We start from the raw sequence: 115343 nt of genomic DNA on the forward strand, positions 1-115343 counted from the left end.
AAAAAGAATTCGTTGAGGACCTACATAATTTTGTTCCTTTAAAAGATTGTGATAATTTAGATAATTATCTTTTAGCAAAATATCCAAAAAAGAATCCAGTCCTAAAACAAGCTATTAAATTTACGTATCCACTATGGTGGGGCGAAAGCTTTTGGATAATGGTGGATAATGGAATTTTAATGGATAATCAAAAAAAGCCCAGCTAAAAAGCTAGGCGGTCGTCAAAGTCGCTAAACCATGCTATAATATAACCGTAAAAGAGAATATATCATATTCAACAATTAGGCTGATAGCTTAACGGTAGCACTCTTATCCTGGTGTACGGCAATACACCACCAGCCAAGTGCAACAGAGTAACCAGCTCCTAAGTTGACATCTTGTGCATTGGTGGTAGCCAGTGCACTTTTTTATTATAACAAATTAGAATGTGACTTTCTTTTCCTTATTAGCAGTTTTGTATTCGCTTATTAGTCCCTTTCTAGTTAGTTGCAAACATAATTTAAGCTTTTTTTTATAGCTTAACTCATCCTCTTTGGACAAATCACAAATAAAACTTAGCGAATTATTGTCGGAACTGTTATCGTCTTTCCAATATAAAACATCTTTTTTAAATTTTTTATCTTTAAATAATTTTTGATCGCCTTCTAGAGTTTCTTCTAATATGATATAGCGATAAAAACTAAGTTCTTTTTTAGTATCATGACATTTTAGGCCATAAATACTGTATTTTTTATGAGCAAAAACAATTTTATGATCTATATTTGGGTACTTTATATAAAAAGAAACTACCGTTTTAAATTCAAATTTAGCATCATCTAATTTTTCTTCTACTTTGTCTATTTTTAAATGATCTACATTAAGGACAAAATCATCAAGTGGTAAAAGCTGAGTTACATTAGAGCCTTTATCTCCAGAAAATCTTAAAATAAGACCAGCATCTTTTAAAGCTTTATTCCAATTATTAATTGTCCTTGGGTTAGTTTGCAATTTTTTTGATATAGTAGCAATGCTATGCCAAGAGTATCCACCATTGTTATTAGCAACTTCTGCATAATACAGATATAAATTCATTGCTGCTGAACTTTTTAATAAAGGCAGATATTGTAAAATGCCATTAGCAAGAAGGAAATATCCTCCTTGCTCTTTTTTTACTTTTAACCACTCTTTATATAAAAAACTCTTTTTCTTAACGACTTCGTCTGGTTCGTCTTTTAAATGGAGATCTGCATCAAGTGTCATTTTGTCCTCCTAAAATAAATTTTATATGTGAAAAGATATGAGAGAAATCTCAACCTCTATTTTACGATAAATTCGTTTTATGTTTAGTAATAGTTGGTAGTTTTAGTTTTTGCTATATTTATTATATAGTTAGTTGGAAATATGTATCGTAAAACTGCGCATTAAAACCTTGCACTTTGCGTTTTTCATTTTGAAAAATAAAGTATATACTACGCCATAGAAATACGAAAAGTATTGCAATAGATGATTTATGTGAAATTAAATAGCTTAAAAATCATCTATGATATGTATGGAAGGAATGAAGAACATGATTAATAATTCGAATTTTGAATGGGAACAAACAGTTTGTATAAAGAAAGATACATTTTTGGAATGCTTTGAAAAAGCACGAAAATTGAGTGAAGCAAAGCGATTATCAATAAGTGTTATGAGAGGCAATGAGCGGGATGGAGTATTTTATTCAGCTAAAGCCTATGATGAATTATTAAAGCAAATTAATGGGTTAAAACGTGAAATTTTAATCCTGAAAAATAGGTAGGATTAAATGTATAGGTAAGCAAAGAAATCAATTAGCAATATATTAAATATAGTGAGCATCTAATTTATTTTAATAGTTTAGAAAGGAACAGTAATAAATGAATAAGTTACAAGTATTATTTACACCAGAACAATTAAAAAATATTAGTGATCAAATTATCATGATGATTCATAAAGAGAAAGAGTTAAATGAAAGTATTGCGAATAAACCCTATCTAAAGCTAAATGAATTTGCAGAATGGACAGGATTCACAAAGCCGACAATTCGGAAATTTGTTAAAGCAGGCTTACCTGTTGCGTACGTTGGTAATCAAAAGGTATATGGAAAACAAACATATATCAATTGGCTTAAAGCTAAAGAAAAATAAATAAAAGCCCATAGAAGGGCCCTTTTGTTAAGAAATGATATATCATGGTAATGAACCATTTATTACTGTGATACTTGAGGATAGAAGTGATAGAGGGTTAGATATTATGAAATATAAGAAAACCAATAAAATAAAATATACGCCTGGCAAATTAAAACCATACTCTTTTAGATTATATGTAGGCGTAAATGAACTTAATGGAGCTGTTATTCATAGGCAAAGATCTTTTAAGACTTATGAAGAAGCCTTGGAAGCATTGGCAACTATGAAAAAAGCGGTGAAACGAGGAGAGTTTATTTCAAGTAAAAAAAGATATAAATTTCATGATTTGGTAGATTTATGGCTTCCTCAATATAGAACAACGGTAAAACCTTCGACATATACTGTTGTTAATCAATTAGTTCATAAGCATATTCTAGGATCATTAGGCGGTTTTTATTTGGACAAATTAACTGTGATTAAGTGTCAATCTATCGTTAATGAATGGTTTAAGAAATATCCAAAAAGTTATAAAAGAATCTATACTTATGCTCGGAAAATATTAGATTATGGATGGCGAATGGAATTAATCACTTCAAATCCAATGGCAAAAGTCATAAAGCCAAGATTGAAAGAAGAACCTCAGCCATTTACTAATTATTATAGTAAGACAGAGCTGAACCTTTTTTTAAACGCTTGTAAAAAGTATGATAATCCTATTTATTACACGTATTTTCGCTTACTAGCCTATACAGGTCTAAGACCAAGTGAAGCACTTGCACTAAAATGGTCTGATATTAATATTTTTAATCAATCTATTAGTGTTTCGAGAAGTGTTGACACTAAAGAACACAATGAGATAGTCATTGATAAACCTAAAACGAAATTTAGTATAAGAACAATTGATATTGATGATGGTACTTTGAAAGTCTTAAAAGAATGGCATAAATATACTAATTCGAAGTTAGTTAAATTAAAAGATGGATATGTTTTTAATAATCCTAATCGTCCAGAAGGTGTTTTTGTACGTCAGGATGTGAGACGTTGGGATTATGATATTGCTAATGCCAATCAACTAAGATATATTAGTCCTCATGGTTTTAGGCATACTCATGCTAGTATGTTATTTTCTGCTGGTGTACAAGCAAAAGATGTACAAGAACGTTTAGGGCACTCAACTATTAAAACAACTCTTGACCTATACGTTCATCTCGGTAAGCAGCATAAAAAGAAAGCAGTATCAAAGTTTGCTACGTTCATGGAAGGATAAATTTGGTCGATATTTTTGGTCGTTGCAATTAGGACTTGCTATTTTTTCTATATATAATAGGAAAGATAGGGATACAAAATAATTCTTGTAATTCCGATAAGTTAAAAAGACTGTTATCACTTTCTTAGTAGAGAGATAGCAGTCTTTTATTATTAACCTTCGAAAACATTTAAAACTAAAATGCCAATCAGCACTCCATAATTGAGACGCTGATTGGCATTTCTATAGTTTGATTATGCATTGAAACTGTCTTTTATAAACTTTGCAATTTGATCTACTGGAATTTTTTCCATATTATCATAAAGGTCAATGTGCTCACAGTCTTCTACGATCAATCTTTGTTTTGGTTGGTTAGCAAGGTAATAAGCTCTCTCGGAATAAGAACGAGAATGAGCATTGTCTCCATAAATAAATAGGATTGGTCGTGGTGAAATTTCTTTGATATAGTCTAATGCGGAAAATTCAAGCATTGCTAAATTAGAAGTAGTTGTTGCAGTTCCGCGTGCGTTAGGATGGAATCCACGTTTAAGAGCATAAAAGCGAAGCCACTCATTTGTTAGTTCATCATGATTTGGCAAATCGTCAATACTATCATATGGTTCTTCTGGGAAGGATGGATGGTAGTCGGGTTGCCCATTTTCAAAATCATCCCACCGTTGCCTTGATAATTGATCTTTAAGTTGGAATAATTGTTCAGGAGCAAAATTAGCCATCTCACGAATATCTGTCATATCATACATTGAAATTGTTACAACAGATTTAATTCGCGTATCAACAGCCGCAGCACTAAGAGCAAACCCAGCGCCCCCGCTGATACCAATAACACTAATTTGTTCACGATTAACATGCTTTGCTTTTGTACCTAGATAATCAACTGCAGCACTAAAAGATTCCGCGTATAAGTCTGGAGAAGCAACATGGCGTGGTTCGCCAGCTGATTCCCCCATGTATACTTGATCAAATGCGAGAGTAACAAAACCTAATTGAGCAAATGTGTTTGCATAAATTGCAGCTGCCTGTTCTTTTGTACTTCCATAAGGTGCCCCGATTACGATGGCAGGTAGCAATTTGTCTTCTTCTAGATTCTTAGGGGTATAGATATCAGCAGCAATCGCCGTTCCATAACGGTTATTGTAACGAACATGTTGCCGATCTACATTTTCACTTAGCTTGGTGATATATCCATAAGACATTATTATACTCACTCCTTTATCTTATTGATTAAATTATAACATTCATTATTAATAGGGAGCGTCTAAAATTATAACAGTAAATTTTTAGTGATAATTAGTAAGTGATTTACTGTACAATGTTGCAGAAACTGATTTATTAGGTCATATCATTGTCATATCGGCTCTTTAATTAAAAAACAAAATTTTTTGTTTCATCAAATGTGCAAATTTTCACTTTAAATTTGTCTAAGAGTTGTGGTACTATAAGCATTGTAAAAAGTAATTTGTTTATTAATAAAGGAGATCTTACCTTATGAAAGCTGCTGTTATTAATGATCCAGTAGACGGTTTTGTTACTGTTAAAGATGTTCAACTTCGGGATTTGAAGCCCGGTGAAGCTTTAGTTGACATGGAATATTGTGGCCTTTGTCACACTGATTTACACGTTGCTGCTGGGGACTTTGGTAAGAAGCCAGGTCGTATTATCGGTCACGAAGGGGTTGGTCGTGTATCTAAAGTTGCCCCTGGAGTTACTTCATTAAAAGTTGGCGATCGTGTATCAATTGCATGGTTCTTCAAAGGATGTGGACACTGTGAATATTGTTTAACTGGTCGTGAAACCCTTTGTCGTAACGTTCTTAATGCGGGTTACACTGCTGATGGTGCAATGGCTGAACAATGTATTGTCCCAGCTGACTACGCTGTTAAGGTTCCAGAAGGTCTTGATCCTGTTGAAGCTACTTCATTAACTTGTGCTGGTGTTACAATGTACAAGGCATTAAAGGTTGCTGACATCAAACCAGGTCAATGGGTATCAATCGTTGGTGCTGGTGGTTTAGGTAACTTAGGTATTCAATTTGCTCACAACGTATTTGGTGCTCATGTTATTGCAGTTGATGGTAATCCTGATAAACTTGAAGCTGCTAAGAAGAATGGTGCTGAAATTTTAATTAACCGTCATGACGGTGATGTTGATAAGCAAATTCAAGAAAAAGTTGGCGGTGTTCACGCCGCTGTAGTAACAGCAGTTTCCGCATCTGCATTCGACCAAGCAGTTGATTCGCTTCGTCCAGATGGTAAGCTTGTTGCTGTTGCTCTTCCACAAGGTGACATGAAGCTTAACATTGCTAAGACTGTTCTTGATGGTATCATTGTTGCTGGTTCATTAGTTGGTACCCGTCAAGACTTAGCTGAATGTTTCCAATTTGGTGCAGAAGGTAAGGTTCACCCAATCGTTAAGACTCGTAAGTTAAGCGAAATTAATGATATGATCCAAGAACTTAAGGATAACAAGGTTGTTGGTCGGAATGTTGTTGATTTTGTTCACAACGATAACGACTAATTGAAAAAGTAGTTCATATTTAATTCTCTAAAAGACTAGTGTCGCACTTGAATGCTTCACTAGTCTTTATTCTTTTCTTAAATGTATGACTGAATAATCATAGAAGTAGGCGCCGACCCTAAAAGTGTGTTAAAATAATGGTCAAGATTAGTCAAAAGAGCCGAGGTGATATAATGGAGAATAAAAGTATTTCAGATATTATCGAAGCATATTTAAAAGAAATACTTGGTGACTCAGCTCAGGTTGAGATTCGTCGTTCTGAGATTGCTAACCAGTTTGATGTGGTACCGTCACAAATTAATTATGTTATTAAAACGAGGTTTACTATTCAAAATGGTTACTTAGTAAAAAGTAAGCGTGGAGGCGGTGGATATATTCGGATCGAGCGAGTTAATTTACTTGATGATGTAAATGTGCTAAACTCACTTATTCAAGCAATTGGCGACTCGGTTCGTGAACGTGATGCCTTTGATATTGTTCGAACGTTATATGAAGAAGACGTGATTACGAGACGTGAAGGAGATCTTATGCTTGTTGCATTATCTAAACAAGCATTAGCAGTTAACGACAGTAAGATTGAAGATCAACTTCGCGCTCGGATATTAGTATCATTCTTGAATCGACTTCGTTATGAAAGTTAAAAGGGGGATTGTACATGGATAATATGTTCACGCCAAGTGCAAAGCATGTTCTAGCAATTGCACAAGAACAAGCAAAATACTTTAAACACCAAGCAGTAGGGACTGAACACCTTTTGCTTGCCCTCTCAATGGATAAAGATGGGATTGCTAACAAGATATTTGAACAATTTTCTATTACGAGCGATGATATTCGTGAAGAAATTGAACGCTTAATTGGCTATGGAACAATGGAAAATCTGGGTGCTTCAGATTATCTTCCATATTCACCAAAAGCAAAGCAGGTATTATCATTAGCGGGTAAAGAAGCCCAACAAATGCATGCATTAAAAATTGGTACTGAGCACTTGCTATTAGCGTTAATTGCGGATGAAAGTGTTCTGTCTTCACGAATCTTGTATAGCCTAGATGTTGTGCCGCGACAGATGAGAAAAGTAATCTTACGTCGGTTAGGGATTGCTGATAGTCAACAGCGTAATCCTAATCGTCAACAAGCTCGTCGTCGAACCCAGCAAGCTGGGACACCAACATTAGATAAGTTGGCTCGTGATATGACAGAACTTGCTCGGAATGGTCAGCTTGATCCGGTGATTGGTCGAAATAAAGAAGTTAAACGTGTGGAACAAATCCTTAGTCGTCGTACCAAGAATAACCCTGTTTTGATCGGTGAACCCGGGGTAGGAAAGACGGCGATTGCTGAAGGACTTGCTCAGCGGATGGTTGAAGGTAAGGTTCCAGCTGAATTAGCAAATAAACGTTTAATGATGCTCGATATGGGATCATTAGTTGCAGGTACCAAGTATCGAGGAGAGTTTGAAGATCGCCTTAAGAAGGTTATTGATGAGATTCAGACAGATGGACATGTGATTCTTTTTATTGATGAACTGCATACCTTGATTGGTGCTGGTGGTGCTGAAGGTGCAATTGATGCATCTAATATTTTGAAACCGGCCCTAGCGCGGGGGGAGTTACAAACAATTGGTGCTACTACCCTTGATGAATATCAGAAATATATTGAATCTGATGCTGCACTAGAACGACGCTTTGCTACTGTTCAAGTTGATGAGCCAACTACTGATCAAACTCTGCAAATTTTACGGGGACTACGACCAAAGTATGAGGATCATCACCATGCTAAAATTACTGATGAGGCACTAGAAGAAGCGGTTAAATTGTCAGATCGTTACATTTCAGATCGCTTCTTACCGGATAAAGCAATTGATCTTATTGATGAATCAGCAGCTATGGTTCGAATTGATGCTGAAGATAAGAAAAATCATCAGCCTTCATTAGAAAGTCAATTAGAAGATCTACGCGCCCAAAAAGAAGAAGCAATTGATAATCAAGACTTTGATCGTGCAGCTGCTCTTCGCCAACAAGAATTAGCGCTTAAAGATAAAATTGATCGTAAAGAACAACGCGATCAACAAAGGGACTCTCATAACTATAAATTGAAAGTAACTGGTGAAAATATTGCACAAGTTGTTGCTGAATGGACAGGTGTTCCTTTAACGCAATTGAAGAAGAGTGAGAGTGAGCGATTAGTTAACTTAGAGAAAGTTCTTCACCAACGAGTAATCGGACAGGATGAAGCAGTTGCCGTAGTCGCTAAGGCAATTCGGCGCGCACGAAGCGGTCTTAAGGATCCTAGACGACCGATTGGTTCATTTATGTTCTTAGGACCAACTGGGGTAGGAAAAACAGAGCTTGCAAAGGCCTTAGCTGCTGCAATGTTTGGCTCAGAGGATAACATGATTCGCATTGATATGTCAGAATATATGGAAAAATATAGTACTAGTCGATTGATCGGTGCCGCTCCAGGATATGTCGGTTATGATGAGGGGGGCCAATTAACTGAAAAAGTACGGCAACATCCATATTCTGTTGTTTTATTAGATGAAGCTGAGAAGGCGCATCCTGATGTATTTAATTTATTACTCCAAGTTTTAGATGATGGCTACTTAACTGACGCAAAGGGTCGCCGAGTTGATTTTAGAAATACGATTATTATTATGACTTCTAACCTTGGCGCAACTCAACTTCAAGATGAAAAAGAAGTTGGCTTTGGTGCGAAAGATATGTCACAAGATTATAATGCGATGGCAACAGCGATTAAACAACAAATGAGACTATACTTCCGACCAGAATTTCTTAATCGGATTGATGAGACGATTATCTTCCATTCATTGCAAAAGAAGGAACTTCATCAAATTGTTAAGCTCATGGTTAATGACTTGAATAAGCGGGTAAGCGAGCAAGGAATCAACTTAAAAGTTACTCCTGCTGCAATTGATGTAATTGCAAAGCTTGGTTATAATCCTGCTTATGGGGCACGTCCTCTTCGGCGAGCTTTACAAGATCATGTTGAAGACGATTTGAGTACTGGGCTACTTAGCGGTGAGATTAGTGTGGGAGATGACGTGACAGTAGGTACTCATCAAGGCAAAATTACTTTTAAAGTAAAGAAGCCGGATGAAGATAAAGCTGTTGAATTAAAATTGAATAGGTAAAAGGAACGGTAAATTATTCTGAAAGCGCAGAGTAATTTACCGTTTTAAATTTTGCCTTTGTTAAATTTAAAATACACAAAATAGATATTTGTATTTTAAATATGCTAGAATTACAATATTCGTTCTCTAATGATAACAGAAGAGAAAACTACCGAATTACATTCATTTATCGCATTTGATGATTATTTTTCTGAAACGGTTGTCAAAAGATAAGTTATAGTCTTATAATGTGTTTATCAGATAATCAATGATTTTAATAGGGGATGTTATATTTGAAACGTGCAGAACAACTGGAAAAGACGAGACAAGCAATCTTGAAAACTGCTACAAAGCTATTTTTGCAAAAGGGATTTGGCGAAACTTCTACACGAGATATTGCTAAACAAATTGGAATTACACAACCAGCTTTATACCACCACTTCAGCGATAAAGAGGTTTTATACCTTGACGTAATGACAAATTTATGTGGAAAAGTTCGCCAAGATATTAATAAAGTAATGCGCAAACATGATTTGTCACCGAATGAACAATTATGGCAAATTACCAAGGCGTTAAAAAAACATCATCCATTGAGTATTTATGATCAATACAATCAAGCGATGCGCCTATTATCAAAAAGTGCCCAGCAAAAGCTTAATATGATTTTTACAATGGATTATTTAGAACCGATTGCAGCATTTTTCCGTCAACCAGATGTAGGATTACGTCCTGATATTCTGCCGAAAGAAGCTGCTGAATTATTTATTGCAGGTTTGACTCCGATTTTTGGTACTTCTCAATTAATTGGTGGTCATTCAATCACACCAGAACAACGTGACCAATTGATCTTAGACTGCATTATTAATGGTTTGTCAAATTGGGGCGGAAAAAATTAAAAAATATAAAAATAATTGTTGACAAAATTCAATAGAACTTGTATACTTTAATAGTATGTAATTGTGAGTTCATTTGAACCTGGTGATCTATTGTCCATCAGATTCTGCATAAAAGCCAAAGACAGTCGATGAACTGTTTTTGGATTTTTTTTGCCCAAAAGTCGAATTTTGGGCAAATTGTAATCAAAATGTAATATTAAATGAACTTACGGAATAAATTAGAGAGGTGAACAGTTTGGCTGGACATTTAGTTAAATACGGTAAACACCGTACCCGTCGTAGCTACTCGCGAATTAAAGAAGTTCTCGAATTGCCAAACCTTATTGAAATCCAAACCGATTCCTACAATTGGTTTATGGAAAAAGGTTTGCGGGAAATGTTTGATGATATTATGCCAATTGATGATTTTCAAGGAAAACTTTCTTTGGAATTCGTTGACTATCAACTTTTAGAACCTAAGTATACTGTTGACGAAGCTCGTGAACACGATGCTAATTACTCAGCACCACTTCATGTTACGTTACGGTTAACTAACCATGAAACTGGTGAAATTAAGTCTCAAGATGTATTCTTTGGTGACTTCCCACTAATGACTGACCAAGGTACATTCATTATTAATGGTGCCGAACGGGTTATTGTTTCACAATTAGTTCGTTCGCCAGGTGTCTACTATAGTGAAGAAAATGATAAGAATGGTCGGCCAAACTACGGTGCTACCTTTATTCCAAACCGTGGTGCATGGTTAGAATACGAAACTGATGCTAAGAATGTTTCATATGTTCGCATTGATCGGACTCGTAAGTTGCCAATGACCGAATTGATTCGGGCATTGGGCTTTGGTTCTGACGATGAAATTATCGACATGTTCGGTGGCGATAGTGAGACATTATCATTAACCTTGGATAAAGATGTTCATAAGAATGCTGAAGATTCTCGGGTTGAAGAAGCCTTAAAGGATATTTATGAACGGCTTCGTCCTGGTGAACCAAAGACTGCTGATTCAGCACGGAGCTTATTAACAGCTCGTTTCTTTGATCCAAAGCGTTATGATATGGCACCAGTTGGTCGTTACAAGACAAACAAGAAATTAATGCTTAAGTACCGTTTACTTGGACAAACTTTAGCAGAAACTTTAGCAGATCCTGATACTGGTGAAGTATTGGCACAAAAGGGTGATACGGTAACTAAGGAATTGCTAAATAAGCTTGAACCTTATTTAGACCGTGACGACTTTAAGACTATTACTTACACTCCATCAGATGAAGCAGTTGTAACTGAACCAGTTAAGTTACAAAAGATTTTAGTATATTCTAAGACTGATCCTGATCGAGTTGTACCTATTATTGGTAACGGTCATATTCCATTAGAATACAAGCACATTGAACCAGCTGATATTCTTGCTTCCTTAAACTACTTCTTTAACTTGCAAGAAGGCATTGGCAGCACAGATGATATCGACCACTTAGGCAACCGTCGTATTCGTTCAGTTGGTGAATTACTTCAAAACCAATTCCGGATTGGACTTGCACGGATGGAACGAGTTGTTCGTGAACGGATGTCAATTCAAGATCCTGACACTGTTACTCCACAGCAATTGATTAATATTCGTCCAGTAGTTGCTTCTATTAAAGAATTCTTTGGTTCATCCCAACTTTCCCAGTTCATGGACCAAACTAACCCATTAGGTGAATTAACTCATAAGCGTCGTCTTTCAGCGCTTGGTCCTGGTGGTTTAACTCGGGACCGGGCTGGATATGAAGTCCGGGACGTTCACTATACTCACTATGGCCGGATGTGCCCTATTGAAACGCCAGAAGGTCCCAACATTGGTCTTATTAACAGTCTTTCATCTTATGCACGGGTAAATAAATATGGATTTATCGAAACTCCATACCGTCGTGTTTCTTGGAAAGATCACAAGGTAACTGATAAGATTGATTACTTAACTGCGGACGAAGAAGATAACTTCATCATTGCTCAGGCTAACACGCCATTAAATGATGATGGTTCATTTGTTGACGATCAAGTAATGGCTCGTGATAAGGATGACTACATTGAAACCAGTGTTGAAAACATTGATTACATGGATGTTTCTCCTAAGCAAGTTGTTTCTGTTGCTTCTGCATGTATCCCATTCCTTGAAAACGATGACTCCAACCGCGCCTTGATGGGTGCTAACATGCAACGGCAAGCTGTTCCTTTGATCAATCCACATGCCCCATTAGTAAGTACTGGTATTGACTACAAGGCTGCCCATGACTCTGGGGTTGCAATGATTGCTAAGAAGCCAGGAACGGTTGAATATGTGGATGCTCGTGAAGTACGGGTTCGTGAAGAAGACGGAACACTTGATACTTACAAGTTAATGAAGTTCCGTCGTTCAAACGGTGGTAAGAACTATAACCAACGTCCAATTGTTAAAGTTGGTGAACATGTTGATGCTGATGACGTATTAGCTGATGGTCCATCAATGGAACAAGGTGAATTAGCTCTTGGTCAAAACCCATTAATCGCCTTTATGACTTGGCAAGGATACAACTTCGAAGATGCCATCGCCATTAATGAACGATTAGTTAAAGACGATGTTTATACTTCTATCCACATCGAATCATACGAATCTGAAGCACGTGAAACCAAGCTTGGACCTGAAGAAATGACGCGGGAAATTCCAAACGTTGGTGACGATGCTTTGAAGGATCTTGATGAAAACGGGATTGTTCGTGTTGGTGCTGAAGTTCATGATGGAGATATTTTAGTAGGTAAGGTTACTCCAAAGGGAATGACTGAATTATCTGCTGAAGAACGCCTTCTTCACGCTATCTTTGGTGAAAAGTCACGTGAAGTTCGTGATACTTCATTACGTGTTCCTCATGGTGGTGGCGGAATCATCCAAGACGTCAAAGTCTTCACTCGTGAAAATGGGGATGAATTATCACCAGGTGTAAATACAATGGTTCGTGTTTACATTGCACAAAAGCGGAAAATTCAAGTTGGGGATAAGATGTCTGGACGTCACGGTAACAAGGGTACTGTTTCTATCGTTGTGCCAGAAGAAGATATGCCATACATGCCAGATGGAACTCCTATTGATATTATGCTTAGTCCAATGGGTGTGCCAAGTCGTATGAACATTGGTCAGCTTCTTGAATTGCACTTAGGAATGGCTGCTCGTCGTCTTGGAATTCATATGGCTACTCCAGTATTCGACGGTGCATCTGATAAAGATGTTTGGGATGCTGTTCGTGAATCTGGATTCCCAGAAGATGGTAAGACAATTCTTTATGACGGTCGTACCGGTGAACCATTTGAAAATCGGATTGCTGTTGGTTCAATGCACTATCTTAAGTTAGCTCACATGGTTGATGATAAGATTCACGCTCGTTCAACTGGTCCTTACTCACTTGTTACTCAACAGCCATTAGGTGGTAAGGCTCAATTCGGTGGACAGCGTTTCGGTGAAATGGAAGTTTGGGCTCTCGAAGCTTATGGTGCTGCTTATACCCTTCAAGAAATCCTTACTTACAAGTCAGATGATACTGTTGGTCGTGTTCGGACTTACGATGCAATCATCAATGGTCAACCAATTCCTAAGCCAGGTGTTCCAGAATCATTCCGTGTTCTTGTTAAGGAATTACAAGCATTGGGTCTTGATATGAAGGTTCTTGATGGTAACAACAAGGAAATTCAGTTAAAGAACATGGACGAAGATGATGATGAAGTTGTAAATGTTGATGCATTAGCTAAATATGCAGAAGAACATAAAACAGACGATAAGAAGAACGAAGAAGAAAACAAGTCTGAAGCAACTTCAACAACTACCGATGACAAAACTAATCAAAATTAATATTTAGGTTGCTACGGTTTACTGAAAGAAGGAGGAACATCCTTTGATTGATGTCAATAAATTTGAAAGTATGCAGATCGGTCTGGCATCTCCAGATAAGATCCGTAGTTGGTCATATGGGGAAGTTAAAAAGCCCGAGACTATTAACTACCGGACATTAAAGCCAGAAAAGCAAGGTCTGTTTGACGAACGAATCTTTGGCCCAACCAAGGATTACGAATGTGCGTGTGGAAAGTACAAGCGTATCCGTTACAAGGGTCGTGTTTGTGACCGTTGTGGTGTTGAGGTTACTAGTGCAAAAGTTCGTCGTGAACGGATGGGGCACATTGAATTAGCTGCTCCTGTATCTCACATTTGGTACTTTAAAGGAATCCCAAGTCGAATGGGACTTGTATTAGACATGAGTCCGCGTTCACTTGAAGAAGTTATTTACTTTGCTTCATATGTTGTTCTTGATCCAGGTGATACTCCGCTTGAAAAGAAGCAACTTTTAACTGAAGCCGAATATCGTGATAAAAAAGCAGAATACGGTGACCGTTTCAAGGCTGAAATGGGAGCTGCTGCTATTCAAAAACTTTTAGCAGATGTTGATTTAGAAAAAGAAGCTGCTGAATTAAAAGAAGAATTGAAAGAAGCTACTGGTCAAAAACGGACTCGTGCTATTCGTCGTCTTGATATTCTTGAAGCTTTCATTAAGTCAGGAAACAAGCCTGAATGGATGGTTATGGATGTAATTCCAGTTATGCCACCTGACTTGCGGCCAATGGTTCAACTTGAAGGGGGCCGTTTTGCTACCTCTGATTTGAACGACTTATATCGACGGGTTATTAATCGTAATAACCGGTTAAAGCGACTTCTTAAATTACAAGCACCCGGAATTATTGTTCAAAACGAAAAACGGATGCTTCAAGAAGCTGTTGATGCATTAATCGATAATGGTCGTCGAGGACGTCCAGTAGCTGGACCTGGTAACCGTCCATTGAAGTCACTTTCTCACTTACTTAAGGGTAAGCAAGGGCGTTTCCGTCAAAACTTGCTTGGTAAGCGTGTTGACTACTCTGGTCGTTCCGTTATTGATGTTGGTCCATCATTGAAATTGAACCAAATGGGACTGCCAGTTCCAATGGCACTTGAATTATTCAAGCCATTTATTATGCATGAATTGGTAAAGCGTGGTCTTTCTGCTAACGTTAAAGCTGCTAAGCGTAAAATTGACCGCAGTGATGATGATGTTTTTGATGTATTGGAAGACGTTATTAAGGAACACCCAGTTCTATTGAACCGGGCACCTACTCTTCACCGGTTAGGTATCCAAGCGTTTGAACCAATCTTGGTTTCTGGTAAGTCAATGCGTCTTCACCCATTAGTATGTTCAGCATATAACGCTGACTTTGATGGGGACCAGATGGCTATTCACGTTCCGTTATCTGATGAAGCTCAAGCAGAAGCACGTTTGTTAATGCTTGCTGCTCACCATATTCTTAGTCCTCGTGACGGAGAACCTATTGTTTCACCTTCTCAGGATATGGTTATTGGTAACTACTACATGACTACTGAAGATAAGGGCCGTGAAGGTGAAGGAATGATCTTCAAGGATACTGATGAAGCTGAACTTGCTTACCGTAATGACTATGTTTCATTACAAACCCGTGTTGGAGTTCAAGTATCTGCATTCCCTGAAAAGCCATTTACTGATGAACAACGAGGCAAGATCATGATGACAACTGTTGGGAAGCTTCTTTTCAACCGAATTATGCCAAAAGATTTTGCTTACATTAACGAACCAACAGATGCAAATATTCAAAATGGTGTTGATGATCGTTTCTTCCTTGAACCTGGTCAAGATATCCATGAATACCTTGAAAATGCACCATTAGTTCCACCATTTAAGAAAGGCTTCTTATCTGACTTGATCGCTGAAGTATACAAGCGTTACAAAGTTACGAAGACTTCTCAATTCTTGGACCGTATTAAGGACTTAGGTTACTACGAATCAACTATTTCTGGTTTAACTACTGCCATGTCTGATATTCATGATTTACCAGAAAAACCAGAGATTCTTGATAAGGCTCAAAAACAAGTTGCTTTAATTACTAAGCAATTCCGCCGTGGTTTAATTACAGACGACGAACGTTATGAACGAGTAATCGGTGCATGGAACGATGCTAAGGATGAAGTTCAAAACAAGTTAATTGAACACATGGATATCCACAACCCAATTAACATGATGTCTGACTCTGGTGCGCGGGGTAACATTTCCAACTTTACTCAGTTAGCCGGAATGCGTGGATTGATGGCATCACCAAACGGTAAGATTATGGAATTACCTGTTAAGTCAAACTTCTATGAAGGGCTTTCAGTGTTGGAAATGTTTATTTCATCACACGGTGCTCGTAAAGGTATGACTGATACAGCCTTGAAGACTGCCAACTCAGGTTACTTAACTCGTCGTCTTGTCGATGTTGCTCAAGATGTAGTTGTTCGTGAAAAAGACTGTGGTACTGATCGTGGACTTGAAGTTACTGCTATTACGAACGGTAACGAAATGATTGAACCACTTTATGATCGGATCATGGGTCGTTACACGATGAAGTCTGTCTTTGATCCTAAGACTGGTGAAAAGATTGTTGGTAAAAATGTTCTTATCGACGAAGAAATGGCGCAAAAGATCGTTGATGCAGGAGTAAAGAAAGTAACTATTCGTTCAGCATTTACTTGTAACACTGAACACGGTGTATGTGAACGTTGTTACGGACGGAACGCAGCTACTGGTGACCGTGTAGAAGCTGGTGAAGCTGTCGGAACTGTTGCAGCTCAATCAATTGGTGAACCAGGTACTCAGTTAACACTTCGTAACTTCCACACTGGTGGGGTTGCTGGTAACGATGATATTACTCAAGGTCTTCCTCGTATTCAAGAAATTGTTGAAGCACGTAATCCTAAAGGTCGTGCAACAATTACAGAGGTTACTGGTGAAGTTGTATCTATTGAAGAAAATCCTGCTGAACGGACTAAAGATATTACTATTAAGGGTGAAACTGATACACGGACTTACACACTTCCAATTACGGCACGGATGAAAGTTGCTGAAGGTGACTTTATTCACCGTGGCGCACCGTTAAATGAAGGTTCGATTGATCCTAAGGAATTAATCCAGGTTCGTGATGTCCTTTCTACTGAAACTTACCTCTTATCACAAGTTCAAGGTGTTTACCGGATGCAGGGTATTGATTTGTTAGATAAGCACGTTGAAATTATGATTCGTCAGATGATGCGGAAAGTTCGTGTTATGGATCCAGGTGATACAGACCTTCTACCTGGTCAATTAATGGATATCAGTCAATTCCGTGATGCTAACAAGGATACATTAGTTGCCGGTAATATTCCTGCAACCGCTCGTCCAGTTATTCTTGGTATTACTAAGGCCGCCTTGGAGACAAATAGTTTCTTATCAGCTGCTTCATTCCAAGAAACTACACGTGTATTAACTGATGCTGCTATTCGTGGTAAGAATGATCCATTAGTTGGATTGAAAGAAAATGTTATTATTGGTAAGATTATTCCTGCAGGTACTGGTATGAGTGCTTACCGGAACATTAAGCCAAAAGAAGTTAGTGTAGCTGCTTACTCAATTAAAGATATTGAGGCTAAGTTAAAAGAAGAAGATAAGCAAAACTAATTTATAAAAAAAGGCAATGGTTAACCTGTGAAGGGGCCATTGCCTTTTTAGTTTAAAATGAGGTGATTACTTGGCAAAAAAATATCAGATAGAAATTCCTGACTCAGCATTTAAAAAGACAGATTTCTCTACGAATGAAGAACTTTCGCTTAGTGTTAATCATAAGCAAATTAACATCCGTCCAATAAATGTGAGTGATCAACTACCTAAAATTAATATTTTCTGGTATGTGATTCCTTCAATTATTTTAGCTGCAATATTTTTAATTTTTTTTAGCGCTAGAAACATTAACACAGTCCCGATAACAGGTGATGATTATTCCATTGCTAATGGTGCTTTAATCCTAGGGGTATGTAGTGGGCTTCTATCGTTTTTAATAACTTTTATTATTACTAAAATTCTCGGAAAAGGGCCTAGCAAAGATTTTCATTGGCGCAGTTTGCCAACAATTACGATTGCTTGTGGACTAATCATTGTATTTTCGCTATCCGCAATTTTTTGGCTGTTCGGTCAGATGTTTAAAGATGCGCGGTTTGATATTTATACGGCAACTGCTTTTATATTTGTAATTATTGCAGCAATAAACTATATTATGATTAATTTGGCGTTAACATTATCGTCTGGAGTTATCACTAATTTATTAACAATAATGATCATTGGTGGAATGCTTTTTTCCATGCTGACGAATTCTAAACGAGATTGGTGGCGTTATAATTTTAGTTTTTTAGGAACGGCAAAAAATTCCACCAGTTTGCAATTTAATATAACTTTGATTTTTACTGGATTACTAATGATTGCTTTAGTTGATTATTTGTTTGTAAATATTCAGCGTCGGTATCACGGCTATAAAATTCAAGTATTGCGGTGGCTGTTAATTATGTTAGCGATATGCATTGCTTCTATTGGTCTTTTTCCGAATAATCCAGAATTTCACGTTTTACATGATAGAATTTCAATGTGGCTTGTTTACATTATGTTAATTCTAATTGTAGTTATTAGGTGGGTTTTACCCGAAGTCACTAAACAATTTTTGGTAATTTCTTATACAATTGGGGCCGTAATGAGTATCGAATATATTGTTTTTAAGTTAACTGACTATCTTTCTTTAACAGCATTTGAGTTGTTTGAATTTGGCTTAGCTTTCTCTTGGTTACTTTTATTACTACAAAACATTGAAAATCTCGCTCAATTTGGGCAAAACCTATTTGTAGTAAAACTGAAGCCGGTAAAAGAGGATACTAATTAAATATTGCAAAAGACTGGAGCTTGCTCTGGTCTTTTATTTTTAACAACCTTGAATAAAAAGACACAGGATAGTAGTGAAGGCTAGGGCTGGGATGAATGGTAGTTTGTTTTTCCTTGTAAATAAAAAGAGAAATAGCATGATTAAAGAACTCCATTGGATAATTAAAAGAGTTTGATACCATCCCCATATCAGACAGATTACAAATAAAAATTCAATGTCACCAATCCCTAGCGTCTTAGTAAAAGTAGCGAACAATAGTAAACTGACTGCTAGAATACAGGCAAAAATCAAATTATAAAAATAATTTTGCGGAATAGACAGCAACGCAATAGGAACAATCCCAATAATGAATAAGAATAGATTACATGACTAAACAAATCAGTAGAAATCAAAAAAATTAAGTTAGTGAGAAATAGAATAATGATTAAGTCATGAATAGGTTCATAGATGATGAAAGTAGTGAAAGCAACTCCAGATAAAAATTCAATTACTGGCAGATATAAACTAATTTTTTGTTTACAATAAAAACATTGACCGCGAAGGATAATAAAACTAAAAATAGGGATAAGATGCCACCAGCGCAAAATAGAATGACAATTGTCACAATATGAACGTTGAGGAATGGTTAAAGAGTGACTATTGCCAAGACGATAGCTACAAGAAGTAATGAATGAAGCTGCAGAAGCACCAAATAAAAATGATAAAAATAACATGAAAAAACCTCCCAATAAATACGTAATTTTTAATGAAATTCACTTTTAAATTAACGATTTAAAAGAAATCGATGAGGATACATTGACATTCATTTGTAAGCATGATAGTCTATTTAAGGTGCTTTTTTAGCAACGGAGTGTCTGTCGTTGGGCAGATGCGTCAACGAAGGCACAACAATTGTATAGATACATTTAGGGCTTTTTTTATTCATAAAAAAGAACCGCCTGGATGTGTGGACTTAAATTAAGGAAGGGGAAAAAATAATGCCAACCATTAACCAATTGGTACGTAAAGGCCGTAAGAGCCACAAGGGCAAGTCAAAGTCACCAGCTCTTGGTTATGTTTACAACACTTTCAAGAAAGAAGAAATTAAGACTCCATCACCACAAAAGCGTGGAGTTGCTACTCGTGTGGGTACTATGACTCCTAAGAAGCCTAACTCAGCTTTACGGAAGTACGCCCGTGTACGTCTTTCAAACTTAATCGAAGTTACTGCTTACATTCCTGGTATTGGACACAACCTCCAAGAACACTCAGTTGTTTTAATTCGTGGTGGTCGTGTTAAGGATTTACCTGGGGTTCGTTACCACATCATCCGTGGTACTCTAGATACTGCTGGTGTTGAAGGCCGTATGCAATCACGTTCTAAGTACGGTGCTAAGAAGCCTAAGGATAAGAAGTAATTTAAGGAGGAGTTAAGTAATGCCACGTAAAGGACATGTACAAAAACGTGAAATTTTACCAGATCCAATGTACAACTCAAAGTTGGTTACTAGCTTAATTGATCACTTAATGATTGATGGTAAGCGCGGAACTGCTACTAAGATTTTATACGCTGCTTTTGATGAAATTAAGAACGAAACTGGTAATGATCCAGTTGAAGTATTCCAACAAGCAATGGAAAATGTTATGCCTGTCTTGGAAGTTAAGGCTCGTCGTGTTGGTGGTTCTAACTACCAAGTTCCGATTGAAGTTCGCCCAGACCGTCGTACTACATTAGGCCTTCGTTGGATTGTTCAATACGCACGTTTACGCGGTGAACACACAATGGTTGAACGTCTTGCACGTGAAATCATCGATGCTTCAAACAATACTGGAGCTTCAGTTAAAAAGCGTGAAGATACGCACCGTATGGCAGAAGCCAACCGTGCATTCGCACACTACCGCTGGTAATAATCACTGTCATTTGATTCTGGTTATTTAACTAGTTTCAGTGAAGGGGTGACGTTCAAACATCGATTACGTCACCCCTTTTTGAAAATAATGGTAAAATAAGTATAACCATATTTCGGAAGGAGATACTCTTTTAAGATGGCTAATAAACGTGAATACCCACTTGCTAAAACTCGTAACATCGGTATCATGGCACACATCGATGCTGGTAAGACGACTGCAACTGAGCGGATTCTTTACTATACTGGTAAGATCCACAAGATTGGTGAAACCCATGATGGTGCTTCACAAATGGACTGGATGGATGAAGAAAAGGAACGTGGTATCACTATTACTTCTGCAGCTACAACTGCTGTTTGGAATGACCACCGTATCAACATTATTGATACCCCAGGACACGTGGACTTCACTGTCGAAGTTGAACGTTCACTTCGGGTTCTTGATGGTGCCGTAACCGTTCTTGATGCGCAAGCTGGTGTTGAACCACAAACTGAAACCGTTTGGCGTCAAGCTGACGATTTTGATGTTCCTCGGATTGTTTTTGCTAACAAGATGGACAAGGTTGGGGCTAACTTTGATTATTCTGTTCAAACTATTAAAGACCGTTTGAATGTTACTCCTCTTCCTATTCAAATGCCAATTGGTGCTGAAGATGATTTTATCGGTTTAGTTGACCTAGTTAAGATGGTTGCCTATGTTTATGATGAAGATAAGCTTGGTACTAACTGGGATACTGTTGAAATTCCTGATGATATGAAGGAAGAAGCTCAAAAGCGTCATGATGAAATGGTTGAAACATTAGCTGATATTGACGATAACTTAATGGAAAAGTACCTTGAAGGTGAAGAAATTTCTGTTGACGAAATCAAAGCAGCTATTCGTAAGGGTACTTTGGAAGAAAAGATCTTCCCTGTATTAGCTGGTTCAGCTTACAAAGATAAGGGTATCCAAATGATGCTTGATGCTGTTATCGATTACTTACCATCACCACTTGATGTTAAGCCTTTCGTTGCACATGATGCTGAAGGAAATGAAGTCGAATTAACTGCTGGAGACAATAAGCCTTTTGCTGCTTTAGCATTTAAGATTGCTACTGACCCATTTGTTGGTCGTTTAACATTCTTACGTGTTTACACTGGTTCACTTCAATCAGGTTCATACGTACTTAATGCAACTAAGGATAAGCGTGAACGTGTTGGTCGTTTACTTCAAATGCACTCTAACCAACAACAAGAAATTCCAGAAGTGTTCTCTGGTGATATTGCTGCTGCTATCGGTTTGAAGAATACTACTACTGGTGATTCTTTAACTGATCCTGACAACCCACTTCAACTTGAATCAATGGACTTCCCAGAACCAGTTATTCAAGTTTCTGTTGAACCTAAGTCTAAGGCTGATCAAGACAAGATGGACAAGGGACTTCAAAAGCTTGCTGAAGAAGATCCAACTTTCAAAGCTGAAACAAACCCTGAAACTGGTGAAACATTAATCGCTGGTATGGGTGAATTGCACTTAGACATCATTGTTGAACGTCTTCGTCGGGAATTCCATGCTGAAGTTACTGTTGGTAAGCCACAAGTTTCCTACCGTGAAGCATTTACTAAGCAAGCAAGTGCTCAAGGTAAATTCGTTCGTCAATCTGGTGGTAAAGGTCAATACGGTGATGTATGGATCGAATTTACACCACTTAAAGAAGGGGAAGGATTCGAATTTGAAGACGCCATTGTTGGTGGTGTTGTTCCTCGTGAATTTATCCCTGCTGTTGAACAAGGATTAAAGGAAGCTATGCAAAATGGTGTTCTTGCAGGTTACCCACTTGTTGATATGCATGCTAAGCTTTATGATGGTAGTTACCACGAAGTTGACTCTAGTGAAGCTGCCTTTAAGGTTGCAGCATCATTAGCACTTAAGAATGCTGCTAAGAAAGCTGATCCTGTTATCCTTGAACCAATTATGAAGGTTGACATTGTTGTACCACAAGACAACATGGGAGATGTTATGGGTCAAGTAACAGCTCGTCGTGGTACTATTGATGGGATGGAAGAACGGGGTAATGCTCAATTAATCCACTCATTTGTTCCACTTTCTGAAATGTTTGGATATGCTACTGCATTACGTTCAGCAACTCAAGGTCGTGGTACCTTCACTATGACTTTTGATCACTACTCAGCTGTTCCTAAGTCTGTTCAAGAAGATATTATTAAGAAAAACGGTGGCAATAACTAATTATTGACATTGTGATCTCAAATCCATCGAAGAGCTACAGTTTGATTACTGTAGTTCTTTTTTTATTTAGTAATAAAAATTCAAAACACATTTTCCTAAGTTTCGTTAAAAGACGTGAATAACTTTTTTAGTGTGTCAGGAAAATTAATGATATTTTAGTATCGCCAATTTTTAAAATAATTTAGGAAGAAAATTTTACAAAAACATTTCAATTGAAAATATTCTAAAATTTCCCTTGATCTAATTACGTTTCTTTAGTATTATGGATAGGTGCTTGAGCTTTGGAGGTAGATTTGCCTTACCCCCTATTGAGTGAAAGCTGCGAAGCGTTGATGCGGAAGGTTGCGACACACCCGGCCGCTTTGCCACAGGATGTGGCGGTAATTTCCGCGGAGCTAGTCAAATTTCAAATCTGACGAAGGAGGGAACATAATGGCAAAACAAAAGATTCGTATTCGGTTAAAGGCTTATGAACACCGTATTTTAGATCAATCTGCTGATAAGATTGTTGAAACCGCTAAGCGGACAGGTGCTCAAATTTCAGGTCCTATTCCGTTGCCAACTGAACGGACTATCTACACTGTTATCCGTTCACCACACAAATTTAAGAAGTCACGGGAGCAATTCGAAATGCGCACACACAAGCGTTTAATCGATATTGTTGACCCAACACCTAAGACCGTTGATTCATTAATGAAGCTCGATCTTCCTAGTGGTGTTGACATTGAAATTAAGCTTTAATTGTTAGAATAATACATAAAACATAAAATTGGAGGTGTACTCATGACCAAAGGAATCTTAGGTAAAAAGGTTGGAATGACTCAAGTATTCACTGATAATGGTGAATTAGTTCCAGTTACTGTTATCGATGTTACACCAAACGTTGTAATGCAAATTAAGACCGTTGAAAATGATGGTTACAGTGCTGTACAACTTGGTTTTGATGACAAGCGGGAAGTTTTGAGCAACAAACCTGAACAAGGTCATGCAGCAAAAGCAAACACGACCCCTAAGCGCTTCATCGGTGAAATCCGCGACGCTGAATTAGGGGACATTAAAGTCGGAGACGAAGTTAAGGCTGACGTTTTCGCAGAAGGTGAAACTGTCGACGTTACGGGTACTACCAAGGGTCATGGTTACCAAGGTAACATCCATAAGGATAACCAATCTCGTGGACCTATGGCACACGGTTCTCGTTACCACCGTCGTCCTGGTTCATTGGGTGCTATTATCAACCGGGTTTTCAAGGGTATGAAACTTCCTGGCCGTATGGGTGGCAAGACTGTTACCATGCAACACTTACAAGTTGTTAAAGTTGATCTTGACAACAACGTATTACTCATTAAGGGTAATGTTCCTGGTGCAAACAAGTCTTACGTAACTATTAAGAACTCAGTTAAGGCTAACACTAAGAAGAGCCTTAGCAAACAACACAATAAATAAGAAGAAAGGAGGAAGTAAATAATGACTAGCGTTAATTTGTATAAACAAGATGGTAGCCAAAACGGTACTGTTGAATTAAACGATGCAGTATTTGGTGTTGAACCAAATGAAAATGTTGTATTTGATGCAATTTTGCGTCAACGTGCCTCATTACGTCAAGGTACACATGCTGTAAAGAATCGTTCTGCAGTTAGCGGTGGTGGTAAAAAGCCATGGCGTCAAAAGGGTACTGGTCGTGCTCGTCAAGGTTCTATCCGTTCTCCACAATTCCGTGGTGGTGGTATTGTTTTTGGACCTACTCCACGCTCATATAAGTACAGCCTTCCTCGTAAGGTTCGTCAACTTGCAATCAAGTCTGCTCTTTCTCAAAAGGTTCTTGATAACAGCTTTGTAGTAGTTGATGCATTAAACTTTGATGCACCAAAGACAAAAGAATTTGCTGATGTTATGGGTAACTTAAACGTTGCTGAAAAGACATTAGTTGTTGTTACTGACGATGACAAGAATGCTGCTTTATCAGCACGCAACTTAGCTAATGCGACAGTTGTTACCCCAGCAGGTGTTAACATCTTAAACGTTGTTGATAACCAAAAGATTGTTATCACTAAGTCAGCTCTTTCTCAAGTAGAGGAGGTGCTCGCATAATGGAAGCACGCGACATTATTTTACGTCCAGTAGTTACTGAAGCTTCAATGGCTGGTATGGACAACAAGCGTTACACTTTTGATGTTGATTTACGAGCAACTAAGACACAAGTTAAAAATGCTGTTGAAGAAATTTTTGACGTTAAAGTTGTAAAAGTCAACATTATGAATGTAAAGGGCAAGTTAAAGCGCCAAGGTCGTTACGAAGGATACACTAAGCGTCGTCGTAAGGCTATTGTTACTTTATCTGCCGACTCAAATGAAATTAAGTTGTTTAACGACAACAACGAAAACTAATCATTAAAAAAAGGAGGAAAAAACAGTGGGAATTCGTAAATATAAAGCAACCACTAACGGGCGCCGTAACATGAACGGTTACGACTTCGCTGAAATCACGAAGACAACACCTGAAAAGTCATTATTGGCTCCGTTAAAGCACACTGCTGGTCGTAACAGCTATGGTCACATTACTGTTCGTCACCGTGGTGGTGGTACAAAGCGTCAATACCGTATTATTGACTTTAAGCGAATTAAAGATGATGTTCCAGCAACTGTTAAGGCAATTGAATACGATCCAAATCGTACTGCAAATATTGCTTTACTTGTTTACGCTGATGGTACTAAATCATACATCATCGCACCTAAGGGCTTAAAGGTTGGCATGACCGTTCAATCTGGTCCTGATGCTGATATCAAAGTTGGTAATGCTCTTCCTTTAAAGAACATTCCAGTTGGTACTGTTATTCACAACATTGAATTAAAACCAGGTAAGGGTGGTCAACTTGCTCGTTCTGCTGGTGCCTCAGCTCAATTACTTGGTAAGGAAGAAAAATACGTATTAGTACGTCTTTCTTCTGGTGAAGTTCGTATGGTCCTTGCTACTTGCCGTGCTACTATCGGTACTGTTGGTAATGATGAACACGCCTTGATTATTAAAGGTAAGGCTGGCCGTACTCGTTATGCTGGTCAGCGTCCACACGTTCGTGGTTCTGTTATGAACCCTAACGATCACCCACATGGTGGTGGTGAAGGTAAGCAACCAGTTGGTTTACCATCTCCTCTTTCTCCATGGGGTAAGAAGACTGTTGGTAAGAAGACCCGTTCACACAAAGCTCGTTCAAACAAGTTCATTGTTCGTGGTCGGAAGCGCGGTCCACATACTCGTTAATATTTATATACGTTCTAATACCCGAGAGGAGGTACACTAAATGGGTCGTAGTTTGAAAAAAGGACCTTTCGCTGATGCTTCATTACTGAAGAAGGTTAAGGAGCAAGAAGGTTCTGAAAAGAAGACTGTCATCAAGACATGGTCACGTCGTTCTACCATTTTCCCAAGTTTTATTGGTTACACATTTGCAGTATATGATGGTCGGAAGCACGTGCCAGTTTACGTACAAGAAGATATGGTTGGTCATAAGTTAGGTGAATTTGTTCCTACTCGGACTTTCCATGGTCATGCTTCTGATGACAAGAAGACAGGTAAGTAAGGAGGGTGAAATAACATATGGCTGAAAACATTACGTCAGCTAAGGCTACTGCCAAGATGGTACGGGTTTCTGCTCGTAAGGTTCGTCTTGTATTAGATGCTATTCGTGGCAAGAGTGTTGCCGAAGCATTTGCTATTTTGAAGTTCACCCCTCGTGGTGCCGCTTCAGATGTTGAAAAAGTATTAAAATCTGCTGTTGCAAACGCTGAAAACAATTTCGACTTAGATCGTGCTTCATTGGTTGTAAGTGAAGCCTTTGCTAACGAAGGACCAACTCTTAAGCGGTTCCGTCCTCGTGCAAAGGGTTCTGCTTCTCCAATTAACAAGCGGACTAGTCATATTACAGTGGTTGTTACAGAACGATAGGAGGAATGAATAGTGGGTCAAAAGATCAATCCTAATGGTTTTCGTGTTGGGGTCATTCGTGATTGGACTGCAAAGTGGTACGCTGACAAGGACTTTGCTGATTACCTTAACGAAGACCTTCGAATCCGTAAGTATATTGAAAAGCGACTTGCTGATGCCTCTGTATCAACCGTTGAAATTGAACGTGCAGCTAACCGCGTAAACGTATCAATTCATACTGCCAAGCCAGGAATGGTTATTGGTAAAGGTGGTTCAGAAGTTGAAGCACTTCGTAAAGAACTTAACAAATTAACTGGTAAACGTGTTCACATTAACATTGTGGAAATTAAGAAGCCAGATTTAGATGCTCACCTTGTTGGTGAGAGTATTGCACGGCAATTAGAAGCTCGTATTGCCTTCCGTCGTGCTATGCGTGGAGCTATGCAACGTGCTATGCGTGCTGGTGCTAAGGGTATTAAGACTCAAGTTGCTGGTCGTTTGAACGGTGCAGATATGTCACGGATCGAATCATACTCTGATGGTACTGTTCCATTGCATACACTCCGTGCTGATATCGATTATTCTTGGGACGAAGCCAACACTACATACGGTGTTCTTGGTGTAAAGACTTGGATTTACCGTGGTGAAGTACTTCCTACTAAGAAGAACTCAAACAATGATGAACAAGGAGGGAAGTAACACATGTTAGTACCAAAACGTGTAAAGCACCGTAAGGTTCAACGTGGTCATATGCGCGGTGAAGCTAAGGGTGGAAAAACTGTTACTTTTGGTGAATTTGGTTTACAAGCTCTTGATTCACATTGGATTAGCAACCGTCAAATTGAAGCTGCTCGTATCGCTATGACGCGTTACATGAAGCGTGGTGGGAAAGTTTGGATTAAAATCTTCCCACAACTCTCATACACTAGTAAAGGTGTTGGGGTCCGGATGGGTAACGGTAAAGGTGCTCCTGAAGGATGGGTTGCTCCAGTAAAACGTGGCAAGGTAATGTTTGAAGTAGGGGGCGTTTCTGAAGAAGTCGCTCGTGAAGCTTTACGTCTTGCCGGTCACAAGTTGCCAGTTCGCACTAAGATCGTACAACGTGAGGAAGTAGGTGGACAATCTAATGAAAAGTAAAGATTATGTACAAGAACTGAATGGATTAACCACTGATAAGCTACTTGACCGTGAAAAGGAACTGAAGGAACAATTGTTTAACTTACGTTTCCAATTAGCAACCGGCCAGTTGGAAAATACTGCAAGTCTTAAGCAAGTACGCAAAGATATTGCACGGGTTAAGACAGTTCTTCGTCAACAAGAATTAAACAAATAAGAATACGAAAAGGAGGATTAGCGCATGAGTGAAGAACGTAATGCACGTAAGGTTTACCAAGGCCACGTTGTTTCTGATAAAATGGATAAGACTATCACTGTTGTAATTGATACTTACAAGAGTGCACCTATCTACGGTAAGCGTGTTAAGTACTCAAAGAAGTACTATGCTCACGATGAAAACAACGAAGCTAAGACCGGCGACACTGTACAAATTATGGAAACTCGGCCATTATCAGCTAAGAAGCGTTTCCGTCTTGTAAAGATTGTCGAAAAAGCTGCTACCCTTTAATTTAGCAGATAACTCTAAAAATTATTCGTATTCTAATTCTTATTTGTAAATGGAAGGAGGACATTAACCGTGATTCAACAAGAAAGTCGGTTGAAGGTCGCTGATAACTCCGGTGCTCGTGAAATCTTAGTTATTAAGATTTTAGGTGGTTCCCGAGTTAAAACAGGTAATATTGGTGACATCATTGTTGCTACTGTAAAGCAGGCAACACCAGGTGGCGTTGTCAAAAAGGGTGACGTTGTTAAGGCCGTTGTTGTACGGACTAAGCATGGTATTCACCGTAAGGATGGTTCATACATTAAGTTTGATGAAAATGCCGCTGTTTTAATTAACAACGACAAGAGCCCTAAGGGTACCCGTATTTTTGGCCCAATCGCTCGTGAGCTTCGTGGAGACGACTTCATGAAGATCGTTTCATTAGCTCCAGAAGTTCTCTAAAGATTTTACCGAAAATAAGGAGGTGCACAATCAACATGTTCATTAAAACAGGTGACAAGGTTCGCGTAATCGCTGGTAAGGATAAGGGCAAAGAAGGTACTATTAAAAAGGTACTTGCTTCTCAAAACCGCGTTATCGTTGAAGGTGTAAATATCGTTAAGAAACACCAAAAACCAAGCAACTCAAATCCTAATGGTGGCGTTATTGATACAGAAGCTGCAATTAATGCTTCAAACGTAATGCTGATTGATCCTTCAACAAATGAACCAACTCGTGTAGGTTACAAGTTCGTTGATGGTAAGAAGGTTCGTGTTGCGAAGAAGTCAGGTAAGACACTTGACTAATTTTTAAGGAAGGGAGGAATAACTTCTAATGGAAAACCGTTTGAAAGCTAAATACGAAAATGAAATTCGTCCAGCATTAATTGAAAAGTTTAACTACTCTTCAGTTATGCAAGCACCAAAGATTGACAAGATCGTTTTAAACATGGGTGTTGGTGATGCAACTACTAACTCTAAGAATCTTGACGAAGCTGTTGAAGAACTCGGTTTGATTTCTGGTCAAAAGCCTTTAATTACTAAGGCAAAGAAATCAATTGCTGGTTTCCGTCTTCGTGAAGGTATGTCAATTGGTGCAAAGGTAACCTTACGTGGTGAACGTATGTATGATTTCTTAGATAAATTAGTTAATGTGGCATTGCCACGGGTTCGTGATTTCCATGGTGTAAGTAACAAGGCATTTGATGGTCGTGGTAACTACACTCTTGGTATCCATGAACAATTAATTTTCCCAGAAATTGATTATGATAAAGTTAACCGAGTTCGTGGTTTAGATGTTGTTATTGTAACAACTGCACAAACTGATGAAGAATCCCGCGAATTACTTGCTCAACTCGGTATGCCGTTTGCTAAATAAAGGAGGTTCCACAAATTGGCTAAAAAATCAATGATTGCTAAGTGCAACCGTCCAGCTAAGTTCTCAAGTCGTGAATACACGCGTTGTGCACGTTGTGGACGTCCGCACTCTGTTTACCGTAAATTCCACCTATGCCGGATTTGCTTACGAGAACTTGCCCACAAAGGACAAATTCCTGGTTTGAAGAAGGCTAGCTGGTAAACAAAAAAACCGACAAAAGGAGGAAAACATCGATGTCTATGAGTGATCCAATTGCAGATTTCTTAACTCGTATTCGTAATGCTAACATGGCTCAACACGAATCAGTGGAAGCACCTGCATCAAAGATGAAGAAGGACATCGCTGAAATCTTAAAAAACGAAGGTTTCATTCGCGATGTTGAATACGTTGATGATAACAAGCAAGGCATCATCCGTGTGTTCTTAAAGTACGGTAATGACGGTCAACGTGTTATTTCTGGCTTAAAGCGTATTTCTAAGCCTGGTTTACGTACATACGTTAAGTCAGATGCTGTGCCTAAGGTTCTTAATGGATTAGGTATTGCTATCATTTCAACATCTGAAGGTGTTGTTACTGATAAAGTTGCTCGTGCCAAGAAAATTGGTGGCGAAGTTATCGCTTACGTTTGGTAAAAAACGAATATTAGATAGGAGGTGCGAAGATGAGTCGTATTGGTTACAAAGAAATTGATTTGCCAAGTGGTGTTGAAATTTCTCAAGATGGTAATGTAGTTACTGTTAAAGGTCCTAAGGGTACTTTATCTCGTGAAATTTCACCATTAATCAAAATGACTATTGATGGTAACGTTGTAAAGTTTGATCGTGATGCTGATACTAATAAGTTAAAGATGTTACACGGAACTACTCGTGCTAATGTTAACAACATGGTTGAAGGTGTTGTTAATGGTTACAAGAAGGTTCTAAAGCTTGTTGGTGTTGGTTACCGTGCTCAACTCAAAGGTAACAAGTTGATTTTAACTGTTGGTTACTCAAACCCAGTTGAAATGGATAAGCCAGAAGATGTTGAAATTAATGTACCTGACAATACTACTATCGAATTAAGCTCAATTAACAAGGAACACCTTGGGAATTTTGCTGCTGAAGTTCGTGCTGTACGTTCACCTGAACCATACAAAGGTAAGGGTATTCGTTACGAAAACGAACATATTATCCGTAAGGAAGGTAAGACTGGTAAGTAATCTAAAAAGATTATTTAACATTCTTTTATTTAATAGAATTAATATAATAAGAGGTGACTGTTGTGATTTCTAAACCAGACAAGAACAAGATCCGTCAACGTCGTCATTTACGCGTTCGCGGTAAGATTTCTGGTACTGCGGAGCGCCCACGCTTAAGTGTTTACCGTTCAAACAAAAACATTTACGCTCAATTAATTGATGACGTAAAGGGTGTGACGCTCGCAAGTGCCTCCACAAATGATAGTGAAGTAAGTGGAAAGACTAAGACTGAACAAGCTAGTGGTGTAGGAGCATTAATTGCTAAACGCGCTAACGAAAAGAACATTACTGAAGTTGTGTTTGATCGTGGTGGATACCTTTACCATGGACGTGTTCAAGCCTTGGCTGAAGCTGCTCGTGAAAACGGACTTAAATTCTAAAAAAAGGAGGAATAACCTGCAATGGCATCATCAGAATTCATTGATCCAGCAAAGTTGGATTTAGACGATCAAGTTGTAGCCATCAACCGGATTACTAAGGTTGTGAAGGGTGGACGCCGTATGCGTTTTGCTGCTTTAGTAATTGTTGGTGACCGTAAAGGTCATGTTGGTTTTGGTACTGGTAAGGCTCAAGAAGTTCCAGAAGCTATTCGTAAAGCTCAAGCTGCTGCTGAAAAGAACTTGATTACTGTTCCTATCGTTGGAACTACTATTCCACACGAAGTTATTGGTGTATACGGCGGTGGAAAGATCATGTTAAAGCCAGCTGTTGAAGGTTCTGGAGTTGCTGCCGGTGGTGCGGTTCGTAATGTTATGGACCTTGCCGGTGTTGCGGACGTTACTTCTAAACGTCTTGGCTCTAACACACCTGTTAATGTTGTTCGTGCAACGTTTGAAGGTTTGAAGCAATTAAAGAACGCTGAAGAAGTTGCAAAGTTACGTGGTGTTTCAGTAGACCACTTAGCAGAATAAGGAGGGCACTAAATTATGGCTCAAGTAAAAGTTACCTTAATTCACAGTGTTGCCCACCGACAACCTACTCAACGTCGTACTGTTAAGGCATTGGGATTAGGTAAGATCAATAGCTCAGTTATCTTACCAGATAATGCGGCAACACGCGGTCAAATTTTTAAGATCGCTCACTTGGTTTCTGTTGAAGAAGTTAAGTAATTAAAATTAAATAATAAGGAGGTGCCTACTAATGAAGTTAAACGAATTGAAGCCAGCTGCTGGTTCTCGTTCTAAGCGTCTTCGTAAGGGTCGTGGACTTTCATCAGGACACGGTTTTACATCTGGACGTGGTACTAAGGGGCAAAAGGCTCATGGAAAGACCCGTTTAGGATTTGAAGGGGGTCAAATGCCACTTTACCGGCAAATTCCAAAGCGTGGATTTACCAACATTAACCGGAAAGAATACGCAATTGTTAACTTGGCATCATTAAACAAGTTTGATGATGGTACAGAAGTTACTCCACAATTATTGATGGAAAGTGGCTTAGTTAAGAACTTGAAGAGCGGCATCAAGATTCTTGGTAGCGGTAAGCTTGAAAAGAAATTAACTGTTAAGGCTAATAAGTTTTCTGCTTCTGCAGTTTCTGCAATTGAAGCTGCCGGTGGTAAAACTGAGGTGATGTAGTTTGTTCACAGCCGTCAAAAATGCATTCAAGGTAAAAGATATCCGTAAAAAGATTTTCTTTACATTGTTTGTATTGATTGTCTATCGGATTGGGGCAGCGATTACCGTTCCTGGAGTTAACGCTGCTGCTTTGCAGGAAATCTCCTCAACCGGTTTAGCATCAATCCTCAATACCTTTAGTGGTGGTGGATTGGAGAATTACTCTTTATTTGCAATGGGAGTTTCTCCATATATTACTGCGCAAATTGTTGTTCAACTATTACAAATGGATATTGTTCCGCGTTTTGTTGAATGGAGTAAACAAGGAGAAGTAGGACGGCGAAAACTTAATCAAGCAACCCGATGGTTAACGATTGTACTTGGATTTATTCAATCAATCGGTATTACCGCCGGGTTTAATGCATTGAGTACTATTCGTTTGGTTAATCACCCTGGTGTTCAAACGTATTTAACAATCGGTTTAATTTTAACTGCAGGTACAATGTTTGCTACTTGGATGGGAGACATGATTACTGAACGTGGATTGGGTAATGGTGTTTCCATGTTAATTTTTGCTGGTATTGTTGCGCAAATGCCAGGTGGAATTCGTCAGTTATGGGATGACCAAATCGCTGGTGAATCTGGTTCTGCTTTGTGGATGGGAATTGGATTTGTTACTCTTGTTATCGTTGCAATTTTAATTATTGTAGCGTTTGTTACATGGGTACAACAGGCGGAAAGACGTCTACCAATTCAATACACAAGACGAACCACTACTTCACCATCCAGTAGTTATCTTCCTTTGAAGATTAACGTATCAGGTGTTATTCCTGTTATTTTTGCTGGTTCTTTTATCTCAACCCCGCAAACTATTCTTATGGCTTTCCAGCAAAACCATGGTGGGGATAGTTGGTATCAAATCATGACGACCATTTTTAACATGCAATCTGGTCCTGGGATCGCACTGTATGTATTTTTGATTGTTGTATTTACCTTTTTCTATGCCTTTGTTCAGGTTAACCCAGAAAAACTTGCTGAGAATTTGCAAAAGCAAGGAAGTTATATTTCTGGGGTACGTCCTGGAAAGGGTACACAAGACTATATTTCTTCATTGTTAATGCGATTGAGTACAGTAGGTTCATTATTCTTAGGATTGATCTCCTTAATTCCGTTAATTGCAAGTAACGTATGGAACCTAAGTCAGTCAATTGGTTTAGGTGGTACAAGCTTACTGATTATCGTACAAATTGCTTTAGATGTTGTTCGGCAGTTGAACGGACTAACAATGAAGCGCGAATATATTGGATTTATTCGAGAACCTAAAGGAGGAAATGACTAATGAGTATGAATCTTGTATTAATGGGTCTTCCAGGTGCCGGTAAAGGTACTCAAGCTCAAAAGATCGTTGAAGATTTTCCAATTCCTCATATCTCAACTGGGGATATTTTTCGGGCAGCCATGAAGAATGAGACTCCCATGGGAATTGAAGCTAAGAAATATATTGATAAAGGTGAACTTGTTCCGGACGAAGTTACTAATGGTATCGTTAAGGAACGGTTAGCTCAAGATGATACTAAAGATGGCTTTATGCTGGATGGATTTCCTCGTAATCTTAACCAAGCAGCAGCTTTGGATAAGATGTTAGCAGAGAGTAATCGGCATCTTGATGCTGTGATCAATATTCACGTTGAACCGGATGTATTGGTAGAACGTTTAAGTGGACGTTTTATTTGTCGTAACTGTGGAGCAACTTATCATAAGCTTTATAATGCTCCTAAAGTTGAAGGCACATGTGACGTTTGTGGTCATCATGAATTTTATCAGCGTGATGATGATAAGCCTGAAACGGTTAAGAATCGTCTAGATGTTAATATTAAGTTGAACACACCACTGGTAGACTATTACCAAAAGAAAGGTGTTTTGCACGAAATTAATGGTGAACAAGATATCGATAAAGTTTACGAAGATATCAAGAAAGTATTAACAAACCTAAACTAGATAATAGTTATCTCTTGCGAAGTTTGTAAACATATGCTAAACTATGCAAGGTTTATCTATCTGAGTAGTGGGAAGTTTTATACTTTCCACCATTTTTACGTAATATCTAGAATAGGTAAGGAGGTACTATTTCGTGGCAAAAGCCGATGTAATTGAAGTAGAAGGTAAAGTAACTGAAACTTTGCCTAATGCAATGTTTAAAGTTGAATTGGAAAACGGAGCAGAAATTTTAGCACATGTTTCTGGTAAAATTCGGATGCACTATATTAAAATTTTACCGGGAGATCGTGTTAAAGTAGAAATGTCTCCATATGACCTTACAAAGGGTCGGATTACTTTCCGGTTCAAGTAGTTATTGATCAATTACTCTCAATAGGAGGATTTTAGAATGAAAGTAAGACCATCTGTTAAAAAGATGTGTGAGCACTGCAAGATCGTTAAGCGTAATGGTCGTGTTATGGTTATTTGCTCTGCTAACCCAAAGCATAAGCAACGTCAAGGTAAGTAATTTATTTTATAGAGAAATGGAGGTGTAGCTCATGGCTCGTATTGCAGGTGTCGATTTACCTCGTGACAAGCGAATCGTAATCGGCTTAACATATATTTTTGGTATTGGTAATTCTACTGCTAAGAAGATTCTTGAAAATGCTGGTGTATCAGAAGATATCCGTGTTCGTGATTTGACTCCAGATCAAGAAGAAAAGATTCGTGCACAAGTAGATCAAATTCAAGTTGAAGGTGATTTACGGCGTGAAGTTTCAATGAATATCAAGCGTCTTCAAGAAATTGGATCATACCGTGGTATGCGTCACCGTCGTGGCCTACCTGTTCGTGGTCAACACACTAAGAACAATGCTCGTACTCGTAAGGGTAAGGCTGTAGCTATCGCTAATAAGAAGAAGTAGTTTAACTTTATAAAAAAGGAGGTTAGTACTAGATATGGCAACCAAAAAAGGTACGCGTAAGCGTCGTGCAAAAAAGAATGTTGAAACTGGTGTTGCGCACATTCACTCAACATTTAATAATACTTTGATCATGATTACTGACGTTCAAGGTAACGCTGTAGCATGGTCCTCAGCTGGTGTTTTAGGCTTTAAGGGAAGTCGGAAGTCCACTCCATTTGCTGCTCAAATGGCTTCAGAAGCTGCTGCTAAGCAAGCTATGGAACATGGTATGAAGACTGTTGAAGTTGAAGTTAAGGGTCCAGGTTCAGGCCGTGAAGCTGCTATCCGTGCACTTCAAGCAACTGGATTGGAAGTTACTGCTATTCGTGATGTAACACCTGTTCCTCACAATGGTTCTCGTCCTCCAAAGCGTCGTCGTGTTTAATTGACATTGCTGGAGACAATTATTTCCATCAATTGCCTTTTTGTCTCAAATACGAACCACGTTTTGAAAGGGGTACAAGGATAGAATGATCGAATTTGAAAAGCCAAATATTCACAAAGTTGAAGAAACAGATAACTACGGTAAGTTTGTCGTAGAACCACTTGAGCGCGGTTATGGAACCACTCTCGGTAACTCGTTAAGGCGTGTATTAATTGCATCTTTGCCAGGTGCAGCGATTACGAGTATGCAAATTGATGGTGTTTTACATGAATTTAGCACTGTTGAAGGTGTAACTGAGGATGTTACGCAGATTATCCTAAATCTTAAGAAAGTTTCTTTGAAACTTAATTCTGAGGATCAAAAGAATCTTGAATTAGATGTTAAAGGACCTGCTGAAGTAACTGCAAGTGATATCCAGGGTGATAATGAAGTTACAATCTTAAATCCTGATCTGCATATTGCAACTGTTGCTGATGGCGCAGAATTACACATCAAGTTAACTGCTGATAAGGGTCGCGGTTACCTTTCTGCTAACGATAATAAGGCCCGGATGGATGATTTAGCAATTGGTGTTTTACCGATTGATTCCATCTATACCCCAATTGAACGTGTAAATTACACTGTTGAAAATGCACGGGTTGGTCAGCGTAACGATTATGATAAGTTGACGCTGGATGTTTGGACTGATGGTTCATTAACACCAACTGAAGCAGTTAGTCTAGGTGCGAAGATTTTAACTGAACACTTAGCTATGTTTGTTGATTTAACAGAAACGGCTCAAAATGCTCAAGTGATGGTTGAAAAAGAAGAAACACACAAAGAGAAGATGCTTGAAATGACGATTGAAGAGCTTGATCTCTCTGTACGTTCTTATAATTGTTTGAAGCGAGCTGGTATCAATACTGTTAAGGAATTAACTGATAGAACAGTGTCTGACATGATGAAGGTTCGGAACTTAGGACAAAAGTCGTTAGAAGAAATTAAACTTAAATTAAATGATCTTGGTGTTTCATTTCGCCAAGACGACTAATTAGTATACCAATTGCAAAGGAGGGAACCACTTTATGAGTTACCGTAAATTAGGACGTACAAGTTCACAACGTAAGGCTTTATTACGTGATTTAACTACAGATTTAATCGTTAATGGTCGTATTACCACTACTGAAGCACGTGCTAAGGAAGTTCGTAAGACTGCTGATAAGATGATTACACTTGCTAAGCATGGTGATTTAGCTTCTCGTCGTAAGGCTGCCGCTTTTGTACGTAATGTTGTTGCTGATGTTAAGGAAGATGGCGATGATATTCGTGTACAATCTGCTCTTCAAAACCTTTTTGAAGAACTTGCTCCAAAGTATGCAGATCGTAACGGTGGTTACACACGCATCTTGAAGACTATGCCTCGTCGTGGTGACGGTGCACCAATGGTTATTCTTGAATTAGTGGACTAATTGATTTGTTCACATAAACTAAATACGTAATAAAGAATCACTATCATTGATAGTATAGAGCGTTACGATGGTGGGGAAACCCTAGTCTAGCTTGAATGCGGGAAACCCTCGCGCACTTCAATGGTAAGTGATTTTTTATTTTAAATTTAATTTTGATAGATAATTCTGTGGACTTTGCTAAAATATACTTATTAACTAATATTGAAAAGAGGAAATACTGTGACTGGAATAAAAATTCGAGATCTTGCATTTGCATATCCAGACAGTAAATACCCCGTTTTAAAAAATATCAATCTTGATTTTGAACCTTTTTCTTGGACAGCAATTATTGGTCATAATGGAAGTGGAAAGAGTACGTTAGCACGATTAATTGATGGATTACTTAGTCCTACTGCTGGATCTATTGAAGTTGACGGGATTCAAGTTAACGAAAATTCTTTAGGTAAGATTCACCAGCAAATAGGGTTCGTCTTTCAAAATCCTGAAAATCAATTTGTAGGTGCAACCGTTGCTGATGATGTTGCGTTTGGACTTGAAAATCGCCAAGTAGCCCAAAATAAAATGGAAAAAAAGATTGATAAAGCTTTAAAGATGGTGGGAATGACTGATTATAAGAATACTGCCCCTATTAATCTTTCGGGAGGACAAAAGCAACGGGTAGCACTTGCGGGAATCCTTGCATTAATGCCTAAGATAATAATCCTTGATGAGGCTACAAGTATGCTTGATCCTTTAGCACGACAAGAAATTTTATCTTTATTGCGAAGATTAAAAAACAAATATAATCTTTCAATTATTTCAATTACGCATGATCTTAAAGAAATCGAGTTAGCGGATAAAATAATTGTGTTAAATGATTCGCATGTTGTGAAACAGGGTATTCCATCCGAAATTCTTAAAGATAAAGAACTATTACTTGAAATTGGAGTAGGAGTTCCTGCAAGTCAGCAGTTGCAGAAATTATTGGTTGAACGAGGAATTGATATTCCAAATAGATATTTAAATTTAGAGGAGCTAAAAAATTGGCTAAAGCAGCAATTACAGTAAAAAAACTCCACTATACATATCCTAATTCTACTAATGAAGCCTTACATAATGTTTCATTAACAATTAAAGAGCAAGAATTTGTTGCTATTATTGGACAAACCGGAAGTGGAAAATCGACATTAGTTTCATTAATTGATGGATTAATAAAGCCTAGTAGTGGAGAACTTAATGTAGTAGGTTTAGAAATTAATGCAACGACAAAATCTGAATATTTAAGTAAAATCCACCATCAAGTCGGCTTTGTATTCCAATTTCCTGAACAGCAATTATTTGCAGAAACGGTTGCTGAGGATATCGCTTTCGGGCCTCATAATTTAGGATGGTCCACAAAAAGAATTGAAGAAGCAGTAGATGAAGCCTTAAAGATGGTTGATTTACCTTTAGAATTAAAGTCGCACTCACCTTTTGCGCTTTCGGGAGGACAAATGAGGCGAGTAGCGATTGCAGGTGTTTTAGCAATGGATCCTCAAATTTTAATTCTTGATGAACCAACAGCGGGCTTGGACACTCAAGCAACTAATGATCTACTTAAACTTATTAAAGATCTTAACGAGAAGGGAACAACGATTATAATGGTTACTCACCAAATGGAGCAGGTGGCCTATTATGCTAACCACGTAATCGCAATGAGTAATGGGCAGATTGTTGCTGATACGACTCCTCAACAATTGTTTAGTAATGTTCAACGATTAAATGAACTTTCTTTGACTCTTCCTGTTTCCGTCGAAGTTGCGCAATTCCTTAGTAAAAATGGAGTAACCTTAAAAAATACAGAACCGCTTACACTTGATGTGTTGGCAGACGAAATAGCAGAAGCGATGAGGAGAAAAGAAAATGAATAGTAAAATCGTATTTGGTAGTTATGTACCAGTAAAATCGCTCCTCCATCGTCTTGATCCACGAATAAAACTAATCATGTGTATTATTTATGTTATTTTGATTTTCTTCGTGAATAATTTTTTAGCCGCTATATGGCTTTTATTAGCGCTCTTTGCGGCAATTAAGTTGAGTAATGTTGGCTTAAGACAATATTGGCAAGGAATTAAGCCGTTATTTTTAATTATTTTGATAACAGTAACGTTTCAAATTTTATTTAGTAGTGGGGGGAAGATGTATTGGCATTGGGGGATTATGGCAATAACCCGTGACGGTCTCATTAATTCATTAATTATTTTTTATCGTTTTATTGTGATTATTATCGCCTCAACTGTCTTAACTGCCACTACCCAAACTTTTCAAATTGCGGACGCCTTAGCATGGTTAATGAAGCCATTACAAGTAATTAAGGTTCCAGTCAATCAGATTACGTTAATGCTTTCAATTGCATTGCGCTTTGTTCCAACTATTATGGATGAAACTAATAAAATTATAAAAGCTCAGCGGGCCCGCGGGATTAATTTTAACGCTGGCAATCTTTGGACACGGATTAAACATTTAGTTCCGATTCTTATCCCATTGTTTGTCAACTCGTTTAAGCGAGCAGAAGAATTAGCAACGGCGATGGAAGCACGAGGGTATGATCCTAATGCGCCACGGACTCATTATCGTCAATTAGTTTGGCATAAAAATGATGCCTGGGCTGGTTTGGGACTATTGATTGTAACAGTTGGTTTAGTTTGTATTCGAATAATTTTCTAAATTAATTAAGGAAGTAAACAATGTATCGTTATAAAATAACCTTTGCTTATGATGGAACTAATTTTTCAGGTTTCCAGATTCAACCAAATAAGCGAACTGTAGAACAAACATTAAAGAATGCAGTAAATAAAATTGCTAAGCATCCAACTCCAGCTATTCCCGTCATTGGCTCAGGAAGGACAGATGCTGGAGTTCACGCTCTTAATCAAGTTGCGCACTTTGATATTCCCTATCATTTAAGTAATGAATCGATGAGAAAGGCTCTCAACAGTATTTTGCCGCTGGATATTTTAATTAAGAAAGCTGAATTAGTTGATAATGGCTTTCATGCGCGTTATAGTGCTCATCGTAAAACTTATCGTTATCGGGTTGATCAGGGGGAATTTGTGAATCCTTTTAAACGTAACTATACTTCTCATTTTAAATATCCTCTTAACTTAGAAAAAATGAGAAAAGCAGCTGATGATTTGGTTGGAACTCATGATTTTACAAGTTTTGTTGCATCAGGAAGTCAAGCAAAAAGTAATGTTCGGACGATTGAGAATATTACAATTAAACGCGATGAGGTAAGAAATGAAGTCGTCTTTGACTTTACTGGTAATGGTTTCCTTTATAATCAAGTTCGAATAATGGTCGCTTTTCTTTTAGAAATCGGGAGCAATCAGCGACCAGTAGATGACGTGTCTCGAGTCCTTAAGGCGAAGGATCGGACATTGGCACGGATGACAGCGCCAGCGAGTGGTTTATATTTAGTTAATGTAGATTATGGAACAAATGATGAAAAGGATTGACGAAAGTGCTAGAAGAAGGTATACTAGCCATTGGTATTTCTTTTCCATCTAATAACTCGGTACACTATTATATGTAAAAGAAAAACAAAATTGGAGGACTTAATCGTGAGAACGACATACATCGCAAAACCTGGTGAAGTTGAACGCAAATGGTACGTTGTCGATGCTAAGGATGTCCCAATGGGTCGTTTAGCATCTGCAGTAGCATCAATTTTGCGCGGTAAGAACAAACCAACATTTACTCCACACGTTGATACTGGTGATTACGTTATCGTTATCAACGCTGCGCAAGTTAAGTTAACTGGTAAGAAAGCATCTCAAAAGATGTACTACCGTCACTCAAACTACCCTGGTGGTTTGAAGCAACGGACTGCTGGTGACTTCCTTGCAAAGGAACCAGAGAAGTTATTGGAAACTGCTATCAAGGGTATGCTTCCACACAACTCTCTTGGTCACAAGCAAGGTTTGAAGTTACATGTTTATGCTGGTGAAGACCACAAACATGCTGCACAAAACCCAGAAGTTTTAGACATTACTAACTTAATCTAAGGAGGGAATGGAATTGGCTCAACAAGTACAATACAGTGGTACTGGTCGGCGTAAGGATGCAACCGCACGTGTTCGCTTAGTACCAGGTTCAGGTAAGATTACGATGAACGGCAAGGCAATTGAAGACTACATTCCATTTGCCAACTTACGTGCTATCGTTAACCAACCATTTGCTGTTACTAAAACAGAAGGTCAATACGACGTTTTAGCTAACGTTAATGGTGGTGGATTCTCTGGTCAAGCAGGTGCAGTACGTCACGGTATTGCCCGTGCACTTCTCGCTGTTGATCCAGACTTCCGTGACGCTTTAAAGAAGGCTGGTCTCTTAACTCGTGACCCTCGTATGAAGGAACGTCGTAAGCCAGGTCTTAAGAAAGCTCGTAAGGCTGCTCAATTCAGTAAGCGTTAATATTTCGATTACCGCTTCCAGAGACATCAGTATTTGCTGGTGTCTTTTTTATATTTAAACGGAATTTAATATACGGTATAATAAGTGATAACTAGTATAAAGGAGGGATTACTAATGACTAAAAAGGTAGCATTAGTAACTGGAGCAAGCCAAGGAATTGGTAAAGCAATTGTAGAAAGATTGGTTAAGGATGGTTTTGCAGTTGCTCTTGTAGCATTAAACGAGGCAAAGCTCCAACAAGTTGCTGATGAACTTAATAATAATGGTGGCGAAGCATTACCACTTGTAGCCGATGTAGCAAATAGAGAAGAAGTATTTGCAGCTGTTAAGAAAACAGTCGAACATTTTGGAGATCTTAATGTAATTGTTAATAATGCTGGCTTAGGTCCTACTACTCCAATTGATTCAATTACACCTGAGCAATTTGAAAAAGTATATGGCGTAAACGTTGCTGGGGTTTTATGGGGGATTCAAGCTGCCCATAAGGCTTTTAAGGAGCTTGGTCATGGTGGTAAGATTATCAATGCAACATCTCAAGCTGGCGTTGTTGGTAATCCTAACCTTGCACTTTATTCTGGAACAAAATTTGCCATTCGAGGTATTACGCAAGTAGTAGCTCAAGATTTGGCAACTGAAGATATTACGGTAAATGCTTTTGCACCAGGAATTGTTAAGACGCCGATGATGTACGATATTGCACATCAAGTTGGGCAAAATGCTGGCAAGAGTGATGAATGGGGAATGAAAACCTTTGCCAAGAACATTGCAATGAAGCGTCTTTCTGAACCAGAAGATGTTGCTAATGTGGTAAGTTTCTTAGCTGGTCCTGATTCAAATTACGTTACTGGACAGACAATTATTGTTGATGGTGGAATGCAATTCCATTAATATTTAATGCTAGTAGTAGCAAGCGCAACTGGAAAATAATTTTTCAGCTGCGCTTTTTTAACTTCTTCTAAAAATATTACGATAAATTAACCCAAACGAGATGGATTTTGCTACAATTAATAACTAGTAGAAATGAGGAGGCTAGGCTTGTGGCAAAACGGAAGCGGAGAAGTAAAAACCGCCATACGGGTAGAAATTGGATTATTAGCATTCTTGCTGTTATTGTTATTTTTTTGGGTGTTTACGTTGGGCACCATTTTTACCGAATCTGGAATCAGCAACGAATTGAACAAGAGGCACGTGAAAAGGATCGCCGAGCAAAGCAATTATTTATTCAGCAAGTTGCTCCTGAAGCCCAGGCAATGCAAAATACTTATCATGTCTATGCATCAATTACGATTGCCCAAGCGATTCTTGAATCTCAATGGGGAACGAGTCAGTTAGCGTCGCAATACCATAATTTATTTGGAATTAAGGGAACAGGAACAAATTCACGAGTAATGACAACTAAAGAATACATTAATGGTAAGTGGATCGTTACTAAAGGGCGGTTCCGTGTTTATGATAGTTGGAGTGACTCTATTAAGGATCATACGCGATTGATGTTAAATGGGACAGACACTAATCAACAAAATTACGATCGAGTTGTTCATGCGACTAATTATCAAGAAGCGGCTCGTGGATTACAAGAAGCAGGTTATGCAACTGATCCTGATTATGCACAAAAATTAATTTCTGTGATTAAGGCGTATAAATTATATAATTATGATAAGTAATTAAGTAATATAGAGGGGGATTAAAATGAAAGAGCTAGAAGAAAAAATTAAGGAATATGGGACTGTTTTACCGGGTAATGTTTTAAAAGTAGATGCCTTCTTAAATCATCAAGTTGATCCTCAATTAATGTTGCATATCGGTCAAGAATTTGCCAAACTTTTTGCTAATGAAGGTATTACTAAAATTTGGACAGTCGAATCATCAGGAATTGCTCCAGCTGTAATGACAGGGTTGGAAATGAATCTTCCAGTTATTTTTGCTCGTAAGCATAAGAGTCTTACTCTTAATCAAAATATGTATACTGCTGATGTATATTCATATACTAAGAAAACAACCAATCGAATTTCAGTTTCTAAAAAGTATGTAGATGCTAATGATAAAATTTTAATGATTGATGATTTCTTGGCTAATGGTCAAGCAGTAGAGGGATTATTAGAAATTGCTGATCAAGCAGGGGTTCAAGTAGCCGGTGCAGGAATAGTTATTGAAAAGAGCTTTCAACCTGGAGCTGGCGAACTAAAAGAACGTGGAATTCGTGTCGAATCATTGGCACGAATTCAATCATTGAGTGATAATAAAGTTGAATTCGTAAAAGACTAATAAGGGAAGTGATAAAATGGGCAGAGATGCTATTTACCCAGGTAGTACTTTAGGAATTATTGGAATTAATCGCAATGGAGCTGCACTTATTGCGACAGCGAAGAAAGCTGGCTTTAATGTTGGTGTATATGTGGATCGTTCTCAGCCATCAGTAACTAAAATGGCTGACTTTACAATTGTAGGGGCAATGAACGATCGGGCAAAACTAACTCAGTTTGGGGAAGCATGTGATGCAATTATTTATCAAACCCCTAATGTCGATTCTCGTGTCCTGCACTTTTTGAGTCAATATGCAGTGATTCCTCAGGGGATTAATGCTCTTGAAATTGTGCAAGACCGGTTAATGGAACGAGCTTTCCTAGATCAAGTGAATATTAATATTGCCCCATATGTGACGGTGGTTAGTTTAGATGATGTTTATCAATCAATTGATTCCATCGGCTATCCTGCACTGTTAAAACCCATCCAACGAGGAATTGGGGAAAATTCAATGCTGATTGAACGCCAATCTGATATTACTCGCGCTGCTGATTTTATTGATACTGGTACATATTTACTGGAATCATGGATTGAACATACAAATGAATATACGATGACAGCGGCAACTAATGGAAAGGATACAGAAATTTTTCCACTTGCTCAGCTTCATTATAATGACAAGCGGCAATTGATTTCTGTTGCGACACCAGCAAATATTCACGATGATATGTTAAAAGAGATGCAGCGGATTGTAAAAAGCGTTGCAGCTTCTCTTGAGTATCGGGGGGTATTTTCAGTTAATTTTTATGTTACTTCTACTGGTACCCTCTATGTAAAGAACATTGAACCAGGATTAACATCGATTGCTAACATTTATGATGTCACAGCAAATGTTAACCAGTATGAGGAACAATTAAGAAGTGCTGTTGGAATGCCCCTGCATGTTATTACACCATTACAAATTGGTTTGTTGATGGTAGTTCGAAATTATCAATCACGGGCAATTCAGCGGCAATGGTTGTTGAAGAATAACTGGCAATTTAGGTTCTTTAATGATGTTGGGGACGATGATCAAGCAATTCTAGGCTTTATCTGGGTAACTGGCGGCGATAACTTGGCAGCCTTAAAGAATCAGGTTGACGATACTGAAGTTTGGAACGACCAAGCTTGATCATGAAATTACAAATTAAGCGTACAAGATTACGAGGGACTGGGGATGAAATCGCAGTCTCTTTATTTTTCCTAACATATGTTCGATTTTAGCACCAAATGAGATCCTAATTTGGTATAATATTAGCCGATGAAAATTTAGAGAGGATGGAACAAGCGTGAATAACGGTCAAGCATTATTAGAAGGAATGAACGATAAACAATCCGAAGCAGTATTAACTACAGAGGGGCCATTATTAGTAATGGCCGGTGCCGGATCAGGCAAGACACGGGTTCTTACACACCGGGTTGCTTACTTAATTGAAGAAAATGGTGTATTACCATGGAATATTTTAGCAATTACTTTTACTAACAAGGCTGCGCGCGAAATGAAAGAGCGGGTTGGTAAATTACTTGGTGAAAGTGCTAATGAGATTTGGGTATCGACTTTTCACGCATTATGTGTTCGAATCCTCCGTCGTGACATTGAAAAAATTGGCTACAATCGCGCCTTCACGATTGCGGATACGAGTGAGCAACGGACGTTAATGAAGCGGATTTGCGCAGAATTAAATATTGATACCAAAAAATTTGATCCCCGCAGTATCTTAAGTGCGATTTCTAATGCTAAAAATGCTTTGTTGACGCCAGATGACTATAGTAAAGAAGCTAATAGTATGTTTGAAAACATGGTTGCGCGTGCTTATAAGCTTTACCAACAAGAGCTAGAAGCTAATCAGGCATTAGATTTTGATGACCTGATTATGAAGACCATTGAGTTATTGGAAAGTGATCAAGAGACGCTTGAATTTTATCAAGATAAGTTCCACTACATCCATGTTGATGAGTACCAGGATACAAACGATGCCCAATACCGATTAGTTAATTTATTAGCGCAAAAGTACCAGAATCTATGTGTTGTAGGGGATGCAGATCAGAGTATCTATGGTTGGCGTGGAGCTAATATGAACAATATTTTGAATTTTGAACATGATTATCCCCAAGCTAAAACGGTAATGCTTGAACAAAACTATCGGTCAACGCAAACAATTTTAAATGCAGCGAATGAAGTTATTGCTAATAATCTCTATCGAAAAAAGAAGAATCTTTGGACAGAAAATGGTCAAGGAGATAAAATTTCATATTACCGCGCGCAAAATGAACACGATGAAGCGCAGTTTATTGTTTCGAAAATTAAAGAAGAGCAAGAAAAGCATGGGTACCACTTTAATGATTTTGCGATCCTTTATCGAACTAATGCGCAATCACGGATGGTTGAAGAAACTTTCTTGAAGAGTAGTATTCCCTATACAATGGTTGGTGGACATAAATTCTATGACCGGCGTGAAATTCGTGATATTTTAGCATATTTGACCTTAATCGTTAATCCTGCCGATTCAATGAGCTTTGAACGCGTTGTTAATACGCCCAAACGAGGAATTGGTTTAACTAGTGTGGAACATCTTCGCAATTTTGCTAATGAAAATGGCTGGACATTATTAAAGGCAGCGCAAAATGTTGATACTGCTAGTGAAATTACTGCACGAACACGAAATAAAATTGATGAATTTGGTCAATTAATGGCTAACCTGACTAAACAAGCAGAATATCTCACGTTAACTGATTTAACTGAACAAATTTTAGAGCTAAGTGGTTACAATAAGATGTTGAGTGATGATCGAAGTCTTGAAGCACAAGCTCGTCGTGAAAACCTTGATGAATTTAAGTCGGTTACGCAAGAATATGATGAACAGCATAAAGACGATGATGATCCTAATTTGCAAAAAATTATTAACTTTTTAGCTGATTTGGCCCTTGTTTCAGATCAAGATGATGTTGACGAACAAGCACCTGCTGTAACTTTAATGACATTACATGCAGCTAAGGGACTTGAATTTCCAGTTGTTTTCCTTGTGGGAATGGAAGAAGGTATTTTCCCATTATCGAGAGCTTTAATGGAAGATGATGAATTGGAAGAAGAACGTCGCCTAGCCTATGTTGGAATTACGCGGGCAAAGAAGAAGCTTTATCTTACTAATGCCTTTTCACGCTTACTTTATGGTCGTATCCAACGTAACCAACCATCACGATTTGTAGAAGAAATTGATTCTGAGTTGCTACAGTTTGAAAATAGCCCATCAGGTAATAGTATTAAAGATAGTAAACTGCCATTTGACCGTGCTGCTGCGACCGCTACTGCCTACCGTGACCAACAAAAGCGGACATATCGCAGTGCTGGCAAGCGGGTTAAACCAATTACTAACACCGGAACTGGGGCCGATAAAGTTGGCTGGAAAACTGGCGATAAAGTTGAACATAAAAAGTGGGGCCAAGGAACAGTGGTCAAAGTTAACGGTAGTGGCAATGATATGGAATTAGATATTGCCTTTCCAAGTCAGGGTGTAAAGCGGTTATTGGCAAGTTTTGCCCCAATTACGAAAGTACAAAAATAATGAAATGAGGCGGATGAGATGAGCGAAAAACAGACGCCAGTAAACGAATTAACTCTTCAGCAAGCTCAAGATGAGATTAAGCCATTACGAGCAAAATTGACTAAGTGGGGAAAAGAATATTATGAACAAGATAATCCAACCGTAGAGGATTATGTATATGATCGTGCTTATCAGCGATTAGTACAACTAGAAGAACAATTTCCGCAATTAGTCTCTGCTGACTCGCCAACCCAACGAGTAGGGGGAGCAACAGAAAACCAATTAACAAAGGTTCGTCACGAAATTCCGATGTTATCGATGGGGGATGTCTTTTCGATTGAAGAATTGATGGACTTTAACCAACGACAACAGGAAAATCGGGATGTCGAAGTTGAGCCCGAATATAATCTCGAACTAAAAATCGATGGCCTTTCTCTTTCACTTGTTTACGAGAATGGAAAGTTAGTTCAAGGCTCTACACGTGGTAATGGGACGATTGGGGAGGATGTTACTGCTAATATCCGAACTATCAAGTCAGTGCCTGCCGAATTACCAGAGCCATTATCAATCGAGGTTCGGGGCGAATGTTATATGCCCAAAGCGGCTTTTGCAAAGTTAAACGCTAAACGCGAAGCAGAGGGATTACCAGTTTTTGCTAATCCCCGGAATGCGGCAGCCGGAAGTTTACGGCAACTAGATCCGAAAGTAACGGCGCAGCGTGAACTAGATACATTTATGTACTATGTTCCTGAATATCAAAAGTTGGGGGTTAAGACCCAAGCAGAAGCACTTGATCGTATGCGAGAATTGGGCTTTAATGTTAATCCTAATAATCGGGTTGTCCATAACCGTGAAGAGATTGAGAAGTATATTGAAGAATATACAGCTCAACGAGACAAGCTCACTTACGGGATCGATGGAATTGTTGAAAAAGTGAATGACCTTGATACGGAAGTTGCCCTTGGGAATACAGTTAAGGTGCCACGCTGGGAAATTGCTTATAAATTCCCTCCCGAAGAGCAAGCAACGATTGTCCGTGATATTGTCTGGACTGTCGGACGGACCGGCAATGTAACGCCAACAGCAGTTATGGACCCGGTTCAATTGGCGGGAACAACGGTTAGTCGAGCTTCTTTGCATAATCCTGATTACTTGCGTGAAAAAGATATTCGGATTGGTGATACTGTTTACCTGCATAAAGCGGGTGACATTATTCCTGAAATTTCAAAAGTAGATTTAACTAAACGTCCCGCAGATTCAGTTGAATATGAGATTCCAACGAACTGTCCGGTCTGTAGCGCAGAATTAGTTCATCTTGATGGTGAAGTTGCGTTACGCTGCATTAATCCAATGTGTCCAGCGCAAATTAAAGAAGGCTTAGCACATTTTGCTTCCCGGAATGCAATGAATATTGATGGGCTTGGGCCTAGAATTATTGAACAGTTATGGGATAAAGAATTAATTCATGATGTTGCCGGTTTATATCGGCTTAATCATGACCAATTATTAACTTTAGATAAATTTGGTGAGAAATCGACCGCTAACCTATTGACATCGATCGATAATAGTCGTAATAATTCTGTCGAGCGCTTATTATTTGGTCTTGGAATTCGGCATGTTGGTGCGAAAGCTGCTCGAATTATCATGGAACATTTCGGTGACCTTGATAGCTTAATGAAGGCTAATGCCGATGAGATTTCTGCGATTAGTGGAATTGGTCCAACAATTGGCGAAAGTATCGTAACTTATTTTGCTAATCAACAAGTTGTTAAATTAATTGACGAATTACGAGAAGTTGGGGTAAACTTTGCTTATCTTGGCTCACGGTCAAATGCTAATCCTGATAGCGAATGGAATGGTCGGCGAGTAGTACTGACTGGTAAGCTAACTGAAATGACTCGTGGGGAAGCAAAGTCATGGCTTGAAAACCACGGGGCTAAGGTAACCGGAAGCGTCTCAAAGAAAACAGATATTGTCATTGCTGGTGCTGATGCTGGTAGTAAGCTAACAAAAGCTCAAGACCTGGGCATTGATGTATGGAATGAACAGCAATTCAGCCAAGCAATGAAGGAGGAACAGTAAATCGTGAAGCGAAAGGCAAAAAAAATAGCCGTTAGTGCTGCCGTTTTGATGTGTACTGTCTTGCTTGCATCATGTGGCTTTGGTGGAAAGTCGTCATCAAAGAACTATTCAACGACTGGTTCAAGTAATGGTACTTATCAAGGTGTAATTAAAAATGGTCGTTACCGAACAAGTAAAGCTCGGGGTGTAAATGTTTCACAAAACGATAATCAATATAACCTGAAAAGCTTTGAAAGTGGTTTGACCCAGGTTTCAAAACGGGTCTTTTCCACAAAAAGCTATATTTTCCAAGAAGGTCAATATCTTAGTAGTGGGACGATTGAAAACTGGCTTGGCCGGAAAACAAAGAGTAATCCTGAAGGGTTAAACCCCGCGCAAGGAAAGAAGAGCAATCCTAACCCAGTCTATATTCAACAAATTGAAGAGCAAGATTATATGCAAGAAAGTGGTAATTCCATGAAATTGCGGGGGATTACAATTGGTATCGGAATAAATTCCGAATACAACTACCAAACTAAGACAGGAGGACCAACCTTAACTAAGAAGATTAGTGATAGTGAGGTTCGTCGCCAAGGTGAAATTGCGGCACAAAAGGTTCTGAAACGAGTGCGGAAAAAGTCAGGCGTTGGAAATGTTCCAATCGTGATTGCATTATACAAACAAGCACCGGATGATAGTTTAGTTGGTGGTACATTCTTTGCTTATAGTAAGAATAATGGTAATACGATTAGTAGCTGGCGGAAGCTAAATTATAAGAATGTGGTCCTTCCAAAGGCTAGTGCAGCAACAACTAATAGTTCTGATCAAACTGATGATGATAGTTTCTCAAACTTTAAGAGCCAGATTCAAAGTTTCTTCCCTAACTTGAGCGGAGTTACAGCACAAGCTCAATATGAAAATGGGACTTTATCGGGGATGCACATTACTGTTACTACTCAGTTCTATAGTCAAAGTGAAATTACTAGTTTTACCCAATATATTACTCGGGCAGCAAAGAAGTACCTTCCTAATGGGATTCCGATTGATATTAAGATTCAATCTGATTCCGAAATTCAAGCGGTTGTTTATCGGAATGCTGGTTCTGATAACTTCCAGTCGCATATTTTTGATTCTTATTAAAGATGAAAAAAGGAGAATATCGATTCGTTACTAGAAAATGCGAACCGATAACTCCTTTTTTATTTCTACATGGATGAAATAGGAACCTATTCTGTGCTAAAATTGTTAAATGTATATGTAGATTTTAAATTACTGGAAAAGAGGTAGAGAGAATGGCCAGTAAAATCACTGAGCAACAAGTAGAACACGTTGCTGAACTTGCTAAGCTTGAGTTCCCTAAGGATGAACTTGGTAAGTTTACCACTCAACTAGGAAACATTATTGATATGTTTGAAGACCTCGAAGCGGTTGATACCGATGGCGTTGAACCAATGACATCAGCAACCGATCGGGTAAATGTAATGCGTGAAGATAAGGCAATTAAGAGTTCTAAAGACGAACAAGAAGCCTTGCTTAACAATGCTCCTGAAACTGATGGTGGCTACATCAAGGTTCCAGCAATTCTTGACGAAAGTGAGGACGGCGAATAATGGATTTTTACCAAACAAGCTTGAGTCAATTGCACGATGACTTGGTAAATAAGAAAATTAGTGCAACTGAATTAACCAAGGAAACTTTTGACCACATTAAGGGTAACGAAGACCAAGTTAAAGCCTTCATCAGCTTAAATGAGGACCAAGCACTAAAGCGCGCAGCTGAGATTGATGCAAAAGGTATTAGTGCTGATCAATTAACTGCAGGGGTTCCGCTTGCAGTTAAGGATAATATTTTAACTAAGGGCCTTACAACGACGGCTGCTTCTAAGATGCTTGAAAACTTTAACCCCGTATATAACGCGACAGTTGTTGAAAAGTTAAATGCCACTGATTACATCAACGTTGGTAAGACTAACCTTGATGAATTTGCCATGGGGTCATCTACTGAAAATTCAGCATTCTTTACGACTCATAACCCATGGGATCTTACACGGGTTCCTGGTGGTTCTTCCGGTGGTTCTGCTGCTGCTGTTGCAGCCGGGGATGTTTTAGGTGCGCTTGGTACTGATACTGGTGGTTCTATTCGGATGCCGGCCTCCTTTAACGGTGTCGTTGGGATGAAGCCAACATACGGTCGTGTATCACGGTGGGGAATCATTGCTTTTGGTTCAAGTTTTGACCAAGTTGGCTGGTTGACCCAAAACGTTAAGGATAATGCCTTGTTGACCGCCCTCATCAGTGGAAATGATGAACGGGATATGACATCCTCACTTAAAGAAGTTCCAGACTGGGCAGACCAATTAAACGAAAATACGAATGTTAAAGGCTTACGGATTGCTGTACCAAAGGAATACTTTGATGGCTTAGACGAAGATGTTCAAGAAGTAATCAAGGCTGCTTTGGACCACTTAGAATCCCTCGGCGCAATTGTTGATGAAGTAAGTTTGCCACACACCAAGTATGGAGTTCCTGCTTACTACATTTTAGCCTCATCTGAAGCATCTTCTAACCTTCAACGTTACGACGGTATTCGTTATGGTTTCCGAGCTGATGATGTTAAGAACTTGGAAGACGTTTATGTTCATTCTCGTTCAGAAGGTTTTGGTGAAGAAGTTAAGCGGCGGATTATGTTAGGGACATTCTCTCTCTCTGCAGGATTCTATGATGCCTACTTTAATAAGGCCGCTAAAGTTCGTCGTCTTATTGCCCAAGATTTTGAAGACGTATTTAAGGATCATGACGTAATCGTTGGTGCTACTGGTGCTTCGACAGCATTTAAGATTGGTGCGGAGATTGATGATCCACAAACTATGTACATGAACGACGTATTGACTGTTCCCGTTAATATGGCCGGTCTTCCTGCAATGTCCATTCCTGCTGGTTTCTCTGCTAAAAATGGCATGCCAGTTGGTCTGCAAATCATCGGAAAAGCATTTGACGAACAAACAGTTTATAACACTGGATATGTCTTTGAACAGACAACTGATTTCCATAAGAAGACACCACAGTTAGGAGGTCAAAAATAAGATGAACTTTCAAACAACAATCGGTCTAGAAGTCCACGTTGAATTAAAGACTAATTCAAAAATTTACAGTCCATCCCCCGTTGAATACGGTGACCAGCCTAATGCAAACACTAATGTCATCGACTGGGGTTACCCTGGTGTATTGCCAAGTTTAAATAAGGGTGTCGTTCGTGACGGAATCATGGCTGGACTTGCTCTTCATGCTCAAATTGCCCACCACATGCACTTTGATCGGAAGAACTACTTCTATCCTGATAACCCGAAAGCCTACCAGATAACTCAATCAGATACGCCAATCGCTCATGACGGTTGGATTGAAATTGAGGTAAATGGTAAGAAGAAAAAGATCGGTATCAAAGAAATGCATATTGAAGAAGATGCTGGTAAGAACACTCACACCAGTAAGTATTCATATGTTGACTTGAATCGGCAAGGAACACCGCTAATTGAAATTGTTTCTAAGCCAGATATTGCCTCGCCTGAAGAAGCGGTGGCTTACTTGGAAGCATTGCGTCAACGGATCCAATTTACAGGGATCTCTGACGTGAAGATGGAAGAAGGATCCATGCGGGTTGATACCAACATCTCAATTCGGCCAATCGGTTCTGACAAGTTTGGGACCAAGACAGAAATGAAGAACATCAACTCCTTTAACTATGTTCGGAAGGCCCTTGCATTTGAAGAAAAACGGCATCAAAAAGTATTGATGGCTGGTGGACACATTGGTCAGGAAACTCGTCGTTATGATGAAGCGACTGGTGAGACTATTCTGATGCGGACAAAGGAAGGTTCTGACGATTACCGTTACTTCCCAGAACCAGACTTGCCACCAGTAAATGTTAGCGATGAATGGATTAGTGAAATTGAAAGCGAAATGCCAGAAATGCCTGGTGAGCGTCGTGAGCACTATGTTAAGGATCTTGGCTTAACTGATTACGATGCGATGGTTCTTACTCAGACTAAGGAAATGTCTGATTTCTTTGAAGAAGCTGTTAAGGACGGTGGTGATCCTAAGCGGGTAGCCAACTACTTAATGAACGATGTGAACTCGTACTTGAACGATAAGCAAGTTGATTTACAAGACACTAAGCTTACTCCAGCTAACCTTGCCGGCATGGTGAAGTTGATTGAAGATGGGACTATTTCTTCTAAGATGGCTAAGAAAGTCTTCAAGGGAATCTTAGATGGTGAAGAACCAAATGCTTACGCAAAGGAACACGGTCTTGTTCAATTATCTGACCCTGCGCAACTACAGCCAATTGTTGATGAAGTTCTTGACAACAACGAACAATCAATTGAAGACTTTAAGAATGGTAAAGACCGGGCTGTTGGTTACCTAATGGGCCAAATCATGAAACAAACTCGTGGTAAAGCAAATCCACAAGTTGTTACTCAATTATTGATGAAGTCTTTAAAGGCTAAATAGTTAGGAGGGATGACCGTGCGAAAACGTGCTCGGATAATTTATAATCCTACTTCGGGGCGTGAGACTTTTCGTAGCGACCTCGTAGATATCCTATCGATTTATGAAAAAGCAGGTTATGAGACCAGTGCTTTTGCGACTACTCCTGCTCCTAACTCAGCCAAAAATGAAGCTACCCGTGCTGCTAAGGATGGTTTTGATTTAATCGTCGCAGCTGGTGGTGATGGGACACTTAATGAAGTGGTTAATGGAATCGCGGGCTTAGAACACCGGCCGACATTAGCCATTATCCCTGCTGGAACAACGAATGATTATGCACGGGCATTACGAATTCCACGAGATGATCCGATTGCGGCGGCTAAGTTAATCTTGAAAAAGAATAAGAAGTTTAAGATTGATATTGGTCGTGCGGGTGATAATTACTTCATGAATATTGCAGCTGGTGGGACAATGACAGAAGTAACCTACGAAGTTCCATCCCAAATGAAATCATTATTTGGCTATGCTGCTTATTTTGCCAAGGGTGCAGAATTAATCCCACGAATTAAACCGATTGAAATGCTGATTAAGTATGATGGGCAAGAATATCGTGGTAATGCAACAATGTTTATGATTGCCCTTACTAACTCAGTAGGTGGTTTTGAACAGATTGTCCCTGATGCTTCTCTTGATGATGGTAAGTTTACAATGATCATCATTAAGAAGAGTAATGTCATTGATATGCTCAGTTTAATGGCAAAGGCGCTTCAAGGTAAGCACCTCGATGATCCACGAATTATTTATGCTAAGGCGACTGACATTGAAGTCATTCCCTTAAATAAGGAAGACCGCTTAATGGTTAATCTTGATGGTGAATATGGTGGTGACGCGCCGATGCACTTCCATAACTTAAAACAGCACTTAGAAGTGATTGCTAATTTGGATGAAATTCCTGAGGACGCAATTACAACTTCTGCTGATTTTAAGCGGGTCGAAAAAGACTTTATGGATGGAATCGATGATATTAAGGATCAAGAAAATAAGTAAATAGAACGGTCAACTTCTGGAAGAGGAAGTTGGCCGTTTATTTTGCTATAATAGGAGAAGTTTGTAACGTTGAAATTAATGGAGGAATAACTTTGAAACTAAACATTCCAGTACATAAAAATGAAGAGTATCCAGCGAAGGTAGTGGACTTATCTTACGAAGGCAATGGGGTCGTTAAGATTGATGATTTTCCCGTCTTTGTTCCTAATGCCCTTCCTGGTGAAGAGATTACGGTAAAGATCACCAAGGTAACCAGCCACTTTGCTTGGGGACGGGTAATGGACTGGCAAATAAAGAGTCCAGACCGCGTTGATGTTAAGGATAAAAAGTACATTCAAACGGGAATCGCTCCACTTGGTCATTTGAAATATGATGCCCAGTTGAAATTCAAACAACACCAAATCGCTGAGTTGCTGGCAAAGGCGCATTTAGATGAGATTGAAGTATTGCCAACGATGGGGATGAAAAAGCCTTATCATTACCGCAATAAGGCCCAAGTACCCGTAAAAATGGTTCGTGGTCAATTAGAAACCGGTTTTTATAAGCGGGGGAGCCATAACTTAGTACCGATTGAAGACTTTTATATTCAAGATCCAGAAATCGATAAGGCCATTGTAGTTGTCCGTGACTTATTACGGCAATACCATATTACACCATATGATGAACAAACTGGTAAAGGCGTGATTCGCACAGTAATGGTTCGGCGGGGATATTACAGCCATGAAATGATGGTGGTCTTAGTTACGAATACGAAGCGGTTACCAATGGAAAAACAAATTGTGGATGGTATCGTTGCCGGAGTTCCGGAAGTAAAAAGTATTGTGCAAAACATCAATGATAAGCGAACGAACCGCTTGCTTGGTGACAAGAATAAAACATTATGGGGTGCTGATGAAATTCATGATCAGCTCCTCGGGATTGATTTTGCAATTTCACCACTATCCTTCTACCAAGTTAATCCGCAACAGACTGAACGCCTTTACCAAACGGCCATCGATAATGCTGGCTTGGACGGTAATCAAACCGTCATCGATGCCTATTGTGGGATTGGGACGATCTCCCTTGCAGTAGCTAAGCACGCTAAGCAAGTTTACGGGGTCGAAATTGTTCCAGCGGCGATTGAAGATGCCAAACATAATGCTAAACGAAATGGTATTAAGAATGCTAAGTTTGTTGTTGGTAAGGCGGAAGATCAATTTGCTAAGTGGCAAGCAGAAGGGCTCAAACCGGATGTTGTCATCGTTGATCCACCACGGAAGGGCTTGGCTGAATCACTAATTGAAGCTACGGGTAAAATGGGACCAAAGAAAGTGATTTATGTTTCCTGCAACCCTGCTACTTTGATTCGTGATATTAAGCGGTTCGCTGACCAAGGCTACCATGTAACGAAGCCAATTCAGCCAGTGGACCAGTTCCCACAGACGACGCATGTGGAGAGTGTAACGGTGCTGGAACGTACAGATAAATAGTCGATAAGCGCCGGTGTAACGGCGTTCTTAATAGATTAAAAGTGTATTAATTCCGCTATTGCTGATTGGAATTAGTACACTTTTTGTTTTTCGACTGGAGGGTGCATTTGCCCTTTTCGTATATCAAGTTGGGTAGTGGTTGCTATAAATTATTAACTTCATCTCATTAATTAGATGAAACAAATGTATATCTACTTGATTTATTAACTAAAATGGTTAATAATATTCACTAAAGATGAAAAATAAAAGGTAGTTGCGCCAACAACTACCAAAAAGAGAAGTACTAAAAACTTCTATTAACAACTTAAGTTTAGCATACTTCTCCATATTTGACATCAAATATTAATTTAATATTAAGGAGACAGTAAGTGTTAAACTTAAAAAATGCTTATTTTACTGGAGATGATGAGTTTCCAGTATTACATGAGCAAAGTAAGAATTTCAAGCGTCCTTTCCAAATGATTAGGTTTTCTGATCGCAAAGATGCATCATTAAACGATGCTATTTGTTTTTATGAGTGGGATCAAAAATTTGCTCGACGGCTAGAAGATGATCGTTTAAGTAAGCTTATTTTTGAATTTAAGCGTGCAGGATCCATAGTTCAACCAGACTATAGTATTTTTGCGGATGATCCGTTAATTTTACAAAAAATGGCTGTTTTTAACAAAAATCGGGTAGCCTGTGAATTACAGTCTTGTGGAATAGAAATCATTCCTAATTTACGATGGGGTGATCAAAGATCATTTAAATTTGCCTTTGCTGGAATACCAAAACATCAGGTATGTGCTATTGGAACATATGGGCAAGTTCGTAATAAAGAGAAAAGATATCTATTTGAGATGGGATTAGAGGAAGCTTTAACTCAGGTGGAACCTAAGGAAGTACTTATATATGGTTGTATGCCATCTTCAATCTTTAGTCCATATAAAAGTGTGACAAATTTCTATCAATATAATAATTGGCAAATTAGCTTGTTTGATAAGAAGGTGGGCTAAATGGGATCAGGCTATAATGGCTATATGCACACTAAAGGTGCCAACGAACGCTTTAAGCCCAAGAAATTGATGAATGAGTTAAGAAATAGTGGCGTTAAATATACTGAAAAAGATGTTGTTTTAGTGACAAAAAACTATAATGGTAAGCTACTATGGCTTGAAAAAGGAAATGAATTATCTGGTTTAGAACATATAGAAATGCGACATCGAAACGATTTCGATGCTAACACTAATATTCAGGATTTACTAATGAAAATTCTAGCTTCTAAGCCCTTAAAACATTTCAGCAGAAAAAAAGGGAAAGAGTTAGCAGATATATATTTATATAAGGTGAATTCTAAACTATATTTAGTTGCTTATGGTGATAATGGCTATATTGTTAGTTTTTACCCATATGGAGAAGGTGGTAATTATGTATAAAGTAGTTGGTATAAAGAATTATGAATTTACGAGAGATATCATAGTTGAAAGCATTGAGTCTAAACAAACATATGTAGCTTTTGATGACTCGGATTTAATAGGAAATGATCAATTTTCATTTGTTCAAGTCCAAAAAATTTATAATTGCAAGTTAGGAATAATGGGGAATATAGATTCCTCTGGAGAAACTTATACTATTTTATCAAGGGAACACATTGGTAAGATGAATTTGCTAAAGGTGTCTAACTCATGCGGTGATTATTTTTACTTTCCAGCCAATTCAAAAGTTGAAATTGGTGATAATATTAAGCTAATTGTTAAAAGGTATGACTTACTTGCAGTTAATAATGTTATTAATGATAGGACGTTATGACTAGCTTAAGCACAAGTAATGAACATTGGAGGAATTATTATGGCTACAACGACATTAGGAAAATTCTTAAGAAAAATAAGGATAGATCGTGATGAACGATTATATGACATGGCAAGACATTTAGGAGTTAGTTCTGCTTTCCTTTCTAGTGTTGAAAATGGCCATAAAAAAGCGTCAACATCTTTAATTAACAGTATTATTAATGTCTACAACTTAGACGAGAGTCAGCAAGAGCGATTAAAAGATGCACTGAGTCTTAGTGAGAATAGAATTGACATTTCGCAATTTTCACCACAGAAACAGGAAGCTACGTTAATGTTTGCAAGAAAGTTTGATGAGCTAACAGATGAACAAATTGAGCGGATTCAAAAAATCTTGAAAGGGGATGAGGACAATCATTAGCTATAAAACTATATTTGAAGTTGCACCGGAATCTCGTAAAAAATTACGGTATTTAGCCGAATTGGTTCGTAAAGAGTTAGGGATTGCCACTGATAAGAAGTATATTGATATTACTTGGGTATTGGAAAGATTAGATGTACTTGATTCGAATTATTCGTTTGAGATTGTTCCAGATGAACAGTTGGAAGCGGGGGTGCAGGCACAGACTGACGTTACGAAGAATACTATCTATATTAAAGAGTCCGTATATGAAGGCGCAATTCAAAATAATGGCCGTGACCGAATGACAATTGCTCATGAAATGCTTCATCTCATTTTGCATCAACCAGCATCACTAACGTTATTCCGACGTACAGATGACTTACCATTATACAAGAATCCTGAATGGCAGGCGGAATGTTTTGCTGGTGAACTGTTAATGCCATATGACCAGATTAAGAATATGACGGAAGAAGAGATTGTAGCGCAGTGTAAGGTATCGGAACGAGCAGCACACTATCAAAAAACACATATTTAAAAGGTGTATTTAACCGATATGTTAAGTTGAAATGATACTTTAGTTAAAACTAGAAAAGAATGGTCTTATCTTTAATTGGAATAATTTATGGGAAGTAACCAATCAAAATTCAATTGTCTCTGGAATAGTTTCTGGAGTTATTGTCAATGAAATGACAAAAATGATGGCAAACAATAATAAGAAAAAACTCAAAGTTAGAGATGCTTATTTTCAAGAAAAGTCTCTTGGAGATTTGACAAGATTGAGGTTTACAGGTGCTTCTATTCGTCCCGAAGATAGATTAGTACCGGGAGAGCATGAAATTGATTCTTATATTTATGCAGAAACAGGGATGCTATTCTGTTCGCTACAAGGAAAAGTAAGAAGATTACGAAATGCTACTCTAGTATATTCTAATGATGATGTAAACGAATCGGTCAAAAACGTTAATGATTTTTGTAATTCATTAGTTTTTGAAAAATTACATCAAAAAAGTAGAAGTGGAATAACCGTTTTTAACTCAAAGTGTGATTTATGTTACACCTCCAAAAGTACAAGAAGAATTAAAAATTTTCTAATATGTATTGATGGAGCAAAAAAAGGTTATGATTTATTTATATTACAAACACTTCAAAGTCCTTTAGGAAAATATACCTCATCATTTTCAATTGATGAAAACAGGAATGTTACAAAGTATAATATGTCAATTCCTGCAACGTTTACAAAAAAGAACGATACTGGAATTACTAATAGAATAGTAATGTTAGATGATTTAGATTCAATGATGAAGCCTTTTTTTGTTAACGGTGTTGAAGTTATGCCCAGTAATGAAACTGAAGCATTTAAATCATTCATTAGTAGCTTTAAGGCATCATACGAATTTAGGCAAACTAATCTTAGTGCGAATTAAAAAAGATATGTATAATCTATGGAGTTAGATCTCCGGTTATCAATATTACCTAATAAATTATTGAAAATTTAAATATTTACATTTTAACTGTGATCACTTCACCATCTTTAAACGTGAATTCCATTAGCGTTTAAAGATGGTGATTTTCTTATTTTTTGTCTTGAACTGTTGTCTTCCCTGTTCTAAATCTAAAAAATAGATGGTGAGTTTGCTATGTTGTTGCGACGAGCAATAGCTATCTGAGATAATAATTAAGTAATTTGTTTTAGGAAGTTAAAGAGAAAAACATATGCTTACCAATGTAATATCAAAAATCAAACAATTTATTCTTAAAATTAAAAAGACTATTTTTGAACCACGCAATAATAATGATGTGCAAAATTTAGATGATCCAGAAATCAGTACAAAAAATAAGGTAACACAAGAGCAGGATACTAGTTCTATACATAAGGACGAGGAGCCTGCTTCAAGTAAATCAATAAAACAAAATTCTGCAGCATTATTTAACAATGGGGCTAGTTCAGCTTCTAAATATAGTCCGGTAAAGTCTAGTAGTTCAAAGTTTGAACATCGTAAGGGAAAGATTGTCTATCCTCTTGATAATCATACTTTTCTTACCAGATCGAACTTAAACTATTGTGTATCACATCATCATAATCTAGTTGATATTTATGGGAGAGTTGCTGTCGTAATGGAAGATAAGACTAGGGATGTTCGCTTTCCAGCTGTTTACTGTCAAACATGTGATAAATTCTTTGTTCTTGAACATGTTTACAAATGGTTACAGAGTAAAGGACGAGTCTTGTGCCGAATAGTAACAAATGAATATTGGACTGCTAGGCAAAACTTTATCAATGATAATAAATCTACTGATGATATTTATGGTGATCCAGAATCGCATCTTCATTATTTGGGATATAATGTTAACTCTCAAATTGGATTATCAAAAGCACAACGAAGACATATTTTGCGACGGATTATTGTGAATAAAGAAATGACTCAAGCAGAAATTGAATCACATCTAGTCTACTTAATTCGTCGGAATCAATATAATAACAATTTCAAAAAAGCAATCAATAAATGGTATAACGATCTTCTATTTGTTGAGAATCTTGATTTAAATTATAGCCGAATTCCCATGACGGAATTAAGGATTAATAAATATCGTCATCACTAAGATGCCATAATAAGGATTATTGTAGTTTTTAGTCTATATTATTTAATTTGATGGTAGTTAATAACCGAGGATCCGTTATCCATCTTCTATCAGTGCCATATTTACTTACTTCAGGGAAATAATTTAATATTTTTATACCAGAATGGGTAATATTTAAAAATACTGGCTTTTTAAGATATACACGGTTGATATGAGAATTTGAATAAACTAGGCCCATAAGTAGGCTAGCTATTAGTCTTCGGACGCTAAGTTTATTAGTGATTTCAGCAAAAATTTGATTATGCATATATATTGTTACTTTGCGAATTTCGTCAGCTGGTTCAAACTTAACTTTGAACGCGGGATTAGTAGAACATCGGTAAATTAAGGCAAGCCAAATAAAATTATGATAGCTCATTAGGTGATAAGCATTGGTTTGGTAGGTAACGTTAAAATAACGGCGCAATTCGGTCCATAACTCTGTCCAATTTGAATAATTTAAAAGGTTAAAGGTGGTATAACTATGACCTTTTATTTCATTGTGATGAGCTGCGAATCTTAGGTAATAAAGTCTGCGTTTATACATGACATAGGCATATAAACTTTCGCTAGTCGAAGAGGTACTAACCGAGACAATTTTGTAGCCATTACCGGGATAGGATTGGCGGATGGTAGTCAAAATATCTTGATGTAGTGCCTATATTTGTGCCTTAGATAATTTTTTACTGATGAGTACCACCCCTTTTAAATATTAACGAATAAGTATTAATTTAACATAAAATTATAACTAAGAGGAAAATATTTTGATGACGGTCAAGAATTGAACTAATAGAAATTATTTGATACATTGTTATTGAAAAATAATGAGGAGATTATTGTGATGTTACACAACACAACACAACACAACACAACACAACACAACACAACACAACACAACACAACACAACACAACACAACACAACACAACACAACACGTTGATTATTTAAGTCAATGCTTATTTGTCAAGCAATTTTTAAAGAGCTTACTAATTTTTAAAGGATTAGTAGGTTCTATTTTTGTGCCTTCATTTTTGAATGGGGGTGTTGAGCTTGCTTAGGGATAGTGAAAAGTTTAATCAGAATGTCCAACCTAATTCAGCATTCTTAAGCGAGCTTAAGAATAAGCTCCCAGAATTCTTTACTAAGGATGGAGCTTTTGATTTAGATAAATTTAAATCTCAACTGAAAGATAAGAATATCAACGAACTTAGTGAAGGTTACCAACTTAACTTTATTGGTAAAGACTACGCCCGTCGACAAGCAGGTGAAATGCCGACGAGTGTGATTGTACCTGATGAAAAGCATAATAATGGTGAAGGTAAGGATAGTAAGAATTTATTCTTTACTGGCGATAATTTGGAAGTTTTGCGTCATTTACAAACAGCCTATGCTAACAAGGTTGACGTGATTTATATTGATCCACCGTATAACACTGGTAGTGACGGGTTTGTTTACCCGGATTCTTTTGAATATAGTGATGACAAGTTAAAAGATATGTTTGGTTTGGATGATGATCAAGTTGAACGATTAAAAAGTATTCAGGGAAAAGCTAGTCATTCAGCTTGGTTAACTTTAATGTATCCACGACTAGCAATAGCCAAACAATTATTAACTCAACAAGGAATTATATTTATTTCAATAGATGATAATGAAGATTTTAATTTGAAACTTATATGCGATTCGATTTTTGGAGAAAATAACTTTATAGGTCAATTTGTTATCAAGTCTACTCCTAATGCTCGTGATTATGGTCAAATAGGGAAAATGCATGATTATGTTCTTTTCTATGCCAAAAACAGAGACAAAGCACAATCTAACTTATTACCTGACAAAAATAAAAAATTTTCTTATAAAGATAATAGGGGAAATTTTAATATTCATCCGCTTTATAATTCTAATGAATCATTTACTAATGAAAATCGTCCTAATTTATTCTATCCATTTTATTTAAACAATAACGAAAGAGATGAGAATGGTTTTTTTAAAATTTCATTGGAACCTAAAGAGCATTATAACGTAAAAATTTTCCCTCCTAGATCACAAAAGAATAATATTCAATTTGTATGGCGATGGGGGAAAGAAAAATCACAAAAATATATTAATCAAGAAATAGTAGGATATGAAACTAACGGTCAATATCGTATAGTGCAGAAAATGAGAAATTCAGCAAAATTAATTCGTTCTATTATTGAAGGAAAAAATTATACTAGTCGAAGAGGAACAGCAGAGGTTGAAGATTTAATGGAACGTAAAATCTTTGCTTTTCCTAAACCGGTAGCACTCTTACATGATTTAATATTGAGTTCTACTTCAGAAAATTCTACAATTCTAGACTTCTTTGCCGGTTCCTCTACCACTGCCGATGCCGTTATGCAACTTAATGCAGAGGATGGCGGTCACCGCAAATTTATTATGGTTCAGCTTCCTGAAAAGACTTACCACACTAATAAGGATGGTAAAGAGGTACCAACTAAGGGTGGAAAAGCTGCCTATGATGCGGGCTTTAAATCTATTGATGAAATCTCTCGTGAACGGATTCGCCGTGCAGCTAGGAAAATTAAGGAAGATAACGAATTAACGCTCCCCGCAGACTTTGACGGAAGCTTTAAGCATTACCGCGTAGTCAAACCAACCAAACAAACTTTAGAAGATATTGATGATTTTGATCCGGATAACACTGATTTATTTACTAACATGGTTGAAGGCTTCTCTAGTGAGAGTCTAAACATCCCTGGTAACGCAACTGGTGAGCAAACAATTTTAACAACTTGGTTAGCTCAAGACGGCTATTCTTTTGATGCTAATGTTCAGAACATTCAATTTGATAACTACAATGCCCATTTAGTTGATGATCGCTTATACCTTATCAATGAAGGATGGGGTAGTAATCAAACTAAAGAGTTATTGAATAAGTTAGGAACTAATGAACTCCACCTTCAGAGCGTTGTAATATTTGGCTATTCCTTCAATATTGCTGAACTGCGTGAACTAGAGAATGGCCTCAAGCAGTTAGACAATAAAGTTAATTTAATCAAGAGGTACTAACCATGAAGATTAAACTTGAAACTTTACAACACCAAATTGACGCCCTCGCTGCTATCGATAAAGCATTTTCTGGCATGGATATCATGTCTAACGATCCGAATGCTAACTATATTTATGCCAATCCTTTAATCAGGTACCGTTATAATGACAAGGCTAATATCGATATTAAGATGGAGACTGGTACTGGGAAGACGTACGTTTACACCCGAATGATGTATGAACTTCACCAAAAATATGGTTTGTTTAAGTTTGTTATTGCCGTCCCTAGTCCCAGCATTAAGGAGGGGACTCGAAGTTTTATCACCAGTGACTATGCTAAGCAGCATTTTAGTGAATTCTATGAAAATACACGGGTTCAATTAAATGTTATTAATGCGGGTGATTTTAGTGCGCGTTCAGGACGACGAAACTTCCCCGCACAATTATCTGAATTTGTGGAAGCTACTCGGCAAAACGCTAATCAAATTGAAGTGCTATTGATTAATCAGGGGATGCTGCACTCTAAGTCGATGCATCGTAATGACTATGATCAAACTTTATTAGGTGGGGAGACTGCACCAATTAAAGCAATTGCAGCTACTCGCCCAGTAATAATTATTGATGAACCTCAACGCTTTCCACGCGGTAAGAAGTTCTATGAAGATATTGAAGCAATGAAGCCACAGCTGATTGTACGTTTCGGTGCTACTTTCCCAGAAACAACAACTGGTCGTGGTAAAAATAAAGTTACCAAAATCGATTATTACCGTGGTGAACCACAATTTAATCTAGATGCGGTGGATAGTTTTAACCAAGGATTAGTTAAAGGTATTGATATTGACTATCCTGATATGACTGAGGAACAAGCTAATAATCTGTATAAGGTTAAGCAGGCTAAGGCTAAGGAGCTGATTCTTTCTAAGGGTAAGAAGGAATACTCTTTAAGCGTTGGTGAAAACTTGGCGGATGTCGATCCAGGGTTTGAGGGAAACATTACCTATGCTGGTGGAACTGATCGAGAGCTTTCTAATGGGCTCACCTTATCTAAAGATATGAAGTTGATCCCGGGAACTTTTGCCCAAAACTATCAGGATGAAATTATCTTACAGGCATTGGATTGCCATTTTAAAGCTGAGAGAGAGAATTTCTTACGCTTAAATTCAGGAGATAATGCGCCCAAAATCAAGACCTTGTCCCTATTTTTTATTGATAGTATTTCCAGTTTTCGTGGTGAGAATGATGGCAAAGGCTGGTTAGCTCAGCATTTTGAAGATATTTTAACTAAAAAGCTAAAAAAGCTAATTGACCACTATGAAATGGCAATTGACGACCGTGAGAAGGAATACTGTTCGTTCCTACAAGCAACCTTAAAAAGCCTCCAGTCTGAACATCAGGATGTGTATGCCGGTTATTTTAGTGAAGATCGTGGGAGTTCAGATGCCGATATCCAGGCAGAGGTTGAAGACATTTTGAGTAACAAGGAAAAGCTCTTGAGTTTTAAGGATAAAGATGGTAATTGGCTAACTCGGCGTTTCCTATTTTCTAAGTGGACGCTTCGTGAAGGATGGGATAATCCAAATGTCTTCACGATTGCTAAACTTCGTACTTCTGGTTCAGAAATTAGTAAGATTCAAGAAGTTGGACGTGGTTTGCGGTTACCCGTTGATGAAACTGGTCACCGCCTAAACCAAGATGAATGGCAAAGTCGTCTTTCTTTCTTAATTGGTTATGACGAACGTGACTTTGCACAGAAACTAGTTGGTGAAATTAATGACGATTCACCAATTAAGCTGAACCAAGAAGAATTAACTGATGACATGATCAAGCTGATTGTTAAAGCTAAACAAAAAGCTGATCCTAAGTTTAATGAGGACCAGTTGCTTGATGATTTAGATGCCCATAATGTGATTACTCGTTCTAATAAGTTCAAAGACGATGTTGCTTTCGATGGTCAAATTATGTCCGGTTATGACGCCTTGTGTCAGCTTTATCCAGAACTTGAACAGGAAACTAAAGTTGCTAAAGATAGGGTTCGTGATAAGAATTCAAGGGATAGTACTACTGTTAAATTACGGAAGCAAAACTGGCAACAATTAAAGAATCTGTGGCTACAGTTAGCTAAACGCCAAATGATTAAGTTTGATCCGTCAGTAAATAAGGATGCTGAAACGGTTGCTCGTAATGTTTTCAATGATAGTGACAATAAGGTATTTGTTTTGCAGCGTCCACAAATGGTTCATCAAGAGGTTGATACCACGAGTGGAAATGCTGTTATAAAGGAGACGCAAGCGGATTATAGTACTGAATACTTGACCATGAACTACGGTAAGTTTCTCAAAATTTTAGCTAAACAAACTGACTTATCGGTTAACTTACTGAATAATTTGATGATCAAGGCAATCAAAAGGCTAAGAAATAATACTAATTATATTAACGAAAAGACGCTTGGTAACCTAATTAGGACATTTAATAATCAGTTTAATGAACGGATTAAGACTTCGTATAGCTATGAACCATTAGATTTTTCGTCATCAACGTCGATTTATAATGCTAAAAAACATGAATTTGTGGATACAGTACCAGCTAGTGTATTAGGTGTTTATCAGTCCAACGCTACTTCTGATGAGAAGTATTTATATGATCGACCACCGCTGCGTTATGATAGCGCCGACCCAGAATTAAAAATCTTAAATCGGTCGTATGGTCCTAAGATTAGTGTTTTTGGGAAACTACCAAAAAGAGCTATTAAAATTCCACGCTTTGATAATGGTACAACGACACCGGACTTCATTTTTAAGATTGAGCATGGTAACAAGCCAATTTACTTGGTGATTGAAACTAAGGCGGAAAACATGCGCTTGGGTGACGAAGAAATTCATATTATTCAACAGAAGTATTTTGATCATCTTAAGGAGTCAGGGGTTTACTACCGAATGGCGACTAGTGAGCAAGAAGTACATGATTTAATTAATAAATTGGAAAATGGGGAGTTGAATTAAAATGTTGTCGCTAATTAGATTAGCTAAAGAGGGAAAGCTAGAGAAAACTGGCGCTAAGCCTAAACTACCAATTAAAGTTGACGGGGTAAGTTCTGAGACATTAGATGTCTATAGGATTCCATTAGAATATTTATACTACAATGACAAAAATGGGCGAATTGCAACAGGTGTATCACAATATGAAGGAGAATTACATCCTACTAGTGATCTGGAGGATCCAAGATACAATAATTTTGTGGCTAAGTTGATTGAACAAGATAATACTGGCGCCTTAAAAAGAACAGAAAAATCTATTGAGAATTCTGGACAACAAGTTTATGGGTATGTTTTAGATGATGGACGAATTGTTGATGGTAACCGGCGATTTACTGCTTTGCGTGATATTCACCAATCAACCGGGAAAACAGTGTACTTTGAAGCAGTAGTTCTGCCATTTTCCTATAACAACACTACTGAGCGGGTCAAAATTAAAAAACTTGAGTTAGCCATTCAGATGGGAGTGGAAGAACGTCAAAATTACGATCCGGTTGATTTGGCGGTTGATATTTATCAGACTACCGGTGGTGATAACCCAATTATGACCCAAGCGGATTATGCAGCTGACTCGCATATGCGTCCAACTGAAGTTAAGAAATATTATGATGGCGCGGTCTACATGAAGAAGTTTCTGGAATTTATTGGGGCTCCAGAAAATAACTTCAACATTATTAAGGAAAGTAAAGTTTGGTCGCTTTTCTATGAAATGGGTAAGACCCTGGCTAAAAATTTTGGTGATGATCCTGAATCTCAAGTTCGCAAAAATGAAACAATGAATTCATATTTTGGAGTTATTCTTTATCAAATTCATGTCGGTGTTAGTGGCAATACGGCTAGAACTCATATTCGTGAGTATGGGAAAAATGTTGTTAACAGCGTTGATAATGAAGACTTTAATGATGATGTTGCGGATATAATAGATGATCTGTCCGAATCACTACAGGATAATGAAATTCATACTACTGCTGATTTAATGCAGACTTTGACTGATGAGAATGAAACTGTTGAAGCATTGGGAGATACGTTTGATACTTACATGCGGAACGCCCGTAACAGTGAGTCTGTAGAGAAGTTCATCCGCAATATAAAGCAGAATGTGAAGTACTACCATGATTTAAATGAAGATGGCGGCCTAATCGGAAGCCTTCGTTATAACGAGGTTAGTGAAGATCAACTAAAGGAACTGCAGAAATATATGCGGGACTTAAATCAATTGAGTAAGGAGTTGTTCACTAAGTATGGCGACGAAATCAGATAGTCCAATTATCATTAAGAATGATGCGGGTCTGTTTCAACTGTTAGATGATAATAACCATACTCTGAAGACCAAAGCTGCTCAGCGAGGCCTATCAATCTTTGCACCTTATTTTGAAAATCCTGAGCAACGGACGTTTAAGCCGGATTTGACTTATGTTCAGTTATTGGAGTTAGTCAAAAAGCTTAATCGCCGCTTACAGCGTAAAGGACTACCTGAAGTACGAACTAGTAATAAATTTAATCAGTTTGTCCAACAGCGTCAGTATTACATCAAAGAACAGAGTCAAGCAGGCCTAACCATTAAGAATGGTGATCCGCGGTGGAAACAAGAATTTGATAACTTCAAGGAGGTTGTTAGTCAAGAGATTACGCGTTCATTAAAGCCGGAACAAGAACGGGCCAGCTTCTTTATGACGATTATGAAACGAGCAGCTAATTTTTCTGTACCAGGTGCTGGAAAAACTGCCATGATGTATGGGACCTTTGCCTATCTGTCCAGCCCTAGAGTAAATGAAGTTGATAAGCTCCTAGTGGTATCCCCCTTAAACGCATTTGCTGCCTGGCGGACAGAATTTCAAGAGGTTTTTGGCCCTAAGCGGGAATTGCATTATCTTAATATGCGGGATAAAAAGTATAACAATAATGCTGGAGCAATTAAGCACGACTGGGTGCAGGCAGATGTAATCAGCATTAATTATGAAGCTCTGCAAAGTAAGCTGAACGTTATCAACGATTTGTTGGATTCTAAAACGATGCTGGTCTTTGACGAGGTACACAGAGTTAAAGGAGTCGGCGGTCAACGAGCTAAGGCGGCCTTGAATCTCAGCCAAGCACCACATTATCGGTATGTTTTAACAGGAACACCAATTCCAAACAGCTTTAGGGATATTTATAATTTCTTACATTTAATGTATCCTGATGAATATTCTTCATTCTTTGCCTGGGATCTAAATACCTTAAACAACATTGATTCTGAAGATGTTAATAAGAAATTATCGCCATTTTTCTGGAGAACGAATAAGCAGGATCTTCATGTACCAAAGCCTGATCCAGACATTATTAAAGAGGCAGTTCCCTCAAAAAATCAGGAACTACTGGCGCAAGCAATTTATGAAAATGAAAATGGAACTCTGGCAACGTTTATTAGGTTGTTACAGGCATCCACAAATCCAGAATTGCTTAGTTCTAACATCAATTATAAGGAATTGGGACTGGTGGATGCGGATTCTGGAGTATGGGATAAACAGGTGGCCACAGTTGAAAAAGAAAATTCCAGTAGCGGAGAAGCTTACAAAAAATTTGATCTAGCTAAAATAGAAGCACCTAAGTTTGAGATGGGTATTGATTTGATCGACAAATTAGTTAGCCAAGGTAAGAAAGTCCTTGTTTGGGGAATGTTTGTTGGTACCATGCAAAAGATTACCGATACTCTTAATGATATGAGTATCAAAACTACTTTGATTTATGGCGCTACTCCTAAGAAGGATCGTGAAAAAATGATTAACAACTTCCGAACGGGGGATGCACAGGTGCTGGTGTCAAATCCTAATACCTTAGGAGAATCTATTTCGTTGCACCAAACCGTACACGATGCAGTCTACTTTGAATATAACTTCAACTTGACTTTTATGCTGCAATCGCGGGATCGAATTAATCGTTTGGGATTACCAGCGGATCAATACACTCGGTATTACTATCTAATGACCAAGGGTGATGTCGCACATATGGGATTTATTGATAGTACCGTTTATAAGAAGCTAAAAGATAAAGAAAGAGTTATGCTTGATGCAATCGATGGTCAACTACTCGTGCCCGAATATACAGATGATTATCTACAGGAAGTTAAGGATATCGTAATGGGGAAGTATAAGTAATTTGTAATGTTACTATTTGTAATAGACTTAAATCCAGGAGATAATATGACTAGAAGAATATTTTTATTTCGGTGGATTGTAAGTTTAGGTATTCATTATATTGAAAAGAGGATAAATATCATGAAACCGTCAGATGAAAGAAAACGAATTTTACATAAAAGATGGGCGATAGCAATAGTAATTGCAGCTATTATTGCAACTCTACTACACATTTGGTATTTAGTATTAGCATTTATCTTCATTATTGGTGGAACATGTTTAGGGCTTAGCCTTATTATAGATGTGATGAGCTGGCTTGAAGGTGATGATTTAGGACCAGATCTTAAATCTAAAAATAAGAGACCGAGTGATTCTGGTCAAGAAAATGATATATCTAATACAATGTGGGATATCTATACTACAGATCAAATTATCAAACATAGTCCATATAACAACGATGATAATTTTCGTGATAAATAACTTCTATTAGCAAATAATTATAATGACACACAAAAGTCTGCAGTAACCCAACGTTGTAAGTTGCTGTGGACTTTTGTTGTAATATAATCCGATTATTCGCTAATATTACGATTGTTAAATTGTATTTTGCATATAACGTTTAAAATGGGGAATTTTCATATTCAAAGGTAGAGATTACTTACTCTATTAAGACAAATTTGGACTAATGAATCATTGTTCGTTAATCGTTTTTAGTTGAGTTCAGCAGGGGCTAAGTAATCAACTAAAGAATTATCTCTTTGAAATGTTTCAAGTTCCTATTTATAATATAAATAAAAGACATGAGATAGATTACTAGAAGGGATTATTATGATCAACGCATTAACCGGTGGGGCGTCGCCAAAAGGCCAAATGGAAATTCTAGCAACTGTTCGCAAAAAAACTGAGCTGGCAAAAAGAAATGGAAGTGGCATTTGAGGCTAAGAATGCGTTTGACTGGGCCGACTTGGTCAAAGAGATTCCGGAATTTGTTGAAAAATTCATGGTATTAACTTATTTAAATACCGCACAAGATTGTAAACTATAAATGATATTCCTTTCGCTTTCTTTTATAGCCAGCGAATAAAATTCATTTCTCACACATTCAAAAATAAAGGAGTAGCAATCATGGCGCAGTTATTTTATAGTCCTGACTTGGCTAATCGGCTACCTCATAACACTGGTAAGATTAGCCAAAAACCTTTACGACGGTGGCAGCTTAGTCCGGTAAAGATTGATAATAAAACATACTACCTATATGTAGAAGAGGAAACTGGTTTACCAGTCTTTACTGACAAATTAGGCGAGGGTAAATTTAGTCAAGTTGCCATTAACTTTCTAAATAAAATGCCCTTTTTGGTTGATCCGCAACGTACTTGGTTAATGCAAAACGTTTTTTCGTTTAATTTATACCGGCCAATCCCATCTGCTGAAAACGAAAAACTTAAAAATTATTTGCAGATAATTGCTAACCACCAAGCAGAATTTAAGGAAACCCATTAACGATAATGATGATTTTTCATCAACTGAGGATTTTAATGATCTTGTCTACTTGTTATTAGCTTTATCTGGAAATGATCAGGAAGTTTTAATGCAATTTTGCCAATTGGTTAATGAAGAACATCCGGTGAAGGTGAAAGCTCCACGACCGGGGGCCAAATATTGTACTATCAAGCCACAATTTAAAGATCCCCGTATTTGGGCGGATGACGAAGGAAAAGCCTCAGCAGATAATCCAGCAACAGTTCAAGCGATTAGCAAAAACAACCAGCAAATGATTGACCAGTTTATCGTCAGTGCTGATGGTCAGTTAATGGGAGATGATAAGACTGCTCGTCGTATCTTGGACCAATTTTTGAACCACTTCATGTTAAAAGATAAAATTTGTATGGTTACAACCAACCTAGCTGCGCCAAACATCTTTTTCGCTGGAACGTTAGATCAAATTGATGAGGATCTTCTTTCTGCTACGTTATCCAATTTTTATGTTTTTCTAAGTCATACAGGAATCGTGAGCCAATCAGCTGCTAGGGATGTTGCAGACTATCTAGATACAAGCTACGATATTATCTATGGAGAACCGGAATTAGCTGCACCAGAAGATGACTATCAAGACTCTCTTATTCAGCAGTTGCTTGATGAACTAGCTCCAGTACAAGCAGATACGTCAGCGAATGTTGGCAACCGTCAATTGATTAATCCGCAAAACTATGACCAAGCGTATGTAATTACTGCTAAATTAGCTGATTTTAAACCGCTAGCAAGCCGTACGTTCGTGATTAAGGGTAGTAGTACAATTGAGGAACTCGCTGAAACAGTGATTTTGATGTTTCATGGTGACTTGGCACACTTGTATGATGCAATTAATGAACAGACTGAGGAATTTTATACTCAGTCAGCGGATTTTGTGCCAGGCGGGATGACAAAAGTTAAGCTTGATCTAGCAACGGTCTCATTATTAAATGAAAAAGATAAATTAACTATTCATTATGACTATGGGGACGGCTGGGAGTTTAAACTTCATGTCCAAAAAATTCAACCAGTTACTAATGAGAAGCTACCACATGTTCAAAAAGCTCGTGGTTACGGTATTATTGAAGATATTGGTGGTGTCGGTGGTTTAGCGCAGTATTATGATGATTACCAAAAAGGGCAAGTTGATCCGGACCTTTTAGACTGGTTAGGTGGAGAAGCAATTGACCTTGATACTGTGGACATCAACGAATTAAACCAGTTAATTAAATGATTCGCCTCACTATTTTTGTAAGAGGCGTAAGGTAACGGATATACGGAAATCTTTGTCAGCTTTTAATGAGATAATAATGGCGATCATTGCATTGAAAACTCAACCTTAAATAGTTAAATTAACCACTTCACCATCTTTGAACGTGAACTTTATGTAACGTTGAAAGATGGTGATTCTTTCTATTTTGAACTAACTAGTCGAGTATTCTATGTTCTATTTCGATAGTCAAGTAGGCGTTTGTAGGGTAATCGTGTATTTAACGTTTTATATAAAAGAAACGTGTTAAGGGAGGCAGCAAAATGACAGATCGACAAGCAAATGTGAAACTAAGAAGTTATCAAACATCTGATTGTATGGACATTAACCTATACAAAAATCATCACCTCATTTTAGTAACGAAGCGATGATTGCGATACAAAATTTATTTTTGCCTGTTTCTAATTTGCTTATTAATTCGATTAATATGTTGCTCTTCTAACAAGCGAATAAAAAGCCAAATAGCGATATAGACGATAATGAAAATTATAATGGTTTGCCAATTAAGTGGCCAATGATTGATTAGCATCATTACAGAATATAGAATAAAAGTCCCAATTAGGTGAATAATGAGAGCGATCGAATATGGTAGTTCTGTTTGAAATACAAAACTTAATTCCCCGATTAATCCACTAATAATGAACACTGTAAAGACACTAGTAGTAGAAACAGTCATATTAGGTGTGAGAAATGCAATAATTGCGAGATAAGTAATAGACCCGTAACCCATCCCACGAATAAAGTAACGAATACTCCTTTTTAAATTTATCATTTTATAGTCCCAATCTTCTTTCTAACTCTGGTAGATATTTCCGTGAAACATCGGCACGTTGATCAAAATTTAATTTAGCAATCATGTTGCCAGTAAATCCAGCTTCTAAGGAAATTAAATGATTTAAATTAATAATGCCGTGTTTTGATACTTGAACAAAATTTTCGTTAAGCCTTGTTAATACCTGATATAGTCGTCCGTTTGTTTGAATTACATCACTTTTTGTATAAAAAGAGAGAATGTTTTTGGTTACCTCTACCTTGATAAGCTCTGTTTGCTTTATAGTTAAAATCCTGTCTTCTGTTTTTATTGGGATTAAAGAGCTACTTTTCTGATTATACTTATCTAAATAATTAAGCAGGTTAATAACTTTATCGTTTTTAGTAACAGCGTTCACAGTAATATTAAGATCGTCAGGACCTAGTAATGGATCTGCCTGAAAATGAATTTGCACAATTAACTCTTCCTCTGATATCGATTTGCCAAAACAGCTCCAAGACCTATTAAAACTATAGACATTCCCACAATCATTAATGCATTACTATAATTATTTAACTGATAACCATGAATCTTGAAGTGGATACCCAGATATTCAATCATTTGGTACCGACTAGATGGCGGTAAAAATTTTTTGCTTAGTTTATTTAGTAGAAGGCTTCGCAAGCTAGCAGCCTCATAACTACTTGGAAATAATTTTACTACAAATTGTGCTGATTTGGATAATGTTCCATAGGGCATATAAGTAGCGATCATAAATCCGGAAGCTGCGCCAATTATGGCAGAAAGGCGGCTAAAAGTCGTAGAAGAATGGATTAGGTCAACAATAATTAAATTAACAGCACTTGCGCCAATTGCACCTAAAACAATAAAAACTAATCCGGGAAGCAATGCAGTAGTTGGAATAGTAATATTATCTACTAAAATAAAGTAAACTGCCATGATGAAGAATGTAATGATCTGCATTAGTGTGCTAATAAATATTGTTGCAGTTAAATAGCTACAATTAATTTGGAACGGTGTCAAATCAGTTAGACTTAAATCATCCCATGTTCGACTTTCTCGATCTTTGACTAATTGACCAAGAGCTTGAAATGAAGTGGTAATACCGGCGATGGCGACAATTCCACTAATCATCCATAAATCTAACATTTCTTTTGCATGAGGCAATGATTGCCATGAAGATATCAGGTTTTGTTGCAAAAAACCAATATAAATAAAGAATGAAATTAAAGCACCAAGGCAAGACATCAAGACACCAATCTTATTAGCAAAGTAAATCTTTAAGTTTCTTTTAATTAACGCAATCATATTATTGAAGCTCCTTTCCGGTAATTTTGACAAAAGCATCGTTAATTGAACCGGGGGTATATGAGAAGTTAATGATATACTCTTGATTGCTATGTAGTAATGTAATAACTTCTGAACAATTAAGACCATCAAAAGAAAATTTTTGAGGTGTTAATTGTTTCTCAGGGTAGTTAGTTTGTAGCTTATGTCCATTTGTTGTAACCACTAATTTAGTTGGTGCATAATGTTGTTTAATATCAGTTGCTGAGCCAGAAACTAAAATTTTGCCGTTTTCTAAGATATACATTTGATCGGCATTTTCGGCTTCTTCTAAGTAATGAGTTGTTAGAAAAATAGTTAGACCATGTTCATTTTGTAGCCTTTGAAGGAGGTTCCAAATAACAAGTCGCGTTTGTAAATCCAATCCAGTTGTCGGTTCATCAAGGAAAAGAATATCTGGGTCGGTAATCAAGGCACGAGTGATATCAACCCTGCGTCGCTGTCCACCAGATAATGTTCCATAGCGCTGATTTAGAAAATGGGTGAGGCCCATTAGGCTAATTAACTGGTGAACCCATTCAGTATGATCTTCATGATATAAGTTTGATCTAAAGTTAAGATTATCTTTAACTGAAAGTTCTTTATCGAGAATGCTATCTTGGAAGACAACGCCAATTTTTATTCCTTGACGGCGTGTGATTATCCCCGAGGTTGGCGTCATTAAACCAGTAAGAAGATTGATAGTAGTTGATTTACCTGCACCATTAGTACCTAGGTAAGCAATTAATTGACCACGATCGATCTGTAAATTTACGTTATCTAGAGCTAATTTTGTTCCGTATCTTTTAGTAAGATTATTTGCTTTAATTAACATGATTAGAATACCTCCTGATATATTTGATAGTGTAAATATATCAGTAAAAACAATATTTGTGATTGATAGAAAGATAAGTGGTTAATATATGAATATGAAATGCAATTATGGTTAACTAAAAATAGTACTCAAATTTGAGGAACTGAGTGCTATGTAAACTTTAATATCATCTTTGAATGTGGATTCCATGTTGGGGTGGAAGTAGGCTTTGGTGTTAGTATAAGGCACATAAAGCAATTTATCGTATAATTAAAGTAAAAACGAGGTAAGGAGAAATGAATGATATCTCTAAAAGCGACTGGCAATTATATAACAAGTTACTCCCGGAATGGCAAGAAAGATATATGCATCGACTTAACCAAGAATACAAAAAATATTAGATGGCGAGGGTTCACCATCTAATATTTTTTGGAAGCTGGAAAAACGAATAAAGGCGGATAGAAAATCACCGGGGGTTATTGTTGAGGTATCGAAAAACTCCATGTTTCAAACTTTACTGCAGTTAATATCAGAGAAGGTAATTACAGATGAAGATTTAAATGGTTTTAGTGAAGAATTAAGAGACGGGATTAATGATGTTGTTAAACGATTTGGCTAAAAAGATGCCAACGACTGAAATGACTGCAATATTAATTGATGTTCTTAACCCCGAAGATAACGAAATAAAGGAACGGCAAAATGTTGCTGAGATGGTCAATGTGACAGATAGAAGCGTTGCAGTAACTCCCTTAGCACCGACAACTACTGCGTACATTAACCATATGTATTATCAAACCTATTTTGTTAGTCCTGAGGCAGGAGTAGCCAGCTTATTGCCTTGCTATTGGAGTTATGCTGAATGTTTTAAACGAATGAATGAATCTGTTCATCATACCAGAGCAACTTATCAAGCCTTTATTGATCAATATGCTAGTTCTACTTTTCAACAGAGCAATGCAAAACTAATTGGGTTAATAGATAATTTAGCAGAGCAGGCTGACGCAGAAACTAAAAAGCAAATGCAAACAGCCTTTAATCTCAGCTCTGACTATGAATTAATGTATTGGAAAATGTGCTATAACCATGAACAGTGGCCACATCAATGTTTTAATAAACAGAATGACTTTGATCAATTAGCACTGGAACTAAAAAGATGAGAAGAAGAAATGCAAAATAGCTATTTTAAGATTATTCCTCTTAAAGATCACCAGCTTAAAGAAGCAAGTTTGGTCGTTAAGAAATGTTGGCAGGAAAACTATAAAGGAATTTTTCCGCCAGACCAATTAGCAAAACTAGATGAACGAATTTGGCAACAAGCAATGGGAAGTACGGGGCGTCATAACTTAATCGCCCTAGTTGGAAATAAAATCGTGGGACTTATTAGTTATGGAGTACCCCTTCAAATAGGAAAATTTCCTAAAGATTACGGCGAATTAATGAGTATTTATGTTCTAACTAAGTATCATGAAAAAGGCATTGGTACAGCTTTGATGCAAGAAGCAATGCAAGGGTTGGTAAGACTGGGGTATAGCCATGCAGCCTTATGGGTAGAAGAGGAAAATCAGTCCGCAATTAAATTTTATAAACGGAAAGGATGGCAAAAAACCGGAAAATATCAAAAGCAAATCATTCTTGGACAAAAAGTTAATCTATTACAATACCAAAAATAGGGAAGATTTTACTAACCATTTTGAAGTACGATGACTAAATGTTAACCCCATCAATAAAACAAGAGTGCAATACAAATAAAGTTCATTTGTACGCACTCTTTTTATTAGCCGAGAAACTTATCATATTCGTCATCAGTTAAGTTGTATTTTTCGGTAACTTTTTGTTTAACGATCTCTGGTTTAATATTGAGTTCGTAGAGAGAGTCAATTAACTTTTTTATGTCCTCTTTGCGAACTTCCATTTTAGCTTCCCTTTTAGTGTCCATTAAATTTAATTCGTACTTCATAAAGCCATTTCTCCTTTCTGGATCTTGTTTGACTTTATCAACTTCATCTTGAATTTGAGCAATAAATCTACTCTTATTGTCGCCTTGATTACACATTAAAGCAAGGAAACTCTTAATCGGTTCATCACTTTTATCAAAGTTTTTAGCAAGGGCATTAAAAATAACGACAGTCCGATTATCACCAAATTTCAGGTTATGGTCTCTAGTGCAAGTAAGATTAAATTCATATTGTGCCCATCCCTGCTTAAAATAATCAAAATTGCAGAACATAATAACATAAGTAGGGTAGTCTTTGAGTACTGAATAATCATCTCCAGGTCTTAATAGACCGTGATCAATCTGTTCTTGATAGTAACGCAACCGTGCTGGTAAGTTATTTTGGTTATTAACTTGCATCTCAATGACAATGATATTATTTTTATCATCACGGACATAGACATCAAAGCGAACGCGATGGGCACCAACGATACTAATATCTTTTTGGGTGTCTAACTGGATAATCTCTTTTGCTTTAAGGTTTGGCAGAGCCCTATTAATTAACTCTAAGCATATTTCTTTATTTTGCATTACTAGTCCAAACATTGGATCACTAGTAATTGTTATCTTTTGCCACTTGTCATAGATTAAGGCAATTTGTTCTTCGCGTGATAGATTATTCATAAATTTACTCCTTAAGAATTTTTGCTTCTAAAAGAATATATACGTAAATAATCTATTTTTGCACCAAAAAATTTAGCCTTCCTTACTTTACTTTGAATCCTCGCTTAGAACAACGAAGAATTAGTATTAATAGATTTTTGGTTAATATTTTTTTACTACAAAGCAAACTTTTTGTACCTTATCCATCATTTAAGTTACACTTGATTCAATAATGTAAGAATCTGGAGGGATGAACATGAAAAAGTATGATGATATTCTGATCGGATCGGGACCAGCAGCCTACAAAATGGCTAATCTTTTGGCTAAAACTGACCATAAAGTATTGGTAATCGAGGGCTTCGAATATGGGGGTACTTGTCCTAATTATGGATGTGAACCCAAAATTTTTCTGGAAGGAGCTGCCCGGACTGTCCTCCAATCTCAGCAACTTCTCGGTCGAGGCATTAGTCAACCAGCAAAATTAGATTGGAAAGCATTAATGCAGACTAAGCTTGAGCGGTTCGATCCATGGCCAGATGAAACTCGCAATATTATTAAGAAAAATCATGATATTGAAGACGGCTACGCAAGTTTTGTTGATAACCATACTATTACTGTAAACGGTCACCAATACCAGGCCAATCATATTATCATTGCGACGGGGCAAACGCCAAATATTCTGGATATTTCTGGTAAAGAATATCTTCATACCAGCTATGACCTCCTCTCGTTAAAAGAACTTCCACAACGGATTACGATAATCGGTGCTGGCTTTGTTGGCTTAGAGTTAGCAACCCTTGTAGCAGCTGCTGGCGCTGAGGTAACAATCATTGTTCACTCCGACCGCGCCCTTCGTGAATTTACAAGGGCGGAAGATGAAGCGCTAGTTAATGCGATGCAGCAACGGGGAATAAAATTTAGCTTTAATACTGATACCCAAAAAGTAAGTCAAGGGAAAGATGGCTTGCTTGTTACGACTGATCAAGGGGAAATACAGACTGACTATGTTCTTGATGCAACTGGTCGCCATCCAAATATTGAAAAATTAGCATTGGAAAACACTGATATTAAGTATGATCGTCATGGTATTAATGTCGATGGTCACTTGATGACAATGGTTGACGGTGTGTACGCAATTGGGGATGTTGTTAATCGGAAACAACCTAAATTAACTCCGGTCGCTGAATTTGAAGGTCAATATCTTTTTGACTACTTAACTGGTAAAACAGATCAAGATATTGTTTACCCAACAATTGGACAAGCGGCTTTTATATTCCCAGAGGTTGCCCGTGCTGGTGTTAATCCCGATGATGTTGCTAACGACTCACAATATCAAGTAAAGACAGTAGCGCTGAAATACAGTAGTCTTTACGCTGGTCAAAATGATCAAGTTAGTACCCTTACCTTAGTCTTTAAAGATCAACAACTAGTAGGAGCAAGTGAAATTGGCGATTACGCGGCTGATGATATTAATAACTTCTTGCCAATTATTGGTTTAAAGATTAATGGGGATGAGTATCGCCAAAAAGTAATGGCAATTTATCCAACGTTAGGCGATAAGGTTGCTGGATTGTTACCTTAAGTAATAAAAATCTCTTCTGTGAATTCGGAAGAGATTTTTTCCTCTTTGTTATATAGTACAATACAAATACAAACTTAAAAGCTAGGGTATTATCAATGACTATATTTGTAATTCTATTAATCTATAAATTTATTAAGGGAACCTTTGAATATGAAAAGGTAACACGATTTGAGCTAATAATTATCCCCGTGTATTCCGCAATTATGATGGTCTTGAGTTTAGAAAACGTTAGATCTTTAACAGCATTTGGCCTTACAATTATTCTCTTAATCCTCGGAGGTTCAATTGGTTTTCTTCAAGCTAGTCAGACGCAAATCAAGGATACCAACAAACTAGATTCCCATCAGCGACCGATTTTGAAGGTTAAGAGAAATTGGCCGTATCTTGTGGGCTGGCTTGTTTCATTTGCAATTGGAATCAGTGTTGAAGTATTTTATGGGGCCCATATTGACACGACGGAAGTATCACATGAACTATTTGAAGAGGTTCTAAAAGACTTATCCGCAATCGCCTTTTTCCGCAGTCACAACGCTTGGTTCATATGGGTGTTAAATGTGGCAACTAGTTTTACTTATGGAGCCTGCTTAATGGTTCGCTATCCCAAGATTAGAGAAGCAGTGCGACGAAAGAAATAAAGGCATTATCATTTATACCTCTTTACAAAAAGATTAAAGATAATATTGTATTGAGCACCAGCAAGTCCAAATAAGTTGATTTTTTCATCAATGGTCATTCGATAAGGATACCGTTTCAGTAAATGTTTATTAATTTCTTCTAGGTATATATGAGATAAGCCTGCTTTATCAATTGCAACAATTGCATCCTTATCTTTTAGTAGATATTGCCCTACTTCTTGAATATATTTTTTCTGAAATCGTTCTTTGATTGTTTTTGGATGATATTGTTAAGATCCTGTTGAATTAAAAAACGAATTAAGTCTACTTTGTCAGAAAAGTAGCGGTAAAAGGTTGAACGAGCAATTCCGGCACGAACAACTAATTTACTAATAGCAATTTTGTCAAGGGTTTCTTTATCCATTAATTCTAATAATGCTATTTTTAGTGATTCAAAAATAACTTGTCTTTCTTATTCTCGTTTATTCATGGACATTTCTCCTTCTATTGTTCGAACTTATTCTGTTTAAATTTATTACTCTTAATAATAGCTTATGATTATTAAGGAGTGAAATAGCATGAACGAAATTAAGATGATTAAAATTAAAGCAAATGAACAAATTTTTGAAGTTCGTGTTGCAGGATTGAGTAATCGAGGTAGTCTAGTTGTTCTTTTACATGGTTTTCCTGAGAGTTCATTGATGTGGGAACCATTAATGATAAGACTTGCTAAAGCTGGATATCGAGTTGTTGCACCAAATCAGAGAGGATACTTATCAACTGCTCGCCCCCCAAGGATATAAAAATTATGCAATGCAGGTATTAGCTAAAGACGTTATTGAAATTGCACGAAAAGTGGTTTTTAATAAACAGTTTCTTTTAGTTGGTCATGATATTGGCGCAGTCGTTGGTTGGACAACTACAACTCTTTATTCTGAGTTGATTAAAACCTGGACTGCTTTATCTGTTCCTGATTGGCCGGCTTATTTATGGGCACTGAATAATGATCCAATACAGAAGAAAAAAGGACACTACGTTCATACATTTCAGCATAAATATATACCAGAATTAATGTTATCAGCGTTTAATTATCGTATTTTACGGAAATTATGGGCTGACTTTCCTGAAGCTACAATTGATACTTACTTAAACCTTTTTTCAGAAAAGGGTGCTTTAACAGCTGTGGTTAATTGGTACCGAGCGCTCTTAAAATTGCCACAAATTACTTATACGCCAGTAACAGTTCCAACTAAATTTATTTGGGGTAATCAAGATTTAGCAATTGCTCGTGGTGGTGTAAATAAAAATCGTGATTATGTTAATGGACCTTATGAATTTGTAGAACTTAACACTGGCCATTGGTTTATGGAGTTTAACCAGAATAAAATTTGCCATGAAATTACCAGTCATATTCAAAAGTATAATTAAGTTTACTGAATACAAGATCTTATTAAAGTAAACCTAAATATGCTAAACTTTAGTAAGAGCATGTGATTTAGGAGGAGTCATCTAATGGAATTACAAGATGCAATTAATCAACGTCATTCAATTCGTCAATTTACAGATAAACCAGTCGAAAAAAAGACGATCACCAAAATCGTTGAATTAGCCCAACGCGCTCCATCATGGGTAAATTCGCAACCGTGGCAAGTATATTGTGCAATGGGTGAGACGTTACAAAAAATAAAAGATGCTTATCACGAACAAGACATTGCCGGCAAACAAGGAAATTCAGATTTGCCAGTGATGAGTCGTGAAGATTGGGCTCCGCAAACTCAAGCTAACATGAAGCAGTGGCGTTCTGGGATTGTTCATCACTTTGCTAATTTTGATGTAGCTCATGAAAACATGACAAATGCTAGTATTACTTTATATAATTCACCGGTCATTCTTTACATTACCATTCCCAAAGCTTCACCGGATTGGTCAATTTTTGATGCCGGTTTATTTGCAGAAAATATCATGTTAGCCGCAACTGCTTATGGCTTGGGAACGATTCCAACTTATAATAGTGTCCGCTTTCCAACAATTCTTCACCAAACTTTAGGTGTACCAGAAGATGAGCGATTCATTGTTGGAATTTCACTTGGTTATCAAGCTGGCACGACAATTAATAGCTATCATTCAGAGCGTCGTCCTGTAGATGAAATTTTACATTTTAACTAGGAATAAAATGATTATTACTGTTAATTATTCTTCACCTTTAGGGACTATCAAGCTTCAAGCAGATGAGCTTGGTATTACTAGTGTAAAGTTCTGTGAACAGGCGAGAAAAGATAGTTCTACTTCTGATAGCCCCGTAATCAAAATTGCTATTAAATGGTTAGACGATTATTTCCTGGGAAATGTTTCTTCAACGTTTCCTAAGTTCCATTTGATTGGTACTGATTTTCAACAAAAAGTGTGGCAACAATTAAGAAAGATTCCTTATGGGGAAACGACAACTTATGGACGATTGGCTAAGAATCTTAATACTAGTCCACGAGCAGTAGGAAATGCTGTTGGAAAGAATCCCATCTTACTCTTTATCCCATGTCATCGTGTTTTAGGACAAAATGGGAAATTAACGGGTTATAGTGGTGGCTTAGAATGTAAAAAGAGATTATTAATGATGGAAAACAGCAAGAATCAATAGCGAATAGCTACTTATTGAAAAGCAACGATCAATGAGTAGCTATTTTGTTAAGTGATTTTAAAACAAGATAGCAATGATAGGAAGGATAGATTAGATGAAAAAACAGATGCCGACAGCAAGAAAAAAGATTCAAAAGGCGGTCATCGAGTTATTAAAAGAAAAAGAAGTTGAACAATTGAAAGTAAGTCAGATTTGTCGAGTTGCAGATATTAATCGTTCTACTTTTTATGCAAACTATGAAGATTGTAACGATATGGTTAGTCAGTTACAAGATTATATTGTTCAATATTATGAAAAGCTGTTCTCTGAAAAAAGGTCCTTAACTTTTTTACACTTACTAAAAAATATTGCTGATAATCAAGAGACATATCGATTGTTCTTTCATCTTCACTTGGATGATAACTTATCGAGTAGCTATCATTTTTCGCATTGGCTAGTTTATCCGTCAAATAGCAATCGATATGATAGAGTATTTATTCATCAAGCGGTTAATGCAGTTATTAGAAAATGGCTGAACTTAGGATGTCCAGAGTCGCCAGAAGAGATTAATGCTCTAATAACTAATAAATTAGTAGCCTTAGGTTTAAAAAATAACCAACAATAATCAGAAAATTGTTGGTTATTTTTCACTTAATTCTTTTTTATAATAAACTCAAAATTAAATAGAAAGGGAGAATTTGACTATGAGAACAGCTCTTTATTATGGAAAAGAGAATATTGATTTAACAGAGAAACTTAAGCCACAAGTTGGTCCTAATGATGTTTTAATTAAAAATCTAAATGCTAGTATTTGTGGAACAGATGTAGCTGTTTTTCAACATGGGCCGGGCACTGGCCATAAAATATCAGTTGGCGAAAAATTTGGTCATGAAATGGTTTCTGAGGTTACAGCCATTGGAAAAAACGTAAAGGATTTTAAGGTCGGTCAACGAGTTTATCCCTATCCGGTACATGCCAGTGGTGACGCAAGTAAAGCTGGGGTCTTAGGCGGCTTTACTGAGTACTTATTAATAAAGAATGCTCAATTAAATCATGATCTATATTTAGTTCCCCAAGAATTATCAAACGAAGTAGCAGCAATGATTGAGCCGTTCACAGTTGCTACTCGCGCTGTAAAAAGGGCTTACCCTCGTCAAGGTGATTTTGCTTGTGTTTATGGAGCGGGCACTATTGGAATGGCAGCAGCGTTTGCATTAAGATATTTTGGTTGCCAAAAGATTATGATTGTTGATCATAGTGATTTTCGTCTATCCTTGGCAAAAGAGTTTGGTTTTGAGACGGTTAATTCAGCTAATGAAGGCTTAAAAGCTAAACAACTTGCTTATTTTGGCCGTGGGACAAGCTTAGTCGGCAACCAACCGCAAATAGATATTACAATTGATGCGGTGGGAGCGTCAGAAATTTTACAAACTTTTCTTGATAGTACTGTTGTTGACAGTCGTATTGTTTTGGTCGGCGTTGATAAGCAGCCAAAACAAATAGATCTGTTGAGATTAACCTTTGCTTCTCAAGCAATAATTGGGTCAGGTGGATACCGACCTGATGATGTTAAAACGGTATTTGACATTTTAACTGCAAATCAGGGACAAATTAAAAAGATGGTTACTAAGGTTTATCCTTGGGAAAAGTTAGTGTCGGCTATTAAATCAGCAGCTGATCCGCAACATGCACTGAACGTACAAATTAAATATTAAAAGGGAAGAGAAACTATCTTTATCGTTTTCGGTAAAGATAGTTTTTTATATAATGAGGTTAAATAGCAAAATTAGCAAAATTGAGAAGGAAATCAATGGGAACGCAACGAAAAGAAATTCAAAAGCAGATTAAAACGCTTCAGCAAGCATTAGTAACGATCGATGTTAAAATCAATTATTATCAAAAAGCAGAACGCACTCACAGCTTAGAAGCTTGTCAAGATGAGCGCTCCGAATTCATTCAAAAATTACTAAATGGGGAATTGAAATAAAATCTAAAAGTTATTCCTTGCGTTAGAGTATACTCTAACACCTATACTAAGATTGTTGAAAGGAGAGTGGCAAATGAAACAGTTGACTGATGATCACGTGCTATTTATCAATGCGAGTCAGAATCGAAATGGTAATACAGCACGAATTGGAAAACAACTTATTACTACACCTCATTATCAACAATTAAATCTAGTTGATTATAAGATCTATCAAATTGGACAAGCCTTCTCTGATGATCAATTTGCAGAAGTTGTTGATCAGATTCAACAGGCATCGCACCTTATTTTAGGTACACCTGTATATTGGCATGCGATGAGCGGATGCCTCAAAGTGTTGCTAGAGCGGTTATCACAGATGGATAACCCGGAAAAGATTAGTGTTTTTGTTCAGGACGCTGATCCGAGTGAGACTGAAGGGCCTACCAAGAATATTGTACGACGTTTTACCAATGTTTTAGGGATGGATTATCAAGAGATATAGGAAAGGAAGAATTTATGATGGCAAATAAATTTGGTTTAGTATATGCAGATGCAATTACTGATAATTTCCCAGGAAAAGCTAACTTAAAGCAAGTTACTTACCGTAATAAAGATGGAATCGGTAGCTAATCTTTATCTGCCTGCAGATTATTCAAAAGATAAAACCTACGCAGCAATTGTTGTAGCTCATCCTAATGGCGGGGTTAAAGAACAAGTATCTGGCCTATTTGCTCAAAAATTAGCTGAAGCTGGATATATTAGTTTAGCCTATGATGCAGCTTATCAAGGTGCTAGTGAAGGGATGCCACGCCAAACAGATCTTCCTGCCAGTTTAGACTATCTTTTATCCGTTAATGGTGTTGACCCACAACGTGTTGGTGCTCTTGGTATCTGTGGTGGCGGTGGCTATACGCTTCAAACAGCTAAGTCTGACAAGCAAATTAAAGCTGTCGTTACAATCAGTATGTTTAACACTGGTCGAGTAAGAAGAAATAGTTTCAAGGATGCGGATATGGCAAATATTCAAAAACGGCTTACTGAAGCATCTGAAGCACGGGAAAAGTTTGCGACTACCGGTGAAGTAGAATACATTGGTCAACTTTTTACCCGCCGGACTCACTTTACTAAGGAAGAGTTAGAGAAGATTCCTGCCGGATTATACCGTGATGGAGTCCAATATTATGGTGATACTCATTATCATCCAAATGCGCAAAGTCGTTATACTACCATGAGTTTATTAGGTTTGATGACTTTTGATGTTGATAATCAAGCTGATCTGTTGAATTAACCGCTTTTAATGATGACTGGTGATATTTTTGATACTCGTTACATGACAGATGATTTCTTTAAGAAGGCCACTGGTACAGATGATAAGCAACTTATCTACATTAAAGGTGCTAACCATATTGAGACGTACTGGAAGCCTGAATTTGTTAAGGAAGAAGCAAAGAATATGCTTGAATTCTTTAATAAGAAATTAGGGGCTTAACGTATGGCAACAGTTAAAAGGCGCTGATGCAAATCAAACGGCAGCCATTAACTCAACTTATGGAAGTCGTAATCGGATTGCTACAAGGTTTAAGATGTATTTTGTCGGAATTGCTCAAACAAACAGTCAAATTCATCGTTTACATCAAGAAAATGGTTGGTAAATAAATAGCGGAATCCCTTGTTTCCTATATGATGACAAGGGATTCTTTTCATTACTTATAAATCATTAGTTTCTTCCTACAATTTTCAAATTTATTCGCTACAATAGCTAGTATGGCAAAGAGAAAAAGAAAACAAAATTTAATATATTTATTACTTATTTTCATTGTTGGAGCAGTTATTGGAACTATTTGGTTTCACTCGCATTTTACTAGAGAGGTTAGCAATTCGTACTCGGTTAATGAAACAGCTACATTGAATAGTGGAGCAAAAGTATATAATTCACTTTCAGCAATTCAACGGGTTAGCCTTCCAGAACAAGTGACAGTTAAAGTTAATCGTTATTATTTGACTTCAGCTAATAAAAATAAAGAAACATTTGCACGAATCAACTACAACGGTAAAAACTATTTCGTTAGGACAACTGATATAGAATTGAAAATGGATAATACTATAAATAATTATCTTAATCAATCAGGCTTACCTCATGCTAAAATTACTAAACAAATTTCAAGTATATTTGAACAACGCGGGTATAGTACTTCATCAGGAAATCCTCGTGGGGTCGTAATTCACGATACTGGAAATGAAAATACAACAATCAATAGCGAAGTATCTTATATGAAACAAAATTATAGTTCAACGCAGGTTTTTGTTCATACATTTATTGATAATCAGCAAATTTTGAATATCGCTGATACAAAATATATGGCAGAAGGCGCAGGACCAAATGCTAATCCATACTTTGTCCAGTTTGAAATGCCACATGAATATACTGCAGCTTCTTTTGCAAACGAGGTTGGCAACGCTGCTTACTATACAGCCTATATCTTAAAGCAGAATAATTTACCTGTGACTAAGGGGACCAAAGACGGTGGCGGAACTGTTTGGACACACGCAATGGTTTCAAGTTATCTTGGTGGAACTGATCACCAAGACCCGGTTTCTTATTGGTCGACATCGGCTCGTAAGTTATTTGATACAAGCTATACAATTAATGATTTTGTTGAACTAGTGCAGGCTTACTATAATGAAATGTAAGTAAAAACTACTTTTTGATTTGCTGATTAATTGAGCGGATCTCTTTTTTTATCGAATACCAATTAAGACTCCAAATTATGGCATAAATTACAATAAAGATAAGCGTGAAAATAGCAAAATTAATCCAAGTCAATGGGAACCAACCGCATAGGATTGCTAATGGCGCAAAGCCAGTATAATAAGCGCAGAAATTAATGATCGTTTTCTTTAGCAGTGACCAATTTTTTAATTCAAAAATTAAACTGCCAAACCCGAAAACACAGCCAATTAGCATCCATAAAATAACAGAAACAGTTACGCTGTTAAGGGGATGGGTAAATTGGTTAACAAAATTAGGGGATGATGGGTAGTAAGTAATACTGCCATTAAGATAGTTGAAAACTAAAGAGATTGCTAGACCAATTAGAACCCCAATTGCTGAGAAGCCGATAGTATATTTGATATATTTTTTCATAGTCCTAACCTCGCTTTCAAATTTTTGATTTTTCGTCGCGAAATCTGAATATGGCTACCATTCGTTAAAATTGCATCTATCAAGCCATTATCTAATAACTCAAGGTGATCAAGGTAATGGTAATTAAAAATAGTACTTCCAGATGCTTCAATAAAGTCATTCGGAAGATTGCTTTTGAAGTGGGATAACCGTTCACGATAAAAATAGGTATGATCTTTTGTTGAAATTTTAGTACCGGTCTTAGCGACAGTTAGTTCAAAGATATCAGGGAATTTAATGGGGATGATATGGCCTACGTCATAACACCATAATACTGGTTCAGTGCTTGTGAAACTTTTTAGGAGGTTGCTAATTTGGGGATTCATTTCACGGACAAATAAATCGAGGTGTTCCTCTTCAATATTAGGGTCGATATGACAGTTTACTTTCATAGTTCTCACTTCCTTTCTAATCTAAGTATATTAGATTTGCCATTGCTTACATTGTATATGTAATAAGTGGTCAAAACTTTACAGCAAATGGCAAAATTCCTTAAATTATTGGTCGTTAGTTTTTTATAAAGAAAATTCCTTTGCCTTATTAAAAGTGTAATAGTGGAGAGTTATTAAAATCTATCCTATATTTATATTAGGAGGGATGGTTAATGACTCTCTTAATAATTTTTTGTTTGCTGATTTTATATAACTTTATTAAAGGAACATTTCAATTTGAGTCTGTGACTAAGACTAGTTTTATAATTATTCCGATTTATGCATTAGTCATGACCATTATTTCGATCTTTACGGAGCAACAGGAATGGCATTTGATGGTTACAATTGTTTTAATTTTAATCGGCATCATGCTTGGCTGGTTTCAAACATTTAGCGTTCGCATTGTAAAGACAGCGAAAAAAGATAAATATGGTAACCATATATTTAAATATCGGCGTGGATGGGCTTATTTATATGGATTTACCCTTGTGTTTATGGTTGAAATTGCGACAGATCACCTCTTAGGGCTAAGAATGACGTTTAAAGGACTGTTATTTGAATTATTAGATGAAGTTTTACGAGAACGTTTTAAGTTTTTGCCAGATAATGGGTGGGTAATTTGGCTATTGCTCACGGTTACAACTGCTACGTACACATTAATCCTTATTCGTCACTATCCATGTATTAAAGAGGCATTAGTGTGGAAAAAATATGCTAAGAAAAAACGGTCAGGAAAAAACTAGTATTTTTCACTGACCATTTTCTATTGAGAGAAGGAATGATCAATAATCCAAAAATCATTCCAAGATTAGGAATATTAGCGGGCAATTCAATCTTTACATAACTAATTGTGGGGAATGCGTGCATTATTAAAGGAAGTACTAGCAAAATTACTAAGAGTGATAGCTTATAGGATAAGCGGTGAATATTTGTATTTGATTTCATGATTTAATGTCTTTATCTTTCATTATTTGATCCAAAAATGTCTAAGAAGCTAATAAAGAGATTGATAAAATCAAGGTAAAGTTGTAAAGCGCCAAGAACAGCCAGTCCATTGGATGAGACTTGACCATTGCATTCGATATAGATATTTTTCATTCGTTGCGCATCCCAAGCAGTTAACGCTGTAAAAATGATTACGGCAACGATCGAAAGCAGATAATTAATCATTGGACTTTGCACAAAAAAGTTAATCAACATGGCGATAATCAAGCCAATTAAGGCTGCACTAGCATAAGAACCAATTCGCGTAAAATCACGGTGAGAGAAAGTGCCAATAATCGCCATTGTTAAGAATACACCCGCTGAGGAAACGAAGGCTGTTGCAATATCGGTACCAGCATAAGCACCTGCAATAAAAGCAAAAGTAATCCCGTAAACAATCGCTGTTAAAATTAATAGGAATAGACAAAGACCAGGACTACGGGTGGCATTAAAATTAATCCCAAACGTTAAAATAATTGGCAAGAGGATAATTAACCACATTCCCCAGCGGTTATTAACCATAAAAGCCGTAAATTGCTGAGCGAAAATAGTCATTACGAGCCAAGCAGTTAATGCAGAAAGTAATACTGCCAGAGTCATTAAACCATACATTTTTGTTAAAAACTTATTTAAGTCGGTAATATCGACAACGTTTCGACGGTTAGGTGAAAAATTATCCATTATTGAACGCTCCCTTGACAAATAAATCCTTACTTTTATTATATTCCATAAATTTAATAATAAAATTGTTTTGCGGAAAAACTATGCTAAATTACTAATTTTTGTATAATATATAAAATTATATAGGAGGGATAAATATGCAATGGTTTGATAAACAATTTACTGAACTAACAGTTAATGAACTTTTTGCCATTCTTAAGTTACGAGCACAAGTTTTTAATGGAGAACAGCAGAGTTCTTATCCTGATCCAGACAATAGCGACCTAATTGCGCATCATGTTTTTGCGACTGCTGATGATGAAGTAGTGGCCTATGCACGTTATTTTATTCAGAATGATGTTGTAACTTTTGGCCGCGTAGTTGTAGCTCCACAAGCACGCGGTATTGGTTTGGGCGGAAACATTATTGAACATTTATTAAGCGGAATTGAAGAGAATTTTCCGCAATTTAAAATAATTATTCATGCTCAAGCCTATGTTGAGGACTTTTATAAAAAATATGGTTTTGAATCTGTTGGTAACCATTTTATAGAGGCCGAGCGTGAGCATGTTACGATGGTTCATGAACCGTTAAACGATATTTATGACAAATAATATAATGAAAGCAAACCAAATTGGCTCTATTAATTATATAAGAACCTTGAAGCAAAGCGGCCTTAATGCTCATGAACAGCTTGACTTAATTATTAATCACCATTTACAAGCTTACATTGATAACTATGGATTTCTTCAATTTCCACCAACCGTCTATCAATTTTCACCGCAGTTAGCCCCTACCAGTTTTTTCTATCCTTATTTTCGTGATTTAGTTGTGACGGCTTATTCAGGGAAGAAAGGGCTAAAAGCCGATTTGCTAGGACATAAAATTCATTTATTTCGCAGTTATCTTGATCGGCAAAATATCGCCTTTATTCGCCAATATCAGCGTCCTTCTCTTTCACCAGAAGCAACTGATTTTCAACGATTGCTTTCCTATGCCCACGACAATCACTTTAAATTGGATTTTAAAACTGGTGCTAATTACCATAATCGTTACCATCATAAATTTATTTACCCCTCGAATATGAAGGTTCAATTAGTTCGTAATTCGTATCGTCGGTATGCTAATCCAGCCCGAATGATTGAATTTATTGTTGATATCGAAACAGGAAATTTTATTAGTCAATGGAATATTTATCGCTTTGATAACCAAGGAAGGGTTGATTCAGACCCCACGCATTATTCGACCAATCAATTACGGCAAATTGCTGATACAGAATCTTTTAACTATGGGATTCCCTATGGAGAGTATTATGTAACTGGTAAATATCGGCACACTCATCAACGTCTTGATATTACTCAACCAACCGATAGTCAGCTTCGAAAGGTCGCTAAAAAATATTGGCAGGCACCTAGTGATTATGATGATGGCGGTAATTATGCTGACTTAGTAAAAAATATGCAGGATGTTATCGCATGGCGAGGTGTTCCGGATTCGCAACGAATAAAGGCTTATGCTGATTATGTCAATTCATTAAAAGAACATCAGTGTAAAAATAGCGGAATTAATCATTTCTTTGCTAAGAATAAAGCGTATCAGCAATTTTATGTTCCTTGGTGGCGGAGATTGATATAATTAAGGACAGAAAGCGTTAATCTATGTTAAAGTGATTATCCAGTAAAATAATTAAGTTATTATTGTCTATTATGTTCCAAAAGTGTTATGGTTGAATTTGAATAAAATGATTGATTGGAGGGATTCTTGGATGGGAACCGATTATGATCAACTTAAAGCAGCTTTAAAAGAACCGTTGTTAAATGCCAAACTTTTTTCTTCACAGTTTGGTTTAGAGGCAAAGAAGCACCGAATTTTGACCAATGGGCGGGCAAGTCGTTATCCATATCCTGAAGATCTGCGTTCACGGCAATATAATATTTATTTGAACTCAGGCTATACGGATGACATGATGGACTTTGAAACGGGTCCAGTTGTTGGCGCTAAAAATGCAGTCCGGCAACTAAAAATGTTAGAGCAGATTGTTATCTCGCATTTACGGAGTGATGAACGATTGTGGCCGTTAAGTATGGCGCCAGGACCGACTTATCAGCATGACCTTGAATATTTACAAACTGCATTTACTAAGAAATGGGACCAAGAAACACATGATTATCTAGGTAAAAAATACGGCATTGTCCAAGAAATCTTGGGGGATGTTCATGTTAATTTCAGTTTGGATAGTGAATTAATCAACGAGATTTATCACCGCTTTTATGCGGATCGGTATCCAAACCGCATTGATTTTCAAAATCATCTTTACTTTAAATTGGCGCAAAACTTTTACCTTTATCAATGGTTATTTACATACTTATATGGCGCGAGTCCAATTTCTAAAGATATGCCGCATAGTATTCCTGAGGATTTGAAGTTGCCGGTTCGTAGTTTACGTTGTAGTGATTATGGGGATGACAATTTTACCAATGAGCAAGTTACCTATACTTCCTACGACCAGCATTTTATAGAACTAAAGCATTTCATGGATAATGGTACTTACTATAGTATGAAAGAATTCTTTGGCCCAGTGCGATTGCGGCGACATAACCATGATATGCATGATATTGATGGGGCTTTGCATGAAGGTATTGATTATCTTGAGTTTCGTAATTTCGACCTTGATCCGTTGTCACGGACAGGAATTAGTGATGATACAATTAACTTCCTTGAATTAATGCTTTTAAATAGCATTCTCTCACCATTACCTGATAACTTAGAAGAGCGCCTAGCAGAAGCAAAAAAGCGGAATAATGAAGTGGCCTTACAAAAACCGAAAGAGCAATTACCATGGATGCATGAAGAAGCAATGCAGTTAATTGCAGAGTTGCAAAACTTTATTGTTGAGTTTAATGCTCCGCGAGAATACCAGCTTGCTTTGAAGTTCGTTCAACGACGGGTGGATGATCCTTCGCTAACTCTTAGTGGCCAGTTAGCAGATCAACTTGAAAATGGTGACTTGTTATCATTTGGATTGAAGATTGCTAATGATCGTTACACGAAAAATATTAATTTCCAACATCCTCTGCAAGCAATTAGCGATGTTTACTCAGATGATGTTCAACAATTAGTCAAAGCTGCTATTGAGTTAGGCGTCCAAGTAGACTTGCAGCCAACGCAAGTAGTGCTACATGCAGGAGATCATCAAGAAAGCTATCATGCTCAAGCAACTTTTGATTTCTCAAAGGGTGCCCGTGATGTAATTTTTAGTGATTTCCCAGAAGTTCAGGATTTTCAAGAAAAGTAAAAGAGACTGAGGAGATTATTTCCTAGTCTCTATCTTTTTTAAGTAGGGTAATAACCTTATTTTTACTTTCGTTATTTCCCGGGAAATAGAAAGAAGCGCTAAAAATGAGAAAGATTGGAATTATTGGTCTCGGTCATGTGGGTGAAATGTTAGCTAACCAGCTGGTAATGAACGGAAAAGCTGACGAATTAGTGTTGATTGATGAGAAAGATCAACTAGCAATTGCAATTCAGGCCGATTTAAATGATGCGCAGACGGTCTTGGCAACCCATACAAAAATAATTATTCAAGATTATGCTGCCTTAGCTGATGCGGATGTCCTTATTACCGCCTTTGGAAAGAGTGCGTTGATGAAGCAGCAACCAATGGCCGAACTTGAGACCAGCTATCAGCAGGCCTTACAAGTTGGTAATAAGATTTTTAAGAGTGATTTTAGTGGGATATTAATTAACCTTACTAATCCTAATGAGGCAATTACTGCTGTCCTCCAGCAAAAAGTTGGCTTACCGCAAAAGCAAGTAATTGGGATCGGCACCGTTGTTGAAACTGCGCGCCTTTATCGGGCAATTGCAGAAGCAGCAAAGGTAGCTGCTGCCAATGTAACCGGCTTTGTCTATGGTCAGCATGATGGTCATCAGGTATTTGCTTGGTCAACTGTTCGTGTGAATGGCCAACCCTTAACCGCGGCAATCAATGGTCACCACTTAGACCAAAGCCAGCTTAAAATTAAGGCGAACCTTAGTAATTGGTACACGCTTGATGGATTAGGGTATAATGTTAGTGCTGTTACTGCCTGGACTCTCCGAATTATTACGGCGATTTTCGCGGATGAACAATTAGCGTTGCCGGTTGCAATTTATCAGCCACAGTATTCAACTTACATCAGTTTTCCAGCGTTAATTGGTCGGCAAGGAATTGGCAACCTTCTTCTCTTAAAACTTTACCCATTGGAAGAAGAAGAAATTAAGAGTGCGGCAGCAACAATTAAGCATCAATTAGATTCTCTAAAAAATATTAAAGGGGAGTAGTTGTATGATTAAACGAATTGCAGTTTATTGTGGTGCGCGTGATGGAAATGATCCGGCATTTAATCATGAAGCACAACGATTTGGTGAATGGCTAGTCCACCACGATATTGAATTGGTTTATGGTGCCGGTGCGTTTGGCTTAATGGGCACCCTTGCTCGGACAGTCTTGCGAAATGGGGGCGTTGTTCACGGGGTAATTACTACTGAATTAGCTGAACGTGGAGCTATCTATAACGAATTAACCGATGTAAGGATTGTTCCTAATATGGATATTCGTAAGCAAACGATGATGAATCTCGCCGATGGGTTATTAGCTTTTCCCGGTGGCTTTGGAACATTAGAGGAAATTACCGAAGCTGCTTCATGGACAACAGTTGGAGATAATCATAAGCCGGTTGCTTTTTACAACTTTAATGGCTTCTATGATTCGTTAAATGACCTATTTAAGCAAATGAATAAGGCGGGTTTTGTAGAAGATCCTTATTTGAATAGTATCTGTTTTAGTGACCAGTTTGACCAGATTTTAGCATTTATGCAAAACTATAAGGCACCGGCATATCGCCAGTACGCTCGAAAATAATTTAAAAATAAAAAACGCTGTCTTACAGCGCCAACATTATTTTAATGGTTGAATAGTATAAACTTGGTCATCTGCTTCGTCAGTTAATGAAACTGGCCGTTGCTCATTCGCTCGGATAGTAATGTGATAACCAAACCGATCAAGGAAAACTAACTTATCAGGTTTGATTTGTTGAACCGTTGCCGGAATGATTTGGTTATCGATACCGAGCTTTAATTCAGGAGAGATGGTTATTTTATGAGAGCGATCTCGTTCTTTATCATAATATTGCCATGTGCCCGCATAAAAGATAGGTAACGAGATCGTATTATTGCTTTTCTTCGCACGACTGAACCCTAAAGTACTGGTGAGTCCAGCCATTAGTCCCGCGCCGAAAAGTAACATTCCTTTTTTTCTCATATTTTATCAGTCTCCTCAATTAAGTGATAAGTCATTCTATAACATAACTAATTATACACACATTTCTATTATCAGAAGATTTCATTTCTGTTAAAAACGCGCAATAATTGTTAAAATTAAATGTAAGCAAAGAAATATTTGAAAAGGAAGAGTTGATTTTATGCTAAAACTTGGTGTTATTGGAACAAATATTATTACTGATCAGATGCTAGATGCGGCCAAGACAACTGGGAAATATGAATTGACTGCTGTCTATTCTCGGACATTAGAGCACGCTGAGAAGTTTGGTAAGCCATATGGAGCAACTGAATTTTATGATGACATTGATAAGTTCTTTGAAGAGGGCGATTTTGACGTTGTTTATATTGCTTCACCAAATAGTTTGCACTATCAACAAGCACGGAAAGCAATCGAAAATGATAAATTTATCATTGTTGAAAAGCCAGCCTTCGTAAATCCAAGTGAATACAGTGCAATTGAATCATTATTAGCAGCCCATCCTAAGGCTCGTTTGGTTGAAGCGGCCCGTCATATCCATACCAAGATTTATCAAGCGGCTTTGCAGAAAGTTGATGAGATGAAGGAACATTACGTTCAAGGCGCAACCATAACTGTAATGAAATACTCATCTCGTTTTGATAAAGTTCTTAATGGTAGTGAACCATATCCAAATATTTTTACCCTTAAGTATGCGGGGGGAGCATTAATGGACCTCGGTGTATACGCTGTTTATGGTGCCGTTACTATTTATGGTGAACCAGAATCGGTAGTTTACTTCCCAACTCTTACTAAAACTGGGGTTGATGGTAAAGGAGTTGCGATCCTTAACTATGACAAGTTTACTGTTACTTTAAACTTCGGTAAGACAGCTAACTCTCACCTCTATTCTGAAGTTTACGGCTTGAAGGACACCTTAGTATTTGATAGTATTTTTGATACGCGAAAGGTTACTTACTATGATGCTGACCAAAATGCGCACCCAATTGAAGCACCAGTTGAAGAAAATTCAATGACTGATGAAATGAATGATTTCGCAGACCTCTTTAACAATCCTGATGATGAAGAGGAAATGAAGAAGTACAAGCATTGGTTAGAATTATCTAAGACGGTCAACTCAGTTATGTACTCCCTTCGTCAATCTGCTCAACTAGTTTTCCCATCTGATAACGATCAAGAATAGGATGATTTAATTTGATCGAACAATTTCAAAAACACTTTGATGAAAAATACAAGCAGCCCACAGCAATCCAAAAAGCAGTTGCGCCGGCATTAAAGACTGACCAATCTGTCCTTGGAATAGCACCGACTGGCTCTGGAAAGACCCTAGCTTTTACGTTGCCACTCTTGCCTAAGATTATGCCAGGCGAGGGAACTCAATTATTGGTTCTCGCACCTTCTCAGGAATTGGCAATCCAAACAACGAAAGTAATCCGTGAATGGGCAACCTTAATTGGTGTTAGCGTTCAATCACTGACAGGAGGGGCAAATTTACGGCGCCAAGTTATGAATTTGCATCAACATCCTGATGTCGTGGTGGGGACACCTGGACGGGTACTCCATATGCTTGATAACCACCACTTAAAGCTCGGCCATCTAATGACAATGGTTATTGATGAAGCTGATGACATGCTTCAAGACGATACTTTAGCCGTCGTGGAAGATATTGAGCGTGCAACCCCGTTATCTACTCAATTAGCATTCTTCTCTGCTACCAAATCTCCTGTTCTGGACGATTTGAACGTGATGTTTGGTCGCGATATTGAAACTATTGATGTTCGTGATGAAGATACTTCTCAGGGACCGGTAGAACATGGTTACTTAAGTGCACGAACCAATGCGCAAAAAACAGCAACTTTACGCCGGCTGACGAGTATTAAAGATTTTCGGGCGCTTGTCTTCTTTAACAGTACTCGTACCCTTAACTATGCTGCAAGTCGGTTGCGGCACGAACATGTTCCGGTAGATACCTTGGGTGGTAGACAGAAACAGGTACAACGAGAAAAAGCAATGCGGATGTTTCGGAAACGGCAAATTAAGTTATTATTGACAACGGATTTGGCAGCCCGGGGTATTGATATTCCTAAATTGCCTGCCGTTATTAACTTTGACTTGCCAACATCGCTTAATACCTATATTCACCGGGTTGGCCGTACCGGACGCCAAGGAGAACCAGGATTAGCACTTAGTTTTGGTGATGATCATGACATTCGTGACCTTAAGAAGTTGCTTGCTGATAGTGATTATGAACTAACTAAGCTCTACATTGGTGATAATAAATTAACCAACCAGAAACCAGAAGAAGGTCACCGGGTGGTTTCAATCAAAAAGCAGGCTAGTCGCCACTTACAAAAAGAACAATTAAGTGGTGAAACCCACAAAAAGATGAATCAAACCCTTAGTGGATTTTCCAAACCGAAGAAACGGCGAAAGAAAAAGAATCGGAAAAATAAGGGAATACGTTTGAAGCATCGGCGTAAAAATAACGAAAATTAAAAAAGAATAATTACCGTCTTTACGAAATCCTTCGTAAATGCGATAATATTCTTTAGTTTGGTCCTATAGTATAATTGGATAGTACATCCGCCTCCTAAGCGGTCGATTCCGGTTCAAATCCGGATGGGACCATTTTATAATGCATTGTCGACGTGATTGCTTTGTTTAGTGATTACGTCTTTTTTATTAGAAACTGAAGGGAGAGTCATTAATGCAGCCACCATATAAGATTATGTTTTTGTTTGGTACACGGGCTGAGGTTTTGAAGCTGGCGCCGATCATTAGACTAATGCAACAAAATCTGGCAACTTGGCAACCAGTTCTTGTTGCAACGGGAAATTCACAATTAGTAAACCACACGCTGTCATCTTTGGATTTTCGAATTGATTTCAGTGTTGATTCATCGAACGTAACAAGCACAAATGAAGTCGAACTATTGAGCCAACTGTTACATAACTTAAATAATGTGGTTAATGCTGGGCAACCAGATATGATCTTGGTAGCTGGTGATGCGACCACAAGTTTGGCTGCCAGTTTGATTGGTTTTTATCACCATATTTCACTTGGCCATGTCGAAGCTGGGTTGCGTACTTATGAACGATATTCGCCATTCCCTGATGAAATGCATCGTCGTCTTACAGACAATTTAGCAGACCTTTATTTTGCGCCAACGACAAGTGCCCGCGATAATTTATTGCAAGAGCACCATCCGGCAAAACGAATCTATGTTACTGGAAATACTTCAATTGATAGCGTGAAGCATAATTTACAAGAAGATTTTACGCATCCTTTACTGCAGTCCATCCCAGCAGACAATCGGATTTTATTAATGACAATGCGGCGCAAAGATAACCTGGGTGCCCCCATGAAGCGTGTTTTCCATACAATGCGTGATATTGTGGAAACTAATAGCAATCTTGACCTGATATTTCCTGTTTATCCTCATCCAGAAGAAGAATCACTGGCTAATGATATTTTAGGAGACCATGACCGAATTCATCTTATTGCACCATTAAATCATCATGATTTCTTAAATATTGCTGCCCGGAGTTCGATTCTGTTAACTGATTCAGGCGGTTTGCAGGAAGAAGCTCCAGCATTGCATCGGCCCCTCTTGCTTTTACGGGATGAAACAGAACGTCAAGAAGCAGTTAATCTGGGGAGCGTAAAAATTGTTGGTACTGATCCGACAACGATTCAACAAGCAGTTTTTGAATTGTTAAATGATGAAAAGAAGTATCGGCAGATGGAACAAGCAGAAGTACCATTTGGGGATGGGCACGCAAGCGAAAAGATTCTGAAAATTATTGAAAAATACTTATCACAACAATAAACAGGCCGGCAAAATGAGACTTTTACCGACCTGTTTATTTTATTTATCTGCAATATCACGGTTATCTTTGAAGATTAACCACTTTGAGAAAATATAATTAGCAATTACCACAATGACATTATCAATAAATTTAACGATAAATTGTTGGAGAGGTGTATCGAATTTTAAAACTTTGATACCTACATATGTAATTATTAAATCGATAAATAAAGTCAATCCACGATAAAAGAAAAATCGAAAAATTTCAACAATAAAGTCACTAACGGTAGTGTAATGGGAACCAAATACCCAGACTTTATTGGTAAAATAAGCAACTAATACGGATGCAAACCACGCAATTACAGTTGCAAGGGCAACATTCCAGTGAAGTTCAGGACTCAAAAGCTGGAATACTGCTAAGTTAACCACCGTTGTGACAACGCCCCAGAAAAGGTAGGCGATGATTGACTTATATTTGCCCCACAGATCCTTAATCATTCAGTTTAGCCGCCTTTTCTACTAATTGCTTAGCGAAGGCATCGAGCTTTTGAATGTCTTCTTCATCTGGTGCGAGGTTGATTTTAACATTTTCAGCGCCCTTAGTTGCCCCTGTCTTGGCAAGAGCATCCCCAAATTTATCGACGGCAACACAGAAGTCATCCCCATAGAAAGTATCACCAGAGCCGGCAACCCCGTAAACTTTGCCTGCTAGTTGTTCTTCTTGCAAGTCTTCATAAAAGTCAATTCCTTCTTCTGGAAGAGCTCCTTCATCGTAAGTATAAGGACAGATCACACAAATATCAGCTTCTTCAAAGTCAGCTGGATCAGCCATTGTCATTTCAACTTCATCGACTTCTACTCCTAAATCTTCAAGAGCGTCAGTAATGATATCCGCAACGTCTTCATTATTACCTGTAATGGTTGCGTATACTACAAGTGCTTTTGCCATTTTATAACCTCCATTAAATCTATAACGTTCATATAGTATAGCACGGTTTGCGATATCAGGGCAGACAAGTGGTATACTATTTATGTTAGATTGTAAATAAGGAGATCGCGAAAATGATTAGTTTAAAATCACCTCGAGAAATCGATGCAATGGAAAAGGCCGGGGCAGCCTTAGCGGCAATGCACCTTGGCCTTCGTAAAATTATTAAGCCGGGCATCTCAAGTTGGAAGATTGAAGAATTCGCTCGGAAGTACTTCAAGGCTGCTGGAGCTAAAGCTGAACAAATTGGTTTTGAAGGATACAAGTACGCTACCTGTGTTAGTGTTAATGATGAAATTTGTCACGGGTTTCCTCGTAAGAAGTTAATCTTAAAGAAAGGTGACTTAGTAAAGGTTGATACGGTTGTCAGTGTTGACGGTGCTTTCAGTGATTCTTGCTGGAGCTATGCGGTAGGAGAAGTTTCTCCTGAAATCCAAAAGTTAATGGACGTTACGAAGAAGTCACTATTTATGGGAATTGATCAATGTATTCCTGGTAACCGGATTGGTGATATTGGTGCAGTAATTCAACACTATACAGAAGATGAAAATGGCTATGGGGATGTTCGGGAATTTGTTGGTCACGGTATTCAACCAACAATGCATGAAGATCCAATGGTGCCACATTACGGCGAACATGGTCAAGGAATCCGTCTTCGCAATGGGATGACCATTACTGTTGAACCAATGATTAACACCGGTACGTGGGAAGCTGATACTAGTGATCCTAGTGGTTGGCTTGCTAAGACTGCTGATGGTGGTTGGAGTTGCCAATACGAGCATACCTTAGTTATTACGAATGACGGTCCGAAGATTTTGACGTCTCAGGATCCGGAAGCAGATGCTGATTACATGTATGATGATAATTATGCTAAGTACTTGGAACATTACCGGGAGATCGCAGAAAAGGTTGCTAAGCAGTTTGAAAATTAGTTGCCTGGTAACATAAAAAGGATGTTAGGAAACTTTTGCATGTTTCTAACATCCTTTTTTTACGCTAATCATATTGATGCATATACTTTGAAAGCCGCTTTAAGCCTTCTTTTAAAGTTGCCTCTGGTGCGCAGTAGCCGAGGCGAACGTGACCCGGAGTATCAAAAGCATCGCCGGGCACGAGGAGAACTCCTTCGTCATGAAGCAAGTTTTCACAGAAGGTATGAATATCAACTGGCACATCAAGCTTTGGGAAGGAAGTGGAGACTGCTTGTGGCATGATGACACTTGCTCGGTCTTCATGATCAATCCAATCCTTATAAATTGCGAGGTTGCCGAGAACTAACTTCCGGTTCCGGGCGAGAACTTGATCACGGTGACGTAAGACATAGGTGGCTAACTGATCATTGAAGACCCCTCCACAGATCATGGTGTAATCACGGAACTTACGGAAGAGGTCGGCAAGTTCAGCGTTAGTCGCAGTCCAACCGATCCGAACCCCTGGTACTGAATAAGTCTTTGAAAGAGAATTAGTAGAGATTCCCTTATCATAAAGGTCAATAATCTGCGCAAATTTTTCGGGATGATCGAGGGGCAGGTAGACTTCATCAACAAGAACATAGGCATCGACTGACTTGGCAATTTCAACAACTTGTTCGAGAAACTCTTTATCCAGAACTGTTCCCGTTGGATTATTCGCGTTGTTTAGACAAATCATTTTAGTATTAGGTTTAACCATCGCTTTTAGATCATCAATTCGTGGGTACCAATCGTCTTCTTCATGAATATGCCAGTAATCAACATCTGCACCTAATGATCTAGGAATATCATAGAGTTGTTGGTAAGAGGGATATTCGGCAATTACATGGTCGCCGGGATTGATTAAGGCATAGAGGGCTAAAATGTTTGCCCCAGTGGCGCCATTTGTTTGCAAGATATTTTCTGGATCAACATGGTGATACAGTTTAGCAACTTCTTCTTTAAACTCAGGTGATCCTTCAATCCATCCGTAGTTCATTTGCTGTTTATCGAGCATTTCATAAAATTCTTCGCCATTGTTACCATCTAAATTTAAGAGATCGTGCATACTCAAAGAGGCAATTGTACTTTGTGAAATATCATAAGTCGCGCTCTTTTCCCACTTATTTAGCCATGCTTCGACACCAAAATGTGCTATTTCTACCATGATCTTTTTCCTCCTTTAATTAATTGAAATTGTTCCGTTGATTACTAACACTAAGGAAATAACCGCAAAGACAGCGATAATCCCCATTGCCCATTTTTCCTTTACTGTGATTGGGTGATGGAATTCCTTACATGCTTGGACATAGAAGAAGAAGCCGGGAATAAAACCGACTGAAACAACCATTATTTCCTTCCAGCCAGCGAGAACCATCGCCATCAGTTCAAAGAGGGTGGCGATTAGTCCAATGACAAATTGTCCCCATTCTTGGTGCTGCCAACTGTACATCATCTGGTAAATACCAACAAGGAGGTAACAGATCAAAATCGCAGCCGTACAAAGCGTATATGCAAAGTTATAAGCATAGGTAGTGAAATGCAAAGAGAAGAGGAAGATTGATTGAAGAACCCCAGTGATTACTAATGCCCGTGTTGGCGCTTTTTTGTCATTTACTTCACCCCATGATGTTGGAAGAGTTTCATCATCAGCCATTAGCATTAATGATTCGGCGGGTAGCATTGTCCACGAGAGCCACGAAACTAAAACTGAGATGATCAATCCAATGCTGATAAGGGCGGCACCCCATGTTCCAACCAGGTGTTGCATGATAGCCCCAAGTGCTGGTTGCCCACCAGCTGCTAACTGGGCCCGGGTCATGATCCCGTATGGCAAAATAGAAACCACAATGTAGATAACAAGCAAACTTACCAAGCCGAAGATGGAAGCACGTTCAGCATCTGTCCGCGTTTTGGCACGACTAGAAAGGACAGAGGCCCCTTCAACACCGACAAATAGCCACATCATTACCATAATTGAGGCCTTTACTTGGTCATAGATTGAACCGGTTTCGATTTTTGCACTAAGGTTCTGTGTTACATTGCCCCAGAAATCAGCAGTAAAGATCTTAGCCTTAAAACCGAGAATCACACTGATAACAAAGACGACTAATGGAATAATCTTGCAGATCGTCCCAATTGAATTAATAAAGGCCGCTGATTCGATCCCTCGATTTACTAAGAATGTCAAAACCCAGGTTAAGATAATTGCAACAATAATTGAGAATAAGTTTTGACCATTAGCAAATAAACTTGGGAAAAACGTTCCAAGAGCGCTCATCATAATCGTCGCAAAAGCAATATTACCGAGCCAGGCGGAAAGCCAATATGCCCAACCAGAAATAAATTCGCCCAGCGGACCAAAAGCAGCCGCCGCATAACTGAAAATCCCTGAATTAAGGTCTGGCCGCTTTTGCGAAAGATTAGTTAGGGAGAGCACTAAAGTCAAGACGCCGATCCCTACTATTATCCAGGCAATGATTGCTGGTCCGGGAGCCGCCGCGGTAGCTAAATCACTGGTAATTCCAAATACTCCCGAACCAATTGTTGACCCCACAATTAAAAGGGTTAGTTCCGTCGTATTAATACCTTTTTTCTCACTCATTTACTCCACCTCACGATCTTATATATTAGAGTGAAAATCACATAAATGTTCTTAAACCAATTATAGCAACGTCAGAAAACGCTATCCATAGCATTAAGATTAAATGTGAAAACAATTATTAAGTAATGAGAATAGTATACATCACTTATAGCTAAATATGCAAATCAGTGAATAAAGATCGCTAAATTGGTATAAAAATACAAAAAGTAGTATAAAAGTAATGTGAAATTATGTAAAAGACTTTTATTTTTTTAAAAGACGACTATACTAATAATTATTAAATAATTTCTTATTTTTATTTAAGAATTCTAAAGCTTTGGAGGCATTATTTTGGACGAACAGAGTAGTAATAAAAAGATGATTACTACCTTTGGACTAGTGACGATGATCATTACCGCCATTTTTGGTTTTGGGAATGTTTCAAACGCCTACTTACAAATGGGTTACGGTAGTATTATTTGGTACGCATTAGCAGGGATTTGTTTCTTCTTTCCTTGTGGTTTGATGATGGCAGAGTACGGTTCTACATTTAGGGATGCTAAAGGGGGAATTTATTCCTGGCTTGCCGGGTCAGTTGGCGAACGAATCGCTTTTGTTGGTACTTTCGTATGGTTAGCATCTTGGATTGTATGGATGGTATCAACAGCATCACGGATTTGGATTACTTTTTCTGCTTTGCTTTTTGGTAAGGATACCACCCAACAATGGCACGCATTTGGTCTGACCTCGACTCAATTGATTGGGGTTCTTGGGATTCTGTTGATTCTCGGGACAACTTGGTGTAGTTCGCGAGGAATGACTGCCATTGCTAAAGTTGGTTCACTTGGTGGTATTTTTACAATTGTTGTTAACATTATCTTTGTTATTGTCAGCGTTATTGTTTTAGTCGCCGATAAGGGAATCTTAAAGCAACCAATTCATGGTGCTTCAACTTTCATTACATCACCTAATCCACAATTCCAGACACCGATTGCTATTATTTCGTTTGTTGTTTATGCTATTTTCGCTTACGGTGGGATGGAATCATTAGGGTCTGTTACTGATAGTATGAAAAATCCTGAAAAGACATTCCCTCGTGGATTGATCATTGCAAGTATCTTTACGATTGGTACTTATGTTTTAATGATTTTTATGCTCGGTTGGTCAGTAAATTATCAACAAACTTTGACTAAGAGCAGTGTTAACCTTGGTAATGTTACTTATGTTGTCTTTAATCAATTAGGGGTTACCATGGGAGCTGCACTTGGCTGGTCGCACGGTGCTGCCCTTACTTTTGGACTTATCATGACGCGGATCGTTGCCTTTGCACAGACCCTTGGCTTCTTGGGCGCGTTGTTTATTCTGCTTTACTCCCCAATCAAGGCCTTCATTCTTGGTTCTAATCCAGAATTATGGCCAAAGAAACTTACAAAACTTAATAAGGCGGGGATGCCAGCAAATGCAATGTGGCTTCAAGCAATTATTGTTTCAATTATTGTTTTCTTGGTTGCCTTTGGTGGAAATGCTGCGCAACAGTTCTACTTGATTTTGACTGATATGGCGAACGTTTCAACGTGTTTCCCATATATCTTCTTGATCGGAGCCTTTCCATTCTTTAAGGCGAAAAAGAACCTTGACCGGCCATTCGTTGTCTTTAAGAACCGTTTCTGGACAGATGTATTAGTATGTTTCGTTGAATTAATTTTAATTGTCGGAATCGTCTTTACGTTTGTTCAACCATTATTACAAAAAGATTATCAAACTGCTTTCTGGACACTTGCTGGACCAATTTTCTTTGCAATCGTTGCGTTGGTCTTCTATCAAATCTCCGCAAAGCGTCACCATGTTGAAGAGTAATTAACAAAAACCTCAGCACCATTAGTTTGGTGGTGAGGCTTTTTTATCTATTCTGTAATATTTGTCGGCTGTTCAGTTTGTTATAATTAAACCTATAAAATGTTTTCGGAGGTTATTATGGACAAGGAACCGGGCAAAGGGAAGACTTTTATTGCGTTATTAATCCAACATATTACAATGGCCCAGATTTCAAGTTCTGCTGCTGTCTTAGCTTACTATACTTTGCTATCTATTTTTCCGGCCGTGATGGTAGTAGGAAATTTATTACCAATGATTGGAATTGATGCCAAGACTATTTTAGCCTACCTTTCCACGGCAATTCCTGAATCTGTTTATGACTTTATCCAGCCGTTAATTTATGATTTCTTACAGCGGGGAAGCGGTGGTGTCCTAACGACAGGGGCTTTGATTGCGCTTTGGTCGACTAGTCAAGGAATTGCTGCTTTTCAGCGGAGTGTTAACCATGCCTATGGGATTGCGGAAAATCAGAATCCAGTGATGAACCGAATCGTCTCATTTGTTTGGATGATTGTCCTCTTAGTAATTATCTTTATCATCATTATTTTATACGGTTTTGGGGAACAGGTTCTTAAGAGTATCCAGCCAATTTTTAATTTCCGACGCGATTACATTGCTATCTTTAGCTCATTAAGATGGCCAGTAACGTTTGGCGTCTTGTTTATCGCTCTCACGCTTTTGTATTACTTTGTTCCTAATGCGAAAGTTCGGTTGCGCTATGCACTCGCTGGTTCATTCTTGGCGTCTTTGTTATGGATGGGATTATCACGTTTATTCTCGTTCTATACCTTATTATTTAGTCACGGGGTAATTTCCTACAAGACAATTGGAGCTTTTATTGCCATGATGGTATGGCTTGACTTTTCTGGCTATATCATCATGCTTGGGGCGGCGCTAAATGCTGCTCTACAAGAATGTCATGAAGGTGAATTGCATGCCAAAAAACACTTTTGGCAACTGGTAGAAAGAAAGACTAAAAATGGAGGCTAGGAAATTTCCCTAGCCTCCAAATGTTGAAGATCTTTAGAACTCGATGTTTAATTACTTTTGTTCGTCATTAAAGATAATGGTAGAAACAGTATCAACGTATTTCGCGGAAAGAGGTTGTTGATAAATATCTTCGCCTTCCTTAGTAAAGAGGTGAGTTTGTGCGATTTCTTGCATTGCCTTCCGAACGGTTTCGGCATCTAGATCACCACTGGCATAGTTTAACTTTAATGAATGTTTTTTACCAAAACTGCCCTTGAAAGTTAAGTTTAATGTACGCATAAGTTAGTTTCCTCCTTGAAATTAGTTATTCAATGCGACTTGACTAGTAACGATAATGTCTGTATCAAGGCATTTTTCAGCAGTAAGCATTTCAATTGCTGCACTAAATTGTGCTACCTGCTCATTAGTGACTTCCTCAATAATGTTGTTAAAGGGATGTTTAACGCCCTTGGGATGTTCACTGTTAGTGAGGGTGAGTTGAATTTTAGCGGACTTGAAATTGCGAACCATTTGCATGATAAAAACTTCCTTTGTTTAATTTGATTTATTAAGTAGTGGCCACTGCTTACACCTTTATAAACGATTAAAAATTGAGAATGTTAAGGAGAAATTTAAAAATGGCAAAAATTTCGAAAATTGAGGCGCAAAAACGGAAGGGTCGATATAACATATATCTTGATAGTAAGTATGCTTTTCCGGTTGCAGAAAGTGTTTTGATTCAGTTCCGTTTGATGAAGGGAACTGAGCTAGATGAAAAGCAAATTGCGGCCATTGCGACTGCTGACCAGCAAGCAAAGGCTTATTCGCGAATGCTTGACTACCTTTCTTACCAGATGCGGACAGAAAGCGATATTATTAAGAAGCTAAAAGAAATTGATACACCGGAAGAGTTTATTGAGCCAATCTTAAAAAAGCTACGCGGTCAACAGTTAATCGATGATCATGCCTATGCGGCTTCTTATGTCCGCACAGTGATTAATACGGACTTGAAGGGACCTGGGATGGTTCGTCAACACTTACGACAAAAAGGAATTGGCGAAAACGATATTGACGATGCTTTAACGCAATTTACTCCCGAAGTTCAAGCAGAATTAGCAAAGAAGTTAGCTGTAAAACTATTTCGCCGTTATCGGAACCAGCCAGAGCGGCGACGAGCGCAAAAAGTACAGCAGGGACTCATGACAAAGGGATTCGCTAGTAGTGTGTATGAGATGATTAAGGATGAAGTTGTTCCGCGGCCTGATCAGGAACAGGAGAACGACCTTTTAGTGAAAGAAGCAGAGAAGCAATGGCGTCGGACTTGCCGTTACCAAGGCTACGAGCGTGAGCAGCATTTTAAGCAGGCAATGTATCGTAAGGGTTTTGACCTTGATGACGTTCAAAGCTGGTTAGCTGCGCAAGATTTACAATAATTACTTTCCAAGATTAGGAATTACTGGTATTATTTTAATGATTATGTTTAAAAACAATAATTAGGAGTACAATAGTGAATATTAAAATCTTAGTGGCGGTCCATAAAAATTATCGGATGCCAGATGATCCAATGTATTTACCAGTTTTTGTTGGTAAAGAGATTCATCCGACTGTTAATCATACATTTCAGGGTGATAATACCGGAGATAATATTTCAAAAAAGAATCCGCATTACAATGAGCTAACAGCTTTGTACTGGGGATGGAAAAATCTTGATGATGTGGATGCATTAGGATTAGTCCACTACCGTCGTTACTTGACGCTGGAGCACTCAAAGGATCTTTCGACTATCCTCAACCATGAACAAGTTGAAGAGTTATTAAAAGATGCCGATGTAATCTTGCCAAAAAAACGGCACTACTACATTGAAACAAATGAATCACATTACCTCCATGTTCATGAGCACGAGCCGCTTGAAATTACTCGTCAAATCCTAAAAAATAAGTATCCGCAATATTTACCAGCCTTTGAAAAAGTGATGAAGCAAACTTCTGCCCATTACTTCAATATGATGATCATGAAAAAGCAGCCGTTAGACGAGTACTGTACATGGTTGTTTGATGTTCTTGGTGAAGTGGAGAAAAAAGTTGATTATTCTGACTATACACCATATGAGCAACGGGTCTTTGGTTTTTTGAGTGAGCTTTTACTCGATACTTGGTTGTTGACTAATCCGCAGTACAAGACAGCGGAGGTTAATCGGGTATTTCTTGAAAAACAAAACTGGCCATTAAAGATTGCAAAGTTCTTAAAACGTAAAGTCACCGGCCATGGTGAGCATTAACGATTGGAGAGACAAGAATGCCAAAATTGTCAATAGTTGTTCCTTGTTATAATGAGGAAGAAACTATTCCACTTTTTTACCCAGCGGTTGAAAAAGTAGTTAAACAGATGCCAGTAGATACTGAATATTGGTTTGTCAATGATGGATCGAGCGATGGGACTTTAGCAGAACTACGCAAGCTGCACGCGCAAGATCCAGAACGTGTTCACTATGTTTCCTTTTCACGGAATTTTGGTAAAGAAGCGGGCCTTTATGCCGGATTACAGGCAGTAACAGGTGATTATATTGTTGTGATGGATGCTGATTTACAAGACCCGCCAGAGTATTTACCAGAGATGTATCAGGATATTTCTAAGGGTGAATATGATTGTGTGGGGATGCGGCGGACAGATCGAAAAGGTGAGGCAAAGTTTAAGTCCTTCCTTTCTAACCAGTTTTATAATGTTATCAATAAAATTTCTGATACTAAAATTGTCTCTGGGGCCCGTGATTATCGGATGATGACCCGCCAGATGGTTGATGCAGTGTTATCATTAACCGAGTATAATCGTTTTTCAAAGGGAATCTTTAACTGGGTTGGATTCAAAACCAAGTATCTTCCCTATAAAAATGTCGAACGGATAGCTGGGACAACGGATTGGTCGACCTGGAAGTTATTTAAGTATGCGATTGATGGCATTACCGATTTTTCTGAAGCTCCCTTGGCAATTGCGACCTGGGCTGGTGGATTGACAGCATTCATCTCCATTATTGGAATGATTATTGTTGTTATCCGAAAGCTTCTTGAACCATCTAGCAGTGCCTTTGGTTGGGCGTCGATGGTTTGCATCATTTTATTCCTCGGCGGTATCCAGTTACTTTGCCTCGGAATAGTAGGTCGTTATATTGGTCGGATTTATATGCAGACCAAGAAACGGCCGATATATATTATTAAAGAGAAAAAGTAGGGTTGAGAATCATGAGTGAGAAGGTAAAAATTAAACAACAATCTAAGAGCTACCTTTTCTGGAAGAGGTTATTTGATATTACGTTATCGTCATTAGCGATGATCGGGTTTAGTCCAGTTTTTTTGATTATTTATATAATGAATCGTTTTGGTGATAACAAAGGGCCATTATTTTATAAGCAGGAACGAATTGGTTGGCATGGCAAGCCATTCAAGATTTATAAATTTCGTTCAATGATTGTGAATGCGGATAAAATTTTGGAAAACGATCCAGAAATGTATGCTAAGTATGTTGCTAATAACTATAAACTGGAGCCAGAGGAAGATCCACGGATTACTCGCTTAGGTCGGTGGTTACGAAAAACGTCAATTGATGAAATTCCACAGTTTATCAATATCTTGCGTGGCGATATGAGTATTATTGGCCCCCGCCCTATTGTAAAAAAAGAGCTTGAAGAATATGGTGATCGGGTTGATAAGTTTTTATCAGTAAAACCAGGTGCAATGGGGTTGTGGCAATCGAGTGGTCGGAGCAACATTCCATATCCAGAACGCTGTGATGTCGAGTTAGAGTATGTTGATAAGGCTTCACTTGCTTTTGATACAAAGATAATGTTTAAGAACATTATTAGTATTTTTAAGCGTGATGGCGCGTATTAGGAAGGAGAATTTTTTTGCTGAAAATAAAAGAAATATTAAGAGCTCCAATTAATGGTCAGCAATTGTATTTAGGAGTATTAGTATTTTATCTTTTTTTCTCATTTCTTAGAAATACGACATTTGATCCTTATTTAGGGAGTAGGCCTTTTAACTTAGCTTCATATATTTGTGTAGCATTGCTTATTTTTAAAATCTATTTCTTAGATGATTATAAATTAAAGGGGAAAATACTAATTACTTTTTTCCTGCTAATTGCCGTTTGCTCATGGCGATTATCGACTTCAAATCTAATTATTGTAATGGCTGCTTTTATTATGGCTGCTAAGGATGTTTCTTTCACCAGGATAATTCAATGCTATTTTTATACAACGTTAATTTTACTAGTTAGTGTTGTGACATTTTCACTTCTTGGCGTTATAAAAGATTTGGTTTTCGTTGTACATGGGAGAGCGACTCGCTATGCATTGGGCATTGTATATCCAACTGATTTAGCGTCACACGTGTTATACCTTTTACTGGCGCACGTTTATCTATATTACAATAAACTAAATTGGCGATATTATACAGGCTATGTATTAATAGCACTGTTATTAAAGTTTATAACTGACGCTCGACTAAGTATTATTTGTATTTTATTAATTTTGCCAGTTGTTTGGACTGCAAAACTTGCAGAAAATCCTCAAAGTAAAGTAGCCCATTTCATAACTTCACTTTATTGGATCTTTATTCCAGTATTAGCTTTTATCAGCTTTGCTGGTACTTATTTTTTTGATAATACAAATCATATATATTATAAAATTGACCATTTACTTTCTGGTCGGCTATCGTATGGCCTTATGTCGATGTACAGATATCATTTTACAATGCTCGGACAAAAAGTAGAGGAAAATGGATTGGGTGGAAGCAAAGGCTTATCAGTATTTCACCATGGTAATGTTGGTTACTTTTATATTGATTCCTCTTATTTACGGCTAATTATGATATATGGCCTATTAGTAACTATAATTATTTTGGGGCTAATGATTACTATTTCAGTAAGGAGTGTAGTGGGACGTAATTATGCAATTACAGCAATTTTACTGATTGTTACACTCAGCTGTTTTGTTGAACAACATTTACTTGAGTTATCTTATAATCCATTCCTGTTAGCGCTTTTAGCAAATCCAAGGATTATTTCGGAGGTTAATATAAATTGGAAACGAAAAAGTATAGTTTAAATGATTTGATAAAAATTATTTGGAAAAATATTATTGTCATTATAGTCTTTGCTGTTATTGGTGGTAGTGGATTTTTTATTTTAGCTAAGCGTAAACAATCTACGACATATACGGCAGAGCGAAGTATGATGATTAGTCATAGCTTGGATAGCAAAAGAGCACACTCCCAAGTTAGTGCGGATCTTGCAATGATCCCAACCTATGAGGATCTAATTAAAAGTCGTCAAGTGACTGAAAGTACTTGGAAAGCTTTGCCTAAGAGTATAAGAAAAGAAACATCACCTAAATCGATTAGTGATAACATTGATACTAATAATCGACCAGAATCACTTGTGATTACCGTTAAAGCAACGACTAAAGATGCTAATCAATCATTAGCAATTGCGAATACAACAGTGGAAGTTGCTAAAAAAGAATTGCCCAAAATGCAAAAAGGATTAGGGACGGTTCATGTTTATACTAAGGCTAATCGCAAGGCCGTTACATCTCAAACTCATGGATCAGTTAAGAAGTACACGTTAGTCGGAGTTGCATTAGGAATAGTTGCTGGGATGCTGGTTTCATTTACTATAACTACATTAAGGCACATGAATTAACTTCAAGGAGATAAAGATGACCGTATACGTAATTACTCATAAGCCATTTGACTATGCTAAAGAATTACCAAGTGGTTATGTTCCAATGATGGTTGGTGCTAATAAAAATTCCAATCCACTTAACTATTTAGCAGATAATACTCAAGATAATATCTCTGATAAGAATCCTGAATATTGTGAATTAACTGGACTTTACTGGATGTGGAAAAATTCTAAAGCTAAGAATATCGGATTAGCACATTATCGGCGTTTCTTTTATTCTAAAAGTATTGGTGGACGATTTGCTATGTATGCCTATCTTATTTTGATGGGAAATAAAGTTAAGCCGGCTTTAATTAGCCAATTAGATGAATGGTTAAATGAATATGATTGGATCGTTGCTCACCCTGAAGACGAAGGGGGCAAAGATTTATGGACACAGTTTAAAAAGGCCAATCATGAGATTGATATGCAACATACTCGTGATGTAATTGCTGAGAAATATCCTGAATATGTAGAAGCTTTTGATAAGGTAATGCATAGTTCAAGTTGGATGTCACCATATAATATGTTTTATGCAGCTAAACAAAAATCTGATGAATATTGTCAATGGCTATTTGATATTTTATTTGAAGTTGAAAAACGGACTGACATGACTGGTTATACTGATTATCAGAAGCGACTATATGGCTTCTTAAGCGAGCGTTTACTGAATGTTTGGCTTGAAAAACATAAAGATTATAAAGTCAAATATTTAACTGTTTTTAAAACAGATGATTTGAGTAGACGAGCCGTAATTAGACGAATTACTAATCGTTTAGGTATTACTAAAGGAATAAATCATTAAGTAGGAGCGGAAATAATGCAGGCTGTTTTAATATTAGCTCATAAAAATATTGACCAGGTTATTGAATTATCTAAGAGTCTTTCTACTAGTTTTAATGTGTATGTTCATCTTGATAGAAAGGCAGCAATAACTGATGTCCAAGAAAAGAAAATAAAGGAAGTAACTGCTTCTTTTATCTCAAAATACGATGTTAAATGGGGCAGTTATAGCATTGTTAGAGCAACAATTGATTTAATGAAGATTGCTTTACAAGATAAGAAGAATACATATTTTCACCTAGTATCAGGTCAGGATTGGCCAATAAAATCTCCAGAAGAAATTTATAATTTCTTTGAAAAGACGGATAAGATTTTTATGAATTATTGGTTAGCTACGTCTATGAAGAAAACCGGTGAACCAGAAATATGGTGGACTAAATATTATTTTAATTATGATACGATTAATCGAAGAACCATGTTTGGTAAAATTTATCATCGTCTTCTTTTATTGATTCAAACATTGTTTAGGATTAATAAGTTAAAAAAATATAATTTGACTGATGACTACATTTATGCTGGTCAGGAATGGGTGGATGTACCACGTGATGCATTAGAATATGCTATTGAATATTATGAAAAGCATAAAGAATTAGAGCATATTTTTTCGACAAGCTTTTGTTCAGATGAAATGTGGTTACAAACTGTTTTATGTAATTCAAAATTTAGATCTCGTATTGATAAAAATATCCATCGTTATATTGAAATGCTAGAGAAGCATGGTAGCCGCCCGGCAATTTTAGATGAGTTGGATTATCCTAAAATACAAAAGGGCTATTATTGGTGGGGAAGAAAGTTTGAACGACCGATATCTGATAAATTAATTATGCTACTAGATCATAGTAAATAATTATTACTGTGCTATTTGATTAAGATTGCTGTTAATTTTAAAGTGAAATGAGGAAAAAGAATGGGTAACTATGATTATTTAATAGTAGGTGCTGGCCTGTTTGGTGCTACGTTTGCCTATGAAGCTGCTAAACGAGGTAAGCACGTTAAGGTAATTGAAAAGCGCGATCACATCGCTGGTAATATCTATACAAAGGAAGTAGACGGAATTCAAGTCCACCAATATGGTGCCCATATTTTCCATACATCTAATAAGGAAGTGTGGGATTATGTAAACCAGTTTGCAGAATTCAATCGATATACAAATAGTCCAGTAGCTAACTACAAGGGCGAAATGTACAACCTCCCATTTAATATGAATACTTTTAGCCAGATGTGGGGAGTTCGTACGCCGGAAGAAGCAATGGCGAAGATTAATGAGCAACGACAAGAAATGGCTGGTAAGGAACCAAAGAACCTTGAAGAACAAGCTATTTCTCTTATTGGCCGCGACATCTATGAAAAGTTGATCAAGGGCTATACTGAAAAGCAGTGGGGCCAAAAGGCAACTGAATTACCTGCCTTTATCATTCGGCGTCTGCCAGTGCG

Annotated in this window: 130 protein-coding genes and 1 tRNA gene (2 of these 131 cut by a window edge); 112 read left to right on the forward strand and 19 right to left on the reverse strand. The window is 37.6% G+C overall.

The window, feature by feature from the left end:
• On the forward strand, positions 1-206 hold the final stretch of the coding sequence (locus H5S10_RS08650) for a hypothetical protein (protein WP_182589310.1). The gene continues 1078 nt to the left of window position 1, outside the view; the window shows 206 of its 1284 coding nt (coding positions 1079-1284); the start codon falls outside the window, past its left edge; the stop codon is at positions 204-206.
• A gap of 214 nt (positions 207-420) precedes the next feature.
• On the opposite strand, the gene H5S10_RS08655 is transcribed toward H5S10_RS08650, so the two are convergent.
• A complete protein-coding gene (locus H5S10_RS08655; protein ID WP_182589311.1) occupies positions 421-1239 on the reverse strand; it encodes a helix-turn-helix domain-containing protein in 819 nt (272 codons plus the stop codon).
• A gap of 307 nt (positions 1240-1546) precedes the next feature.
• Between H5S10_RS08655 and H5S10_RS08660 the strand changes: the two genes are divergently transcribed.
• The 3 genes from H5S10_RS08660 to H5S10_RS08670 all read left to right on the forward strand — a co-directional run bounded on the left by H5S10_RS08660 (position 1547) and on the right by H5S10_RS08670 (position 3393).
• Positions 1547-1777 carry a hypothetical protein gene (locus H5S10_RS08660; protein WP_182589312.1) on the forward strand — a complete coding sequence of 77 codons (231 nt, stop codon included), beginning with the start codon at positions 1547-1549 and terminating at the stop codon, positions 1775-1777.
• A 97-nt stretch (positions 1778-1874) separates the two neighbouring features.
• Positions 1875-2144, forward strand: a complete 270-nt coding sequence (locus tag H5S10_RS08665; RefSeq protein WP_182589313.1) for a hypothetical protein — start codon at positions 1875-1877, stop codon at positions 2142-2144.
• 106 nt (positions 2145-2250) lie between these two features.
• A complete protein-coding gene (locus H5S10_RS08670) occupies positions 2251-3393 on the forward strand; it encodes a site-specific integrase (protein ID WP_182589314.1) in 1143 nt (380 codons plus the stop codon).
• Between the two features lie 233 nt (positions 3394-3626).
• Here H5S10_RS08670 and H5S10_RS08675 read toward each other — a convergent pair whose 3' ends face one another.
• Positions 3627-4586 carry an alpha/beta hydrolase gene (locus H5S10_RS08675; protein WP_182589315.1) on the reverse strand — a complete coding sequence of 320 codons (960 nt, stop codon included), beginning with the start codon at positions 4584-4586 and terminating at the stop codon, positions 3627-3629.
• Between the two features lie 292 nt (positions 4587-4878).
• On the opposite strand from H5S10_RS08675, the gene adhP reads away from it, so the two are divergent.
• The 7 genes from adhP to H5S10_RS08710 all read left to right on the forward strand — a co-directional run bounded on the left by adhP (position 4879) and on the right by H5S10_RS08710 (position 18699).
• The gene (gene adhP, locus H5S10_RS08680) at positions 4879-5907 is read left to right on the forward strand and encodes an alcohol dehydrogenase AdhP (protein WP_003674904.1); all 1029 of its coding nucleotides are present in this window, start codon (positions 4879-4881) and stop codon (positions 5905-5907) included.
• A gap of 173 nt (positions 5908-6080) precedes the next feature.
• Positions 6081-6548: a CtsR family transcriptional regulator gene (locus tag H5S10_RS08685; protein WP_013923834.1), complete on the forward strand. Its 468-nt coding sequence runs from the start codon at positions 6081-6083 to the stop codon at positions 6546-6548.
• 14 nt (positions 6549-6562) lie between these two features.
• Entirely contained in the window at positions 6563-9055 is a 2493-nt protein-coding gene (locus H5S10_RS08690; protein ID WP_182589316.1) for an ATP-dependent Clp protease ATP-binding subunit, read from the forward strand.
• Between the two features lie 272 nt (positions 9056-9327).
• Positions 9328-9930, forward strand: coding sequence for a TetR/AcrR family transcriptional regulator (locus H5S10_RS08695; RefSeq protein ID WP_003664584.1), 603 nt, complete (start codon positions 9328-9330; stop codon positions 9928-9930).
• A gap of 226 nt (positions 9931-10156) precedes the next feature.
• Entirely contained in the window at positions 10157-13774 is a 3618-nt protein-coding gene (gene rpoB / locus H5S10_RS08700; protein ID WP_003674901.1) for a DNA-directed RNA polymerase subunit beta, read from the forward strand.
• Positions 13775-13817: 43 nt separating this feature from the next.
• Entirely contained in the window at positions 13818-17453 is a 3636-nt protein-coding gene (gene rpoC / locus H5S10_RS08705) for a DNA-directed RNA polymerase subunit beta' (protein WP_182586467.1), read from the forward strand.
• A 70-nt stretch (positions 17454-17523) separates the two neighbouring features.
• On the forward strand, positions 17524-18699 hold the full coding sequence (locus H5S10_RS08710) for a DUF998 domain-containing protein (RefSeq protein WP_182589317.1): 1176 nt from the start codon (positions 17524-17526) through the stop codon (positions 18697-18699).
• A gap of 287 nt (positions 18700-18986) precedes the next feature.
• On the opposite strand, the gene H5S10_RS10330 is transcribed toward H5S10_RS08710, so the two are convergent.
• Entirely contained in the window at positions 18987-19412 is a 426-nt protein-coding gene (locus tag H5S10_RS10330; protein WP_231796030.1) for a prepilin peptidase, read from the reverse strand.
• A gap of 264 nt (positions 19413-19676) precedes the next feature.
• On the opposite strand from H5S10_RS10330, the gene rpsL reads away from it, so the two are divergent.
• The 64 genes from rpsL (at position 19677) to H5S10_RS09035 (ending at position 73296) form a co-directional block, all read left to right on the forward strand.
• On the forward strand, positions 19677-20096 hold the full coding sequence (rpsL, locus tag H5S10_RS08720; RefSeq protein ID WP_003664576.1) for a 30S ribosomal protein S12: 420 nt from the start codon (positions 19677-19679) through the stop codon (positions 20094-20096).
• Between the two features lie 19 nt (positions 20097-20115).
• The gene (rpsG, locus tag H5S10_RS08725) at positions 20116-20586 is read left to right on the forward strand and encodes a 30S ribosomal protein S7 (protein ID WP_003668788.1); all 471 of its coding nucleotides are present in this window, start codon (positions 20116-20118) and stop codon (positions 20584-20586) included.
• A 138-nt stretch (positions 20587-20724) separates the two neighbouring features.
• The gene (gene fusA, locus H5S10_RS08730; protein WP_003674892.1) at positions 20725-22812 is read left to right on the forward strand and encodes an elongation factor G; all 2088 of its coding nucleotides are present in this window, start codon (positions 20725-20727) and stop codon (positions 22810-22812) included.
• A gap of 432 nt (positions 22813-23244) precedes the next feature.
• Positions 23245-23553, forward strand: a complete 309-nt coding sequence (gene rpsJ / locus H5S10_RS08735; protein WP_003664569.1) for a 30S ribosomal protein S10 — start codon at positions 23245-23247, stop codon at positions 23551-23553.
• Between the two features lie 42 nt (positions 23554-23595).
• A complete protein-coding gene (gene rplC / locus H5S10_RS08740; RefSeq protein WP_003664567.1) occupies positions 23596-24255 on the forward strand; it encodes a 50S ribosomal protein L3 in 660 nt (219 codons plus the stop codon).
• Between the two features lie 21 nt (positions 24256-24276).
• Positions 24277-24900 carry a 50S ribosomal protein L4 gene (rplD, locus tag H5S10_RS08745; protein WP_003664566.1) on the forward strand — a complete coding sequence of 208 codons (624 nt, stop codon included), beginning with the start codon at positions 24277-24279 and terminating at the stop codon, positions 24898-24900.
• On the forward strand, positions 24900-25196 hold the full coding sequence (rplW, locus tag H5S10_RS08750; RefSeq protein ID WP_134989429.1) for a 50S ribosomal protein L23: 297 nt from the start codon (positions 24900-24902) through the stop codon (positions 25194-25196). Before rplD ends, rplW begins: the two co-directional genes overlap by 1 nt.
• A 25-nt stretch (positions 25197-25221) precedes the next feature.
• Positions 25222-26067, forward strand: coding sequence for a 50S ribosomal protein L2 (rplB, locus tag H5S10_RS08755; RefSeq protein WP_003664563.1), 846 nt, complete (start codon positions 25222-25224; stop codon positions 26065-26067).
• 40 nt (positions 26068-26107) lie between these two features.
• The gene (gene rpsS / locus H5S10_RS08760) at positions 26108-26386 is read left to right on the forward strand and encodes a 30S ribosomal protein S19 (RefSeq protein ID WP_003664560.1); all 279 of its coding nucleotides are present in this window, start codon (positions 26108-26110) and stop codon (positions 26384-26386) included.
• A 17-nt stretch (positions 26387-26403) separates the two neighbouring features.
• A complete protein-coding gene (rplV, locus tag H5S10_RS08765) occupies positions 26404-26751 on the forward strand; it encodes a 50S ribosomal protein L22 (protein WP_003664558.1) in 348 nt (115 codons plus the stop codon).
• A 12-nt stretch (positions 26752-26763) separates the two neighbouring features.
• Positions 26764-27429: a 30S ribosomal protein S3 gene (rpsC, locus tag H5S10_RS08770; protein WP_003664556.1), complete on the forward strand. Its 666-nt coding sequence runs from the start codon at positions 26764-26766 to the stop codon at positions 27427-27429.
• 3 nt (positions 27430-27432) lie between these two features.
• Positions 27433-27867 carry a 50S ribosomal protein L16 gene (gene rplP, locus H5S10_RS08775; protein ID WP_003664555.1) on the forward strand — a complete coding sequence of 145 codons (435 nt, stop codon included), beginning with the start codon at positions 27433-27435 and terminating at the stop codon, positions 27865-27867.
• Positions 27857-28063 carry a 50S ribosomal protein L29 gene (gene rpmC, locus H5S10_RS08780; protein ID WP_003664552.1) on the forward strand — a complete coding sequence of 69 codons (207 nt, stop codon included), beginning with the start codon at positions 27857-27859 and terminating at the stop codon, positions 28061-28063. Before rplP ends, rpmC begins: the two co-directional genes overlap by 11 nt.
• A 24-nt stretch (positions 28064-28087) precedes the next feature.
• Positions 28088-28354, forward strand: coding sequence for a 30S ribosomal protein S17 (gene rpsQ, locus H5S10_RS08785; protein WP_003664551.1), 267 nt, complete (start codon positions 28088-28090; stop codon positions 28352-28354).
• A gap of 69 nt (positions 28355-28423) precedes the next feature.
• Complete coding sequence (gene rplN, locus H5S10_RS08790) at positions 28424-28792, forward strand: 50S ribosomal protein L14 (RefSeq protein WP_003664550.1); 369 nt, start codon at positions 28424-28426, stop codon at positions 28790-28792.
• A 35-nt stretch (positions 28793-28827) separates the two neighbouring features.
• Positions 28828-29136 (forward strand): 50S ribosomal protein L24, encoded by a 309-nt coding sequence (rplX, locus tag H5S10_RS08795; RefSeq protein WP_003664549.1) that lies wholly within the window; start codon positions 28828-28830, stop codon positions 29134-29136.
• 28 nt (positions 29137-29164) lie between these two features.
• On the forward strand, positions 29165-29707 hold the full coding sequence (rplE, locus tag H5S10_RS08800) for a 50S ribosomal protein L5 (protein WP_003668784.1): 543 nt from the start codon (positions 29165-29167) through the stop codon (positions 29705-29707).
• A 15-nt stretch (positions 29708-29722) separates the two neighbouring features.
• Positions 29723-29908, forward strand: coding sequence for a type Z 30S ribosomal protein S14 (locus H5S10_RS08805; RefSeq protein ID WP_003664547.1), 186 nt, complete (start codon positions 29723-29725; stop codon positions 29906-29908).
• Between the two features lie 32 nt (positions 29909-29940).
• Positions 29941-30339 (forward strand): 30S ribosomal protein S8, encoded by a 399-nt coding sequence (rpsH, locus tag H5S10_RS08810; protein WP_003664546.1) that lies wholly within the window; start codon positions 29941-29943, stop codon positions 30337-30339.
• A 29-nt stretch (positions 30340-30368) separates the two neighbouring features.
• Positions 30369-30905: a 50S ribosomal protein L6 gene (gene rplF / locus H5S10_RS08815; protein WP_078009227.1), complete on the forward strand. Its 537-nt coding sequence runs from the start codon at positions 30369-30371 to the stop codon at positions 30903-30905.
• Positions 30906-30967: 62 nt separating this feature from the next.
• Positions 30968-31324, forward strand: coding sequence for a 50S ribosomal protein L18 (gene rplR / locus H5S10_RS08820; protein ID WP_003664543.1), 357 nt, complete (start codon positions 30968-30970; stop codon positions 31322-31324).
• A 21-nt stretch (positions 31325-31345) separates the two neighbouring features.
• Positions 31346-31855 (forward strand): 30S ribosomal protein S5, encoded by a 510-nt coding sequence (gene rpsE, locus H5S10_RS08825; RefSeq protein WP_003664542.1) that lies wholly within the window; start codon positions 31346-31348, stop codon positions 31853-31855.
• A gap of 15 nt (positions 31856-31870) precedes the next feature.
• The gene (gene rpmD, locus H5S10_RS08830; protein WP_003664541.1) at positions 31871-32053 is read left to right on the forward strand and encodes a 50S ribosomal protein L30; all 183 of its coding nucleotides are present in this window, start codon (positions 31871-31873) and stop codon (positions 32051-32053) included.
• Positions 32054-32084: 31 nt separating this feature from the next.
• Positions 32085-32519: a 50S ribosomal protein L15 gene (gene rplO / locus H5S10_RS08835; RefSeq protein ID WP_003664540.1), complete on the forward strand. Its 435-nt coding sequence runs from the start codon at positions 32085-32087 to the stop codon at positions 32517-32519.
• Between the two features lies 1 nt (position 32520).
• The gene (gene secY / locus H5S10_RS08840) at positions 32521-33837 is read left to right on the forward strand and encodes a preprotein translocase subunit SecY (protein ID WP_003664539.1); all 1317 of its coding nucleotides are present in this window, start codon (positions 32521-32523) and stop codon (positions 33835-33837) included.
• A 5-nt stretch (positions 33838-33842) separates the two neighbouring features.
• Positions 33843-34496, forward strand: coding sequence for an adenylate kinase (locus tag H5S10_RS08845; protein ID WP_310735828.1), 654 nt, complete (start codon positions 33843-33845; stop codon positions 34494-34496).
• A gap of 133 nt (positions 34497-34629) precedes the next feature.
• The gene (gene infA / locus H5S10_RS08850; RefSeq protein ID WP_003664537.1) at positions 34630-34848 is read left to right on the forward strand and encodes a translation initiation factor IF-1; all 219 of its coding nucleotides are present in this window, start codon (positions 34630-34632) and stop codon (positions 34846-34848) included.
• Positions 34849-34884: 36 nt separating this feature from the next.
• Complete coding sequence (gene rpmJ, locus H5S10_RS08855; RefSeq protein WP_003664535.1) at positions 34885-35004, forward strand: 50S ribosomal protein L36; 120 nt, start codon at positions 34885-34887, stop codon at positions 35002-35004.
• 31 nt (positions 35005-35035) lie between these two features.
• Entirely contained in the window at positions 35036-35401 is a 366-nt protein-coding gene (gene rpsM / locus H5S10_RS08860) for a 30S ribosomal protein S13 (RefSeq protein WP_003664533.1), read from the forward strand.
• A gap of 34 nt (positions 35402-35435) precedes the next feature.
• Positions 35436-35825 (forward strand): 30S ribosomal protein S11, encoded by a 390-nt coding sequence (rpsK, locus tag H5S10_RS08865; protein WP_003664532.1) that lies wholly within the window; start codon positions 35436-35438, stop codon positions 35823-35825.
• Between the two features lie 85 nt (positions 35826-35910).
• Positions 35911-36855 (forward strand): DNA-directed RNA polymerase subunit alpha, encoded by a 945-nt coding sequence (locus tag H5S10_RS08870; RefSeq protein WP_182586464.1) that lies wholly within the window; start codon positions 35911-35913, stop codon positions 36853-36855.
• Positions 36856-36889: 34 nt separating this feature from the next.
• Entirely contained in the window at positions 36890-37273 is a 384-nt protein-coding gene (gene rplQ / locus H5S10_RS08875) for a 50S ribosomal protein L17 (RefSeq protein WP_003664528.1), read from the forward strand.
• A 219-nt stretch (positions 37274-37492) separates the two neighbouring features.
• On the forward strand, positions 37493-38320 hold the full coding sequence (locus H5S10_RS08880; RefSeq protein WP_182589318.1) for an energy-coupling factor transporter ATPase: 828 nt from the start codon (positions 37493-37495) through the stop codon (positions 38318-38320).
• A complete protein-coding gene (locus tag H5S10_RS08885; RefSeq protein ID WP_182589319.1) occupies positions 38296-39162 on the forward strand; it encodes an energy-coupling factor transporter ATPase in 867 nt (288 codons plus the stop codon). Before H5S10_RS08880 ends, H5S10_RS08885 begins: the two co-directional genes overlap by 25 nt.
• A complete protein-coding gene (locus H5S10_RS08890) occupies positions 39155-39958 on the forward strand; it encodes an energy-coupling factor transporter transmembrane component T family protein (protein WP_182589320.1) in 804 nt (267 codons plus the stop codon). The genes H5S10_RS08885 and H5S10_RS08890 overlap by 8 nt, the downstream gene beginning before the upstream one ends.
• A gap of 20 nt (positions 39959-39978) precedes the next feature.
• On the forward strand, positions 39979-40749 hold the full coding sequence (gene truA / locus H5S10_RS08895; protein WP_182589321.1) for a tRNA pseudouridine(38-40) synthase TruA: 771 nt from the start codon (positions 39979-39981) through the stop codon (positions 40747-40749).
• A 105-nt stretch (positions 40750-40854) separates the two neighbouring features.
• On the forward strand, positions 40855-41298 hold the full coding sequence (gene rplM / locus H5S10_RS08900; RefSeq protein ID WP_003664517.1) for a 50S ribosomal protein L13: 444 nt from the start codon (positions 40855-40857) through the stop codon (positions 41296-41298).
• Between the two features lie 7 nt (positions 41299-41305).
• The gene (gene rpsI / locus H5S10_RS08905; protein ID WP_003668771.1) at positions 41306-41707 is read left to right on the forward strand and encodes a 30S ribosomal protein S9; all 402 of its coding nucleotides are present in this window, start codon (positions 41306-41308) and stop codon (positions 41705-41707) included.
• Between the two features lie 114 nt (positions 41708-41821).
• The gene (locus H5S10_RS08910; protein ID WP_182589322.1) at positions 41822-42595 is read left to right on the forward strand and encodes a (S)-acetoin forming diacetyl reductase; all 774 of its coding nucleotides are present in this window, start codon (positions 41822-41824) and stop codon (positions 42593-42595) included.
• A 149-nt stretch (positions 42596-42744) separates the two neighbouring features.
• Entirely contained in the window at positions 42745-43371 is a 627-nt protein-coding gene (locus tag H5S10_RS08915) for a glycoside hydrolase family 73 protein (protein ID WP_003674860.1), read from the forward strand.
• A gap of 25 nt (positions 43372-43396) precedes the next feature.
• Positions 43397-43972 (forward strand): xanthine phosphoribosyltransferase, encoded by a 576-nt coding sequence (locus tag H5S10_RS08920; RefSeq protein ID WP_003674859.1) that lies wholly within the window; start codon positions 43397-43399, stop codon positions 43970-43972.
• A gap of 16 nt (positions 43973-43988) precedes the next feature.
• Positions 43989-45122 (forward strand): ATP-grasp domain-containing protein, encoded by a 1134-nt coding sequence (locus H5S10_RS08925; protein ID WP_182589323.1) that lies wholly within the window; start codon positions 43989-43991, stop codon positions 45120-45122.
• Between the two features lie 157 nt (positions 45123-45279).
• Complete coding sequence (pcrA, locus tag H5S10_RS08930) at positions 45280-47553, forward strand: DNA helicase PcrA (RefSeq protein ID WP_182589324.1); 2274 nt, start codon at positions 45280-45282, stop codon at positions 47551-47553.
• An 18-nt stretch (positions 47554-47571) separates the two neighbouring features.
• Entirely contained in the window at positions 47572-49614 is a 2043-nt protein-coding gene (ligA, locus tag H5S10_RS08935; protein ID WP_182589325.1) for an NAD-dependent DNA ligase LigA, read from the forward strand.
• 3 nt (positions 49615-49617) lie between these two features.
• Positions 49618-50733 (forward strand): CamS family sex pheromone protein, encoded by a 1116-nt coding sequence (locus tag H5S10_RS08940; RefSeq protein WP_019251246.1) that lies wholly within the window; start codon positions 49618-49620, stop codon positions 50731-50733.
• Positions 50734-50885: 152 nt separating this feature from the next.
• Positions 50886-51203: an Asp-tRNA(Asn)/Glu-tRNA(Gln) amidotransferase subunit GatC gene (gene gatC, locus H5S10_RS08945; RefSeq protein ID WP_078009221.1), complete on the forward strand. Its 318-nt coding sequence runs from the start codon at positions 50886-50888 to the stop codon at positions 51201-51203.
• A complete protein-coding gene (gene gatA / locus H5S10_RS08950) occupies positions 51203-52675 on the forward strand; it encodes an Asp-tRNA(Asn)/Glu-tRNA(Gln) amidotransferase subunit GatA (protein WP_182589326.1) in 1473 nt (490 codons plus the stop codon). The genes gatC and gatA overlap by 1 nt, the downstream gene beginning before the upstream one ends.
• A 1-nt stretch (position 52676) precedes the next feature.
• Positions 52677-54101, forward strand: coding sequence for an Asp-tRNA(Asn)/Glu-tRNA(Gln) amidotransferase subunit GatB (gene gatB / locus H5S10_RS08955; RefSeq protein WP_003664499.1), 1425 nt, complete (start codon positions 52677-52679; stop codon positions 54099-54101).
• Positions 54102-54110: 9 nt separating this feature from the next.
• Positions 54111-55124 carry a diacylglycerol kinase gene (locus tag H5S10_RS08960; RefSeq protein ID WP_153709948.1) on the forward strand — a complete coding sequence of 338 codons (1014 nt, stop codon included), beginning with the start codon at positions 54111-54113 and terminating at the stop codon, positions 55122-55124.
• A 92-nt stretch (positions 55125-55216) separates the two neighbouring features.
• Positions 55217-56593, forward strand: a complete 1377-nt coding sequence (gene rlmD, locus H5S10_RS08965; RefSeq protein ID WP_182589327.1) for a 23S rRNA (uracil(1939)-C(5))-methyltransferase RlmD — start codon at positions 55217-55219, stop codon at positions 56591-56593.
• A 368-nt stretch (positions 56594-56961) separates the two neighbouring features.
• Positions 56962-57588, forward strand: a complete 627-nt coding sequence (locus H5S10_RS08970; RefSeq protein ID WP_094504430.1) for a DUF4417 domain-containing protein — start codon at positions 56962-56964, stop codon at positions 57586-57588.
• Positions 57589-58008: a hypothetical protein gene (locus H5S10_RS08975; RefSeq protein WP_019251252.1), complete on the forward strand. Its 420-nt coding sequence runs from the start codon at positions 57589-57591 to the stop codon at positions 58006-58008.
• Positions 58001-58381: a hypothetical protein gene (locus H5S10_RS08980; RefSeq protein WP_019251253.1), complete on the forward strand. Its 381-nt coding sequence runs from the start codon at positions 58001-58003 to the stop codon at positions 58379-58381. The genes H5S10_RS08975 and H5S10_RS08980 overlap by 8 nt, the downstream gene beginning before the upstream one ends.
• Before the next feature lie 39 nt (positions 58382-58420).
• Positions 58421-58783, forward strand: a complete 363-nt coding sequence (locus H5S10_RS08985; protein ID WP_019251254.1) for a helix-turn-helix domain-containing protein — start codon at positions 58421-58423, stop codon at positions 58781-58783.
• The gene (locus H5S10_RS08990; protein ID WP_019251255.1) at positions 58767-59300 is read left to right on the forward strand and encodes an ImmA/IrrE family metallo-endopeptidase; all 534 of its coding nucleotides are present in this window, start codon (positions 58767-58769) and stop codon (positions 59298-59300) included. Before H5S10_RS08985 ends, H5S10_RS08990 begins: the two co-directional genes overlap by 17 nt.
• Before the next feature lie 151 nt (positions 59301-59451).
• Entirely contained in the window at positions 59452-60189 is a 738-nt protein-coding gene (locus H5S10_RS08995; protein WP_019251256.1) for a hypothetical protein, read from the forward strand.
• Between the two features lie 289 nt (positions 60190-60478).
• Positions 60479-61366: a hypothetical protein gene (locus H5S10_RS09000; RefSeq protein WP_182589328.1), complete on the forward strand. Its 888-nt coding sequence runs from the start codon at positions 60479-60481 to the stop codon at positions 61364-61366.
• 1068 nt (positions 61367-62434) lie between these two features.
• The gene (locus H5S10_RS09005; protein WP_153704897.1) at positions 62435-64429 is read left to right on the forward strand and encodes a site-specific DNA-methyltransferase; all 1995 of its coding nucleotides are present in this window, start codon (positions 62435-62437) and stop codon (positions 64427-64429) included.
• Between the two features lie 2 nt (positions 64430-64431).
• On the forward strand, positions 64432-67407 hold the full coding sequence (locus H5S10_RS09010; RefSeq protein ID WP_182589329.1) for a type III restriction-modification system endonuclease: 2976 nt from the start codon (positions 64432-64434) through the stop codon (positions 67405-67407).
• Between the two features lies 1 nt (position 67408).
• Entirely contained in the window at positions 67409-68701 is a 1293-nt protein-coding gene (locus tag H5S10_RS09015) for a hypothetical protein (RefSeq protein WP_182589330.1), read from the forward strand.
• Positions 68682-70574, forward strand: a complete 1893-nt coding sequence (locus H5S10_RS09020) for an SNF2-related protein (protein ID WP_182589331.1) — start codon at positions 68682-68684, stop codon at positions 70572-70574. The genes H5S10_RS09015 and H5S10_RS09020 overlap by 20 nt, the downstream gene beginning before the upstream one ends.
• Positions 70575-70694: 120 nt before the next feature.
• Complete coding sequence (locus H5S10_RS09025) at positions 70695-71033, forward strand: hypothetical protein (protein ID WP_153704893.1); 339 nt, start codon at positions 70695-70697, stop codon at positions 71031-71033.
• Positions 71034-71678: 645 nt separating this feature from the next.
• Positions 71679-72053 carry a hypothetical protein gene (locus H5S10_RS09030; RefSeq protein ID WP_231796031.1) on the forward strand — a complete coding sequence of 125 codons (375 nt, stop codon included), beginning with the start codon at positions 71679-71681 and terminating at the stop codon, positions 72051-72053.
• Positions 72054-72141: 88 nt separating this feature from the next.
• Entirely contained in the window at positions 72142-73296 is a 1155-nt protein-coding gene (locus tag H5S10_RS09035; protein ID WP_231796032.1) for a plasmid pRiA4b ORF-3 family protein, read from the forward strand.
• Positions 73297-73717: 421 nt separating this feature from the next.
• Here the strand turns inward: H5S10_RS09035 and H5S10_RS09040 are convergent, their stop codons facing one another.
• Genes H5S10_RS09040 through H5S10_RS09055 form a run of 4 tightly spaced genes read right to left on the reverse strand, consistent with a single transcriptional unit; the run spans position 73718 to position 76265 of the window.
• Positions 73718-74104: a DUF3021 domain-containing protein gene (locus H5S10_RS09040; RefSeq protein WP_182589332.1), complete on the reverse strand. Its 387-nt coding sequence runs from the start codon at positions 74102-74104 to the stop codon at positions 73718-73720.
• Position 74105: 1 nt separating this feature from the next.
• Entirely contained in the window at positions 74106-74558 is a 453-nt protein-coding gene (locus tag H5S10_RS09045) for a LytTR family DNA-binding domain-containing protein (protein ID WP_182589333.1), read from the reverse strand.
• Between the two features lie 2 nt (positions 74559-74560).
• Positions 74561-75412 (reverse strand): ABC transporter permease, encoded by an 852-nt coding sequence (locus H5S10_RS09050; protein WP_094500965.1) that lies wholly within the window; start codon positions 75410-75412, stop codon positions 74561-74563.
• 1 nt (position 75413) lies between these two features.
• Positions 75414-76265 carry an ABC transporter ATP-binding protein gene (locus H5S10_RS09055; protein ID WP_182589334.1) on the reverse strand — a complete coding sequence of 284 codons (852 nt, stop codon included), beginning with the start codon at positions 76263-76265 and terminating at the stop codon, positions 75414-75416.
• Positions 76266-76837: 572 nt separating this feature from the next.
• Here H5S10_RS09055 and H5S10_RS09060 point away from each other — a divergent pair.
• Positions 76838-77401: a thiaminase II/PqqC family protein gene (locus tag H5S10_RS09060; protein WP_182589335.1), complete on the forward strand. Its 564-nt coding sequence runs from the start codon at positions 76838-76840 to the stop codon at positions 77399-77401.
• A gap of 9 nt (positions 77402-77410) precedes the next feature.
• Positions 77411-77914 (forward strand): GNAT family N-acetyltransferase, encoded by a 504-nt coding sequence (locus H5S10_RS09065; protein ID WP_182589336.1) that lies wholly within the window; start codon positions 77411-77413, stop codon positions 77912-77914.
• 104 nt (positions 77915-78018) lie between these two features.
• Here the strand turns inward: H5S10_RS09065 and H5S10_RS09070 are convergent, their stop codons facing one another.
• Positions 78019-78861 carry an Rpn family recombination-promoting nuclease/putative transposase gene (locus tag H5S10_RS09070; RefSeq protein WP_231796034.1) on the reverse strand — a complete coding sequence of 281 codons (843 nt, stop codon included), beginning with the start codon at positions 78859-78861 and terminating at the stop codon, positions 78019-78021.
• Positions 78862-79090: 229 nt separating this feature from the next.
• Here H5S10_RS09070 and H5S10_RS09075 point away from each other — a divergent pair, with 229 nt between their 5' ends.
• Complete coding sequence (locus H5S10_RS09075; protein WP_182589337.1) at positions 79091-80422, forward strand: dihydrolipoyl dehydrogenase family protein; 1332 nt, start codon at positions 79091-79093, stop codon at positions 80420-80422.
• A gap of 95 nt (positions 80423-80517) precedes the next feature.
• Positions 80518-81057 carry a hydrophobic protein gene (locus tag H5S10_RS09080; RefSeq protein WP_182589338.1) on the forward strand — a complete coding sequence of 180 codons (540 nt, stop codon included), beginning with the start codon at positions 80518-80520 and terminating at the stop codon, positions 81055-81057.
• A 211-nt stretch (positions 81058-81268) separates the two neighbouring features.
• On the opposite strand, the gene H5S10_RS10335 is transcribed toward H5S10_RS09080, so the two are convergent.
• Entirely contained in the window at positions 81269-81460 is a 192-nt protein-coding gene (locus H5S10_RS10335) for a TetR/AcrR family transcriptional regulator (RefSeq protein ID WP_231796035.1), read from the reverse strand.
• 154 nt (positions 81461-81614) lie between these two features.
• Between H5S10_RS10335 and H5S10_RS10340 the strand changes: the two genes are divergently transcribed.
• The 11 genes from H5S10_RS10340 (at position 81615) to H5S10_RS09130 (ending at position 88307) form a co-directional block, all read left to right on the forward strand.
• Positions 81615-81839, forward strand: coding sequence for an alpha/beta fold hydrolase (locus H5S10_RS10340; RefSeq protein WP_231796036.1), 225 nt, complete (start codon positions 81615-81617; stop codon positions 81837-81839).
• 10 nt (positions 81840-81849) lie between these two features.
• Positions 81850-82464, forward strand: coding sequence for an alpha/beta hydrolase family protein (locus tag H5S10_RS09090; protein WP_231796037.1), 615 nt, complete (start codon positions 81850-81852; stop codon positions 82462-82464).
• An 84-nt stretch (positions 82465-82548) separates the two neighbouring features.
• Positions 82549-83202 carry a nitroreductase gene (locus H5S10_RS09095; protein ID WP_182589339.1) on the forward strand — a complete coding sequence of 218 codons (654 nt, stop codon included), beginning with the start codon at positions 82549-82551 and terminating at the stop codon, positions 83200-83202.
• Positions 83180-83671 (forward strand): methylated-DNA--[protein]-cysteine S-methyltransferase, encoded by a 492-nt coding sequence (locus tag H5S10_RS09100; RefSeq protein WP_231796038.1) that lies wholly within the window; start codon positions 83180-83182, stop codon positions 83669-83671. Before H5S10_RS09095 ends, H5S10_RS09100 begins: the two co-directional genes overlap by 23 nt.
• Before the next feature lie 94 nt (positions 83672-83765).
• A complete protein-coding gene (locus H5S10_RS09105; RefSeq protein WP_182586442.1) occupies positions 83766-84275 on the forward strand; it encodes a TetR/AcrR family transcriptional regulator in 510 nt (169 codons plus the stop codon).
• A gap of 79 nt (positions 84276-84354) precedes the next feature.
• Complete coding sequence (locus H5S10_RS09110) at positions 84355-85365, forward strand: zinc-dependent alcohol dehydrogenase (protein ID WP_182586441.1); 1011 nt, start codon at positions 84355-84357, stop codon at positions 85363-85365.
• A gap of 95 nt (positions 85366-85460) precedes the next feature.
• A complete protein-coding gene (locus H5S10_RS09115; protein WP_182586440.1) occupies positions 85461-85637 on the forward strand; it encodes a MerR family transcriptional regulator in 177 nt (58 codons plus the stop codon).
• A gap of 73 nt (positions 85638-85710) precedes the next feature.
• Complete coding sequence (locus H5S10_RS09120) at positions 85711-86118, forward strand: flavodoxin family protein (RefSeq protein WP_182589340.1); 408 nt, start codon at positions 85711-85713, stop codon at positions 86116-86118.
• 111 nt (positions 86119-86229) lie between these two features.
• Positions 86230-86904 (forward strand): alpha/beta hydrolase, encoded by a 675-nt coding sequence (locus tag H5S10_RS09125; RefSeq protein ID WP_231796039.1) that lies wholly within the window; start codon positions 86230-86232, stop codon positions 86902-86904.
• A 9-nt stretch (positions 86905-86913) separates the two neighbouring features.
• Complete coding sequence (locus H5S10_RS10345) at positions 86914-87105, forward strand: alpha/beta hydrolase family protein (protein WP_231796040.1); 192 nt, start codon at positions 86914-86916, stop codon at positions 87103-87105.
• Positions 87106-87380: 275 nt separating this feature from the next.
• A complete protein-coding gene (locus H5S10_RS09130) occupies positions 87381-88307 on the forward strand; it encodes a peptidoglycan recognition protein family protein (protein WP_182589341.1) in 927 nt (308 codons plus the stop codon).
• A gap of 7 nt (positions 88308-88314) precedes the next feature.
• Here the strand turns inward: H5S10_RS09130 and H5S10_RS09135 are convergent, their stop codons facing one another.
• The gene (locus H5S10_RS09135; RefSeq protein ID WP_182589342.1) at positions 88315-88761 is read right to left on the reverse strand and encodes a DUF3021 domain-containing protein; all 447 of its coding nucleotides are present in this window, start codon (positions 88759-88761) and stop codon (positions 88315-88317) included.
• Positions 88758-89192: a LytTR family DNA-binding domain-containing protein gene (locus H5S10_RS09140; protein ID WP_182589343.1), complete on the reverse strand. Its 435-nt coding sequence runs from the start codon at positions 89190-89192 to the stop codon at positions 88758-88760. Before H5S10_RS09140 ends, H5S10_RS09135 begins: the two co-directional genes overlap by 4 nt.
• Positions 89193-89404: 212 nt before the next feature.
• Between H5S10_RS09140 and H5S10_RS09145 the strand changes: the two genes are divergently transcribed.
• Positions 89405-89974: a hydrophobic protein gene (locus tag H5S10_RS09145; protein ID WP_182589344.1), complete on the forward strand. Its 570-nt coding sequence runs from the start codon at positions 89405-89407 to the stop codon at positions 89972-89974.
• Between the two features lie 214 nt (positions 89975-90188).
• Here the strand turns inward: H5S10_RS09145 and H5S10_RS09150 are convergent, their stop codons facing one another.
• Positions 90189-90896, reverse strand: coding sequence for a Bax inhibitor-1/YccA family protein (locus H5S10_RS09150; RefSeq protein WP_182589345.1), 708 nt, complete (start codon positions 90894-90896; stop codon positions 90189-90191).
• 137 nt (positions 90897-91033) lie between these two features.
• Here H5S10_RS09150 and H5S10_RS09155 point away from each other — a divergent pair, with 137 nt between their 5' ends.
• The 5 genes from H5S10_RS09155 (at position 91034) to H5S10_RS09175 (ending at position 95778) form a co-directional block, all read left to right on the forward strand.
• Positions 91034-91489 (forward strand): GNAT family N-acetyltransferase, encoded by a 456-nt coding sequence (locus tag H5S10_RS09155; RefSeq protein WP_182589346.1) that lies wholly within the window; start codon positions 91034-91036, stop codon positions 91487-91489.
• Complete coding sequence (locus H5S10_RS09160; RefSeq protein WP_182589347.1) at positions 91479-92510, forward strand: DUF3114 domain-containing protein; 1032 nt, start codon at positions 91479-91481, stop codon at positions 92508-92510. Before H5S10_RS09155 ends, H5S10_RS09160 begins: the two co-directional genes overlap by 11 nt.
• A 130-nt stretch (positions 92511-92640) precedes the next feature.
• A complete protein-coding gene (locus H5S10_RS09165) occupies positions 92641-94170 on the forward strand; it encodes a glutamate--cysteine ligase (RefSeq protein ID WP_182589348.1) in 1530 nt (509 codons plus the stop codon).
• A gap of 104 nt (positions 94171-94274) precedes the next feature.
• The gene (locus H5S10_RS09170; protein ID WP_182589349.1) at positions 94275-95198 is read left to right on the forward strand and encodes a lactate/malate family dehydrogenase; all 924 of its coding nucleotides are present in this window, start codon (positions 94275-94277) and stop codon (positions 95196-95198) included.
• A 4-nt stretch (positions 95199-95202) separates the two neighbouring features.
• The gene (locus H5S10_RS09175; protein ID WP_182589350.1) at positions 95203-95778 is read left to right on the forward strand and encodes an LOG family protein; all 576 of its coding nucleotides are present in this window, start codon (positions 95203-95205) and stop codon (positions 95776-95778) included.
• Positions 95779-95814: 36 nt separating this feature from the next.
• Here the strand turns inward: H5S10_RS09175 and H5S10_RS09180 are convergent, their stop codons facing one another.
• Positions 95815-96177, reverse strand: coding sequence for a DUF4828 domain-containing protein (locus tag H5S10_RS09180; protein ID WP_003670659.1), 363 nt, complete (start codon positions 96175-96177; stop codon positions 95815-95817).
• A 160-nt stretch (positions 96178-96337) separates the two neighbouring features.
• On the opposite strand from H5S10_RS09180, the gene H5S10_RS09185 reads away from it, so the two are divergent.
• The 4 genes from H5S10_RS09185 (at position 96338) to wecB (ending at position 100003) form a co-directional block, all read left to right on the forward strand.
• Complete coding sequence (locus H5S10_RS09185) at positions 96338-97357, forward strand: Gfo/Idh/MocA family protein (protein WP_182586428.1); 1020 nt, start codon at positions 96338-96340, stop codon at positions 97355-97357.
• An 11-nt stretch (positions 97358-97368) separates the two neighbouring features.
• Positions 97369-98670, forward strand: a complete 1302-nt coding sequence (locus H5S10_RS09190; RefSeq protein WP_182589351.1) for a DEAD/DEAH box helicase — start codon at positions 97369-97371, stop codon at positions 98668-98670.
• Between the two features lie 59 nt (positions 98671-98729).
• Positions 98730-98802 (forward strand) — tRNA-Arg (locus tag H5S10_RS09195).
• Positions 98803-98881: 79 nt separating this feature from the next.
• Positions 98882-100003 carry a non-hydrolyzing UDP-N-acetylglucosamine 2-epimerase gene (gene wecB / locus H5S10_RS09200; RefSeq protein ID WP_182589352.1) on the forward strand — a complete coding sequence of 374 codons (1122 nt, stop codon included), beginning with the start codon at positions 98882-98884 and terminating at the stop codon, positions 100001-100003.
• Between the two features lie 39 nt (positions 100004-100042).
• Here wecB and H5S10_RS09205 read toward each other — a convergent pair whose 3' ends face one another.
• Both H5S10_RS09205 and H5S10_RS09210 read right to left on the reverse strand, forming a co-directional pair.
• On the reverse strand, positions 100043-100480 hold the full coding sequence (locus H5S10_RS09205) for a GtrA family protein (RefSeq protein ID WP_182589353.1): 438 nt from the start codon (positions 100478-100480) through the stop codon (positions 100043-100045).
• Positions 100473-100931: a flavodoxin gene (locus H5S10_RS09210; RefSeq protein WP_003674777.1), complete on the reverse strand. Its 459-nt coding sequence runs from the start codon at positions 100929-100931 to the stop codon at positions 100473-100475. Before H5S10_RS09210 ends, H5S10_RS09205 begins: the two co-directional genes overlap by 8 nt.
• A gap of 113 nt (positions 100932-101044) precedes the next feature.
• Here H5S10_RS09210 and map point away from each other — a divergent pair, with 113 nt between their 5' ends.
• The gene (gene map / locus H5S10_RS09215) at positions 101045-101902 is read left to right on the forward strand and encodes a type I methionyl aminopeptidase (RefSeq protein WP_182586423.1); all 858 of its coding nucleotides are present in this window, start codon (positions 101045-101047) and stop codon (positions 101900-101902) included.
• A gap of 64 nt (positions 101903-101966) precedes the next feature.
• On the opposite strand, the gene H5S10_RS09220 is transcribed toward map, so the two are convergent.
• Together H5S10_RS09220 and H5S10_RS09225 are read right to left on the reverse strand one after the other, a co-directional pair.
• Complete coding sequence (locus H5S10_RS09220) at positions 101967-103088, reverse strand: aminotransferase (RefSeq protein ID WP_182589354.1); 1122 nt, start codon at positions 103086-103088, stop codon at positions 101967-101969.
• A 15-nt stretch (positions 103089-103103) separates the two neighbouring features.
• Positions 103104-104525: a basic amino acid/polyamine antiporter gene (locus H5S10_RS09225; RefSeq protein ID WP_182589355.1), complete on the reverse strand. Its 1422-nt coding sequence runs from the start codon at positions 104523-104525 to the stop codon at positions 103104-103106.
• A gap of 330 nt (positions 104526-104855) precedes the next feature.
• Here H5S10_RS09225 and yjeM point away from each other — a divergent pair, with 330 nt between their 5' ends.
• Positions 104856-106361: a glutamate/gamma-aminobutyrate family transporter YjeM gene (yjeM, locus tag H5S10_RS09230; RefSeq protein ID WP_182589356.1), complete on the forward strand. Its 1506-nt coding sequence runs from the start codon at positions 104856-104858 to the stop codon at positions 106359-106361.
• Positions 106362-106478: 117 nt separating this feature from the next.
• Positions 106479-107369 carry a YihY/virulence factor BrkB family protein gene (locus H5S10_RS09235; protein WP_019253033.1) on the forward strand — a complete coding sequence of 297 codons (891 nt, stop codon included), beginning with the start codon at positions 106479-106481 and terminating at the stop codon, positions 107367-107369.
• Between the two features lie 51 nt (positions 107370-107420).
• Here H5S10_RS09235 and H5S10_RS09240 read toward each other — a convergent pair whose 3' ends face one another.
• Positions 107421-107648: a DUF2922 domain-containing protein gene (locus tag H5S10_RS09240; protein WP_182589357.1), complete on the reverse strand. Its 228-nt coding sequence runs from the start codon at positions 107646-107648 to the stop codon at positions 107421-107423.
• A gap of 21 nt (positions 107649-107669) precedes the next feature.
• Positions 107670-107885, reverse strand: a complete 216-nt coding sequence (locus H5S10_RS09245; RefSeq protein WP_003664412.1) for a DUF1659 domain-containing protein — start codon at positions 107883-107885, stop codon at positions 107670-107672.
• Positions 107886-107986: 101 nt separating this feature from the next.
• Between H5S10_RS09245 and recX the strand changes: the two genes are divergently transcribed.
• From recX to glf, 9 genes are all read left to right on the forward strand, one after another.
• Positions 107987-108781, forward strand: a complete 795-nt coding sequence (gene recX / locus H5S10_RS09250) for a recombination regulator RecX (protein WP_182589358.1) — start codon at positions 107987-107989, stop codon at positions 108779-108781.
• A gap of 74 nt (positions 108782-108855) precedes the next feature.
• Positions 108856-109626 (forward strand): DUF4422 domain-containing protein, encoded by a 771-nt coding sequence (locus H5S10_RS09255; protein ID WP_182589359.1) that lies wholly within the window; start codon positions 108856-108858, stop codon positions 109624-109626.
• A gap of 17 nt (positions 109627-109643) precedes the next feature.
• Positions 109644-110573 (forward strand): glycosyltransferase family 2 protein, encoded by a 930-nt coding sequence (locus tag H5S10_RS09260; protein ID WP_182589360.1) that lies wholly within the window; start codon positions 109644-109646, stop codon positions 110571-110573.
• A gap of 11 nt (positions 110574-110584) precedes the next feature.
• Positions 110585-111232, forward strand: coding sequence for a sugar transferase (locus H5S10_RS09265; RefSeq protein WP_182589361.1), 648 nt, complete (start codon positions 110585-110587; stop codon positions 111230-111232).
• 14 nt (positions 111233-111246) lie between these two features.
• Complete coding sequence (locus H5S10_RS09270) at positions 111247-112449, forward strand: polymerase (RefSeq protein WP_182589362.1); 1203 nt, start codon at positions 111247-111249, stop codon at positions 112447-112449.
• The gene (locus H5S10_RS09275) at positions 112425-113045 is read left to right on the forward strand and encodes a Wzz/FepE/Etk N-terminal domain-containing protein (protein WP_182589363.1); all 621 of its coding nucleotides are present in this window, start codon (positions 112425-112427) and stop codon (positions 113043-113045) included. The genes H5S10_RS09270 and H5S10_RS09275 overlap by 25 nt, the downstream gene beginning before the upstream one ends.
• Positions 113046-113061: 16 nt before the next feature.
• Entirely contained in the window at positions 113062-113871 is an 810-nt protein-coding gene (locus H5S10_RS09280) for a DUF4422 domain-containing protein (protein ID WP_182589364.1), read from the forward strand.
• A gap of 15 nt (positions 113872-113886) precedes the next feature.
• Entirely contained in the window at positions 113887-114756 is an 870-nt protein-coding gene (locus H5S10_RS09285) for a beta-1,6-N-acetylglucosaminyltransferase (protein ID WP_182589365.1), read from the forward strand.
• A 60-nt stretch (positions 114757-114816) separates the two neighbouring features.
• Positions 114817-115343: the 5' end (the start) of a UDP-galactopyranose mutase gene (gene glf / locus H5S10_RS09290; protein ID WP_182589366.1), read on the forward strand. Its footprint extends 592 nt past the window's final position; only the first 527 of its 1119 coding nucleotides appear in the window; it begins with the start codon at positions 114817-114819; its stop codon lies beyond the right edge, outside the window.

It is taken from the genome of Limosilactobacillus balticus (genome assembly GCF_014145615.1).
Lineage (GTDB): Bacteria > Bacillota > Bacilli > Lactobacillales > Lactobacillaceae > Limosilactobacillus > Limosilactobacillus balticus.

Excerpts from the sequence above, each read along its gene's own strand:
- H5S10_RS08655 (WP_182589311.1), bottom strand. The coding sequence starts at position 1,239 with ATGACACTTGATGCAGATCTCCATTTAAAAGACGAACCAGACGAAGTC.
- H5S10_RS08660 (WP_182589312.1), top strand. The coding sequence starts at position 1,547 with ATGATTAATAATTCGAATTTTGAATGGGAACAAACAGTTTGTATAAAG.
- H5S10_RS08665 (WP_182589313.1), top strand. The coding sequence starts at position 1,875 with ATGAATAAGTTACAAGTATTATTTACACCAGAACAATTAAAAAATATT.
- H5S10_RS08670 (WP_182589314.1), top strand. The coding sequence starts at position 2,251 with ATGAAATATAAGAAAACCAATAAAATAAAATATACGCCTGGCAAATTA.
- H5S10_RS08675 (WP_182589315.1), bottom strand. The coding sequence starts at position 4,586 with ATGTCTTATGGATATATCACCAAGCTAAGTGAAAATGTAGATCGGCAA.
- adhP (WP_003674904.1), top strand. The coding sequence starts at position 4,879 with ATGAAAGCTGCTGTTATTAATGATCCAGTAGACGGTTTTGTTACTGTT.
- H5S10_RS08685 (WP_013923834.1), top strand. The coding sequence starts at position 6,081 with ATGGAGAATAAAAGTATTTCAGATATTATCGAAGCATATTTAAAAGAA.
- H5S10_RS08690 (WP_182589316.1), top strand. The coding sequence starts at position 6,563 with ATGGATAATATGTTCACGCCAAGTGCAAAGCATGTTCTAGCAATTGCA.
- H5S10_RS10330 (WP_231796030.1), bottom strand. The coding sequence starts at position 19,412 with ATGTTATTTTTATCATTTTTATTTGGTGCTTCTGCAGCTTCATTCATT.
- rpsL (WP_003664576.1), top strand. The coding sequence starts at position 19,677 with ATGCCAACCATTAACCAATTGGTACGTAAAGGCCGTAAGAGCCACAAG.
- rpsG (WP_003668788.1), top strand. The coding sequence starts at position 20,116 with ATGCCACGTAAAGGACATGTACAAAAACGTGAAATTTTACCAGATCCA.
- fusA (WP_003674892.1), top strand. The coding sequence starts at position 20,725 with ATGGCTAATAAACGTGAATACCCACTTGCTAAAACTCGTAACATCGGT.
- rpsJ (WP_003664569.1), top strand. The coding sequence starts at position 23,245 with ATGGCAAAACAAAAGATTCGTATTCGGTTAAAGGCTTATGAACACCGT.
- rplC (WP_003664567.1), top strand. The coding sequence starts at position 23,596 with ATGACCAAAGGAATCTTAGGTAAAAAGGTTGGAATGACTCAAGTATTC.
- rplD (WP_003664566.1), top strand. The coding sequence starts at position 24,277 with ATGACTAGCGTTAATTTGTATAAACAAGATGGTAGCCAAAACGGTACT.
- rplW (WP_134989429.1), top strand. The coding sequence starts at position 24,900 with ATGGAAGCACGCGACATTATTTTACGTCCAGTAGTTACTGAAGCTTCA.
- rpsS (WP_003664560.1), top strand. The coding sequence starts at position 26,108 with ATGGGTCGTAGTTTGAAAAAAGGACCTTTCGCTGATGCTTCATTACTG.
- rplV (WP_003664558.1), top strand. The coding sequence starts at position 26,404 with ATGGCTGAAAACATTACGTCAGCTAAGGCTACTGCCAAGATGGTACGG.
- rplP (WP_003664555.1), top strand. The coding sequence starts at position 27,433 with ATGTTAGTACCAAAACGTGTAAAGCACCGTAAGGTTCAACGTGGTCAT.
- rpmC (WP_003664552.1), top strand. The coding sequence starts at position 27,857 with ATGAAAAGTAAAGATTATGTACAAGAACTGAATGGATTAACCACTGAT.
- rpsQ (WP_003664551.1), top strand. The coding sequence starts at position 28,088 with ATGAGTGAAGAACGTAATGCACGTAAGGTTTACCAAGGCCACGTTGTT.
- rplX (WP_003664549.1), top strand. The coding sequence starts at position 28,828 with ATGTTCATTAAAACAGGTGACAAGGTTCGCGTAATCGCTGGTAAGGAT.
- rplE (WP_003668784.1), top strand. The coding sequence starts at position 29,165 with ATGGAAAACCGTTTGAAAGCTAAATACGAAAATGAAATTCGTCCAGCA.
- rpsH (WP_003664546.1), top strand. The coding sequence starts at position 29,941 with ATGTCTATGAGTGATCCAATTGCAGATTTCTTAACTCGTATTCGTAAT.
- rplF (WP_078009227.1), top strand. The coding sequence starts at position 30,369 with ATGAGTCGTATTGGTTACAAAGAAATTGATTTGCCAAGTGGTGTTGAA.
- rpsE (WP_003664542.1), top strand. The coding sequence starts at position 31,346 with ATGGCATCATCAGAATTCATTGATCCAGCAAAGTTGGATTTAGACGAT.
- rpmD (WP_003664541.1), top strand. The coding sequence starts at position 31,871 with ATGGCTCAAGTAAAAGTTACCTTAATTCACAGTGTTGCCCACCGACAA.
- rplO (WP_003664540.1), top strand. The coding sequence starts at position 32,085 with ATGAAGTTAAACGAATTGAAGCCAGCTGCTGGTTCTCGTTCTAAGCGT.
- H5S10_RS08845 (WP_310735828.1), top strand. The coding sequence starts at position 33,843 with ATGAATCTTGTATTAATGGGTCTTCCAGGTGCCGGTAAAGGTACTCAA.
- rpmJ (WP_003664535.1), top strand. The coding sequence starts at position 34,885 with ATGAAAGTAAGACCATCTGTTAAAAAGATGTGTGAGCACTGCAAGATC.
- rpsM (WP_003664533.1), top strand. The coding sequence starts at position 35,036 with ATGGCTCGTATTGCAGGTGTCGATTTACCTCGTGACAAGCGAATCGTA.
- rpsK (WP_003664532.1), top strand. The coding sequence starts at position 35,436 with ATGGCAACCAAAAAAGGTACGCGTAAGCGTCGTGCAAAAAAGAATGTT.
- H5S10_RS08870 (WP_182586464.1), top strand. The coding sequence starts at position 35,911 with ATGATCGAATTTGAAAAGCCAAATATTCACAAAGTTGAAGAAACAGAT.
- rplQ (WP_003664528.1), top strand. The coding sequence starts at position 36,890 with ATGAGTTACCGTAAATTAGGACGTACAAGTTCACAACGTAAGGCTTTA.
- H5S10_RS08890 (WP_182589320.1), top strand. The coding sequence starts at position 39,155 with ATGAATAGTAAAATCGTATTTGGTAGTTATGTACCAGTAAAATCGCTC.
- truA (WP_182589321.1), top strand. The coding sequence starts at position 39,979 with ATGTATCGTTATAAAATAACCTTTGCTTATGATGGAACTAATTTTTCA.
- rpsI (WP_003668771.1), top strand. The coding sequence starts at position 41,306 with ATGGAATTGGCTCAACAAGTACAATACAGTGGTACTGGTCGGCGTAAG.
- H5S10_RS08910 (WP_182589322.1), top strand. The coding sequence starts at position 41,822 with ATGACTAAAAAGGTAGCATTAGTAACTGGAGCAAGCCAAGGAATTGGT.
- H5S10_RS08920 (WP_003674859.1), top strand. The coding sequence starts at position 43,397 with ATGAAAGAGCTAGAAGAAAAAATTAAGGAATATGGGACTGTTTTACCG.
- H5S10_RS08925 (WP_182589323.1), top strand. The coding sequence starts at position 43,989 with ATGGGCAGAGATGCTATTTACCCAGGTAGTACTTTAGGAATTATTGGA.
- ligA (WP_182589325.1), top strand. The coding sequence starts at position 47,572 with ATGAGCGAAAAACAGACGCCAGTAAACGAATTAACTCTTCAGCAAGCT.
- gatC (WP_078009221.1), top strand. The coding sequence starts at position 50,886 with ATGGCCAGTAAAATCACTGAGCAACAAGTAGAACACGTTGCTGAACTT.
- gatA (WP_182589326.1), top strand. The coding sequence starts at position 51,203 with ATGGATTTTTACCAAACAAGCTTGAGTCAATTGCACGATGACTTGGTA.
- gatB (WP_003664499.1), top strand. The coding sequence starts at position 52,677 with ATGAACTTTCAAACAACAATCGGTCTAGAAGTCCACGTTGAATTAAAG.
- H5S10_RS08960 (WP_153709948.1), top strand. The coding sequence starts at position 54,111 with ATGACCGTGCGAAAACGTGCTCGGATAATTTATAATCCTACTTCGGGG.
- H5S10_RS08975 (WP_019251252.1), top strand. The coding sequence starts at position 57,589 with ATGGGATCAGGCTATAATGGCTATATGCACACTAAAGGTGCCAACGAA.
- H5S10_RS08980 (WP_019251253.1), top strand. The coding sequence starts at position 58,001 with ATGTATAAAGTAGTTGGTATAAAGAATTATGAATTTACGAGAGATATC.
- H5S10_RS08985 (WP_019251254.1), top strand. The coding sequence starts at position 58,421 with ATGGCTACAACGACATTAGGAAAATTCTTAAGAAAAATAAGGATAGAT.
- H5S10_RS08990 (WP_019251255.1), top strand. The coding sequence starts at position 58,767 with ATGAGGACAATCATTAGCTATAAAACTATATTTGAAGTTGCACCGGAA.
- H5S10_RS08995 (WP_019251256.1), top strand. The coding sequence starts at position 59,452 with ATGACAAAAATGATGGCAAACAATAATAAGAAAAAACTCAAAGTTAGA.
- H5S10_RS09000 (WP_182589328.1), top strand. The coding sequence starts at position 60,479 with ATGCTTACCAATGTAATATCAAAAATCAAACAATTTATTCTTAAAATT.
- H5S10_RS09010 (WP_182589329.1), top strand. The coding sequence starts at position 64,432 with ATGAAGATTAAACTTGAAACTTTACAACACCAAATTGACGCCCTCGCT.
- H5S10_RS09015 (WP_182589330.1), top strand. The coding sequence starts at position 67,409 with ATGTTGTCGCTAATTAGATTAGCTAAAGAGGGAAAGCTAGAGAAAACT.
- H5S10_RS09020 (WP_182589331.1), top strand. The coding sequence starts at position 68,682 with ATGGCGACGAAATCAGATAGTCCAATTATCATTAAGAATGATGCGGGT.
- H5S10_RS09025 (WP_153704893.1), top strand. The coding sequence starts at position 70,695 with ATGAAACCGTCAGATGAAAGAAAACGAATTTTACATAAAAGATGGGCG.
- H5S10_RS09030 (WP_231796031.1), top strand. The coding sequence starts at position 71,679 with ATGGCGCAGTTATTTTATAGTCCTGACTTGGCTAATCGGCTACCTCAT.
- H5S10_RS09035 (WP_231796032.1), top strand. The coding sequence starts at position 72,142 with ATGCAATTTTGCCAATTGGTTAATGAAGAACATCCGGTGAAGGTGAAA.
- H5S10_RS09040 (WP_182589332.1), bottom strand. The coding sequence starts at position 74,104 with ATGATAAATTTAAAAAGGAGTATTCGTTACTTTATTCGTGGGATGGGT.
- H5S10_RS09050 (WP_094500965.1), bottom strand. The coding sequence starts at position 75,412 with ATGATTGCGTTAATTAAAAGAAACTTAAAGATTTACTTTGCTAATAAG.
- H5S10_RS09055 (WP_182589334.1), bottom strand. The coding sequence starts at position 76,265 with ATGTTAATTAAAGCAAATAATCTTACTAAAAGATACGGAACAAAATTA.
- H5S10_RS09060 (WP_182589335.1), top strand. The coding sequence starts at position 76,838 with ATGATGTTGTTAAACGATTTGGCTAAAAAGATGCCAACGACTGAAATG.
- H5S10_RS09065 (WP_182589336.1), top strand. The coding sequence starts at position 77,411 with ATGCAAAATAGCTATTTTAAGATTATTCCTCTTAAAGATCACCAGCTT.
- H5S10_RS09070 (WP_231796034.1), bottom strand. The coding sequence starts at position 78,861 with ATGAATAATCTATCACGCGAAGAACAAATTGCCTTAATCTATGACAAG.
- H5S10_RS09075 (WP_182589337.1), top strand. The coding sequence starts at position 79,091 with ATGAACATGAAAAAGTATGATGATATTCTGATCGGATCGGGACCAGCA.
- H5S10_RS09080 (WP_182589338.1), top strand. The coding sequence starts at position 80,518 with ATGACTATATTTGTAATTCTATTAATCTATAAATTTATTAAGGGAACC.
- H5S10_RS10335 (WP_231796035.1), bottom strand. The coding sequence starts at position 81,460 with ATGGATAAAGAAACCCTTGACAAAATTGCTATTAGTAAATTAGTTGTT.
- H5S10_RS10340 (WP_231796036.1), top strand. The coding sequence starts at position 81,615 with ATGAACGAAATTAAGATGATTAAAATTAAAGCAAATGAACAAATTTTT.
- H5S10_RS09090 (WP_231796037.1), top strand. The coding sequence starts at position 81,850 with ATGCAGGTATTAGCTAAAGACGTTATTGAAATTGCACGAAAAGTGGTT.
- H5S10_RS09095 (WP_182589339.1), top strand. The coding sequence starts at position 82,549 with ATGGAATTACAAGATGCAATTAATCAACGTCATTCAATTCGTCAATTT.
- H5S10_RS09100 (WP_231796038.1), top strand. The coding sequence starts at position 83,180 with ATGAAATTTTACATTTTAACTAGGAATAAAATGATTATTACTGTTAAT.
- H5S10_RS09105 (WP_182586442.1), top strand. The coding sequence starts at position 83,766 with ATGAAAAAACAGATGCCGACAGCAAGAAAAAAGATTCAAAAGGCGGTC.
- H5S10_RS09110 (WP_182586441.1), top strand. The coding sequence starts at position 84,355 with ATGAGAACAGCTCTTTATTATGGAAAAGAGAATATTGATTTAACAGAG.
- H5S10_RS09115 (WP_182586440.1), top strand. The coding sequence starts at position 85,461 with ATGGGAACGCAACGAAAAGAAATTCAAAAGCAGATTAAAACGCTTCAG.
- H5S10_RS09120 (WP_182589340.1), top strand. The coding sequence starts at position 85,711 with ATGAAACAGTTGACTGATGATCACGTGCTATTTATCAATGCGAGTCAG.
- H5S10_RS09125 (WP_231796039.1), top strand. The coding sequence starts at position 86,230 with ATGGAATCGGTAGCTAATCTTTATCTGCCTGCAGATTATTCAAAAGAT.
- H5S10_RS10345 (WP_231796040.1), top strand. The coding sequence starts at position 86,914 with ATGATGACTGGTGATATTTTTGATACTCGTTACATGACAGATGATTTC.
- H5S10_RS09130 (WP_182589341.1), top strand. The coding sequence starts at position 87,381 with ATGGCAAAGAGAAAAAGAAAACAAAATTTAATATATTTATTACTTATT.
- H5S10_RS09135 (WP_182589342.1), bottom strand. The coding sequence starts at position 88,761 with ATGAAAAAATATATCAAATATACTATCGGCTTCTCAGCAATTGGGGTT.
- H5S10_RS09140 (WP_182589343.1), bottom strand. The coding sequence starts at position 89,192 with ATGAAAGTAAACTGTCATATCGACCCTAATATTGAAGAGGAACACCTC.
- H5S10_RS09145 (WP_182589344.1), top strand. The coding sequence starts at position 89,405 with ATGACTCTCTTAATAATTTTTTGTTTGCTGATTTTATATAACTTTATT.
- H5S10_RS09150 (WP_182589345.1), bottom strand. The coding sequence starts at position 90,896 with ATGGATAATTTTTCACCTAACCGTCGAAACGTTGTCGATATTACCGAC.
- H5S10_RS09155 (WP_182589346.1), top strand. The coding sequence starts at position 91,034 with ATGCAATGGTTTGATAAACAATTTACTGAACTAACAGTTAATGAACTT.
- H5S10_RS09160 (WP_182589347.1), top strand. The coding sequence starts at position 91,479 with ATGACAAATAATATAATGAAAGCAAACCAAATTGGCTCTATTAATTAT.
- H5S10_RS09165 (WP_182589348.1), top strand. The coding sequence starts at position 92,641 with ATGGGAACCGATTATGATCAACTTAAAGCAGCTTTAAAAGAACCGTTG.
- H5S10_RS09170 (WP_182589349.1), top strand. The coding sequence starts at position 94,275 with ATGAGAAAGATTGGAATTATTGGTCTCGGTCATGTGGGTGAAATGTTA.
- H5S10_RS09175 (WP_182589350.1), top strand. The coding sequence starts at position 95,203 with ATGATTAAACGAATTGCAGTTTATTGTGGTGCGCGTGATGGAAATGAT.
- H5S10_RS09180 (WP_003670659.1), bottom strand. The coding sequence starts at position 96,177 with ATGAGAAAAAAAGGAATGTTACTTTTCGGCGCGGGACTAATGGCTGGA.
- H5S10_RS09185 (WP_182586428.1), top strand. The coding sequence starts at position 96,338 with ATGCTAAAACTTGGTGTTATTGGAACAAATATTATTACTGATCAGATG.
- wecB (WP_182589352.1), top strand. The coding sequence starts at position 98,882 with ATGCAGCCACCATATAAGATTATGTTTTTGTTTGGTACACGGGCTGAG.
- H5S10_RS09205 (WP_182589353.1), bottom strand. The coding sequence starts at position 100,480 with ATGATTAAGGATCTGTGGGGCAAATATAAGTCAATCATCGCCTACCTT.
- H5S10_RS09210 (WP_003674777.1), bottom strand. The coding sequence starts at position 100,931 with ATGGCAAAAGCACTTGTAGTATACGCAACCATTACAGGTAATAATGAA.
- map (WP_182586423.1), top strand. The coding sequence starts at position 101,045 with ATGATTAGTTTAAAATCACCTCGAGAAATCGATGCAATGGAAAAGGCC.
- H5S10_RS09220 (WP_182589354.1), bottom strand. The coding sequence starts at position 103,088 with ATGGTAGAAATAGCACATTTTGGTGTCGAAGCATGGCTAAATAAGTGG.
- H5S10_RS09225 (WP_182589355.1), bottom strand. The coding sequence starts at position 104,525 with ATGAGTGAGAAAAAAGGTATTAATACGACGGAACTAACCCTTTTAATT.
- H5S10_RS09235 (WP_019253033.1), top strand. The coding sequence starts at position 106,479 with ATGGACAAGGAACCGGGCAAAGGGAAGACTTTTATTGCGTTATTAATC.
- H5S10_RS09240 (WP_182589357.1), bottom strand. The coding sequence starts at position 107,648 with ATGCGTACATTAAACTTAACTTTCAAGGGCAGTTTTGGTAAAAAACAT.
- H5S10_RS09245 (WP_003664412.1), bottom strand. The coding sequence starts at position 107,885 with ATGCAAATGGTTCGCAATTTCAAGTCCGCTAAAATTCAACTCACCCTC.
- recX (WP_182589358.1), top strand. The coding sequence starts at position 107,987 with ATGGCAAAAATTTCGAAAATTGAGGCGCAAAAACGGAAGGGTCGATAT.
- H5S10_RS09260 (WP_182589360.1), top strand. The coding sequence starts at position 109,644 with ATGCCAAAATTGTCAATAGTTGTTCCTTGTTATAATGAGGAAGAAACT.
- H5S10_RS09265 (WP_182589361.1), top strand. The coding sequence starts at position 110,585 with ATGAGTGAGAAGGTAAAAATTAAACAACAATCTAAGAGCTACCTTTTC.
- H5S10_RS09280 (WP_182589364.1), top strand. The coding sequence starts at position 113,062 with ATGACCGTATACGTAATTACTCATAAGCCATTTGACTATGCTAAAGAA.
- H5S10_RS09285 (WP_182589365.1), top strand. The coding sequence starts at position 113,887 with ATGCAGGCTGTTTTAATATTAGCTCATAAAAATATTGACCAGGTTATT.